The organism is Kitasatospora cineracea, from assembly GCF_003751605.1.
GTDB classification, from domain to species: Bacteria; Actinomycetota; Actinomycetes; order Streptomycetales; family Streptomycetaceae; genus Kitasatospora; species Kitasatospora cineracea.
Genome location: NZ_RJVJ01000001.1, coordinates 5,454,107 through 5,568,048, shown reverse-complemented (window position 1 = coordinate 5,568,048; position 113,942 = coordinate 5,454,107). Strand labels below are relative to the sequence as shown.

Here is a 113,942-nt window from a genome sequence, read left to right as displayed (position 1 = left end):
GGCGGCCCCGATCGAACACCTCCGCGAACGTCCCCGGCCAACGCCGCCCCCGCGACCGCCGCGCTCCGGCCATTCCCCGCCCCGCCCGCACCGTGGCGGAACTTCCGCTTGCCGAACGGAATCCGCCCCCGCGACCCTGGTGCACGCTGCCCCGCCGCCCCGTCCCGCCCCGCTGTCCGGCCGGGACGGGGCCGCCCGGGCCCGCGCACCCCGTCCCGCCACCGCCGTCACCCCCTGGAGGGCTGCCGTGCCCCGTACCGGACGTGCCACCACTCTCGCCGCCCTGGCCGCACTGTCGGCCCTCCTGCTCGGCAGCGCCTCACCGGCCGCGCAGGCCGCCCCGGCCTCGCTCGCCACCATCAACTGCACCGGCTGGACGTACACCACGTACAGCCCCGGGCTGACCCACACCGTGCGGCCGACCACCGTGACGGTCGACGGCAACCTGAACGTGACCGGCCCGCACAGCCCCACCGGCAGCTGCCTGGCCGTCGGCTCGACCGCGAGCGCCGGGGAACGGAACGTCACCGCGCTGCTGGAGCTGAGCTGCGACCAACTGCTCACCGAGGCCGGCGTGGAGACCGTCCACTGGAACAACGGCACCAGCAGCAGCTTCCCGTTCACCGCGACGGTGGCCCGCGGCCTGGCCACCACCGTGATCACCGAGACCGGCACCGTCACCTCGGGCGAGTTCCTCGGCGGCGCGGTGGTCGAGACCTTCACCGCCCCCAACCTGGACCTGCTCGCCTGCGACAGCCCCGCCGGCGCGACCACCCTGAACTTCGCCACCGTCCTGACCGTCCTCTGACCCCGCCCGCACTCGAACCCCGCTCACGCGCCGCCGTCAGAGCGCCTTGACGAACAGCGGCTCCGCCGCGAGCAGATCGGGTCGGCCGGGGCGTGACAGCACGACCGCCACCTTGTCCTCGAAGTCCCGGTGGTCGAGGACCTGTTGCCAGGTCACGCCGGTGCACAGCGTGGTGATCGTCGCCCTCCCCTCCCGCAGCGCCCCGCCGGAGGTCCCGATGACCGTGCTGTGCCCGTCGATCAGGTAGGCGTGGAAGGAACCCTCCGCGCCGTACCCCCGGAAGGTCACCCCGACCGACTCCTCCCCCAGCGGCACCGCGGACACGGCCAGCCGGTTCGGATCCTCCTGACCGCTCACCTGCTGACCGCAAGCCTTAACGGCCTCGGCCACCTCGACCGATGCACCGGGACCCGCGTCCGCGGCCTGCTGCCCGCAGGCGGCCAGGAGCAGCAGGGGCAGGACGAGTACGGCGGCGGCAGGTCGCTTCAACGTGTCTCCTCGGAACGGGCGAACGGGCCCGGGTGAGCGGGGTCTGGCCGGCCCGGTTCGGGGCCGCGGCAGTCAGATGCGCGGATCCGGCCGCCGGTTCCACGGGTTCGGGATCCTGTGCCCCGGCCCGTCGGCCCGTCGGCCCGCTGTCCACCCGGCCCGTGGCAGGATGATCCCTTCCCGGTGGCGGACCAGGAGGTGGCGGGGCGTGGACGGAGGGCGGCGGGATCGGCTGCGGGCGGCGGCGATCCGGTGGGCGGTGCTGGTGATCGGGCTGGTGGTGCTGCTGGCGGGGGTCGGTTACGCGATGCCGGGGTGGGCGGTGGCGCACGGGGCCGGGGACCGGGGGGTGTTCACGGTGACCCGGGAGGCGGTGGACTGCGGCCGGTGCGTGGTGGAGGGGACGTTCACCCCGGACGACCCGGCCCGGCCCGCGCTGGCCCGGGCGAACGTGATGGGCCACCTGCCGGCCGCCCGGCTCGGCGAGCAGTCGCCCGCGGTGGGCTACCAGGGCGCGGTCTACCCGCCGGGCGGCGACGGCGCCTGGCAGCGCGGCGCGGCCCTCGCCGGCGCCGGGCTGGCCGCCCTGCTGCTGTGGACGTGGCTGGTGCTCCGCCGCCGGTCCTCGTCGGCCACCGTCCGACCGGACGCCTGAGCGTCTGAACGCCCGAGCGCCTGGCCGGAAGCCCGACCTGACACCTGACCGGACGCCGCCGCCCGGGGCTCGCGGTGGAGTCCCGGGCGGCGGTGCCCGACGAACCGGCGTGCGGCCGGCGGCCGTTCGGACGCTCAGAGGTCGAAGGAGACCAGCCGTTCCAGTACCGGCAGGGCCGCCATCAGGGTCCGGCGTTCCGGCTCGGTGAGTGCGGCGGTGCGGCGGGCCAGCAGCTCGGAGCGGCGGCGGCGGATGTGGGCGAGCAACTCGACGCCCTCCGGGGCGAGTTCGACCAGGGCGGAGCGGCCGTCGCTGGGGTCGGGTACGCGGTTGACCAGCCGGGCTTCGACCAGCGAGGCGACGGTGCGGGTCAGCGACGGGGCCGCGACCCGTTCCATCGCGGCGAGTTCGCCGAGCCGGACCGGGCCGTGCTCTTCGATCCGGGCCAGCGCGGACTGCTGGGCGAAGGTGAACTCCTGCCGGTCGGAGGCCTGCATGAGGTGCCGGTTGAGGCGGGCGATCACCAGCCGCAGCCGCGCCACCTCCGCCGGATCGAGCCCGCTCTCGCCGGCATCGCCCTGACCGACGCCGCCTCGGCCCTCGTCGTCCCGGCCCACCGCCGAACTCCCCTGCCGCGCCGTCTCGTTCATCTCACGCCGCTCCCCGGGACACCGCGGAGTCCCCGTCCGGCGCGGCGGCCGCGCCGCCCTCGCCGCCAGGGTCGGCCGGGGCGGCCTTGGGGCCGCGCAGCAGCGAGGCCAGGGCGGCGACCAGGGACATGGCGATGGCGAGCGAGAAGACCACCATCAGGCCGTCGTGGAACGGGCCGGAGATCAGGTGCGGGAAGAACTCCCGTCCGGTGAGGGTCTGCGCGTTGGCGGCGGGCAGGCCGGAGAGCACCTGCGGGCCGAGCAGTTCGTGGATCGGGTTGTAGCCGAGGAAGGCCGCGAACAGCGTGCCGACGGGCGGCAGTTGGGCCACCGCGTGGGCGTCGGCCGGGGAGACGCCCTGGCCGGTGAGGCCGTCGGTGAGGGTCTGCGGGAGCGAGCCGGCCAGGCCGGCCACCATCAGCGAGAAGAACACGCCGATGGAGAGCACCATGCCGGCGTTCTGGAAGGTCGCCCGCATGCCGGACGCGGCGCCGCGGTCGGCGGCCGGCACGCTGGACATCACCAGCGCGGTGTTGGGTGCGGCGAACAGTCCGCCGCCGAGGCCGTTGAGGAACACCAGCAGAGCAAACCACACGTAGCCGAAGTCGGTGGGCAGCACCAGCAGCCCGGCGAACGAGGCGGCCATCACGACCAGGCCGCCGGCCGCGAACAGGCGGGCGCCGAAGCGGTCCGAGAGGTGGCCGGCGATCGGTCCGGCGGCGAGGAAGCCGACGGTGAGCGGCACCAGGTAGATGCCCGCCCAGAGCGGGGTCTGCTCGTACTCGTAGCCGTGCAGCGGCAGCCAGATGCCCTGCAGCCAGACGATCAGCATGAACTGCAGGCCGCCGCGGGCGATCGAGCCGAGCAGCGTCGCCAGGTTTCCGCCCGCGAACACCGGGTCGCGGAACAGGCGCAGCGGGAACATCGGTTCGGCGACCTTCGTCTCGATCACGCAGAACGCGACCAGCACGGCCGCGCCGCCGATCAGGCCGGTGAGCACCCAGGGGTTGGTCCAGCCCATGGTGTGGCCGCCGTACGGCTGGATGCCGTAGGTGATCGCGGCGAGCAGCGCGGTGAGGCCGACGGCGAAGCTGATGTTGCCCCACCAGTCGATCCGCCCGGGGCGGCGGATGCCGGTCTCGTGCAGCGAGCGGTAGGCCCAGAGGGTGCCGATGATGCCGATCGGGACGTTCACCCAGAAGATCGAGCGCCAGTTCCACTCGGCGAGGACGCCGCCGAGGACCAGGCCGATGAACGAGCCGGCGATCGCGGCGACCATGTTGACGCCGAGCGCCATGCCGCGCTGCCGGGCCGGGAAGGCGTCGGTGATGATGGCCGCGGAGTTCGCCATCAGCATCGCGCCGCCGACGGCCTGCACCACCCGCCAGCCGATCAGCCAGAGCGCGCCCCCGCCGCCGCCCATCGGGTCGAGCGAGAGGATCACCGAGGTGATCGTGAAGATCAGGAAGCCCGCGTTGTAGATCCGGACCCGGCCCCAGATGTCGCCGAGCCGTCCGAGCGTCACCACCAGCACCGCCGTGACCAGCATGTAGCCCATCAGCATCCACAGCAGGTAGCTGACGTTGCCGGGCTCCAGCGGGTTGAGGTGGATGCCGTTGAAGATCGCGGGCAGCGAGATCAGCACGATCGAGGAGTTGATCGTGGCGATCAGCATGCCGAGGGTGGTGTTGGACAGCGCCACCCACTTGTAGCGCGGGTGTTCCGCGCCGATCCACCGTTTCTTCGTGTCCACGTCCGCCATCTCCTGCCCGCCCCTTGGGAAGCCGTGATGATAGTTAGCTGATGTGAACTAAATTACTGCGCGGACCCCCGCCCCGGCCAGTCGTCCCGGATGCCGGACGGGAGCGAAGGCGTTGCGAGGAGCGGGAGTTGACGGGCCGTCAGTAAAGCTTTGGCAAAGCCTCGGCCGGGGGTGCGGGGGATCCGGGGAATAAGGGTTGGAAGGGCGCGGCTCCCCCGTGCTTGCATGAGCCCATGGTGTCCGCCGACCGTCTGCTCGCCTTCGCTGCCATGTCGTCCCTGCTGATCGTGATCCCCGGCCCGAGCGTGCTGTTCGTGATCGGGCGGGCGCTGGCCCAGGGACGGCGCGCCGCGCTGACCACGGTCGCGGGCAACACGACGGGCGCGTACGCCCTGGTCGTGGCCGTGGCGTTCGGGGTGGGCGCGGTGGTGGAGCGCTCGGTCCTGCTCTTCACGCTGCTCAAGCTGGCGGGGGCCGCCTACCTGGTGTTCCTCGGCGTCCGGGCGTGGCGCGAGCGCGGGTCGCTGCGGGCGGCGTTCAGCGCGGCGGGGGCTGCCCGGAGCGGCCTGCGGACGTTCTGGGAGGGGTTCACCGTCGGCGTGACCAACCCCAAGACCATCGTGTTCTTCGCCGCGGTGCTGCCGCAGTTCGTCGACCGCGGCCAGGGCCGCGTCCCGGCGCAGATGCTGCTGCTGGGCCTGGTCTTCAACCTCATCGCCGTGGTGTCCGACATGGCCTGGGGCCTGGTCGCGGCCACCGCCCGGGACTGGTTCGCGCGCTCGCCCCAGCGGCTCTCCCTGGTCGGCGGGGCCGGCGGGATCGCCATGATCGGACTGGGCGTCACCGTCGCCGCGACGGGCCGCAAGGACTGACCCGGCCCCGGCGGACACCTCGCACCAGAGGTCCACCGGAGGCAGGGCGGCGGCGCCCAGGTCCGGGCGGTACCGGCCGAAGCGGGCGCCGTCCTCGCCGTGCCCGGGCCCGCTGCGGGCGAACCCCGCGGGTGAACCCCGTCGGACGGGCTCGCTTCACGCATCCCGCGATTTTCCACGCCGGAACCGCGCAGCACCATCGGATTCCGCGCGGCACCACGCGGGTGCGGACGCGGTCCGCCGGGGGTCGGTCGGCCGCCACCGGCCGCCACCGGCCGCCCCTCAGCCGAGGACGAGTTCGCGCTCGACGGAGGAACCGTCGCCCGGGACGGGGACGGTGCGGCCGCTGCGGGTGAAGCCGATCTTCCGGTAGAAGGCCTCGGCCCGGTGGTTGTCCTGGTGCACGTAGAGGCGGACGCGGGAGACCTTCGGCTCGTCGAGCTCGTGGGCGAACGCGATCGCCGCGTCGAACAGGGCCCGGGCCAGGCCGGTGCCGCGCTGCTCGGGGCGGACGAACACGCCCACCAGGTGGGCCTGGTCGACGTCGGTCGGGGCGCCGAGGGCGTCCGCGTGGCCGGCCCGCTCGATCAGCACCGTCACCGATCCGTCCCAGCCGCCGTCCGCCCGCTCGGCGACGAACTGCTGCGCGACCGTCTCGCCCCGGGAACCGGCCGCCCGCTCCTGCCAGTGCTCGTCCGGTCTGGCGGCGGCGTTGTCGTACGTGTCCAGGAAGGCGATCCTCGCGACCGGGTCCCGCAGGGCCGCCAGCCGCAGTTCCTTGGCCTGTCGCCAGTCCTCGCCGGTCACGGCTCGTATCACGTGGTCCATGGACGGATCATGGGCGGGCCCGGGGGTCGGGGCAAGCGGTTTTCGGGCGGCCGCGCAATCCGCTCGCCCCGGCCCGGGCCGTCCGGGAGGATGGCGGCTCCGGGCTCCGGGCTCCGGGCACCGGGCTTCGGGCACCGGACACCGGGACGGGAGGCTCCGTGCGCACCCCCTACTACTACTTCGACCTGGCCGGGACCTCGCGGGACCCCGCGGTCCTGCGCGAACTGGCCGGATCGGAGTACCCGTTCGTCCGGCAGGCGGTGGCGGCCAATCCGTGCACGCGGGCCGACGCGCTGTTCGCCCTCGCCACCCGCTGCCGCGACGTCCCGGCCGAGCACGGCCCGTGGAACGACAACGCCCTGCTGCTCCTGCTGGCCGGGCATCCGGCGGCGGACCGTCCCGCCCTGCTGGTCGTCCTGGACGCCGCCGCCGCCCGCCTCACCGCCGCCGCCCGCCCGTACGCCGCCGTACTGGCCCTGGCGGGGCGCCCGGAGCTGCGGCCGGCGGAACTGCTGCCCCTCGGCCGCCTCCCCGGCGCCTCCGCCCGCCTGCGCGGCGGCCTGCGCCGGGCGCTGGCCGACCGGCTGGACGGAGGCTGACCGGGGGCCGGTCCGGGGCTCGGGGCCGGTCCGGGGCTCGGGGCCGGTCCGGGGCTCGGGGTCGGTCCGGGGAGGGCCGGTCAGGGGCGGCCGTGGAGCAGGACCGGGAGTTCGCGCGGGCCGTTGGAGATGAAGGACTCGACCGGGCGCAGTTCGTCGGCGGGGACGGCGAGGGCGAGGTCGGGGAAGCGGTCGAAGAGGGCGGCGAGGGCGATCCGGGATTCCAGGCGGGCGAGTTCGGCGCCCAGGCAGTAGTGGATGCCGTGGCCGAAGGAGAGGTGGTCGCGGCGGGTGGCCCGGGTGTGGTCGTACTCGGCGGCGTCGGCGCCGTGCAGGTCGGTGTCGCGGCCGGTGGCGAGGAAGTTGACGACCAGCAGGTCGCCGCGGGCGAAGGTGAGGCCGGTGGCCTCGTCGTGGATGTCCTCGACGGCGAAGCGCGGGAGGATGTTGGCGACCGGCGGCTGGTGGCGCAGGGTCTCCTCGACGGCGTCGGTCCAGCGCTCCGGGTCGGCCCGGACCCGGTCGAGCTGGTCGGGGTGGGTGAGGAGCTGGACGACGGCGCTGCCGAGCAGGTTGACGGTGGTCTCGTGGCCGGCGCCGATGAGCAGCAGCAGGCTGTCGAGGAGTTCGCGTTCCCCGAGGGTGGTGCCGGTCTCCTCGTCGCGGGCCTGGATCAGGGCGCTGGTGACGTCCTCGCCGGGGTTCTTGCGCTTGGCCTCGACCAGCAGGGCGAGTTGGACGTAGACGGCCTCGCCGTTGCGGACGGACTCCTCGGGGCCGGTGCCGGTCTCGAAGAGCCGGCCGACCGTGGAGCGGAACGCGTCGTGCATCTCGTCGGGCACGCCGAGCAGGGTGTTGACCACCATCAGCGGGAGCACCCAGGTGAATTCGGCGCGCAGGTCGACGGTGCGGCCGGGCGGGTGGGCGGCGAGGCGGTCGAGCAGGTCGGCGGCGATCCGTTCGATCCGGGGGGCGAGGGCGCGGATCCGGCGGGCGGTGAAGGCGGGGCCGATCAGGCGGCGCAGCCGGCCGTGCTCGTCGCCGTAGGCGGTGAGGGCGTTGCGGACGTCGGTCCACATCCGCAGCTGCCAGTCGGCGGGTATCTCGCCGGCCAGGTCGGCGGTCCAGTGCTGGTGGGCGTCCTTGGAGACCCGGGGGTCGGTGAGCAGGCGCTTGATCAGGGCGGGGTCGGTGACGGACCAGGCGGGGACGCCGCCGGGGAGTTCGATGGGCGCGGCCGGGCCGGTGGCGCGCAGGGCGGCGGTCTCGCCGTGCAGGTCGGTGCCGACCGGGTCGAGTCGGTACGGGCAGCGCTGAGTGTCCATCAGGTGGCCTCTCCGGTGCAGGGGGTGGTCCTCGGTGCACCGGCCGGACCGCCCTGTTCGGACGGCCCGGCCGGATGATCGTTTCGGACTGTACCTGTCACCTTGCGCCGCCGTACCCGGTTTCCCGACGCATCCGGCCCGCACCCGGCCCGCCCCGCCGGCCTTGAGCCGACCTCGGCCCGGACTCGGCCCGACCTGGTGCCCGTCTCGGGCCCGCCTGAAGGCCCGTCCGAAGACCCGTCCGAAGACCCGTCCGAAGACCCGTCCGAAGACCCACCTGAAGGCCCGTCCGAAGACCTGCCCGAAGGCCCGCCCGTTACAGATCCGGGCCCCGCGCGTCAGTACCGGACGACCCGGGTCTCCCCCGCGGGCACCGCGAGCACGTCCCGGACGTCCGCCCCGGTGAGGAGTTCGGTGCCGGGCCCGGCCAGTGGGAGGTCCGCGGCGGCGGCGCCGTGGTTGACGGCGAAGAGGTACCGGCCGTGCTCGCCGACCCGTTCGACCACCTCGAGGTCGTGCGGGAGCCGGCGTTCGGGCAGGCCGGCCTCGGCGGCGGCGGCGCGCAGCACCCGGGCCAGTCCGTCGCCGTCGAGGCGGGCGGAGACGTACCAGGCCCGGCCCGAGCCGAGGGCGTGCCGGGTGACGGCGGGTCCTCCGGTGGTGGGGCCGTCGGCGTAGTGCCAGAGCGTCTCGGCGCCTTCGGGCCGCACGAACTCGGTCCACGCCTCGGCCCGCAGCGGCGGCTGCCCGTCGCCCTCCAGCCGGACGGCGGCGCCGGCCCGCAGCGGGGCGAACTCCTCGACGGTGAGGCCGAGGACCTCGCGCAGCGCGCCGGGGTGCGGGCCGGGGTGGACGGTGTCGTGCTCGTCGACGATGCCGGAGAAGCAGGAGACGACCAGGGTGCCGCCGTTCTCGACGTACTGGCGCAGGTTGCGGGCGGCGGCCTCGGTGGTGAGGTAGAGGGCGGGGGCGACGACCAGCGGGTAGCGGCTCAACTCGGCTTCGGGGTGGGCGAAGTCGACGGTGAGGTGGGCGTCCCAGCTCGCGGTGTACCAGGCTTCGGCGCGTTCGCGGGCGTCGAGGTCGACGCTGGGGCGCCACTCGAGGCGCTGCGCCCACCAGGACTCCCAGTCCCAGAGCATCGCGGCGTCGGCCTGCACCAGGCTGTCGCGGATCTCCGCGAGCTTGCCCAACTCCTGTCCGAGCGCGACGACTTCGCGCCAGATCCGGCTGCTGGTGCCGGCGTGCGGGAGCATCGCGGAGTGGAACTTCTCGGCGCCGGAGCGGGAGGCCCGCCACTGGAAGAACATCGCGCCCTCGGAGCCGCGGGCGACGTGCGCGAGGCTGTTGCGGGCGAGTTCGCCGGGGCGCTTGACGAGGTTGCGGGGCTGCCAGTTGACGGCGCCGGTGGAGTGTTCGAGCAGCAGCCAGGGGCGGCCGCCGGCGACCGAGCGGGTGAGGTCGGCGGCCATGGCGAGGTTGATCTGGCTGCGCGGGTCCTCGGCGACCAGGTAGTGGTCGTTGGCGACCAGGTCGACCTCGCGGCCCCAGGCCCAGTAGTCCATGGACTGGCACTGGCTGAGCGCGGTCATGAAGTTGGTGGTGACCGGGATGCCGGGGGCGAGGCGGTGCAGCAGGTCGCGCTCGCGCTTGAAGTTGGCGAGGACCGCGTCGTTGGTGAACCGGGCGTAGTCGAGCTGCTGGGCGGGGTTGCCCGCGGTGGGGGTGAGCCGGGGCGGCTGGATGTCGTCCCAGCGGGTGTAGCGCTGGCCCCAGAACGCGGTGCCCCAGGCGGAGTTGAGCTCCTTGAGGGTGCCGTAGCGCTCGCCCAGCCAGCGCCGGAAGTGGGCGGCCGACTCGTCGCAGTAGCAGTCGCTGACCGGGACGCCGTACTCGTTGTGGACGTGCCACAGGGCGACGGCGGGGTGGGTGCCGTAGCGGCGGGCGAGCTGTTCGGTGATGGTGGCGGCGGCGTGCTGGTAGGCGGGCGAGCTGTGGCAGATCGCACCGCGGGAGCCGAACGCGTAGCGGGTGCCCTCGCGGGTGACGGGGAGCGCGTCGGGGTGGTCGCGGTAGAACCAGGCGGGCGGGACGACGGTGGGGGTGGCCAGGTCGGCCCGGATGCCGTGGGCGTGCAGCAGGTCGAGCAGGCGGTCGAGCCAGCCGAACTCGTACTGGCCGCGCTCGGGTTCGAGCAGGGCCCAGGAGAAGATCCCGACGCTCACCATGGTGACCCCGGCTTCGCGCATCAGCCGGACGTCCTCGGCCCAGACCTCCTCGGGCCACTGCTCGGGGTTGTAGTCGCCGCCGTAGGCGAGCGGGTCGAGTCCGAGCGGGCGGGGGTACCGCGGGTGATCCATGGGGGGCTCCATCGCGAAGAACTGTGAACGTGCACACCCTAATCGGTCCCGGGTGTCGCTTTGTCTCGCCCAGATAACCGTACGACCTCAGGGATTGACAAGTGTCTCCCGGGTTTCCGTACTGTGAACGTGCACAGCAGCGGACCGGGCCTCTCACCGGCCGCTTCGTCGCAGGCACCGCTCCCCCGGGCGGGCCGCCGCGCACCCCCTCGCCCGGCGGCCGACGCCCGGCCCCTCACTCGACATTCCGTGATCCCCGGGAGGATCCATGCACCGTCGCCTCGCCCTCGCCGCGGCCGCCGCCCTGTGCGGCACGCTCGTGCTGTCCGCGTGCTCGTCCGACGGCGGTTCCGGTGGTGCCGACGGCTCCGCCGGGGCGGCCTCCGGTCCGGTGAAGCTGACCTTCTGGTCCTGGGCGCCGAACATGGACAAGGTCGCCGAGGTCTGGAACCAGGCGCACCCGGACATCCAGGTCAGCGTGCTCAAGCAGGCCGGCGGCGACGACCTGGTCACCAAGACCATCACCGCCGCGAAGGCCGGCAACGCCCCGGACCTGATCCAGGCCGAGTACCAGGCGCTGCCGACGCTGGTCTCCAACGACGTGCTGGCCGACATCGCCAAGCAGGCGGGCGGCGCGAAGCCGCAGTTCGCGGACGGCGTGTGGAAGCAGGTCACGCTCGGCTCGGACGCGGTGTACGCGATCCCCGAGGACACCGCGCCGCTGGCCTTCTACTACCGGCAGGACCTGTTCGAGCAGTACGGCCTGAAGGTCCCCACCACCTGGGACGAGTTCGCCGCCACCGCCCGCGCGCTGAAGCAGAAGGCCCCGGACAAGGCGCTGACCACTTTCTCCGCCAACGACCCGGGCCTGTTCGCGGGCCTGGCCCAGCAGGCCGGCGCGAAGTGGTGGACCGCCGCGGGCGAGAGCTGGAAGGTGGCGATCGACGACGCCGCCACCAAGAAGGTCGCCGACTTCTGGTCCGGCCTGGTCAAGGACGGCTCGGTCGACAACCAGCCGATGTACACCCCGGCCTGGAGCAAGGCGCTCAACGATGGCACCCAGATCGGCTGGGTCTCGGCGGTCTGGGCGCCGGGCGTGCTGACCAGCTCGGCGCCGGACACCAAGGGCAAGTGGGCGGTGGCCCCGCTGCCGCAGTGGGAGTCGGGCGCCTCGGTGACGGGCAGCTGGGGCGGCTCGGCCACCGGCGTGACCACCGGCGCCGTGAAGTCCGGGCATGCCGACGCGGCCGCGAAGTTCGCCACCTGGCTGAACACCGACCCGCAGGCGCTGGCCGCGCTGGTGCAGCAGGTCAACATCTACCCGGCGGCGACCTCGGCCCAGACCGGCAGCCTGCTGTCGGCCGCTCCGGAGTTCTTCCCGAACCAGCCGGACTTCTACGCCAAGGCCGCGGAGATCGCCAAGGGCACCGCCCCGGCCGCCTGGGGCCCGAACGTGAACGTGGCGTACTCGGCGTTCAAGGACGCCTTCGGCAAGGCGGCGCAGGACAAGGGCGACTTCGGCGCGGCGCTGTCGACGATGCAGCAGTCCACCGTCGAGGACCTGAAGAAGAACGGCTTCAAGGTCGGCTGACCTCTCAGCACCGGGCCCCTCCGCCCGCCCCCGCTCGAACCCCCGGTCCGCCGCCCCGCCCGGCGGCGGACCGGGACACCCTCCCCCGCCCCTCCGGTCCCTTAGGAGCCGCCATGGCCTCCCCTCCCCCGCCCCGCCGCGCCCTCCGGCGCCGCGGTTCGCTCGCGCCGTACGGGTTCCTCGGCCCGGCGACCCTGCTGTTCACGCTGTTCTTCGCGCTGCCGATCGGCTTCGCGGTGTACCTGAGCCTGCGCGCCACCCGGGTGAAGGGCCTCGGCCTGGGGTCGCACGCCCGCACCGAGGTGTGGGCGGGGCTGTCCAACTACACCTCCGCGCTGGCCGACTCGGAGCTGCTGGCGGGCTCCGGCCGGGTGCTGCTGTACGGGGCGCTGCTGGTGCCGACGATGCTGGGCGCGGCGCTGTTCTTCGCGCTGCTGCTGGACGTGCCGCGGGTGCGGTTCGGGGCGTTCTCCCGGCTGGTGATCTTCCTGCCGTACGCGGTGCCGGGCATCGTGGCGTCGACCCTGTGGGGGTTCCTGTACCTGCCGCAGGTCAGTCCGGGCTACTACCTGCTGACCCGGGCCGGGATGAGCGGCCCGGACCTGCTGCACGGCGGCGGGCTGTACCTGGCGATGGCGAACATCGCGGTGTGGGGCGGCACCGGCTTCAACATGATCGTGATCTACACCTCGCTGCGGGCGCTGCCGGCCGAGCTGTACGAGGCGGCCCGGCTGGACGGCTGCTCGGAGCTGCAGGTCGCACTGCGGATCAAGATCCCGATGGTGGCGCCGTCGCTGGTGCTGACCTTCTTCTTCTCGATGATCGCCACGCTCCAGGTGTTCGCCGAGCCGATGACGCTCAAGCCGCTGACGAACTCGATGAGTTCGACCTGGTCGCCGCTGATGAAGGTGTACCGGGACGCGTTCGTGCAGGGCAACATCTACTCGGCGGCGGCCACCTCCGTGGTGATCGCGGCGGCCACCCTGCTGCTCTCCTTCGGGTTCCTGAAGCTGGTCAACAAGCGTGCCAACGGAGGCAGTTGAGATGAGTACCACCACCGCTGCGGCCCCCCGCCGGACCGCCCCCGCGCTGCCCCCGAAGGCGTCCGCACCGCGCCGCACCGCCTGGACGCCGACCCTGCTCCTGCTGCTGGGCGCGGTGTACTGCCTGGTGCCGGTGGTGTGGGTGGTGACGGCGGCGACCAAGAGCCGCCAGGAGCTGTTCACCACCTTCACCTACGCGCCGGGCACCGGCTTCTGGGACAACCTGACCGAGCTGTCCTCGTACCGGGGCGGCGTGTACTGGCAGTGGATGGCCAACTCGGCGCTGTACGCGGGCGCGGGCGCGCTGCTGTCGGCGGCGGTGTCCGGCCTGACGGGCTACGCGCTGGCCAAGTACCGCTTCCGGGGCCGCTCGACGGTCTTCAACGTGCTGCTGGCGGGCGTGCTGATGCCGCCGATCACGCTGGCGGTGCCGCAGTACCTGCTGATGTCGAAGGCGGGCCTGGCGGACAGCTACTGGTCGGTGCTGCTGCCCAGCATCCTGTCCCCGTACGGCATCTACCTGTCCCGGATCTACGCGGAGGCGGCGATCCCGGACGAGGTGGTGGAGGCGGCCCGGGTGGACGGGGCGCGGGAGTGGCGGCTGTTCCGGAGCGTGGCGCTGCCGATGATGGTGCCGGGGCTGGTGACGGTGTTCCTGTTCCAGTTCGTGGCGATCTGGAACAACTTCCTGCTGCCGTACATCATGCTCGGCGACGACCACAAGTTCCCGGTCACGGTGGGCCTGTACTCGCTGCTCCAGCAGGGCGCGAACGAGCCGGCCCTGTACACCCTGGTGATCACCGGCGCGCTGCTGTCGATCCTGCCGCTGATCGCCCTGTTCCTGGGCATGCAGCGGTACTGGCGGGTCGACCTGCTGTCCGGCGCCGTGAAGTCCTGACGGGCCGCCACTACAGTGACCCCGACACCTCGATCTGCAAGGACCTGCATCCCGATGACGGAACCAGCGCCCCGCGGCCGGGCGGCCGGACGGCCGAAGCGCCCGCCGACCATCCACGACGTCGCCGCGGTGGCGGGCGTCTCGCGGGGCACGGTGTCCCGGGTTCTCCAGGGCGGGCACAACGTCAGCCCGGCCTCGCAGCAGGCGGTGGAGGCGGCGATCGCCGAGCTCGGGTACGTGGTGAACCGGGCGGCCCGCAGCCTGGTGACCCAGCGCTCCGGCTCGGTGGCGTTCCTGCTGACCGAGCCGCAGGAGCGGTTCTTCGAGGACCCCAACTTCACCACCCTGCTGCGCGGTTGCACGGCGGCGCTGGCCGAGCACGACATCCCGCTGCTGCTGATGACGGCGGGCGACGACGCGGAGCGCCGCCGGGTCACCCGCTACCTGGCGGCGGGCCACGTGGACGGGGTGCTGCTGGTCTCCTCGCACCGGGGCAACCCGATGATCGAGCACCTGCGCGAGGCGGACATCCCGATGGTGTGCTGCGGCCGCCCGCTGGGCCAGCGCGGCCGGGTCCCGTACGTGGCGGCGGACGACCGGGAGGGCGCCAAGGACCTGGTGCGCCACCTGCTGGAGTCCGGCCGCACCAAGGTCGCCACCATCGCGGGTCCGCAGGACACCCCGGGCGGCGTGGAGCGGCTGTCCGGCTACCGCGAGGTGCTCGCCGAGTACGGCCTGCCGGTCGACGAGCGGCTGATCGCGGCCGGCGACTACAGCCGGGCCGGCGGGGAGGCCGCGATGCGCGAACTCCTGCTGCGTGAGCCGGAGTTGGACGCAGTGTTCGTGGCCTCCGACCTGATGGCGGACGGCGCGCTGTCCGCTCTCGGGCACGCCGGCCGCCGGGTGCCCGAGGACGTCGCGGTGGGCGGTTTCGACGACTCCCCGGTCGCCCTGGGCACCCGTCCCCCGCTGACCACCATCCGCCAGCCCTGGGACCGGATCTCCGCCGAGATGGTCCGCCTGCTGCTCGCCCGGATCGCCGGCGAGGAGGCCCCGACGGTGATCCTGCCGACCGAACTGGTGGTCCGCGGCTCGGCCTGAGCCCGCCCGCACCCTCCCGGGCCCGCCTGCACCCGCCCGGGCCCGCCCGCACCCTCCCGATCCCGCCCGGTCCCGCCCGGAACGCTCCTGACGGTGCGTGCACCGCAGATGTTTCGTACCGGACACTTCCGATTTCCGTTCGACTCTGACAAAGTCGTCCGCTATCCGGTGCACCGGGCCGGAACGGGGGGACGGGAAGATGCTGGGCTTTGTGCTGCGCCGGCTGCGCGGGCGGCTGTCGCTGGCAGCCGCCGTGCTGTTCACGGTGCTGACCGCCACCACGGTGCTGACCACGCTGGTGGCCTTCGACCGCACCGTCGCCGAGGCGGGCCTGCGCCGCGACCTGCACGGCGGCGGCCGGGTGACGGTGCTGCTGAACGCGGACCACGCGCTGGACACCCGGTCCGCCGACGACACCGGCACGGCCGCGCTGGGCGCCCGGCTGTTCGACGGACTGCCGGTCGCCACCCGGACGCTGGCCCGCAGCCGGGCCTACGGGCTGCCCGGCCCGGCCGCCGCGAAGGCCCGTGAGGCCGACCTGACCGTGCTGGCCGCGCTGGACCACGGCGAGGTCCGCCTGACGGCCGGTCAGTGGCCGACCGCCGAGGCCGCCCCCGCCGGCCCGGGCACCGCCGGCACCGTGCAGGTCGCGGTGCCGGGCAGCGCCCTGCCCCGGCTCGGCCTGAGCGCGGACGCGCTGCCCGCCCAGGTGGTGCTCGCCGACCGGTACGGCGGCCTGCCGCTCACCGTCCGGGTCACCGGCGTCTACCAGGCCACCGACCGGGACGCCCCGTACTGGCGGCTGGACCCGCTGGGCGGCCGGGAGATCCAGGTCCGGGGCTTCACCACGTACGGGCCGATGCTGGTGGACGACGGCGTCTTCACCTCCGGCCTGCTGCCGCAGGGCAGCCGGGGCGCGCTGCTGACCGCCGACTTCACCACCGCCGACCGGGCCCGGGTCGAACGCGTCGGGGAACTCGCCACCCACCTGCCCGAACTGCTCAAGCAGGCCGGTCCGGGCTTCCAGTCGCAGACCGAACTCCCCGCGCTGCTGGCCGAGTTGCGCTCGGCGACGCTGGTCACCGAGTCCAGCCTGCTGATCGGCGCGCTGCAGCTGTCGGTGCTGGCCGGAGCCGCCCTGCTGCTGGTGGTGCACCTGGTCGCGGAACGGCAGCTGCGCGAGGACGCGCTGCTCACCGCCCGGGGCGCGACCCGGCGCCGACTGGCCGCCTGGACGGCGCTGGAGGCGCTGCTGCTGGCGCTGCCCGCCGCCCTGCTGGCACCGCTGCTGGCCGGCCCGCTGCTGCGACTGCTGACCGGCTACGGCCCGCTGGCCGGACTGCCGCTGGCACACACCGACACCGCGGTGCGCTGGCCCGCGGCGGCGCTGTGCGCGCTGGCCTGCGTGCTGGTCTCGGCGCTGCCCGCGGTGCTGCGGCGCGACGGCGAGCGGCTGGTGACCCGCCGTCAGGCGGTGGTCGGCACGGTGGTGCGCTCCGGCGCGGACCTGACCCTGCTGGCCCTGGCCGTGATCGCCTACCAGCAGCTGTCGGCCCGCACCGGCGGCCTCTCGGTGGACTCCGGCGGCAGACTGGGCATCGACCCGGTGCTGGTCGCGGCGCCGACCCTGGCGCTGTGCGCGGGGACGCTGCTGGTGCTGCGGGTGCTGCCGTTCGCGGCCCGGCTCGGCGCCCGGGTGGCGGCCCGGGGGCGCGGGCTGGGCGCGGCGCTGGGCGGCTGGCAGCTGGCCCGGCGGCCGGGCCGGGCGAACGGCCCGGTGCTGCTGCTGGCGCTGGCGGTGGCCACCGGCGTGCTGGCGATCGGCCAGCACACCGCGTGGCGCGACTCGCAGCGCGACCAGGCCGACTTCGCCGCCGCGGGCGGCCTGCGGATCCAGGCTTCGGCGCTGCCCCCGATCGGCCAGGGCGGCCGGTACGCGGCGCTGCCCGGCGGCGACCGGCTGCTGCCGGTGGCCCGGGTCGACCAGTCGCTGCCGGGCGACCGGCAGGGCCGGATACTGCTGACCGACACCGCCCGGGCCGGCGCCGAACTGCACGTGCGGGCCGACCTGTTCGACCACCGTCCGGCCGGGGAGCTGTTCGCCCCGCTGGCCGAACCGCTGCCCGTCGGGGTCCCGCTGCCGGGCCGCCCGGCCCGGATCGACCTGTCCCTGCGCATCCAGGTCGCCGGCGGCGTCGACGAAAGCCGCTACACGCCCCAACCGCCCGACCTGTGGCTGCAGTTGCGCGACGGCTTCGGGGCGCTGCACCGGGTCCTGGTGCCGCAGCTGCCCCTGCGGGGCGAGCTGACCGCCTCGGTGGACCTGGGCGCGCTGACCGCCGCCCCGCTCGGCTCGATCGCCCAGCCGCTGACCCTGGCCGGCCTGGGGCTGACGTACCCCTCGGGGTGGAACGAGGACCACAGCGAGCTGACGGTGCGCCGGATCGCGGTCGCCGACAGCGCGGCCGGAGCGGCCGTGCCGGTCCAGGTGCCCGCGGGTGCCTGGAGCGTGCAGGCTTCCGCCGGCGCCCCGGTGCAGGTGGCCGACGGGTCCGGACCGGACCGGCTGCTGACCGTCGTCTACAGCCCCGGCGAGGGGGACACCAGCAGCGCCCGGGCGCTGCTGCTGCCGCCCGGCACCGCCCCGTCGGGCCTGGAGGTCAAGGGCCTGGCCACCCGCGACTACCTGACCGCGGTCGGCGCCCGGGTCGGCGACCTGATCAAGGTGCAGCTGAGCAACACCTCGGTGCCGGTCCGGATCACCGGGGCGGTCGGGGTGCTGCCGGTGTACGGCTCCACCGCGTTGCTGCTCGACCTGGCCGGCACCGGCCGCTGGCTGGGCGACCGGGGCTTCGACGCCCCGACGGTCACCGAGTGGTGGCTGCCCGCCGCCGGCCCCGGCGACCGCACCCCGGCCGAGGCCGCGGCGGCGCTGCGCGCGGGGCCGACGGCCCAGCAGGTGACGCTCCGCGAGGAGGACGCCGCGGCCCGGCTCGGCGACCCGCTGAGCGCCGCCCCGCAGAGCGCGCTGGCCGCGCTGGCCCTGGCCGCCGCGGTGCTGGCCGCGATCGGCTTCACCGCCGCCTCGGCCGCCTCGGCGAGCGAACGGGCCGGCGAGAGCGCGGTGCTGCTGGCGCTCGGCACGCCCCGGCGGCTGCTGAACCGCAGTGCCGCCGTGGAGCGGCTGGTGCTGGTCGGGATCGGCACCGGGGTGGGGCTGCTGCTCGGCACGCTCCTGGTCCACCTGGTGGTGCCGCTGGTGGTGCTCACCCCGGCCGCCCGCCCCCCGGTGCCCGACGTCCTGGTCGGCCTGCCGCCCGGCCAGGTGCTGGCCCTGGCCCTGGGCGCCGCCGCCCTGCCGCTGCTGTCCGCCTTCCTGTTCGGCGGCCGCCGCCGCAACCTGGCCGCCCGGCTCCGCTTCGTGGAGGAGAAGTGAGCACCCCGGCCCGCCGACCGCACCGGGCCCACCGGCCCGCGCCGCCCGCCGCCCCGGCCCGCCGACCCGGCACCGCACCGCTGCCCGGCACCGCACCGCTGCCCGGCACCGGCCGTCGAGCCGCGCCGCAGGCCACCGTGCACCCGGCCGCCGCAGGCCCGGCCGCCCCGGTCGGCGGCCCCGCCCCCGTCCCCGGGCTCCCTCCCCGTCCCCGTCCCCTCCCCCTCTCCTGTTTCCGCCCCCGCCCCCGTCCCTGTCCCCGTCGTCGCGGTCCGGCCGCCCGGCTCCGCTTCGTGGAGGAGAAATGAGCGCCCCGGCCCCCTGGGTCCGCACCCGGCTGCGCACCGCGCCGCTGGCGGCCCTGCTGACCGCAGCCCTGACGCTGGCCCTGGTCTTCCTGGCGGCCGGACTGCCCCGGGCCCTGGACCGGGGCGCGGACGACGCGCTGCACGCGTTCCTGCGCTCCTACGGCCCGGTGGCCGACAGCGTGGTGGTGACCTCCGGCATTCCGGTCGGCGGCGATCCCTCGCAGCGCTTGGACGACACCACGGACCGGCTGACCGGTCTGATCGGCCCGGTGCTGCCGCTCGACCCGGGCGGCCCGGTGTCCGGGCGCCTGGCCACGGGCGCGCGCTCGCTGCCCGATCCGCGGCTGGACCGTCCGGAGGCCGTCGCCCCCGAGTTCGCCCTGGCGTACCAGCGCGGGGCGCGCGAGCGCGTCCACCTGACGGCCGGTCAGTGGCCGGACGGCGCGGCCGCGACCGCCGGGGGCCCGGTGCAGGTCGTGCTGTCGGCGGCCGCGGCGGAGACGGTCAAGGTGCCGCTGGGCGCGGTGCTGGACAGCGGCCCCTCGGTGGTGTCGCCCAAGGCGCGACTGGTCCGGCAGCAGGTGCAGGTGGTGGGTTTCTACGCCGTCGACGACCCGTCCGACCCGTTCTGGGCGGACCTGGGCTGTGCGACCAAGACCTGCCAGAACATGACGCCCTCGCGCAGTCCGGCGGACCCGCCGATGGCGTACTGGTACGCGGTGGCGCTGACCGGCTCCGAGTGGATGGCGCAGCTGCCCGTCTGGGGCGACGGGGCGGAGGACTACTGGCGGCTGCCGGTGCGGGTGGACACCCTGCGGGCGGACCGGCTTCGGCAGACCTCCTTCGACCTGGCCAGGGTCACCTCGGGGCCGGTCTCGGTGCAGGTGGTGACCGGCAGCAAGCGGCCGGACGTGCGGATCTCCTCCGGTCTGCGGTCGGCGATCGACACCGCCCGGCAGCGGCAGAGCGCGATCGAGTCGCTGACCGCGGTCGGCCCGGCCGGGGCGGCGGGGGTGTCGGCCGTGGTGCTGTGCCTGGCGGCGGCGCTGGCCGCCGAGCGGCGGACGTCGGAGTTGCTGCTGCTGCGGGCCCGCGGGGCCGGGACGGGCGGGGTGTTCCGGCGGCTGCTGGGCGAGGGCGCGGCGACCGTGCTGCCCGCGGCCGGGCTGGGCGTGCTGCTGGCGTTCGTGCTGCTGCCGACCGCGCGCTGGCTGCCGGCGGCGGTGGCGGCCGGGGCGGTGACGCTGCTGGCGCTGCTGGCGTTCCCGGTGCGGGCCGTGCTGCTGCTGCGCGGCCCGCGGGCCGGTGCCCGGCCGGGGCGGCGGCGGGTGGTGGGCGAGCTGGCGGTGCTGGCGGCGACCGCGGCGGCCGTGATGCAGGTGGTGCGGCGCGGGGTGGCCCCGCTGGGCGAGGGGGTGGATCCGCTGCTGGTGGCGGCGCCGCTGCTGCTGTCGCTGACGGGTGCGCTGCTGCTGGCCCGGTTGCAGCCCGCGCTGATCGGGCTGCTGGCCCGGCGGGCGGGGCGGCGGCCGGGTGCGGTCGGGTTCCTCGGTCTGGCCCGGGCGGCCCGGGGCGGCGGGGGCCCGCGGTCGCGGCCCTCGGTGCTGCCGCTGCTGGCGCTGGTGCTGGCGGTGGCGTGCGGCGCGGTCGGGGCGACGGTGCTGGAGTCGGTGGCCGCCGACCGGGCCGAGGTGGCCAGGTACACCATCGGTGGTGACGCCTCGGTCAGTGCCGGGCTGAACACCGCGCTGCCGGCGGCGTTCGTCACGGAGGCGGGGCGGCTGCCGGGGGTGACGGACTCGCTGCCGGTGTGGATCGCGGACGACGTGGTGCTGTCGCTGGGCGGCGGCGCCTCGGTGCGGGTGAACGTGGTGGTGGCCGACCCGGTGCCGTACGCGCGGCTGGCCGGGGCCGCCGGGCGGGGCCGGTTCGATCCGGCGCTGCTGGCCGCGTCCCCGGGCGGCGGGCGGCTGCCGGCCCTGGTGAGCAGCGACATCCCGGCGGGCGAGTTCAACCTGCGGCTGCAGGGCGGTGACGCGGCCGACATCCGGGTGGTGGGCTTCGCCGACAACACGCCGGCGCTGATCGGGTCGGTCGGCCCGACGGTGCTGCTGCCGTCCGGTCCGGCGGCCGACTTCGTGTCCCGGTTCGCCGGCCCGGCCAAGTGGATGGCGCTCGGACACCCGGACGACGCGCAACTGCGGGCGCTGGCCGAGCGGTTGCTCGGTCCGCCGGCCGCCGGGCTGCGGCCGGGCCACGTGGTGCGGACCGCGACCTCGGAGGTCGCGGCGCTCGGCAACGACCCGTTGCAGGCTTCGGCGGTCCGGATGTTCTGGGTGTCGGTCGGGGCGACGGCGCTGTTCGCGCTGCTGTCGGTGCTGCTGACGCTGCTGCGGGCCGGTCCGGAGCGGGCGGCGGTGCTGGCCCGGCTGCGCACGATGGGGCTGCGGCCCCGGCAGGGGCTGGCGCTGATCCTGGCGGAGGTGCTGCCGCAGTCGCTGGTGGCGGCCCTGGGCGGGGCGCTGACGGCGGTGTGCTGCCTGCTGCTGCTGGGCCCGGCCGTGGACCTCTCGCCGCTGGTCGGTTCGGGCGTGTCGGCCGGGTTGCGGCTGATCGCCGGGCCGATCGTCCAACAGGCCGTCGGGCTGGCCGTGCTGGCGGCCCTGGCGGTGCTGGCGGAGGCCGCCGTGACGGCCCGCCGGCAGATCACCACCGAGCTGCGCGCGGGGGACGCCCGATGAACCGCGCATCCACCACCGAGCCCCCCGCAGGAGGGACGTCCCGATGAGCACTCCGACCCCGAGCCTGGAGGAGCTGCGGCGCAAGGCGCTGGCGGCCGCCGCGCCCCGTACCGTCGGCGCCGAACTGGCGATCAGCTGCGAGCGGTTGGTGCGGATCTTCAGCACCGACGGGATCGAGGTGCAGGCGTTGCAGGGCCTGGACCTGACGGTGGACCGGGGCGACCTGGTGGCGCTGGTCGGCGCGTCCGGCAGCGGCAAGTCGACGCTGCTGAACGTGCTGGCGGGCCTGGACGCGCCGACCGCGGGCACCGCGACGGTGGACGGCCAGGACCTGCTGGCGATGACCGCCAAGGACCGGCTGCGCTACCGCCGCGAGGTGGTGGGCTTCATCTGGCAGCAGACCGCCCGCAACCTGCTCCCGTTCCTGACGGCGGAGCAGAACGTGGCGCTGCCCATGCAGTTGCGCTCCGGCCACCGGGCGGCCAAGCGCCGGCGCGGACGCGTCACCGAACTCCTCGAAGCCCTGGACATCGGCGAGCTGGCGCACCGCCGCCCCGCCCAGCTCTCCGGCGGCCAGCAGCAACGCGTCGCCATCGCCGTCGCCCTCGCCAACGAACCCGCCGTCCTGCTCGCCGACGAACCCACCGGCGAACTCGACACCGACACCGCCGCCGGCATCTTCGACGCCTTCCGCACCGTCAACCGCGAACTCGCCACCACCGTCGTCATCGTCACCCACGACCCCATGGTCGCCGGCGAAGTCCGCCGCACCGTCGCCATCCGCGACGGCCGCACCAGCAGCGAAGTCCTCCGCCGCACCCGGATCGACGAACACGGCACCGAAACCGTCTCCGAACGCGAATACGTCATGCTCGACCGCACCGGCCGCGTCCAACTCCCCGCCGCCTTCCTCACCGCCCTCGGCATGCAGCACCGCGTCGCCGCCGACCTCGCCACCGACCACATCCAACTCCGCCCCGACGACACCGCCTGAGCGCCGGCTGTCACTGCCCCGCACTAGGCTGGACGACGTGGCAATGATCATGGATCGTGACGGGGTGGCGGAGCGGCTGGAGCCGTTCCGGCGGGAGCTGACGGCGTACTGCTACCGGATGCTGGGCTCGGCCTTCGAGGCGGAGGACGCGGTGCAGGAGACGCTGGTCCGCGCCTGGTCGAAGTTCGACGGGTTCGAGGGCCGCTCCGCGCTGCGGACGTGGCTGTACCGGATCGCCACCAACGTCTGCCTGGACATGGCGCCGGCCCCGCAGCGCCGGGCCCGCCCGATGGACCTGACCTCGCCGTGCCCGGCCGCCGCCCCGGACCTGGCGCAGTTGGAGGAGAACGTCTGGGTGGGCCCGGTGCCGGACGCCCGGGTGCTGGCGGGGGATCCGGCGGAGGTCGCGGTGGGCCGGGAGTCGGTGCGGCTGGCGTTCGTGGCGGCGCTGCAGAAGCTGCCGGCCCGGCAGCGGGCGGTGCTGATCCTGCGCGAGGTGCTGGCCTGGTCGGCGGCGGAGACGGCGGAGCTGCTGGAGACGTCGGTGGCCTCGGTGAACAGCGCGCTGCAGCGGGCCCGGGCGACAATGGCCGCCCAGGGCCCGGCGGGTGACGCCTTCGATCCGCTGGACGAGACACAGCGTTCCCTGCTGTCCCGCTACGTCCAGGCGTTCGAGGCCTTCGACATCGAGGCGCTGAAGCGGCTGCTGCACGAGGACGCGGTGCTGAACATGCCGCCGTTCCAGATGTGGGTGCGGGGCGTGGTGGAGCTCGGCGAGTGGTGGCAGGGCGCGGGCTGCGGCTGCGCGGGCTCGCGGCTGCTGCCGGTGGCGGCGAACGGCATGCCGGCCTTCGCCCAGTACCGCCCGGCGGAGGACGGCAACGGGTGGACGCCCTGGGGCCTGACCCAGCTGGAGATCGTCGACGGCCGGATCGCCACCATGACCAACCACATGGACGTGGAACGGCTCTTCCCGCTGTGGGGCCTGCCGATGCGCCTGACCACCGACCCGCACACCGCCGGCGCGCCCACCGCCGGCTGACGGCCCGTCACTCCACCGGCAGGGCCTCGGCCAGGCCGGTGAGTTCGAGCAGCAGCCGCAGCCGGGGCCCGGCCCCGCGCAGCACCACCTGGTGCCCCGCCCGCCGGGCCCCGGCCGCCAGCCGCCCGAGCCGGTCCAGCTCCCCCGGCCCGGGGCTGCCCACCCCCGCGACCAGCAGGACGACGCGGACGGGCCGCGGCTGTCGGGCGAGCAGCGCGGCGAGGTGCTCCTCGACACCGGGCCGCGGTTCGATCTCCAGGGTCTCCATGCCCGTACTGACCGTCCGGCGGCCCCGAACTCATCGGCCCGGCCGCTCCCGCCGCGCCGCGCCGCGTCCGGCTCCCCGCTCCCGGTCCCGCCCCGCCGCGTCCGCCCCCTGCCGCGTCCGGCTCCCGAGGGGTGCACTGCCGGTACACCTCTCCGCCGTGCCTCGCGCCGGTCCGCGCGACGCGCTTGGCTGGAGAGCGGACATCCCCCGATCCCGAAGGACTTCCCATGCGCGGCACCGTGATCCACGCCCCCGGCGACATCCGGTCGGAGACCCTGGACGACCCGAAGGTCATCGAGCCCACCGACGCGGTCATCCGCACCGCCGTGACCTGCGTCTGCGGCTCCGACCTGTGGCCCTACCGGGGTGCGGAGCCGGTCGAGGCCCCGCACCCGATGGGCCACGAGTACGTGGGCTTCGTCGAGGAGGTCGGCTCCGAGGTGACCGGGCTGCGGCCCGGCCAGTTCGTGGTCGGCTCGTTCGCCACCTCCGACAACACCTGCCCGAACTGCCGCAACGGCTTCCAGTCGAACTGCCTGCACCGCGAGTTCATGTCCACCTGCCAGGCCGAGTACATCCGCATCCCGAACGCCGCCGGCACCCTGGTGGCCCTGGACGAGACCCCCGACGAGCACCTGTGGCCGGGTCTGCTGGCCAACTCGGACGTGATGGGCACCGGCTGGTGGGCCGCCGACGCCGCGCAGGTCCGGCCCGGCTCGGCCGCCGTGGTGGTCGGCGACGGCGCGGTCGGCCTGTGCGCGGTGATCGCCGCCCGGGAGCTGGGCGCCGAGCGCGTCATCGCCATGTCCCGCCACGAGTCCCGGCAGCGGCTCGCCCTGGCCTTCGGTGCCACCGACATCGTCACCGAGCGCGGCGAGCAGGGCATCGAGCGGGTCAGGGAGCTGACCGGCGGCATCGGCGCCGACAGCGTCCTGGAGTGCGTCGGCACCGCCGAGGCCATGCGGCAGGCCCTGCACTCCGCCCGCCCCGGCGGCAGCGTCGGTTTCGTCGGCGTCCCGCACGGCGTCGCCCTGGACGGCCAGGAGCTGTTCTTCTCGCACGTCGGCCTGCGCGGCGGCCCGGCCCCCGTCCGCCGCTACCTGCCGGACCTGAACGAGCGGGTGCTGTCCGGCCGGATCGACCCCGGGAAGGTCTTCGACCTCGCCCTGCCGCTCGCCGACGTCGCCGAGGGCTACCGGGCGATGGACGAGCGCCGCGCGATCAAGACCCTGCTCAAGCCCTGACCGCCCCCTCCCCCAGGAGCACCCGATGGAATTCCTCCCGCAGCAGCCCACCGGCCGGGGCCCGGCCGAGTGGTTCACCGGCGACGTCTGGTGGGATGTCCTGGCGGCCGGTGCCGCCCCGTCCCGGCTGCGCGCCAACCTGGTGCGCTTCGCGCCGGGCGCCCGCACCCACTGGCACACCCACGCGCTCGGCCAGACCCTGCACGTGGTCTCCGGGATCGCCCTGGTCGGCACCCGGGACGGTGTCGTCCTGGAGGCGCACCCCGGCGAGAGCGTGGTGTGCCCGCCGGGCGAGGCGCACTGGCACGGCGCCGTCCCGGACCGCTTCATGGCGCACCTGGCGCTCTGGGAGGCCACCGGTGACGGTTCGCCCGAGACGGTGTGGGCCGAGGCCGTCACCGACGACCAGTACGGCGCCGCCCGGCGCCGCGCTCCGGAGCCGGATCAGCCGAAGTAGCCGCCGTCGACGGCCAGCACGCTGCCGGTGACGAAGGCGGCGGCCGGTGTGGCCAGGAAGACCACGGCGGCGGCGATCTCCTCGGGGCGGCCGTAGCGGCCGAGCGCGTTGGCGGCGCGCTGGGCTTCGGAGTGCGGGCCGTCCTCGGGGTTCATCTCGGTGGCGGTCGAGCCGGGCTGCACCACGTTGACGGTGATGCCGCGGCCGGCCAGTTCGCTGGCGGCGCTGCGGCTGTAGGAGGTGACGGCGGCCTTGGTCGCCGCGTAGTCGGCGAGGCCGGGCAGGCCGGGGCGGGTGGCCAGGTTGGAGCCGACGGTGATGATCCGCCCGCCGTCGGGCAGCCGGGGCGCGGCGGCCCGGATCGCGGCGGTCACCCCGGTCACGTTGACGGCGTACTGGCGCTCCAGGGCCGCCGGGTCGGCGTCCCCGTCGACCGGGGCGCCGGCCAGCACGCCGGCGTTGTTGACCAGGATGTCGAGCCGTCCGAAGTCCGCCGCGACGGTGGCGACCAGGTCCTCGACCTGGGCGGTGTCCCCTTGGTCGGCCCGGTAGGCGGCGGCTCGCCGGCCGAGCGCCTCGATCCGCCGCACCACGTCCGCGGCCCGGTCGGCCGAGCCGCCGTGGCTGAGTGCGACGTCGGCCCCGGCGGCGGCCAGGGCCAGGGCGATCGCGGCGCCGATGCCGCGCGAGCCGCCGGTGACCAGGGCGGTGCGGCCGGCCAGTGCGTCGGGCGCGAAGGTGGCGGTGGCGGTGGGCTGCTGCGTCATGTCGGGTTCCCCTCCCAGATCTGTACCGTTCGGTACACGGCGGAGACGCTACCATATCGATCGGTACAGAATGACCGGGGCAGAACCGAACCCACCGGAGGGCAGGACGACATGACGGGCCGTCCGCGCACGTTCGACCTCGACGAGCGGCTGGAGCGCGCGATGCGCGTCTTCTGGCGGCACGGCTACGAGGGCACCGCGCTCTCCGACCTCACCGCCGCGATGGGCATCAACCGGCCCAGCCTGTACGCGGCGTACGGCAACAAGGAGGCACTGTTCCGCCAGTGCCTGGACCGCTACCACCACGGCCCGGCCCGGCACGTCCGGGAGGCCCTGGCCGCGCCCACCGCCCGCGCGGTCGCCGAGCAACTGCTGCGCGGCACCGTCGAGGTGGTCACCCGCCCGGAGGGCCCCGGCTGCCTGCTGGTGCACGGCGCGCTCGCCACCGGCCCCGGCTCGGAGGCGGTGCGCGCCGAGAGCGCCGCCCGCCGCGCCACCCAGCGCGCCGCCCTGCGCGCCCGCCTCGAACAGGCCGCCGCCGACGGCGAGTTCCCACCCGGCACCGACCCGGCCGCCCTGGCCGGCTACCTGAGCGCCCTCACCCACGGCCTCGCCGTCCAGGCCGCCGACGGCACCCCGCCCGACCAACTGCACCGGATCGCCGCCCAAGCCCTCCACCACTGGCCCACCTGAGCCCCACCCCCACCCCCACCAACGCCGATCCGCCCGGCCACCGCACAATCACGGCACCGAGCGGCTCCCGGGCACCCGCCCCGCCTTCAGACGGCCTTCGGTTCGGCCGGCGCCTGGACCGGCTTGCCCCGCACCCCGCCGAACACCCCCACCCACCCCCACCAACGCCGAACCGCCCGGCCACCGCACAATCACGGCACCGAGCGGCTCCCGGGCACCCGCCCCGACCCCCGCCGTCAGGCGGCCTTCGGTTCGGCCGGCGCCTGGACCGGCTTGCCCTGCACCCCGCCGGAGGCGGGCTTGCGGAAGAAGAAGTACAGCGTCGGCACCAGGTACAGCAGCCAGACCACCACCTGGACCACCGTCGGGTTGGGCTGGAAGTTGAACACGCCCTTGAGCAGCGTGCCGTACCAGCTGTCCGCCGGGATGGTGGAGGAGATGTCGAAGGCCAGCGTGCCGAGGCCGGGGATCCAGCCGGCCTCCTGGAGGTCGTGCACGCCGTAGGCGAGGACGCCCGCGGCGACGACGACCAGCATGCCGCCGGTCCAGGTGAAGAACTTGGCCAGGTTGATCTTGACCGCGCCGCGGTAGAACAGCCAGCCCAGCACGACCGAGGTGAGCAGGCCCAGCGTCGCGCCGGCCAGCGGGCTCCAGCCGTCGCCGGTGGACTGGACGGCGGTCCAGATGAACAGCGCGGTCTCCAGGCCCTCGCGGCCGACGGCCAGGAAGGAGGTGACGATCAGCGCGACGGTGCCCATGGCGAGCGCGGCGTCCAGCTTGCCCTGGAGTTCGCTCTTCAGGTGCCGCGCGGTGCGGCGCATCCAGAAGACCATCCAGGTGACCAGGCCGACCGCGATGATCGACAGGCTGCCGCCGAGCGCCTCCTGGGCCTCGAAGGACAGCTGGTCGGAGCCGAACTGCAGCACCGCGCCGAACGCCATGGCCAGCGCGACGGCGCTGCCGACGCCGATCCACACCGGGCCGAGCCGGTCCTTGCGGCCGGTCTTGACCAGGTAGGCGATCAGGATGCAGACCACGAGGCTGGCCTCGAGGCCTTCGCGCAGGCCGATCAGGTAGTTGGCGAACACGGCGGTTCTCCTTCCTCGGAAGAGTGGGTGGCGGGGGTCAGCCGAAGAGGCTCTGGCCCCACCACTCGCCGGGCTTGCGGACACCGGGCGGGCAGGCGAAGTGGGCGGATCCGACGTGGGTGATGTACTCGTTCAGCTTGTCGTTGGCCGCGAGCTTGGTCTGCAGCGGGACGAACGCCTTGCGGGTGTCGCGCTGGTACGCCAGGAAGAACAGGCCGGCGTCCAGGCGGCCGAGGCCGTCGGTGCCGTCGGTGAAGGAGTAGCCGCGGCGCAGGATCATCAGCCCGTCGTTGCTGTCGGGGTGCGCCAGGCGGACGTGCGAGTCGGCGGGCAGAGCGGACAGGTCGGGGGTGTCGCGCTCCTTCTGCTTGCCGTAGGGGGCGCCCTCGATCTTGGTGCGGCCGAAGGTGTCCTCCTGGTCCTTGAGCGAGGCGCGGTCCCAGGTCTCGATGGTCATCCGGATCCGGCGGGCCACCAGGTAGGAGCCGCCGGTCATCCAGTCGGCGCCGTCGCCGGGGGCGACCCAGACGTGCTTGCCGAGCGCGTCGGCGTCGGTTCCGGCGATGTTGTGGGTGCCGTCCTTGAAGCCCATCAGGTTGCGCGGGGTCTGGCTGTCCGGCGTGGTGGAGGAGGTCTTGCCGAAGCCGAGCTGCGACCAGCGGACGTTGACCACGCCCATGCCGATCCGGGCCAGGTTGCGGATCGCGTGCACCGCGACCTGCGGGTCGTCGGCGCAGGCCTGGATGCACAGGTCGCCGCCGCTGCGGGCGGCCTCCAGCCGGTCGCCCTTGAACTTGGGCAGCTCGACCAGCGCCTCGGGCAGCTTGGCCCTGAGCCCGAACCGGTCGGTGCCGTCCTTGTCGAACAGGGTGCGCCCGAAGCCGATGGTCAGGGTGAGCCGGGAGGCGGGCAGGCCGAGCGCCTCGCCGGTGTCGTCCGGCGGCGACTCGGGGACGACGCCGACCGCGCCGCCGCCGACCTCGCGGCCGCCGGTGATCGAGGCGGCCGCCTTGGTCCACTCCTTGAGCATCTTGACCAGGGCGTCCCGGTCGTCGGTGATCACGTCGAAGGCGGCGAAGTGCAGCCGGTCCTGGACGGGGGTGGAGATGCCCGACTGGTGCTCGCCGTAGAACGGGACGTCCGGCGTCTGCGGCGCGGCGGCGCCGTCCTCGCTGGACATGGTGGCGGCGGCCACCGTGCCCACCGCGGCCGCGCCGAGCGCGACCCCGGCCCCCGCCCAGCCTATGACGGCCCGTCGGCTGAGCCCGGCCCGCGGCGCGGCCCCACCGCTCTCGGCGGGGGCCGCCTGCTGCTCGTTCTCGGCGTCCATCTCTGGCGTTCCCTCTCGGACGTGGTACCGGGTGGGGGTGCTGCCGCCGCTGCGGCAGCACCCTGACGGGGACTTAGCTTACGCTGGCCTTACCTGGAGTCCAGACCCGCCCGCCCCGTTTGACCTGCGCTTGACCGTCACCGGCCCCGCTGCCGGCCTGGTGTCACTTGACCACCACGGCGGCGGCCAGCTTGGACAGCGGCTCGCCGAGCGAGTTCACCGCGTCCGAGAAGGTCTTGCGCTCGTCCTCGGTGACCTTGTCGTAGGAGGTGTAGGTGCCGTCGGCGGCCCGGTACTTGCCGAGCAGGCCGGTGATCTTCTCGAACTCGCCGTCCAGGGTCTTGGACAGCTCCGGCTCGTTCTCCGAGGCGACCGGCTTCAGCAGCTCGTAGGCCTGGCGGGCGCCCTCGACGTTGGCGGCGAAGTCCGACAGGTCGGTGTGGCTGTAGCGGTCCTCCTCGCCGGTGATCTTGTTCTTGGAGACCTCGTCCAGCAGCTCCTTGGCGCCGTTGGCCATGCCGGTGGGGGTGATCTCGGCGCCGGGGACGCGCTTCTGCCAGTCCTTCAGGTCGGTGACCAGCTGGGCGGCGAGGGTCTTCTCCTCGTCGCCGATCTTGCCGTCCACCCACAGCGACTTCTCCAGGCGGTGCCAGCCGGTCCACTGCTGGCCGTCCTCGAGGGCGTCCTCGCGGGTGTCGGTCTTCGGGTCGATGTCGCCGAAGCTCTCGGCCACCGGCTCGGTGCGCTCCCAGCCGACCCGGGAGGCGGCGAACAGCGACTTGGCCTTCTCCACGTCGCCCGCGGTGATCGCGGCGGCGAACTGCTCCACCACCGGGATGGTCGCGTCGGCCTGCTCCTGGGCGTACGTGCGGTAGTCGGTGACCGCCCGGGTCAGCCGGTCGTCCGCCTTGGCCGAGGCGGAGGCGCCGGCCGTGACGGTGATCTTCTGCCGGATGCCGTCGCCGGTCATGCCCGGCTTGCAGGCCACCTCGTAGGTGCCGGCCTTGATCTCGGCGTTGATGGTGACCTTGGTGCCGGGGCCGATGTTCTCCCGCTCGGTGACGATCTTGTCGCCGTCGGCGTAGACGTACACCTCGGTGACCTTGCCGCCCTTGTTCGCCACCGCCAGCTCGACGTGCCCGGCCGGGAAGGTGGTCTTCGACAGCTCGCACGAGCTGTCGGTCGCGGTCACCTGCACCGGGCCGGAGCCGTCCGCCGAGGTCGAGGCACCGCTGTCCTTCTTCGAGCACCCCACCAGCGCGGCACCCGCCACGGCGAGGACGAGGAAGGCGGCGGCAGACGTGCGGCGGGCGGGCATGCTCACTCCAGGGACGAGGGGTCGGGCCGATGCGGGGGCCGTCCGGGAAGATCCCCCGGAGGCCGCCCAGTAAGCTAAGGCATACCTTAGATCCCCCGCCACACCGGGTCGACACCCAGTGCCGGACAGAGCCTCCCGCCACCCCGCACGGCACCATCCGTTTCCGGCCAACTCCCGCACCATCCACGGGATTTCACTCCCGCCACAGGCGCCCCACCCGCCCCACCTGTGACCGGAACCACTCGCTCCGGCGGAGCGGCACGACAGCAGGGGCGCGGGGCGGCGGCGCGTACGCCCTGCCTCCCCGCGCCCCTGTCAGGACCGGTTCCCGGCCGCTCGTCAGGGCAGGTTGCGGGCCATGACGATGCGCTGGACCTGGTTGGTGCCCTCGTAGATCTGGGTGATCTTCGCGTCCCGCATCATCCGCTCCACCGGATAGTCCCGGGTGTACCCGTACCCGCCCAGCAACTGCACCGCGTCCACCGTGATCTCCATCGCCGCGTCCGACGCGAAGCACTTCGCCGCCGCCCCGAAGAACGTCAGGTCGCCGTCGCCGCGCTGCGACTTCGCCGCCGCCGCATAGGTCAGCTGCCGCGCCGCCTCCAGCTTCATCGCCATGTCCGCCAGCATGAACTGCACGCCCTGGAAGTCCGCGATCGCCTTCCCGAACTGCCGGCGCTCCTTCACGTACCCCTTCGCGTAGTCCAGCGCACCCTGCGCGATGCCCAGCGCCTGCGCCGCGATCGTCACCCGGGTGTGGTCGAGCGTGCGCATCGCGGTGGCGAAACCGGTGCCCTCCGCCCCGATCATCCGCTCCGCCGGGATCCGCACGCTGTCGAAGTACACCTCACGCGTCGGGGAGCCCTTGATGCCCAGCTTCTTCTCCGGCGCACCGAAGGAGACCCCCTCGTCGCCCTTCTCCACCACGAACGCCGAGATCCCCTTCGAGCGCTTCTCCGGATCGGTCACCGCCATCACCGTGTAGTACTCCGAGACGCCCGCGTTGGTGATCCACCGCTTCACACCGTTGAGCACCCAGAAGTCCCCGTCGCGCACCGCCCGCGTCCGCATCCCCGCCGCGTCCGAGCCCGCCTCCGGCTCCGAGAGGCAGTACGAGAACATGCCCTCGCCCCGCGCCAGCGCCCCCAGGTACTTCGCCTTCAACTCCTCCGAACCCGACAACTGCACCGGCAGCGAACCCAGCTTGTTCACCGCCGGGATCAACGACGACGACGCGCACACCCGCGCCACCTCCTCGATCACCAGCACCGTCGCCAACGCGTCCGCCCCCGCACCACCGAACTCCTCCGGCACGTGCACCGCATGCAGATCCGCCGCCCGCAACGCATCCAGCGCCTCCTGCGGGAAACGCCCCTCCTCGTCCACCGCCGCCGCGAACGGAGCGATCTTCGCCTCCGCCAGCGAACGCACCGACTCCCGGAGCATCTCGTGCTCCTCGCCGAGCCGGTAGAGGTCGAAGTCCTGGGTCATGGCAGTCTCCTCGGTGTGGCACTCAGTACCCCCGATTATGCACACTCAGTGCCGCCGGGCCCAGCCCGAACCGCCTGGTCGGTGCTACCGTCCGGGTATGAGCGAGGTGCATGAGCAGGACCGGACGTCCGGCGGCGCGGCGCGGCCGACGATGCGGGACGCGCTGGTCGAGGCGGCGTTCGAGCTGTTCTCCGAGCGGGGTTTCGAGCAGACCACGATCGACGACATCGTCTCGCTCGCGGGCGTCGGCCGCCGGTCGTTCTTCCGCTACTTCCCCTCCAAGGAAGCGGTGGTGTTCCCCGACCACGACGGCTGCCTGGCCGAGATGACGGCCTTCCTGGGCGCGGCCGACCCGGCCGGCGACCCGGTGGAGCAGGTCTGCGACGCGGCCCGGCTGGTGCTGCGGATGTACGCGGGGAACCCGGCGTTCTCGGTGGGCCGCTACCGGCTGACCAAGCAGGTGCCCACCCTGCGCATCCACGAGCTGTCGGTGGTCTGGCGCTACGAGCGCACCCTGGCGGGCCACCTGCGCACCAGGTACGCGGCCCGCTCGGACGGCGCGCTGCGGGCGGACGTGATCGCGGCGGCGGTGGTGGCGGCGCACAACTACGCGCTGCGGGCCTGGCTGCGCTCGGGCGGCGAGGGCGACGTGGGCGCGGCGGTGGACGAGGCGCTGCAACTGGTGGTCGACACCTGGGGGAACGGCGCGGAGGGCGGCGGGGGCGGCGGTTCGCAGGACGACGAGGTGGTGGTGATGGTGGCCCGGCGCGGGACGCCGATGTGGCGGGTGGTGCAGGGCGTCGAGGCGGCCCTGGAGGGCTGACCGGCCCGGGCCGCCCCCGGGCCTGACGGGCCGTCGAAGATCCGCCGATATGACTTGGCACTCCGTACCTTTACAGAAGGCACTGAGTGCCATACCTTCCTTCTGGCAGACGCCCCGACCGCACGCCCGCTCCCGGGCGGCGGTACGGCGGCGCACCCAGGCCCAGGGAGGAGACGGCCATGACCCTCACGCTCGCCCCGTCCGCACCGCACGCCCCGCTCGCCCCGTTCGCGCCCTTCGTCGAACACCCCTTCCCCCAGCAGGCCGCCGGCGCCCCCGGCGAGGCCGAACTCGACTACCGGCGCTGCCAGTGGTGCCACTCGGCCAGCGCGGCGACCTGCCTGCTGTGCCCGGTGTGCGGCTCGGCCGACCTGTCGCCCGCCCGCGCCTGCGGACAGGGCACGGTGCAGCGGCTGCTGCGCCCGACCCGCCGCGGCCCGCACCTGGGGCGGCCGTACCTGATCGTGCTGGACGAGGGCTTCACCGTGCAGGCGTCGGTGCTCGGCGGCCTGCCGGGGGCGGTGCCGATCGGCGCCCGGGTCCACCTGGTGACCAGCGAGGAGGACGGCCGGGTGCTGACCTTCCGCCTGGCGCCCCGCCCCTGACCCCGCGCCTCTCCCCCGCAGTTCTCCGGGCCGCCGCCCCACCGGCGCCCCGGTCCGCGCCCCCGGCCGCTGGCACCGAGTGCCATCCGCCGGGGGCGTTCTCCTTCGGACGCGCGTGCCGTGCGCACACTTCCGACATCGCTCCTCCCGGCTGTGCCGGGCTGGCGGGAACCGGTGCACGCGGCGGCGCCGCGCGGGTAGGGTCGATGGCGTTTGCCGTTCCGGGGGAGGTACTCGCAGGTGCTCGATCTGAGCGCAGATCAGTCGGCCGCCGGCTGGCGCCCGTTGTCCGGCCCGCCGCCCGTGCGGGCCTGGTGCGACGGGCTGGCGGCCAATCCGGGGGCTCCGGTCGAGGTGCTGGTGCGGCTGCTGGCGCAGGGCCCCGACCCGCTCTGGCCGGCCCGCCGCCCGGAGCTGCCGGCGCCCGTGCTGGCCGCCGCGCTGCGGCACCCCCGGTGGCAGGTGCGGGCGGCGCTGGCGGAGCGTCCGGGGCTGGCCGCGCCGGTGCTGGCGGAGCTGGCCGGCGACCGGGAGCGCCGGGTGCGCCGGGCCGCCGCGTCGGCCGCCCACCGGGTGGTGCTGCCCCCGGCGGCGCTGGCCGCGCTGGCCGCCGACCGCGACCCGGACACCCGCCGCCGGGTCCCGGGCTGCCCGGGCCTGCCGCTGGAGCTGCTGGTGGCGCTGGTCCAGGACACCTCGCCGCTGGTGCGCGCGGCGGCCGTCCGCCGGGAGTCCTGGCCGCAGCTGCCGCCTCGGGTGCGCACGGGTCTGCGGGCCGACCGCGACCCGGCGGTGCGGGCCGCGGTGCAGCGGGCGCTGCGGGTGGAGCGCGAGCTGCCGGTGACGCTGGCCGGGTACATCGCCGAGAGCGACCCGGCCCGCCGGGAGCGCACGGCGGCCTCGGCCCGGCTGGAGCGGGCGCTGGGCGAGTGGCTGGTGCTGGACGACGAACCGCGGATCCGGGCCGCCGCCGCGGGCAACCCGCAGCTGCCCACCGACCTGGCGCTGGTGCTGGCCGCCGACCCGCACGAGGCGGTGCGGCTGGCGGTCTCGCTGCGCCCGGACCTGACGGAGGAGCAGCGCGCCGCGGTGGCGTACCGGCTGCCGGACGCCGCGCCGCCGCTGCCCTGGGTGGCCGAGCGGGCGGCCGATCCGGCGGAGCTGCTGCGGCTGGCCCGATCGGCGCACCCGCTGGTGCGCTGCGCGGTGGCCTCGCTGGAGCGGCTGCCCGCGCCGGTGGTGGCCGTGCTGGCGGCGGACGCCGAGCTGATCGTGCGGCTGGCCCTGGCGGAGCACTGCGCGGACGCCCCGGGCGCGCTGCTCCGCTCGGTGTACGGGCAGCTGCTGGGCCCGGCCGCGCTGGTCGCGGACCCGCGTTTCGCCGCCCCGGGCCTGTCCCGCTGGGCCGACCGTCCGGAGCCGGCCCTGCGGTTGGCCGCGCTGCGCGACCCGGACCTGCCGCCGGACCTGCTGCCGGCCCTGGCCGCGGACGAGGACCCGGTGGTGGCCCGGGCCGCGGTGGCCGATCCGCGCCTGCCGCTGCCGCGGCTGCTGGAGTGCCTGGAGCCGCACGCCCACCCGGAGGCGGCGGCGTCGAACCCGGCCCTGCCGGTCCCGTTCATGCACCGTCTGCTGGACCTGTCACCCCCGTCCTGACCTGCGGCGGCGCCCCGGGAGGGGGCGTGGAATACCGCCCGGTGGGTGAATGTTCAACCACCTGTCGGGCCGGTGCGGCCCGGCGGGAGACCCGGCAACGGGAAGGAGCAGGCAATGACCACCGACCTCCGCCACAGCGGTGCGGCCGTCGTGTCCCCGGGCGAGAGCGCGGGCGAGCGCTGGGCGCGGGCCCAGCTGTTCTTCGACTCCAAGGCGTACGCGGACGCCGCGCTGATCCTCACCGGCCTGGTCGACGAGGTGCCCGAGCAGGTCGGCCCGCGGCTGCTGCTGGCCCGGTCCTACTACCACTCGGCCCAGCTGCGCCGGGCCGAGGAGCAGCTGCGCGAGGTGATCGCGCGCGACCCGGTGGAGCACTACGCGCACCTGGTGCTCGGCCGCGTCCTGGAGCGCCAGGGCCGGCACGCCGAGGCCGTTCCGTACCTGCGGCTGGCGGCCGCGTTCGACGGGGACTTCCCCGAGGACTGAGCCCCCGCCGCTTCCCCCGCACCGCCCCCGGCCCTCCCCCCGGCCGGGGGCGGTGCGCCGTTCCGGGCCCGGCCCCTGTCGTCGCGGGGCCCGGCCCCTGGCAGGCTGGAGGGAGTGCACCCCCGGGGCGGACGGAGCCCTCGGGGTGGACGGAGCGGAGGTGCCGCCGATGCGGACGCTGGAGGAGCAGATCGAGGTGACCGCCCCGGTGGGGACGGCCTGGTCGCAGCTGCACCGGGTGGCCGAGTACCCGCTGTTCGTCGCCGGGGTGGTGCACGCCAGTGCGCACGGCCGGCACCACGCGCTGCTGGACGTGGAGTTCGGCGGCGAGCGGCACGCGGTGGACGCGGAGCTGACCGACCACGGGCGCGGCCGGGTGATGAGCTGGGAGACGGTGGACGGCCCGCCGCTGCGCGGCACCTTCGCGCTGCGGGCGCTGGACGCCGCGCACACCCGGGTCCAACTGCGCCTGGAGTACGACCCGCAGGAGCTGACCGACGCGATGGGCGGCCCGCGCGGCTTCGCGCAGAGCCACGCGGTGGAGGAGGCGGTCCGCGCCGATCTGGAGCTGTTCAAGCAGTTGTGCGAGGAGTGAGCGGCCGGGCCGTTAGCCCCTCCCGGCCGCTCACTCCTCGGTGGGCAGCTCGGCCCAGATGACCTTCCCGCTGGCGGGGTAGCGGGTGCCCCAGCGTTCGGCGAGCTGGGCGACCAGGAACAGGCCGCGCCCGCCCTCGTCGGTGTCGGTGGCGTAGCGCAGGTGCGGGGAGGTGGCCGAGCCGTCCCGGACCTCGCAGATCAGCGACCGGTCGCGCAGCAGCCGGACCCGGATCGGCGGGGCGGCGTGCCGGATGGCGTTGGTGATCAGTTCGCTGAGCACGAGTTCGGCGGCGAACGCCTGCTCGGCCAGGCCCCAGTCGGCGAGGCGGCGGGTGACGGCGGCCCGGATCCGGGCGACGGCGGCGGGGTCGGCGGGGACGTCCCAGTCGGCGACGTGGTCGGCGGGCAGCGCGCGGGTGCGGGCCACCAGCAGGGCGGTGTCGTCGGCGGGGTTGGCGGGCAGCAGCGCGGCGAGCAGGTCCTCGCAGGTCTGCCGGGGGTCGCGGCCGGGGCGGGCGAGGGCGGCGCGCAGCAGTTTCAGGCCGTGGTCGAGGTCGTGGCTGCGGGACTCCACCAGCCCGTCGGTGTACAGCACCACCCGGCTGCCCTCGGGGAGTTCGAGTTCGGCGCTCTCGTAGGGCAGCCCGGTGACGCCGAGCGGCGGCCCGGCGGGCAGGTCGACGATCTCGACCCGGCCGTCGGGGTAGGCCACGGCGGGCGGCAGGTGGCCGGCCCGGGCCATGGTGCAGCGGCGGGTGACCGGGTCGTAGACGGCGTACAGGCAGGTCGCACCGGTGATCGGGCGCTCGCTGCCGTCGGGGGCGGGGTGTTCCTGGTCGAGCCGGTTGACCAGGGCGTCGAGGTGGCCGAGCAGTTCGTCGGGGGCGAGGTCGAGCGAGGAGAAGGTGTGCACGGCGGTGCGCAGCCGGCCCATGGTGGCGACCGCGTGCACGCCGTGGCCGACCACGTCGCCGACCACCAGGGCGACCCGGGCGCCGGAGAGCGGGATGACGTCGAACCAGTCGCCGCCGACCCCGGCCTGCGCGGGCAGGTAGCGGGAGGCGACCTCGAGGGCGTCCTGTTCGGGGAGTCCGGCGGGCAGCAGGCTGTGCTGGAGGGCGACGGCCATGGTGTGTTCGCGGGTGTAGCGGCGGGCGTTCTCGACCAGGACGGCGGCCCGGGCGGTGAGTTCCTCGGCGAGGGTGCGGTCCTCCTCGTCGAAGACCGGGCGCGGGCGGGCCCGCCAGAAGGTGGCCACGCCCAGCAGTGTCCCGCCGACCGCCAGCGGCACCGTGACCAGGGTGTGCACGCCCTGCGCGCGCATGGCGTCGACGGTGCCGGGGTGGAGCTCGTCCCAGGCGGCCAGCGCGGCCGTCAGGTCGGGTTCGACCACCGAGCGCAGTTCGGTGACGGCCCGGGACCGGGGGGTGCCGGGGACCATCGGGACGGACGAGCCGGGGGCCAGCAGCGGCGACAGTTCGGTGACGCCGGCCAGTGCGGCGCGGCGCAGCGGGCGGCGCCGCCCGGGGCGGGGTTCGCCGCCGGCCAGCACGCCCTCGTAGAGGTCGACGCAGGCGAAGTCGGCGAACGCCGGGACGAGGGCGGAGGCGAGTTCCTCGCAGGTGCGGGTGATGTCGAGGGTGGTGCCGATCGAGGCGCCGGCCCGGTAGAGCAGTTCCAGCCGGAGCCGGGCGGTGTCGGGGCCGGTGAGCGGGGCGCTGTCGCGCAGGGTGGCGATCCGGCCGGGCAGGCCGCCGGAGCGGTCGGTGGGGTGGAGGTCGAGGTGGAGCAGGCGGCCGTGGACGGCGGCGCGGGCGTCGGTGAGTTCCCCGGGGCCGTGCAGCAGGGCGGTCAGGTCGGGCGGCAGGCCGAGCGCGCCGAGCGGGCGGCCCTCGCAGTCGGCGGGCAGGCCGAGCAGGCGGCGGGCCTCGTCGTTGGCGTAGCGCAGCAGCAGGTCGGCGTCGAGCAGCAGGACGCCCTCGCGGACGACGGCCGGTGCGGGGGCGCGGTGCCGGCCCGTCCCTTCCGAGGCGGCCGTCATCCGGGCCGTCCGGCGGGGGCGGGGGTCGTGCGGGCTGTCGGGGCGGGCGTCGCGCGGGCCGCGGGGGCGGGGCGCGCGGCGGCGGACAGCCGTCGTACGGGGGCGGGGCCCGCCGTGCTGTGTCCACCGGGTGCTGCCCGAAACCGGGTCATACGCCCATTCCTACACTCCCCGCTCGGAGCGGGCCAATGGCCGCGCCCGGATTTCCGTGCCCGGGGCGGTGGTTTCGCCCGGTCCGGCGGGCGGGGCGGGCCGACGGTGACCGCTGTCCGGCCTGCGGCGTCCGCACTCCGGGCGGATCGGGGACCCCGGGCGCGGGGGCGGGGAGGGGCGGGAGGAGGATGGGCGGATGTAGAAGCCAAGCATCTGCGCGAAGAGGTCGGGAGAGGTCGTCCGTCATGCCCCACATCACCGTCGACTACTCGCCGCAGCTCGCCGACGCCTTCGACCGCCCCGGTTTCGTCCGCGAGCTCCACCCGCTGGTGCGCGAGTGGGTGGCGTCCCGGGGCGTGTGCAAGACCTTCTTCCGCCCGGCGGCGGAGACCTGGGTCGACGGCTCGGACGGGCAGGTGACGGCCTTCGTGCACATCGCCATCGGGCTGCTGCCGGGGCGGCCCGAGGGGCTCAAGGCCAGGCTCTCGGAGGAGGTGCTGCGGCTGCTCGACAAGCACCTGCGCCCGGTCCTGGGCCGCGAGGTGGTCCGCTCGGCGGAGGTCCGCGACCTGGCCGCCTCCTACCAGCTGCGCACCGGCTGGTAGGCGCCCGCGGGGCGGCTCCTCGGCGGTCGGCCCTGGGCGGCGGGCCCGTCAGTGGCTGCCCCTCGGCGGCGGCCGGTCGGCGGCGGGTCCTCAGCGGTGGCCGAGGACGTTCACCACCAGGCCGTTCGGGTCCCGGACGAAGAAGCGCCGCACGCCCCACTCCTCGTCGCTCAGCGGGTGGACCACCTCGGCGCCGGCCGCCAGCATCGCGGCGTGCGCGGCGTCCACGTCGGCGACCTCGACGCTCAGGTCCGGCAGCACGGGCGCGGTGGCGTCCCGGACCGCGAAGCTGACCTGCGCGGCCGGGACGGCGGGCGCCGCCAGGGTCATGATCCAGCCGTGGTTCATGACCTCCGCGAGGCCGAGCCGCCCGTAGAACTCCCGGTTCGCCCGCTGCGCCCCCTCCCCCGCCACCTTGACGTTCGGCACCACCCGCCGCACCGGCCCGGCGGACTGCTGCCCGGCGGGCTGCTGCCCGGCGGGCTGCTGCCCGGCGGACTGCTGCTCGGCGGCGTCGAAGGCGGGGGCGAGCGGGGCCAGGGCGGCCCGGAGCCGCTCGGGCAGCGGGCCGGCGGGGACGACCAGGCCCGCGGCGGCGGCCGGGCCCGCCTCCCCGGCGGGGCCCGCGGGCGGGCGGAGCCAGTCGGCCAGCGCGATCCGGACGGCCGAGGCGGTGGCCGCGGCGAGCACCCGGGCGGACTCCGGCCCGGCGGCGCGGTGCTGCTGCGCCGCCGCCAGGCGGGCGGTGATCTCCGCCGCGAGCGGGGCCTCGATCCCGGCGGTGGTGTCCAGGAACGCCTCGCGCAGGGCGGGGCGGGTGAGGATCAGCAGCAGGGCCTCTGGGGCCTGCTCGCCGGTGCCGGTGTACTGCTCGACCACCGCGTCGGTGACGGCCTCGGCCAGCCGCACCCCGGCGGGCCGGGCCGCGAGCGCCGCGGCGACCCGCTCCTCCCGGTCGGCGGTGACGGCGGAGACGATCGCCTGCTCGCGGCCGGCGAAGTAGTTGTGGTAGGTGCGCGGCGAGACCCCGGCCGCCTCGGCGATGTCCTCGACCCGGACCCCGTCCGGCCCGTGCTCCACGGCCAGCCGCAGGGCGGCCGCGCGCAGCGCCTCCCGGGTGGCCCGCTTCTTCCGCTCCCGCAGCCCAGGTGTCGTCACGGCGGCCAGCGTTCCACACCGCACTGCGCCCCGGCAAACTTGCCGGACAGCAAACTTGCACTCCCGCAAATTTCCTGCCAGCCTCGTCCCCGCCAGTACCGACCACCGGAGGGGAAGCGCACCGTGCGAGCAAGGGGAATGACCTACGACACCGGGTTCGTCCGGCACGGCCGGGCCTCCCGCCCGGACTTCGACCCGGCGGTGGTGCGGCGCGAGCTGGCCGTCATCCGCGACGACCTGCACTGCGACGCCGTCCAGCTGATCGGCGGCGACCCGGAGCGGCTGGAACTGGCGGCCCGGGCGGCGGCCGGGCTCGGCCTGGAGGTGTGGTTCTCGCCCTACCCGCTGGAGCTGGAGCCGGAGCAGGTCCGCGCCCTGCTGCGGGACTGCGCGGAGCGGGCCGAGCGGGTCCGGCGGCTGGGGGCCGCGGTGGTGTTCGTGGCCGGCGTCGAGCTGAGCGTGATGGTCCGCGGCTTCCTGCCCGGCGGGAGCCCCGAGGAGCGGGTCGCCCGCCTGATGGCGGAGCCGGAGCTGCGGGCGGGGCGGATCCGGGAGCTCGGGGAGCGGATGAACGCCTTCCTGGGCGCGGCGGTGGCGGACGTCCGGGCCCGCTTCGGGGGCCCGGTCACCTACGCGGCGATCCAGTTCGAACAGGTCGACTGGACGCCCTTCGACTTCACCACCTTCGAGCTGCTGCGCTCCGCCGAGGTCGCCGACCGGTTCCGGGAGGCGGTGCGCACCCTGGCCCGCGGCCCGAAGCCGCTCGCCGTCACGGGCTTCGGCACCGCCGCCTACCGGGGCGCCGGGGACCGCGGCGGCCGGGTCCTGGAGGTGGTCGAGCACGACCCGGGGACCGGGGCGCCGCTGCGGCTGGCCGCCGCGCACGAACGCGACGAGGCCGGGCAGGCCCGGTACCTGGACGAGCTGCTGGAGGTGTTCGAGAGCGAGGGCGTGGACAGCGCGTTCGTCTTCCTGTTCGCCCTGTCCGGCTACCCGCACCGCCCGGACGGCGACCCGCGCGACGACCTGGACCGGGCCTCGCTGGGCATCGTCAAGCTCCTCGACGGGGCCCGCGGCGCCCGCTACCCGGACCTGCCGTGGGAGCCGAAGGCCGCCTTCGACGCGGTCGCCCGCCGCTACCGGCGGTGAGCAGGCACTAGTGCCGCGTCAGGCAGCCTTTGCCGTGAAGGAGCGGCGGCCGGTGCGTGCTCTCGGCGTGCCGGCCGGAAGCCCTCGTACTGGATGTACTCGGGTTTTCGGCCGGTGCGGCGAGAGGGCGTGCCAAGGGGGCACCTCCCAGCCCCCCTCGGGGCTGGGGGAGTCGCGACGGGCGAAGGTTGCCTGACGCGGCACTAGCTCGGCCCGGCCAGGCGCGGGAGGGCGGCGGCCCGGGAGCGGGCCCAGTGCAGCAGGACGGCGGCCAGGACCAGGGCGATCAGCAGGGCCTGCAGCAGGTGGGCGGGGGTGCCGGCGCGCAGGGCGGTCGACAGGGGCGGGGCCAGGACGGGCAGGGCCACGGCCGGGCCGGCCGCGTACCAGGCGGTGAAGAACAGCAGGCCGGTGCTGCCGCCGGCGGGCTGGGGCGAGCGGTAGAGCAGGTCGCGGCGGGCCGGGCCGCGGCAGGCGTTGACCAGCCCGGCGGCGACCAGCGGCGGGACGGCCAGCGGCGCCGCCCAGGCCGCCGTCCCGCCGCCGCAGGCCAGCACGGTGCCCGTGCCGAGCACGGCCAGCAGCAGGCCGAGCGCGGTGGGCACCACCGCGTGGCGCAGCATCAGGTCGGCGAACGGGTACGGGGACCAGGACGCCCGGCGGACGTCGTCGGTCTCGATCCGGGCGGGCTCCAGCAGTTGGGCCAGCGCCAGGTAGCCGAACAGCAGGGCGAGGGCGGTGACCCCCCAGGACAGGGCGCCCCGGGTGCCGTCCGCCAGCACCCCGCAGAGCAGGGCGGGCACGGTCAGCAGCACCGCGCGGCCCAGCCGGGCGGGGGACCGCAGCAGGGAGAGGGTGTCGCGCCAGTACAGCACCAGCCGGGGCCGCCGGGGCGCGGGCAGCCGGACCCGCAGCTGCCGTCCGCCGCCGGAGGCGCCGGTGACGGCCAGCCGGGCGGCCCGGAGTTCGACGGTGCGCAGCGCGGCCAGCACGCCGGCGGCGGTCCGGGCGCGTTCGCGCAGCAGGGGCAGCGGGACGGTGGCGGCGGCCCGGTCGGCGAGCACCAGGCAGAGCGCGGTCGGGGCCAGCAGCAGGGCGGCGGCCAGCGGGGCGCCCGGGACGGCGGCGGGGGTCGGGGCCAGGGCGGCGATCCCGGCCCAGCCCCACGGGCCCGACCACAGTTCGATCCGCTCCAGCCAGGGCACGGGGTGGCCCGCGACGGCCAGCGCGCTCTGCGCGGCCAGCGCCAGGACCAGCACCGTCGCCGGCGGGGTCAGGGCGCGGGCCCAGCGGGCGGCCCGGGTGCTGCGCTGGACCAGCAGGCCCGCGCAGACGCCCAGCAGCGGCAGGCAGGCGCCGCCGGCCAGGCACCAGCCGAGGGCGGCGGGCAGGCCGACCCGGACGGTGAGGCCGAGCGCGACCATGCCGCCGACGGCGCCCAGCAGTCCGGGCAGGGCGGCCAGTCCGCAGGAGAGCCAGAACCACGGGCGCAGCACCGGCCGGGGCCGGACGGGGTGGGCGAGCAGCCAGTCGGTGGTGGCCCGGGGCGGGACGACCGGGCCGCGCCACAGTCCGTCGCGGACGGCCAGCAACAGCACCGCGAGCCCGGCGGCGGCGATGCCGCTGGGCATGGCGGCCAGCAGGTCGGGGCCGTGGGCGGTGTAGTCGGCGCCCATCGAGGCCTGCAGGAAGAGGCCGAGGCTGGGGATGCCGCCCCAGATCACCAGGATCAGCAGGGTGCAGTAGAGCGCGAAGGCGGCCTGCTTGGCCCGGTTGCGGCGGTGCGGGGCGCGCAGGGCGCGCAGCAGGGCGAGGGCCTCGTCGGTCCAGTCGTCGTCGGCGGTCCAGGCGGTGGGGGTGTCGGCGGGGCCGTCGGCGTCGGGTGCCGGGGCGAGCGGTTCGGCCGCGGCCGCGGGGCGGGTCACCGGGGTCCGGCCGGGGTGGTGCGGGGGCGGGTGTCGGCGGCGAGGACTTCGGCGGGCGGGCCCTGGCGGACGATCCGGCCGTCCTCGAGGACCAGGACCCGGTCGGCGACCTCGCGGGCCAGGTCGTCGTGGTGGGTGACCAGCAGGACCGCGACGCCGTCGGCGAGTTCCGCGGTCAGGAGTTCGGCGAGGCGGCGGCGGGCCTCCGGGTCGAGGCGCTGCTCGGGTTCGTCGAGCAGCAGCAGGTCGCGGGGGCGGACCAGGGCGCAGGCCAGCAGCAGGGCCTGGAGCTGTCCGGAGGAGAGGGCGGAGGGCAGGGCGTCGGCGCGTTCGGTGAGCGAGCGGTTCTCCAGCACCTGGTCGACCCAGTCGGCGGCGTCGGCGACGCCGTGCGCGACGGCGACCAGCAGCAGGTGCTCGCGGACCGTCAGGTCGGGGTAGTGGGCGACGGTGTCGCCGACGACCGCGACCCGGGCCCGGATCCGCGGGTCGTTCTCGTTCATCGGCAGGCCGTCGAAGCGCACCGTCCCCTTGGTGGGCAGGTCGCGTCCGGCGGCGATCCGCAGCAGGGTCGACTTGCCGGAGCCGTTGTGGCCGAGCAGGGCCACGCACTCCCCGGCGGCGAGGTCCAGGTCGACGGGGTGCAGCACCTCCCGGCCTCCGTAGGCGCGGCTGACCCCGGACAGGTGCAGCAGGGCCGGGCGCGCGGCGGCGCGCGGGGCGGTGGGCTTCTTGGCCATGCGGACGGCGCCTCCTCGACGGACGGACCGCCCAAGTATGGCCCCGCCGTGCCGCTGCGCCGCGCACCGCCCCTGCCGGGGGTGCGGTCAGCGGGCCAGGAAGGTGGTGAGTTCGGCGTTCGGCTCGGCGGGGCGCAGGTACGGGAGGGCGTGGTGGGAGACGCCTTCCAGGGGGTGGACGCGGGCCCGGGGCAGGAGGGCGGCGGCGCGGGTGGCGAGGGTGCGCGGGTCGTGGGCGCGGCTGGCGGCGGCGGGCAGGACCAGGCAGGGGCGGTCGAGGGCGGCGAGGGCCGCGGGGGTGGGGCGGGGGCCGGTGACGGGGCGGGCGGCGGGGAAGGTCGCGGCGAGGCCGTACAGCCGGGTCCAGTCCGGGTCGAGCGGGGTGCCGCCGGTCTCCCAGGCGAGGAAGGCGCGGGCCCGGCGCTCGCTGGGGCGGGCCAGCATCGGGGCTGCGTGCAGCAGGTAGGAGGGGCGGTAGCCGGTGAAGCAGCCGGTGGGGTCGAGCAGGGCCAGCCGGTCGGTCCGGTCGGGGCGGCTCAGCGCGTAGGTGAGGGCGATCCAGCCGCCGTAGGAGTGCCCGCACAGGTCGGCGCGTTCGGCGCCGAGCGCGTCGAGGACGGTGTCGAGCCAGCCGTGCAGCTCGGCGACGGTGCGCGGCCGGGGGCGGCCGTCCGCCGTGGAGCGCCCGGCCTCGCCGATCCGGTCGACGGCGAACACCCGTGCGGTGCGGGCGAGTTCGCCGACGTTGGCCCACCAGCTCGCGGCGGTGGCGCCGCCGCCGTGGAGCAGCAGCAGGGGCGGGGCGTCGGGCGGTCCGGCGGCGTTGACCCGGGTGGTGCCGTAGGGGGTGTCGAGGTCGAGGGTGTCGACCGGGACGGGCCAGCGGTCGAGCAGGGTGTCGTAGGCGGACAGGAAGGCGGACCGGTCGAATCCCATGGCGGGTCTCCTGCTGGGGAATATTGTCTCGCTCGGCAATCTTCTCGCTGAACGAGATAATATGCGGGTCGGATCCCTCGCGGGCAACCCCCGCCCGCAATCCCGCCCACGAGAGGACGAACGGATGGACGATCCAGGGCCCGGTCTGCGCACCGTGCACCAGTTGCGCGCGCTGACCGTCGAACTCGACCTGCTGGCCGCCTCGTTCGCGCAGCGCCACGGCCTGCACCCGACCGACCTGCGGGCGCTGATCGCACTGCTGGACGCCGCCCGGGCCGAGGTGCCCGCCACGCCCGGGCTGCTCGGCCGCGAGCTGGGGATCAACTCGGCGGGGACCACCGCCGTGCTGGACCGGCTGGAGCGGCTGGGGCACGTCCGGCGCGCCCGCGACCCGCACGACCGGCGGCGGGTGCTGCTGGAGGTGACCGAGCGGGCCGTCGCGCTCGGCCAGGGGTTCTTCGGCCCGCTGATCGGCGAGGCCGTCGCCCTGGTCGACGGGCTGTCGGCGGTCGAACGGGCCGCCGTCGAGGGCTTCCTGTCCACCATGCGGGAGATCGTCGCCCGGCACGCGGACGGCCCGGACCGCCCCGCCGGGTGAGGCACGGCGGACGCCCGGGCGAGCGCGCTGCTCGCCCGGGCGTCCGGGGGTGGTGCGGGGTACGGGGTGGTGCGGGGTTGCGGAGGTGGCGGCGCGGTGGGTCAGTGCTGCGGGAGCAGCCCGGTGTTGAAGGTCAGCTTCGGGGCGGCGTTGTCCGCCAGCGAGCGGGCCTGGGCGGGCCACCAGCCGCCGGCGATCGGGTCGACCGAGCCGTACTCGGGGTCGGCGGGGCCGGCGGTGCCGCGGGTGCAGCTGCCGTCGGACTCGCCCGGGACCTTGATCCACAGGAAGGCGTCCAGCAGGGCCCGGCCGGTGTTCGCGGTGGGGCGGGTGCCCAGGCCGCGGGCGGGCGGGTTGCACCAGGTCTGCGGGTCGCCGGTGTACTTGCCGGGCTCCGGCGTCCACGGGCCCTGGCCGTTGCGGCTGCTGTCGATCACGAAGTGGGGGAGCTTCGCGCCGGCCGGGACGCGCTCGGCGTACCAGGCGTCGGCGTCCGCGGCGGGCCAGTACTGGTTGGCGCAGGAGTCGGCGGTGGCGCCCGGGGTGTTCTGCAGGTACCAGACGCACTGGGAGACCAGCGTGCCGTAGCGGGTCAGCGCGGCGTCGGTCTGGTAGTTCGACACGTTCAGGAAGAAGCCCTGCGCCTTGGCCACGCCGCCGTCGATCAGCAGCTGGGCCTGGGTGCCGACGTTCTGCCAGCTGCTGTGCCCGGCGTCCAGGTAGACGATCGCGCCGCGCTGCTGCTCCAGCCGGTCCACGGCGCCGGAGATCTCGGCGAGGCGGTCCTGCTGCTGGGTGGCGGTGCCGCCGCAGAACGCGGGCGACAGGGCCAGGCCGTCCGGCTCCAGGACGACCACGGTCTTGCGGTCGCCGATGCCGCGGGCCAGCGCGTCGATCCAGGCCGCGTACTCGGTGCTGTTGGAGGCGCCGCCCGCCGAGTACTGCGAGCAGTCCCGGCCCGGCACGTTGTACGCCACGGTGACCGGCACCTGCCGGGCCCGGGCGGCCTTCGCCTGCAGCGCGGCCATCGCGTCGGTGGTCTCCTGCGGGGTCGCCGTCCCGTTGAACCACTGCGCGACCGGCCAGGACGCCAGCTGCGCCATCTCCAGGGCGCCCTGCAGGTCGTGGGCCTTCAGGTCGGTCAGCGCCTGCTGCGCGGCCTTGCTCCCCGGGTCGACGTAGAACCGGGTGTCCGGCGCGAGGCTCCGCGCCCCGGACGCGGGGGCGGCGGGGGCGGCGGCCTGGGCGGGCGCGGTGGCGAGTCCGAGGCCGGACGCGAGCAGCACGGCCAGCGAGAGCGCGGCTCGGACGGGGTGGGGTGGGCGCATGGCAGGTCTCTCCCGGCAGGGATGGGCGATCGGCGGAGCCGCCATGCAGCCACCCCCGGTGACACCCCGTCAAGGCCGCTCCGCCCCGGCGCGCCGAACCCGCAGCAGGACCCGCCGCCGCGCCGCTCCCCCGCTGAAACTTTCACCCGTCCCGGCGGCGGGCCGGCGGGTTCCGGGCGGCCGGGCGGCAGGGCGGACGGCGGCGGTCCGGCCGGGTTCAGCCGTGGGCGCGTCCCCCGCGTTCCCGGAAGCGGCCCGGGGTGGTGCCGACGATGCGGCGGAAGTGGCGGGTGAGGTGGGACTGGTCGTGGAAGCCGAGCGCGGTGGCGACGGCGGTCGGGGGGTGGCCGTCGAGCAGGAGGTGGCGGGCCCGGTCGATCCGGCGGGTGGTGAGGTACTGGTGCGGGGGCAGGCCGAACGCGGTGCTGAAGGTGCGGACGAGGTGCGCGGGGTGGGCGTGCAGGAGGCGGGCGGCGTCGGCGAGGGTGGTGCGTTCGGTGAGCCGGGCGTCGAGCAGTTCGCGCAGGTCGTGGGCGAGCCGGGGCGCGGGGTCGGCGGCGGCCGGGCGCGGGCGCAGGTGGTGGCGGAGCCGTTCGGCGATCAGGGCCAGCCGGCTCTCGGCCTGGAGCTCCTCGCCGGGGGTGCCGAGGACGGTGTGCAGCTGGCCGACCCGGCGCCGCAGCAGCGGGTCGGCGAGGTCCGGCCCGTCCACCGCGGGGCCGATCAACTCCCGTCCCAGCTGGTCGGGTTCGAGGTAGAGCACGCGTTTGCGGAAGCCGTCCTCGGTGGCCGGTGAGCCGTTGTGCGGGACGTCCGGGGGCAGCAGGCTGACGGTGTCGTGCGGGGTGCCGCGGCGGTGCCGGTCGAGGTCGTAGCGGACGGCGCCGTCGTCGACGATCAGCAGCGTCCAGGAGTCGTGGACGTGCATGGGGTAGCGGTGCGCGGTGAAGTGCGCGTGGAACACCTCGACCACGCCCGGCACGCGCGGCCGCCAGGCGCTGGTCTCCTCCGGCGGCGCTGCGGGCATGCGAAGAACGTACAAGACCGGGCGGCGGGGCGGGCGGCACGCTCGCTCCATGGACAACACCGCACTGACCACGCCCGTCTCCCCCTCTTCCGCACCCCTCTCTCCCTCTTCCGCACCCCTCTCCCCTTCGTCCGGGCCTGTCCGCTTCGACGGCAAGATCGCCGTACTGCTGCGCGCGGACCTCGCGCCGTGGCAGCGGCTGAACGTGACGGCCTTCCTGGTGAGTGGGCTGGGCACCGCCGTGCCGGAGCTGATCGGCGAGCCGTACGCGGACGCGGACGGGGTCGGCTACCTGCCGATGTTCCGCCAGCCGGTGCTGGTCTTCGAGGGTGGGCCGGAGCTGCTGACCGCCGCGCACGGGCGGGCGCTGTCGCGCGGGCTGCCGACGGCGGTGTTCACCGCGGACCTGTTCGCCACCGGCAACGACCGGGACAACCGGGCGGCGGTCCGGGCCGTGCCGACGGCGGCGCTGGACCTGGTCGGCCTGGCGCTGCACGGGCCGCGCAACGCGGTGGACAAGGTGCTCAAGGGCGCCAGGATGCACCCCTGAGCCGGGCGGGGGGCGGGTCAGGCCTGGAGCGAGGCGAGCGTGACGACCGTGATGTCGGACGGCGCGCCGACCCGGACCGGCGGCCCCCAGGCGCCCGCGCCGCGGGTGACGTAGAGCTGGGTGTCGCCGTAGCGCTCCAGGCCCGCGACGGTCGGGTTGGCCAGTTCGGCGAGGTAGTTGCCGGGCCAGAGCTGGCCGCCGTGGGTGTGGCCGGAGAGCTGGAGGTCGACGCCGTGGCGCACGCTGTCGTGGATGGTGACCGGCTGGTGCGCCATCAGCACGGAGGCCCGGCTGCGGTCGCGGTCGTCCAGCGCCTTCGCGTAGTCGGGGCCCTGGCCCTGCGCGGTGCCCGCGATGTCGTTGACGCCCGCCAGGTCGAACCAGGCCAGCTCGACCCGGTCGTTCTCCAGCGGGTGCACGCCCAGCTCGCGGACGAACTCCACCCAGGGCGCGGCACCGGAGAAGTACTCGTGGTTGCCGGTGACGAAGTACGCCCCGTCCTTGGCCCGCAGGTCGGCCAGCGGGCGGGCGGCCGGGCCGAGTTCGGGGACGGTGCCGTCGACCAGGTCGCCGACCACGGTGATCAGGTCGGGCTGGACGGCGTTGATGGTGTCGACGATCCGCCGGGTGTGCGCCTTGCCGAGGATCGGCCCGAGGTGGATGTCGCTGACCACCGCGATCCGGTAGCCGTGCGCAGCGCGCGGCAGTTTCGCCAGCGGCACCGTGACGTGCTTGAGCCGCGGCCCGCGCAGCACCCCGTACGCGCCGTTGCCGACCACCCCGACGGCCACCGCCGCCGCGCCGCCGGCCACCACCCGGGACACGAACAGCCGCCGCGAACTCTCGCCGCCGCTCCCGGTGTCCTTTTCGACGGCGGCGGGGGCGGCGGCGGGGGCGGGGACGGCGGCAGGCTCGGGCTCGGTCGCGAGTGGGCTGCTGCTGCGGCGGCGGAAGGGGAGGCGGAGCAGCAGGGGGCGCAGGGCCTCGCCGGCCAGCAGGGCGAGCAGCAGGTAGATGCTGACGGCCATCCAGAGGTAGCCGGGCCAGGCGAACCAGCGTTCCACGGCGAGCGGGAAGGCCCGGCCGCCGATCGCCGCGAGCAGCATCAGGACGGGCAGCAGGACCAGCAGGGCGGTGCCGGTGCGCCGGTACCGGCTGCCGGGGCCGGAGACGTCGCGGACCAGCCGCCGCCACAGGTACCAGTGCGCCACCCCGAGCAGGCCTAGGACGCCCAGGGCCCCCGCCGCCACCACCACGATCGTCATGCGGTCAGTATCGGCGCCGGGTCCGGCCCGCCGGACGGCGGGTGGTGGGCGCGGTGGATGGCGGATGGTGGGCGCGGTCGGCGGCAGACGGCCGGGCTCGGTGGACGGCGGCTGGTCGGGCGGGCGCGGTCGACGACGGGCGGCCTGGCGGGCGTGGTCGACGGTGGACAGCGGATGGACAGGGGCGGTGGACGGCGGCCAGTCAGGCGCGGTCGGCGGCAGACGGCCCGGCGTGGTGGACGGCGGGTGGTCGGGCGGGTACGGAGGGTGCCGGTCCGGGTTCGGTTCCCGGTCACCCCCTGTGAGCCCGAGCACATCGGGGCGGCCGTCCACGACTCCGGGTAGTTGGTGTGCGGCGGATCACGGGTGCGAGTGTCCCGGGCCACCGCCGGAGGTGCGCGCGGAGGACGAATCCGCAGGTCGGGGAGGGTTTTGTGGGTGCCGTGGGGCGGTCGCCGCCGCCGGTCGCCCGGGTCCGGCGGCCGGCCCGGGCCCGGTGGTCGCCACCACGGCCGCTACTACGGCGGGTAGTTACGGAGGCCGTTGTTCGGTTCTGCGACGTCTGCCAAGAATGTCCCGTCCGCCAGGCAGTCCGGCCGGTTCGACCGCCGGACTCCCTGCCACCGCGTGCGCCGGGTGTGCCCCGGCCGGGTCCTCCGGCCGGCAGGCCCGTGGCGCGTTCCGCGTCCCGGTCGGCGGCCGCTGTGTCCGTCCCGGCCGTCCGGCCCGTGCGAGGAGAGGTCGCCGTGCACCATCGCAGGACCCTGACTTTTTCGGAGAAGCTCCGACGCCACCGGAACGCCCTGGTCACGGGCGTCGCCACGCTCGCGGTCGCGGGCACGGCGACCCTCGCGCTGGCCATGCCGCAGAACGCGGGCTCGGCCGACGCCGCCGCCGCCGGGAACCCGGTGCTGGCGGGCAGCCCGCAGCTCTCCTCGGACGTCTTCGGGCCGTCGCCCTCCGCTTCCGCCTCCACCTCCGCCTCCGATTCCGCGTCCGCACAGGCCGCGGCGGAGGCGAGCGCTTCGGCCGAGGCGGCGGCCGCCGCGTCCGCCTCTGCTTCCGCGCAGGCCGCGGCGGAGGCGTCGGCGTCGGCGTCCGCCCAGGCGGAGGCCGAGGCCAGTGCGAGCGCGGCGGCGTCCGCGTCGGCCGAGGTCGCCGCGAAGGCGAAGGCGTCGGCGGAGGCGAAGGCCCGGGCGTCCGCCTCGGCGTCGGCGGCCTCCCGGGCGCAGCAGCGCCCGTCGCTGTCCGCGAGCCCGTCGCCGTCGGCCGGCGGGTCCGGCTCCGGTTCCGGCTCCTCGTCGGCGTACAGCGGGACGCCGCAGCAGATCGCGGCGCAGATCGTGCCGGCGGGCCAGTTGCAGTGCTTCTCGAACATCGTGGAGCGGGAGAGCAGTTGGAGCGTGCACGCGACCAACTCCTCCTCGGGCGCGTACGGGCTGATGCAGGCGCTGCCGGGTTCGAAGATGGCGTCGGCGGGCGCGGACTGGCGGGACAACCCGGTGACCCAGATCAAGTGGGGCCTGGCGTACATGAACGAGACGTACGGCAGCCCGTGCGCGGCGTGGTCGTTCTGGCAGGCGCACAACTGGTACTGACCGTGGCGGGTCGGCACTGACGGTGTTCGGCCGGGCTGCTGCGGGGGCGTTCCCGCACCGCCTCTCCGCAGCTCGGCCACGGAGCGTACATCTGACGATACGTCAGCAAGTCGCGGCGTTCCGTCCTCTATCCGGACATTTCAGCGCACAGTCATGTCCGTTCGGTGAAGATTCCGCGAACGTCCCGCGACCGCTGTCCGGTATCACCGCTTTGGGGCGGCTTCCGACCTTTGCCTGAGGCTGTCCCCGCCCCTAGCCTCCCGGCCATGGCCCCACCACTGATCACCGTCGTGCTGCCCGCTTACGACGAGCAAGGACAACTGAAGGAATGCCTCGACTCGCTGCTCGGACAGTCCTTTCCCGAGTTCGAGGTCATCGTGGTGCAGACCCCGTCCGAGCACTGCCCGGAACGGCTGGTCGAGGCGTACGAACTGCGTGACGCCCGGGTGCGGGTGCTGCGGCTGGACGCCGAGACCGGGATCGGGCGGGCCCGGATGGCCGGGGCGGCGCACGCCCGCGGCGAGTACCTGCTGTTCCTGGACGCCGACCACCTGCTGCCGGAGGACGCGTTCGAGGCGATGGAGGCCCGGCTGGCCGAGACCGGCGAGGTCGACGTGCTGCTGTTCGGCCACAACCGGGAGTACCGGGGCAAGCTCTGGCCGGGCAACGCGGCCGAGCTGCTGGCCGCCGCCGGGCCGGCGGTGTTCTCCCCCGCCGAGCGCCCGGAGCTGTTCGGCGCCCCGCCGCTGGCCTGGGACCGGCTGATGCGCAGCGGGACCATCCCGGCCTTCCCGGACGGCTTCTACGAGGAGGTCTCGGCGGTGCACCGCTCACTGCTGGGCGCCACCCGGGTCGCGGTGCTGGACCGCGAGTGCGTGACCATCCGCCGCCGCCACACCCTGCACCCGGCGGGCAGCGAGGGCGCCACCCACTTCGACGTCTTCGACCGCTACGAGAGCACCTTCGAACTGCTGGACGCCCAGCCCGCCGAGGCCGAGCCGGTCACCGCCGCCGTGCGCCCGCACCTGTTCACCAGGATGATCCGGCACTACCTGTTCGTCTTCGACCTGCCGGGGTGCCTGACCCGGGCCGAGCGCCCGCAGTTCTTCCAGCGCGCCGCCGAGCACTACAAGCGCTTCCTCCCCAGCGGGTACCGGCGCCCGGAGGGCCGCGAGGGCATCAAGTTCTCGCTGCTGGCCTCGAATTCGTACGCCACCTTCGAGGTCGCCAAGTTCTCCCGGCTGGCGGGCGGCCGCCGTTGAGCCCGGGCTGAGCCAGGGCTGAGTCCGGACCGAGCCGCCGCCGCGCCGCCGCCGGGCGCGGCGCCGTTGCCGCGCGGGGAGGGTCGGTGAACGACACGGCAGGTGCGGGCTGCTGACGCCCCGTCGGCCCGGTCCGGAGGGTAGAGTCCGTCCCCGCGGACGGTTGGCGTCCGCCCCTGCGCCCAGCTCACCGCGCCCAGTTCCGTGCAGGCACCACCGGACCGGAAGGCGAACTCCCCGATGTCCTCCCCCGCTTCCCCGTCAGCGGCCCCGATGCCGGACCCGGCCTCGGACCCGTCGGTCACCGGCCCGTCCGAGACGGCCGGCGAGCCCACCCCGGGACCGTCCGGCCCCCTGCTGCCCCAGCAGCAGCTGTCCGGCTGGACGCTCCTGCTGCTGGGGGCGCTGCTGCTGGCCGAGGCGTTCGTCTGCATGGCCGTGCTGATCAGCGTCTGGACGCCGCTGACCACGCTGACCGCCGAGCACGCCCCGACCGGCGACCCGATGCCGTGGACGGTGCTCGGCCTCGGCCCCTGGCACCTGACCTCCAACACCGCGATGCTGCTGGCCGTGCTCGCCGCCAGCGGCCTCGGCAGCTTCGTGCACGCCGCCACCTCCTTCGCCACCTACGCGGGCAACCGGCAATTGCTGCCCAGCTGGCTGCCCTGGTACCTGCTGCGCACCGCGATCGGCGGCGCGCTCGCGCTGCTGGTCTACTTCCTGCTGCGCGGCGGCCTGTTCGCCAACGGCACCGACGGCACCGCCACCAACCCGTACGGCTTCGCCGGGATCGCCGGGCTGTGCGGGCTGTTCTCCAAGCAGGCCACCGACAAGCTCCGCGAGGTCTTCGACACCGTCCTGACCACCAAGGACGGCGCGGGCGACGACGAACGCGACGACAAGATCCAGGCAGCCGCCCCCACCGCCCCCGCCCCGGGCGGCCCGGCCGCCGCCCCCGCGCCGGCGGCGCTCCCCCAACCGGCCGACCCCGCCCTGCCGGTGATCCCGCAGCAGCACACCACCTCCCCCGAGCATCCCTGACGCACCGTCAACTTCTTTGTTGCCGATGGCTTGTGGCGCTGTTTCCCCAACAGCGGCCGTCGGCGACGGAGTTGGCGGGCAGCGGCTACTCGGTGTCGAGGACGCGCTCCCACAGCAGGCTGTCCTGCCAGACCCCGTCCAGCAGGATCGCGGAGTGCGCGACGCCGTACGGGGTGAAGCCGTTGCGGCGCAGGACGTGCTGCGAGGGGAGGTTGTCCAGGTTGGTGGACGCCTCGGCGCGGTGCAGGGCCAGTTCGTCCGCCATCAGCCGGAGGGCGAGGGCGACGGCGCGGCCGGCGTGGCCCCGGCGCTGGGCGGTGGTGGCGATCCAGTAGCCGAGCGCGGCGCGGCGCAGGTGCGGCTGCGGGAGGATGCCGCTGACGGTGACCTGGCCGACCACCTCCCCGTCCGCGAGCACCGCGCCCGGCCAGCAGGTGCCGGCCCGGTGTCCGGCCAGCAGGCGGTCGATCCGTTCGGCCTGGCCCGCCCCGGTGCGGAGGCCGGCCGGCTGCTCGGGCTCCCAGCGCCGGAACGCCTCGGCGTCCCGGGCCCGGTGCGCGGCGATCGGTGCGGCGTCGGCGGGTTCGATCAGGCGGATGCGGGTGCGGGCGGGCACGGCTGCTCCTCGTCGTGACGCGGGCTCGGGACGGAAGCGCAGCCTACGCGGGCGGGCCGGGCCGGGCCGGAGCGGGGGTGGCGGGGTCAGGCCGGGTCGGGTGCCGGTGCGTAGGCGCGGGTGCGGACCAGGTCGTGGGTGAGGTCGGCGAAGGCGCGGGCGGCGGCACTGCGGTAGGCGTCGGCGCGGCGCAGCAGGGCGACGGTGCGGGTGGGGAGGGCGGGGTCGAGCGGGACGGGGAAGAGCCGGGGGTGGTCGTGCGTGACGGCGTCGGGCAGGACGGTGGCGAGCGGGGTGCGCTGGACCACCTCGGTGAGGGCCTGGACGGAGTTGGCCTCGACGGCGATGCGCGGGCTGACGCCGTGCCGCCCGAAGTAGTCGTCGATGTGGCTGCGGGTGGCGAAGTCGCCACTGAGCAGGGCGAGTTGACGGCTCGCGAGCTGCTGCACCGGTAGCGGTCCCGGGGGTTCGGCCGGGGGGTGGTCCGCGCCGGTGACCAGGGTGAGCGTCTCGGTGAACAGGGCGGTGGCGGCGATGCCGGGCAGGTGCGGGCCCCGGAAGGCGATGCCGAGGTCGAACTCGTCGGCCAGCAGGCCGGTTTCGATCCGGTCCTGGCTGGTCTCCCGCACGGTGAGGCTGATGCCGGGGTGGCGGGCGTGGAGTTCGGCGGTGAGCGGGCCGACCAGGTAGGCGGTGAAGGTGGGGGTGACCGCCAGCCGCAGGTGGCCGCGGGAGAGGTCCTGCACGTCGTGGACGGCGCGTTCGGCGGCGGCCAGGTCGCGCAGCGCGCTGCGGGCGTGCCGGGCGTACGCCCGGCCGGCGTCGGTGAGCCGCACGGTGCGGCCGGTGCGGTCCAGCAGTTGCGCGCCCAGTGCCCGTTCGAGCTGCTTGACCTGCTGGGACAGCGTGGGCTGGGAGATCCGCAGCTCTTCGGCGGCGCGGGTGAAGCTGCCGTGCTCGGCCACGGCGAGCAGGTAGCGCAGGTGGCGCAGTTCCAGGGCCATGCGGACGACTATAGCTGTCATCTATGGGATTGATGGCCAGTGCGTCTTGGACGCTATAGCCGCAGGTCCTGCACAGTGGAATCCGTCGGGCCGCACCGGCCGGGCCCCAGGAAAGGGAGTGACCATGCACAGCCTCGCCACCGGCGTCGCACGATTCCAACGGGACGTCTTCCCGGCCAAGCAGGAGCTCTTCGCCCGGCTGGCCGCCCAGCACAGCCCGCACACCCTGTTCATCGGCTGCTCGGACGCCCGGGTCGTCCCCGAGCTGATCACCGGCTGCGAGCCGGGCGAGCTGTTCGTCGTCCGCACCGCCGGGAACCTGGTGCCCGCCTACACCCCCGGCGCCGACGGCGTCACGGCGAGCATCGAGTACGCCGTCGCCCAGCTCGGCGTGACGGACGTCGTCGTCTGCGGGCACTCCGCGTGCGGCGCGATGACCGCCCTCGCCCACGGCCACGACCTGAGCGGGGCCCCGGCGGTCGCCGACTGGCTGCGCCTGGCGGACGCCTCGGTGGCCCGGGCCGCCGCGCCCGGGGACGTGCCGGCGCTGGTGCGGCACAACGTGCTGGCCCAGCTGGCGAACCTGGCGACCCACCCGTCGGTGGCCCGCGCCCTGGCCGGGCGGAAGGTCGCCCTGCGCGGCTGGGTCTTCGACATCGGCACCGGCCGGGTCGAGGAGCTCGCCGCGACCGGCCCCGCCGCCCCGCTCGCCGCCTGACCCCTCCCGGCGCAGAACCGCCTCCCCGATCCGTCCCGACCCGGGACACCCCGTCCGTCCCGACCCGGGACGCCCCCCGATCCCGCCGCCGCGCGCACCGATCCGCCCGGCGGCACCCCACGGAAGGAACACCCACCATGGTGCACGCCCACTTCGACACCGCCGCCCGCCAGGCGCTCGCCGCCGCCGCGGTCGAGGCCAAGGTCCGCAAGGACCTCACCTGGCAGCAGATCGCCGACGTCTCCGGCCTGTCGGTCGCCTTCACCACCGCCGCCGTCCTCGGCCAGCACCCGCTGCCCGAGGAGGCCGCCGAGGCGGTCGCCGAGCTGCTGGGCCTGGACGCGGACGCGGCGCTGCTGCTGCAGACCGTCCCGGTGCGCGGCTCCATCCCCGGCGGCATCCCCACCGACCCGACCATCTACCGCTTCTACGAGATGCTCCAGGTCTACGGCACCACCCTGAAGGCCCTGGTGCACGAGCAGTTCGGCGACGGCATCATCTCCGCGATCAACTTCAAGCTCGACGTGCAGAAGGTCGCCGACCCCGAGGGCGGCGAGCGCGCCGTCATCACCCTGGACGGCAAGTACCTGCCGACCAAGCCGTTCTGACCGGACCTGTCCGACCGGACCTGTCTGACCGGCCCCGTCCGACCGGCCCTGCGGCGGGGCGGGCCACCTCCCGGCCCGCCCCGCCGCCGCCTTCCCCGTCCTCCCCCCTTCTGTCCCACCCCGCACCCTGTCCGACCCCTCACCGAGGAGGAAGCCGTGGACTTCGTCCAGCGCACCATCGATCTCGCCCGCCGGAACGTCGCCGAGGGCGGCCGCCCGTTCGCCACCGTCATCGTCAAGGACGGCCGGGTCCTCGCCGAGAGCCCGAACCTGGTCGCCCAGACCGACGACCCCACCGCGCACGCGGAGATCCTCGCCATCCGCGCGGCCTGCACCGCGCTCGGCACCGAGCACCTGACCGGCGCCACCGTCTACGTGCTGGCCCACCCCTGCCCGATGTGCCTGGGGTCGCTGTACTACTGCTCGCCCGACGAGGTGGTCTTCCTCACCACCCGCGACGCCTACGAGCCGCACTACGTGGACGACCGCAAGTACTTCGAACTCGGCACCTTCTACCAGGAGTTCGCCAAGGACTGGACCGAACGCCGGCTGCCGATGCGCCACGAGCCGAGCGAGGAAGCCGTCGGGGTCTACCGCCTCTGGCAGCAGCGCAACGGCGGCGAACGCCGGGTCGCCGGCGCCCCGACCGGCGGCTGAGGACCCGCTGGAGCCGGTCGCGCCGGGCCGGAGCCGGCCCCGCCTGGGATGATCGGGGCATGGCTTCCGATCTCGCCCGCGCCCTCGCCGCCGCCGTCCGCGGGGAGGTCCGTTTCGACACCGCCGAGCGCGCCGTGTACGGGCAGGACGCGTCGAACTACCGGCAGGTGCCGCGCGGGGTGGTGAAGCCCGTGGACGGGGCGGACGTGCGGGCGGCGCTGCGGGTGTGCCGGGAGCGCGGGGTGCCGGTGGTGGCGCGCGGGTCGGGGACGAGCATCGGTGGGCAGGCGATCGGCCCGGGCGCGGTGGTGCTGGACTTCCGGCGGCACTTCGGACGGGTGCTGGAGGTCGATCCGGAGCGGCGCACCGCCCGGGTCGAGCCGGGCGCCGTGCTGGACGAACTCCAGCGCGCGGCGCGGCCGTTCGGGCTGCGGTTCGGTCCGGACCCGTCCACCCACAGCCGGTGCACGATCGGCGGGATGATCGGCAACGACGCCTGCGGTTCGCACTCACTGGCCTGGGGCCGGACCTCCGACAACCTGCACGGCCTGGACCTGCTGCTGGCCGACGGCACCGAACTGTCCGTCACCGGCCCGCTGTCGCCCGCCGAGCGGGCCGCGCTGACCGCCGTCCCGGGCCGGGCCGGCCGGCTGCACCGGGAGTTGCAGGCGCTGGCCGCCGACAACCTGGCGCTGCTGCGCCGGGCGATGCCGGTGCTGCCCCGGCGCGGCTCGGGCTACCCGCTGGACGCGCTGCTGCCCGAGCGCGGCTACGACCTGGTGCGGGCGGTGACCGGCACCGAGGGGACGTGCGCGCTGCTGCTGGAGGCGACGGTGCGGCTGGTGCCGGAGCCGGCCGCCCGGGCGCTGGTGGTGGCCGGGTACCCGGACGAGACGGCGGCGGCCGACGCGGTGCCCGCGCTGCTCCCGCTGGAGCCGCTGACCTGCGAGGGGATGGCGGCGGACCTGGTGGCGGCGCTGCTGGCGTCCGGGCCGCGCCCGCCGGTGCTGGACCGGCTGCCGGACGGCGCGTGCTGGCTGTTCCTGGAGACCGGCGGCGCGACGGCGGCCGAAGCGGCCGCCCGGGCCCGGGAGTTGGCGGACGCGGTGCGGCGGGAGCGGGCCGCGGCGGTCGCGCTGGTGACCGACCCGGGCGAGCAGCGGGCGCTGTGGGCGATCCGGGAGGCGGGCGCGGGGATCGTCACCCGGCTGCCGCCGGGCCCGGACGGGCGGCCGGGCGGCGCGGCCTGGCCCGGCTGGGAGGACTCCGCCGTCCCGGTCGAGCAACTCGGCTCCTACCTGCGGCAGTTGCGGACGCTGCTGAAGCGGCACGGGCTGCGCGGCGTGCCGTACGGGCACTTCGGCGAGGGCTGCGTGCACCTGCGGCTGGACTTCCCGCTGCGCGAACGGCCGGAGGTGTTCCGGGAGTTCATGACGGAGGCGGCGGACCTGGTGGTGGCGCACGGCGGTTCGCTGTCGGGCGAGCACGGTGACGGGCAGGCCCGGGCCGAGCTGCTGCCCCGGATGTTCCCGCCGCAGGTGATCGACCTGTTCGCCCGGTTCAAGCGGATCTGGGACCCGGAGGGCCTGCTGAACCCGGGCCTGCTGGTCGACCCGCGCCCGCTGGACGCCGATCTGCGCTTCCCCGGGCGGGAGTTGCCGCTCGCGCTGGCCTACCCGGAGGACGGCGACAGCCTGCTGTCGGCGGTGCACCGCTGCGTGGGCGTCGGCAAGTGCGTGGACACCTCGACCGGGGTGATGTGCCCGAGCTACATGGTGACCGGCGAGGAGCGGCACTCGACCCGGGGGCGGGCCCGGCTGCTGGGCGAGATGCTGCGCGGCGAGCTGGTCACTGACGGCTGGCGCTCGCCCGAGGTGCGCGAGGCGCTGGACCTGTGCCTGGGCTGCAAGGGCTGCGCGAGCGACTGCCCGGTGCACGTGGACATGGCCGGCTACCGGTCCGAGTTCCTGTACCACCACTACCGGTTCCGGCCGCGCCCGGCCGCGCACCTGTCGTTCGGCTGGCTGCCGCTGTGGCTCCGACTGGCCCACCTGGCGCCGCGCGCCGCGAACGCCGTGCTGCGGGGCCGGTTCAGCGCGCCGGTGCTGAAGCGGCTCGGCGGAATCGACCCGCGGCGCGAGCTGCCCGCGCTGCCGGAGCGCCGGTTCAGCGCCTGGTTCCGGGCCCACCGGGCCGCGCACCCGGCGGACCCGGGCGCCCCGGCGGTGCTGCTGTGGCCCGACTCGATGTCCGAGCTGCTCGACCCGGCCCCGGCCCGGGCCGCCGTCCTGGTGCTGGAGCGGCTCGGCTTCCGGGTGGTGCTGCCGCCCGGCCCGGTGTGCTGCGGGCTGACCCTGATCGCCAGCGGCCAACTCGGCCTGGCCCGCCGGGTGGTGGCCCGCTCGGTCCGCAACCTGGGCGAACTGCCGCCCGGCCTCCCGGTGGTGGGCCTGGAGCCGTCCTGCACGGCCACCGTCCGGGCGGACTGGGCACGGCTGCTGCCCGGCGAGAGGCCCGGACTGCCGTCCCGGATCCGCACCCTGGCCGAGTTCCTGGACGAGCGGGAGGTCGAGCTGCCGGAGCTGACCGGTCCGGCGATGACCCAGGTGCACTGCCACCAGCACGCCGTCCTGGGCACCGGCGCGGACCGGCGGATCACCGACCGACTGGGCCTGACGAACCGTCAACTGGACGCCGGGTGCTGCGGGTTGGCTGGCGCGTTCGGTTTCGAGCGCGGCCACTGGGAGGTGTCGGTGGCCGCCGCCGAACGCGCCCTGCTGCCCGCCGTGCGGGCCGCCGGGCCGCAGACGCTGCTGCTCGCCGACGGCCTCAGCTGCCGCACCCAGCTCACCCAACTGGAGCCCGCCGCCCGGCCGTTGCACCTGGCCGAGGTACTGCTGCGGGCCTTCGAGCAGGCCGGGCCGGGCGGGGGTCACTCGCCCGGGTAGCGGACCCCGATCCGTTCCCGGACGGCGTCCAGGGTGCGCATCACGGACAGCGTGGAGTCCAGCGGGACCAGCGGCGACTCGGTCTCGCCCGCCCGCAGGCAGCGCATCACCTCGGCGGCCTCCAGCCCGTAGCCGTGGCCGGTCTTCGCCGGGCCGGTGAAGACCTCGGGGTCGGCGCCGTCCCGGTACAGGGTGAACCCGGCCGGGTGGAAGAAGTCCCGGTCGACCTCGATCCGGCCCGTACTGCCCTGCACGGCGGCGCGCTGGCCGCACTGCACGTCGAGCGAGCAGGACAGCAGCGCGGTGGCGCCGCCGGCGTGGCCGAGCAGGATGCCGGTGTTGGCGTCCACCCCGCCCGCGGTCAGCCGGGCCCACGCCTGCACCGACTCCGGTGCGCCGAGCAGCAGCTGGGCGAACGCGACGGGGTACACCCCGAGGTCGAGCAGCGCGCCGCCGCCGGCCGCCGGGTCCCACAGCCGGTGGGCCGGGTCCTCCGCCGCGACGAACCCGAACTCGGCCTGCACGGAGCGCACTTCACCGATCGCACCGTCCGCGACCAGCTCGGCGATCCGCCGCACCGTCGGGTCCAGGTAGGTCCACATGGCCTCCATCAGGAAGACCTCGCGCTTGCGGGCCAGCGCGATCAGCTCGGCGGACTGCCCGGCGTTGAGCGTGAACGGCTTCTCGCACAGCACCGCCTTCCCCGCCTCCAGCAGCAGCGCGGTGGCGCTGTGGTGCGCGGCGTGCGGGGTGGCCACGTAGACCACGTCGACCTCGGGGTCGGCGGCCAGCTCCTGCCAACTGCCGTACGCGTGCGCGATGCCGTGCCGGTCGGCGAAGGCCCGGGCGGACTCCTCCCGCCGCGAGGCGACCGCGAACACCTCCGCCCCGGGGACGGCGGCCAGGTCCTCCACGAAGGAGGTGGCGATCCCGCCGGTGGCGAGCACACCCCAGCGGATCGGACGGTCGGTGATCGGCTGCACGGCGTGCTCCTCGGGTTCCGGCGGCGGCAAGGATCCGGCTCACCCTATCCGCCCTCCGGTGACGCTCCCGGCCGGGGCCGGGGCTCGGACCGGGGCCGGGGGCGAGACCGGGGCCGGGGGCGAGACCGGGGCCGGCGGGTCAGTCCGTGCGGGAGACCGCGATCAGCGCGGCGTCGTCCCGCAGCCGGCCGCCGACGTGGGCGAGCAGGTCGCGGCGGAGGGCGTCGAGCAGCGCGTGCGGGGTGTCGGTGGGGAAGCCGGCGGCGCGCGCGGGCAGCGGGTAGAAGGTTCCGGCGGTGTCGCGGGCCTCGGTGGCGCCGTCGGTGTAGAGCAGCAGGGTGCTGCCGGGCGGGAACGGGAACTCCTCGGTGCGGCGCTCGACCGGGCCCAGGGCGCTGGTGCCCAGCGGCGGCGCGGTGCGGCGCAGCGGCAGCGGGCGGGCGCCGCCGGGGGTGAGCAGCAGCGGCGGGGGGTGTCCGCAGTCGGCGATCCGGGCGGTGGGGCTCCGGTCGGGGAGGTCGAGGACCAGGGCGGTGGTGAAGTTCTCCTGGACGTCCTGGCCGTTCTCGGCGAGTTCGGCGAGGTGGCGGACGTAGCTGGCCTCCAGGGCGTCGGCGAGCGCGGCGGGGTCCTCGTACCGGTGGGCGAGGACCCGGAACGCGCCGATCAGGGCGGCGGCGTCGCCCACCGCGTCGAGGCCCTTGCCGCGGACGTCGCCGATCAGCAGGCGGGTGGCGTGCGGGGTGCGGACGGCGGCGTACAGGTCGCCGCCGACGGCGGCCTCGTCGTCGGCGGCGAGGTAGCGGGTGGCGATCCGCAGCGGGCCGGCCCGGTCGGGCAGCGGGCGCATCAGGACGCGCTGGACGGCGGCGGAGACGGTGCGGACCCGGTCGAGTTCGTGGCCGTGGCGTTCGCGGATCCGGGTGTAGGCGACCACGACGGCGCTGACCACGGCGAGCGCGGCCAGCTGGGCCTGGTGGTTGGGGGTGAGCAGGCCGCCGTGCAGGGCGGCGATGACGGCCTGGGCGACCAGGGCGAGCAGACCGATCAGGGTGGTCAGCCGGGTGCCCGCGAAGGAGGGGGTGATGGCGGGGGCGACCACCAGCAGCGGGCCGAGGTGGATGTTCGGGGAGATCGAGCTGTCGATGGCGGAGATCAGCACGATCAGGCCGAGCGGCAGCAGCACCATCAGGTGTCCGGCGCGCCACTCGCCCCGCAGTCCGGTCAGTCTCCGCCGCACTCCCACGCCACCACCATGCACCGCGCGCCCGCCCGCCACGACCGGTGCACCCTGCGCGCACGGGCTACGGCGCTGCGTGACCGGGTCGCCTTCGCCGACGTCGCGCTGACCGTCCCGGGCGCCCCGGCCGAGCCGGTGGCCCACGCCACGGCCGGGTACGCCTTCCCCGGCTGAACCTGCCGAACCGGTTGGACCTGCCCCCGGACGGGGCCGGGCGGTCGTCGGAGCGGAACCCCTATCCAGCGGCGGTACCGGGCAGTAGCCTCCCCTGGTCGATCCGATCGTGATCCCTCGCCGCCTGGAGGTTCCGTGCGCCCGATCGCGCGCCGCCGCACGCTCGTTGCCGCTGCTCTCACCGCTCTGACGCTCGCCGCGGCGGGCACCGTCCCCGCCGCGGCGGCGCAGGGCGACCACGGCGGTCGGGGCGGTCCGCACCGCACCGCGTACTACCTGGCGCTGGGCGACTCGCTGGCGGCGGGCTACCAGTCGACGCCGGACGGCGGGCACGTGGTGGGCCGGGGTTACGCGCAGGACCTGGCGCGGACGCTGGGGGCGCGGGCCGGGCGGGACCGCCGGCCGTTCGAGTTCACCGACCTGGGCTGCCCGGGCGAGACCACCGGCACCATGGCGGGCGGCGGCTGCCCGTACCCGCACTCCTTCACCGGCTCCCAACTGGAGGCGGCCGTCGCCTACTTGAAGGCGCACCGGAAGGACGAGGTGCTGGTGACGGTCGACATCGGCGCCAACGACGTGCAGCGCTGCGCCGCGGGCGGCTCGCTGGACCTGCCGTGCGCGCTGAACGGCATCGAGCAGGTCCGCACCGGGCTGGACCGGATCCTGGGCGAGCTGCGGGCGGCGGCGGGCCCGCGCACCCGGATCGTCGGGATGGACCTGTACGACCCGTTCCTGGCCGCCTGGGTCACCGGCGACCAGGGCAAGGCCCTGGCCACCGCGTCGGTGCAGTTGAGCGAGTCGCTGAACGGCGTGATCGCCTCCGTGGACGCCCGCCACCGCGTCCCGACGGCCCGGGTGGCGGCCGCGTTCGACACCGGGGCCTTCGAGCCGACGGTGCCGCTGAACGGCCAACGGGTGCCGCTGAACGTGGCCCGGATCCTGCAGTGGACCAACATGGCGCGCGGCGACATCCACGCCAACGACACCGGCTACCGGGTGATCGCGGACGCCTTCCTCGCCGAACTGCCGAAGCAGTACCTGAACTGACGGTCCATCAGGTCGAGGCGATCAGGAAGTCCTCGCCGCTGGAGGGGCGCAGGCCGTCCGGGCGGCCGGTGAACCAGCGGTCGGCGAGGGCGCGGCCGGAGAGGTGCCGGACCTCCCGGAAGCCGCTCTCCCGGGCCAGGGCCAGCATCCGCTCGGGGGTGTAGAAGCTGCGGAACGGGGTGCCGGCCCGTTCCGCGCCCCGGCCGCTGGTGCGCAGGCCCGCCCGGTCGTCGGGGTCGAGCAGTTCGGCGGGCAGCAGGAAGGTCATCGCCAGGGTCGTCCCGGGAGCCAGGCCGGCGACCTTGCGCAGCACGTCGCGGGTGGCGTCCTCAGTGAGGTACATGCTGACGCCGGCCGAGGCGACCACCGAGCGGCGGCCGGGGTCGAACCCGGCCGCACCCAGGTGCTCCAGCCAGTCCTCGCCGCGCTCGAAGTCGACCGGCACCAGCCGGAGCCAGTCCGGCACGCCGTGGCCGAGGGCGGCCAGCCGGTGGCGCTTCCACTGCTGCGGGCCGGGCTGGTCGACCTCGAAGACCCGCAGCCCGCCCGGGGGTTGGGGGCGGCGCTGGGCGAAGCTGTCCAGTCCGGCGCCGAGCAGGACGTACTGGTCGACGCCCTGCGCGGCCCGCTCGTCGACGAGTTCCTCGATCCAGCGGGCCCGGGCCACGACGGAGGCCCGGAAGCCGGCGGTGCCCCGCGGGTCCATGTCGGGCCGCTGCCGCCACTGCTCGCCCGGGTCGGCCAGCCGGAGCCCGATCCGGTCCTCGAACACGTGCGGCGGCCGGTCGGCCTCCAGGTGCAGGGCGCGCCAGAGGGCCGTCCGCACCGCGGTGTTGTCGGGCGTCGCCGCCCCGGCGGTGCTCATCGTGGCGCCGCTCCTCTCCTCCGGTTCCGGGTCACCGCGCGGCGGGGGCCTGCAGGGTCCACTCGCGGCCGTCGGGGTCGCGGACGGTCGTCTCGCGCGTCCCGTAGTGGGTGTCCTCGAACGGGGCGAGCACCTCGACGCCGGACCCGGCCGGGAACGCGTCGGCGTCCGGGACCTTGAGCACGATCCGGGTCTGCGGCTGCTCGCTCTCCGGGACCTCCGCGATGAACAGGTACGGCCCGTCGCCGTTGCGGAGCTGCCCCGAGGCGTGGTCGGTCTCGAAGTCGAGCCGGTAGCCCAGGGACTGGAAGAACTTGGCGGCCCGACCCCAGTTGTGGGTGGTCAGGTACACGGCCTCGATGCCTTCGGTCGCCACTTCAGCTCTCCTCGCTGTGATCGTCACTGTCCGCGCCGCCTGCGTCGTTCGCGTCGTCGAGGTAGCCGCGCAGGGCTTCGGCCACCAGGGCCGACAGCGACATGCCCGTCTCGACGGCGCGGAACTTGACCTGCTTGATCAGTTCGACCGGCAGGTAGACGTTGAACTGTTTGACATCTCCGGTGCCCACGTCCAGAGGCTAGCATGCTAGCAAGCTAGGGAGAAGGCGGCCGGAGCCCCGGGGGAAGGGGCTCCGGCCGGCGGCCGCGGGCTCAGCGCGCGGTGATGGTGGTGACGAACTCGGCGAGCCGGTCCTGGGAGAGGTGGCGGGCGATGTCGGCCTCGCTGATCATGCCGACCAGCTGGTGGTCGGGGTGGTTGATCACCGGCAGGCGGCGCACCAGGTGCTCCTCCATGACCTCCAGCACGAGGTCCGCCTCCTCGTCCTCCTCGATCACCGTCGGGCGCCCGACGGCGAGTTCGACGCAGCGGACGGCGGCGGGGTCGCGGCCCTCGGCGACGCACTTGAGGACGATGTCGCGGTCGGTGAGGATGCCCAGCAGCTTCTGCTTCTCGCCGCAGATCGGCAGCGCGCCGACGCCGCGGTCGCGCATGATCCGGGCGGCTTCGGCGAGGGTCTGCTCGCCGGTGACGCACTCCGCGCCGGGGTGCATGATCTCTTTCGCGGTGGTCATGGCCGGACCTCCCGGGGTGGCTGGCGCGCGGCGTCCCCGCGCGCGCTCCGTCCGTCCTTCCATGCTCGCCCCGGGCTCGGGCGGACCGCCACCGCTGGGGGCGGGCCGGTCAGGCCGCGTGCGGCGGCGCCACCCGCAACGGCGCTGCCGGGTCGGGGTGTTCGACGGTGGGCGCGACCTGCGGGAGTTCCAGCTGCTCGACGCCCCGGTCCTCGTCCCGGCCCTCCGCGGCGCCGTCCGGGCGGATCGCCTCGGCGACCTCGGCGGCCTCGACGGCCTGCGCGGTGGCGCGCTGGGTGGAGCTCTCCAGGAAGCGCAGCAGCTCCACCGGGAACGGCAGCACCAGGGTGGAGTTCTTCTCCGCGGCGACCTCCACCACCGTCTGCAGCAGCCGCAGTTGGAGCGCGGCGGGCGTAGCGGACATCACCTTCGCGGCCTCCGAGAGCCGCGCGGACGCCTGGAACTCGCCGTCGGCGGTGATGATCCGGGCCCGCCGCTCCCGGTCGGCCTCGGCCTGCCGGGCCATCGAGCGCTTCATCGACTCGGGCAGCGCCACGTCCTTGATCTCGACCCGGTCGATCTGGATGCCCCAGCCCAACGCCGGGCTGTCCAGCATCAGTTCGAGCCCCTGGTTGATCGGCTCGCGGTTGGCCAGCAGGTCGTCCAGCTCGCTCTTGCCGATGATCGACCGCAGCGAGGTCTGCGCGACCTGTGACATGGCGAAGCCGTAGTCCTGGACGTTGATGATCGCCTTCACCGGGTCGACCACCTGGAAGTACACCACCGCGTCCACCCGGACGGTCACGTTGTCCCGGGTGATGCCCTCCTGGGCGGGGATCGGCATGGTGACGATCTGCACGTTCACCCGCCGCATCCGGTCCGCCACCGGGACGATCCGGGCCAGCCCGGGGCCGCGCACCCGGTCCAGCACCCGGCCGAACCGGAACACCACTCCGAGCTGGGTCTGCTGGACCATCCGCACGCTCAGCCCGGCGTACACCGCCAGCACCACCAGCAGCGCGATCAACGCGTCGATCACGATCATCGCCGTCACCTCGACCCGGAACCCGGCCCGCCGCCTCGGCCCGACCGGCGCCCGGACCGCGCCCGGACCGGCGCCCGGGCCCGTACCTCCACGCTACTCCGCCGCCTCCCGGCCCGGACCGGTCGCCGACCGTAGGATTCCGCCCATGGAACCGCCCTCCGACTTCTCCCCGGCCGTCCTCGCCCCGCAGACCCGGAGCATCGCCGAGCTGGACGAGCTGGTGGTGCACTGCCGGGCCTGCCCGCGGCTGGTGGCCTGGCGCGAGGAGACCGCGCTGGTCAAGCGCCGGGCGTTCCAGGACCAGGAGTACTGGGCGCGCCCCATCCCCGGCTTCGGGCCGTACGACGCCCGGCTGGTCCTGGTCGGCCTGGCCCCCGCCGCGCACGGCGGCAACCGCACCGGTCGGATCTTCACCGGCGACCCGTCCGGCGACCTGCTGTACGCCTCGCTGCACCGGCTCGGCCTGGCCAACCGCCCCGAGTCGACCTGGCGGGAGGACGGCCTGCGGCTGCACGGCGTGCGGATCACCGACCCGGTGCGCTGCGCCCCGCCGGAGAACAAGCCGACCAACGCCGAACGCGACACCTGCCGGCCGTGGATCGTCCGCGAGTTCGAGGAGCTCCGCCCGACCGTCCGCGCCGTGGTCGCCCTCGGCGGCTTCGCCTGGCAGGCCGTGCTGCCCGTGCTGGCCGCCGCCGGCTGGCAGGTCCCCCGCCCCAAGCCGGTCTTCGGCCACGGCGCGCACGCCGTCCTCCCGGCCACCGACGGCGGCCCCGAGCTGCACCTGTTCGGCTGCTTCCACGTCAGCCCCCGCAACACCTACACCGGCCGCCTCACCCCCGCCATGGTCGACGACCTGCTGCGCACCGCGGCCACCGCGGCGGGGCTCGACCCGGCCTGACCCAGCCTGACCCGGCCGGGCCCGTCCGGGCCCGGCCGCCACCGGCCGCACGGGCGCGGAATCCCCCGAAGACCCCCGCCCCCGGGCCGGGCCGGGCGATGATGGCCCCCGGCGCACGAGCGGGCGGGGGTGGCGATGAACGGCGGCGCGGCGCACGGGAGTCCGGCCGGGCAGGAGCCGCCCGCGCCGGGCGGGCAGAGCCACAACCGGATCAGCGGCGGCACCTTCCACGCGCCGGTCCTGCAGGCCGGGACGGTGTACGTGACGCCGCCGCCGGAGGTGGACTGGCCGGTGGTGGTCGGCGACGTCCCGGCGGCGGCCGGCGCGTTCCAACCGCGCGCCGCGGTGCGCGAGCGGGTCGAGGCGGCCCGCACCGGGCGGGGGACGGCGGTGCCGACGCAGGTCCTGACCGGCGGGGGCGGCGTCGGGAAGACCCAGCTGGCGGCCGACATCGCGCGCGACGCGCTGGCCGCCGGCGTCGAGGTGCTGGTCTGGGCCCCGGCCCGCGACCCGCTGACCGTCCTGCGGCTGTACGCGGAGGCCGCCGCGCTCGTCCGGGCCCCCGGCGTGTCGGGCGCCGCCGGGCGCACCGAGCCGGACGCCAGGCGCTTCCTCGCCTGGCTGAGCGGCACCGGGCGGCGCTGGCTGGTGGTGCTCGACGACGTCGCCGACTTCGGCCCCGACGGGCCGCTGTGGCCGGGTAGTTCGCGCCACGGCAACGGCCGGGTGCTGGTCACCACCCGGCAGCGCGGCGCCCACGCCTCGGGCGGCGGCCGGGTCCTGGTCCCGGTCGACGCGTACGGTCCGGCCGAGGCCCGCGCGTACCTGGCGGAGCGGCTCGCCGGGGCCGGCCTGCCGCACCTGCTGGACGGTGGCGCGGACGCGCTGGCCGCCGAACTGGGCCGGCTCCCGCTGGCCCTCGGCCACGCCGCCGCGTACCTGGTCAACCGGCAGCTGGGCTGCTCGGCGTACCTGGAGCTGTTCCGGGAGCGGACCCGCCCGCTGGAGGGCGTGCTGCCGCCCGACGCCGACACCGAGCGCTACGGGCGGCCGGTCACCGGCGCGCTGCTGCTCGCGCTGGACGCGGCGCAGCGGACCGAGCCGCGCGGCCTGGCCGCGCCCGCCGTCCGGCTGGCGGCCCTGCTCGACCCGGACGGGCACCCGCGGGCGCTGTGGACCACCTCCGCCGTCCGCGAGCACCTGGCCCGGCAGCGCGCCGCCGCCGCACCGGACGGAGCGGCCCCGGCTCCGGCCCCGGCCCCGGTCGGCGGGGGTGGCGGTCCGGACCGGGCGGCAGGTCGCCGCAGGTGGTGGCCCGGGCGCCGGGCGCGGGCCGCCCTGCCGCCGGTGCCGCCGCCCGCCGGACCGCCGCCCGTCAGCGCGGACGAGGCGTTGGCCGTGCTCTCCGTGCTGCACGCCTACCACCTGGTGTCGGTACCGGCGGCGGCCGCGCCGCACCGGGAGGTGACCGTGCACGCGCTGACCGCGCGGGCCGCCCGGGACACCGATCCGGACGGCTGGGAGAGCCGGCTGGCGGTGGCGTTCGCGCTGTACGAGCTGTGGCCCGCGGAGGAGCACGCCGACCACCGGCTGTCCGCGAGCCTGCGGAGCAGCACCTCCGTGCTGGAGGAGCACCTCGGCCCGGACCGGCAGTACTACCCGGTGTTCGTCCTGCACGGCAGGGTCGGGATCAGCCTGCTGCACGCCGGACTGCACACCGCCGCCGTCGCACACTGGACCGGGGTGGTCGCCGGGCTGTCGGCCGGGGCGGTCCCCGAGGGCGACCCGGAGTGGATCGCCGCCCGGCACCACCTGGCCGCCGCCCTGGAGCTGGCGGGTGACCCGGGGCGGGCCGTCGACGTCGCGATGGAGACCGCCCGGGTCGCGGCGGAGCGGTACGGGCCGGACGACGGGCCGACGCTGTCCGTGCTGGACGTCCTCGGCACCTCGCTGCTCGCGGCCGGGCGGTCCGCCGAGGCCGTCGCGCTGCGGGAGCACCTGCTGTCCCGGCACGAGGCGCTGTTCGGTCCGGACGACCCCCGCACCCTGGGCGCCTGCAACAACCTGGCGGTCGCCCACGACCGGAGCGGCCGCCACGACCGGGCGCTCGAACTGTGGGAACGGGTGGCGACCGGCCTCGCGGTGGAGGAGGCGGCGGACGCGGCGGCGGACACCCCGCGCTCCCTCACCCTCCGGCTCAACCTGGCGGTCACCCACTCCCGGCGGGGCCGGCCCGAGCAGGCCCTCGTGCTCGGGGAGCGGGTGCTCGCGGCCTCCGCGCGCCTGCTCGGCGAGGACCACCCGGACACCCTCACCGCCCGGGCGGCCCTCGCGGACTTCCACGCGGCGGCCGGCCGGGAGGCGGAGGCCGCCGCGGCCCGGGCCGGGCTGCTCGCCGACGCGGAACGCGTCCTGGGCCCGGACCACCCCGACACGCTGACCGTGCGCGGCGACCTCGCCGTCTCCTACCGCCGCACCGGGCGGACCGCGGAGGCGGTGGCGCTGGCCGAGCGCGTCCTGCGCGTGCGGCTGCGCACCCTCGGCCCGGCCCACCCGGACACCCTGCTGACCGCGGGCAACCTGGTCAACTGCTACGCGCAGCAGGGCCGGACGGGGCGGGCGCTGCGGCTGGCCGAGTGGGTGCTGCCGGTGAAGCGCCGGGTGCTGGGCGAGGGGCACGTGGGCACCGTCACCGGCCGGCACGCGGTGGCCGTGCTCCGGATCCGCCGGGGCCGGACCCTGCTCGTGGCGGATCCGGCGCGGGCCGCGGCGGACGCGGCGGCCGCACTCGCGGTGCTCGGCCCGGCCGCCGGGCCCGCGGTGGACGACCACGACCTGCTGCGGGGCGCCGCCGCCGAACTCCTCGACCGGGCCCGGGAGGCGGCGGAGCCTCCGGGGGCGCCCTGACCCGGGGTCAGCGCAGTTTCCCCGGCCGCCGGGCGGCCTGCTCCCAGACCTGCGGCAGCAGTTCGCGGGCGAAGCCGAGTTCGGCGCTCTGGCGGCCGTAGAGGACGCCGTAGCCGAAGCCGCCGTCGGAGAGGGTGCGGAGGGTGTCGCGGGCGACCGCGGCGTCCTGGTGGCGGCCGAGGACGTCCTGGAGTGCTTTCATCCGGCGGGTGAAGGCGCGGGCGGGGCGGCCGGCGCTCTCGCCGGCGTAGCGGGCGCGTTTGGCGGCCTTGCGGGCGTCGTGCAGGGCGTGTTCGAGTTCGGGGCCGTCGGGGGCCCGGCGGGCGGCGGCGAGGCGTTCGGCGGTGCGGCGGTGTTCGCGGCGCAGGGTGCGGGTGAGTTCGGTCCGGGCGGGTTTCGCGGCGCGGGGGCGCAGCGGCGGGTCGGCGGCGAGCGCGGTGAGGGCGGCGAGCAGGCGGCGGAAGCGTTCGCTGTCGAGGGCGGCCAGGGTCCGGGCGCGGGCTTCGCGGGTCTCGCGGGCGTTCCAGGCGGTGAGTTCGGCGAGGACGCGGTCGCGGTCGCCGCCGGGGGGCAGTTCGCGGGCCTGGGTGAGCAGGCGGGTGCCGAGCACTTCGGCGTCGCGGGCCCGGCCGAGGGCCCGGCCGAGCCAGCGCAGTTCGTCCTCGGTGGCGGTGTGGTCGCCGCGCAGGTGGCGGCGGTGGGTGCGCAGGGCGCTGCGCAGGCGGCGGGCGGCGACCCGCATCCGGTGGACGGCGTCGGGGCGGTCGGCCCGGACGTCGGGTTCGAGGGCGGCGAGGGCGGCGGTCTGGGTGCGCAGGCGGGCGGCGAGGATGTCGCCTGCGCTGCCGTCGATCCGGTGGGCCACGTCGTCACGTCCTTCCGTGCTGTCCAGGGTAGGCCGCCCGCGAACGTCCCGGGCGGCCCGGCGCGCCGGGCGTCGGCGGACGCGCGGGGCGCCGGGTGTCTGCTGTGGGCTAATTCGGGGGTCGGCGGCGGGGCGGGTGCGCAGACTGGTCGGCATGGATGTCATCGAGGTGCTGCCGGGTCTGCGGATGCTGGTGCTTCCGGTCGGGGCGGCCTACCTGTGGTCGGACGGGCGGGAGCTGACGCTGGTGGACAGTGGGGCGGTGGGGACGGAGGAGCGGGTCGCGGCGCTGGTGGAGTCGGTGCCGGGCGGGGAGCTGGCGCGGATCGTGCTGACCCACTGGCACGAGGACCACACCGGTGGCGCGGCCGCGCTGGCGGCGCGCTACGGGGGTGTGCCGGTGGTGGCGCACCGGGTGGAGGCGCCGGTGATCCGGGGCGAGGTGGCGGGGGCGCCGCCGGTGCTGGAGGAGTTCGAGCGTCCGATCCGGGCGTCGGTGCCGGCGCTGCCGCCCGCGCCGCCGTGTCCGGTGGACGTGGAGGTGGTGGACGGGGACGTGCTGCCGTTCGGGGGCGGGGCCCGGGTGGTGGGGGTGCCGGGGCACACGGACGGTTCGCTGGCGCTGCACCTGCCGGGTCCGGACGTGCTGTTCACGGGTGACGCGGTGGCGAACGTGGGCCGGGCGATGCTGGGCGTGTTCAACACCGACCGGGTGCGGGCCGTGGCCTCGCTGCACCGGCTGGCCGGGCTGGGTGCCGCCAACGCGGTGTTCGGGCACGGGGCGCCGCTGGTGGGGGACGCGGCGGCGGCCCTGCGCGCGGCGGCGGCCGACTGCTGACTTTCCGTCAATTTCCTTCTTTCGCTCGACGCTTCGAATGTCCTTTCCGTCGCCGGGCCGGGCACCGGGTGGCGGAGCCGCCGTTCCCGCGCGGCGGTTCGGGCCCGATCGGCCGCGCGTACGGTGGGAGGATGCCGTCGACCGCCGCCCCCGTCCTCACCGCCGCGGCCGCGCCCGGCGCCCTGCCGGTGCTGGGGCACGGGCACCGGCTGCTGCGCGGGCCGGTCGGCTTCCTGTCCTCGCTGCACGAGCACGGCGACCTGGTGGCGGTCCGGCCGGGGCCGACGACGGCTCACGTGCCGTGCCATCCGGGCCTGTTGGCGCAGGTGCTGGGCGACGACCGGCTGTTCGACAAGGGCGGGGTGTTCTACGACCGGGCCCGCGGCGTGGCCGGCAACGGCCTGGCGACCTGCCCGCACCGGGACCACCGGCGGCAGCGGCGGCTGGTCCAACCGGCCTTCCGTCGGCCGCAGTTGGCGCACCACGCGGACGCGATGCGGGCCGAGGCGGACGCGGCGGCCGCGGCGGCCGCCGGTTGGCGGCCCGGGCTGGTGGTCGACGCCTTCCCGGTGTTCTACGGCATCGCGCTGCGCACGCCGGCCCGGACGCTGTACTCGACCGCGATCGGCGCCGAGTTGGCGTCCGAGGTGGAGCGGTCCTTCGACACGGTGCTGAACGGGCTGTTCCGGCAGATGTTCCTGCCCGCCCCGGTGCGCCGCCTGCCGCTGCCCGGCAACCTGCGCTACCGCCGGGCGCTGGCCCGTCCGCACGCCGCCACCCGACAGTTGGTCGCCGCCCACCGGGACGGGGGCGCCGGGGACGGCACCGACCTGCTGTCCGCGCTGCTCGCCGCCGAGCGCCGGGCACCGAGCGGGCCCGCGGCGCCGTCGCGCCCGGATCTGAGTGCGCGTACTCAGGTACGCTCCGGCCCCGTGCGACAGACTCGGTCGTCGGACCGCGCGCACGGGGGCATGGAGAGGACGTGGGTCGGTGGGCTCGATCGGGGGGACGGAAGCCGCTGTTCGGGGGGCGGGCCGGTGGCGGGCGCTCGGCGGCTCCCGGGTGGCGCGGGCGGCGGCGGTGGGGGCCGGTCTCGGGCTCTCCTGGCTCGCGCTGGCCCAGGTGTCCTGGGACGGCCTCCTTCCGTGCGACCACGAGGCGGAGTTCGGCTGCCTGGGGGCGTTCCTGCTGGTCCTCGGGGCGCTCCTCCTGGCCAGTCTGCTGGTGAGCTGGCTGGTGCTGCGGCTGGTGGGCGTCCGCCCGGCCTGGCGGGTCGCCGCGGTGGTCGCCCTGCTCTTCTCGCTGCTCTTCGACCTGGGCGTCGGCCTGAGCCCCTGGGGCCCGCCGGAGGTGGCGCTGCCGGTCACCTCGACCGCGCTGTTCGCGTCCGCGGCCGCCCTGACCGCGCCGGGGGCGCGGCTCCGGCGGACGCGCGCCGTCCTGGTGGCCGTCGTCGTCCTGTACTGGCCGCTGGTCTGGTTCTTCGGCCGGCCCTTCCGCTGACCCGCCCGCCCGCCCGTCCGGGCCGGAGCGGACGGAGTGGACGGAGCGGACGGCCCGGGGCTCAGCCGGTGTGCTTCGGGGCGAGGCCGTGTGCGGCGAGCCAGTCGAACTGCTTGAGCGGGGTGGAGCCGTAGCCGCCGCCGTGGTCGGCGAAGCGCCAGACCTCGATGTCGGCGGGGCCGCCGTAGCGGTGGTAGGCGGCGAAGACGGTGGAGGGCGGGCAGACCGGGTCCATCAGGCCGACGCTGAACAGGGCGGGGGCACTGGCCCGGGGCGCGAAGTGGACGCCGTCGAAGTGGTCGAGGGTGGCGAGGGTCCGCTCCTCCTTCTCCCGGCTGTGCCAGCGCAGGTACTTGGCGATCTCGGGGTAGGGGCCGTCGCCGGAGATCTGCACGGCGCGCCGGAAGTGGCACAGGAACGGGACGTCGCTGAGCAGCGCGGCGACCTGGTCGGGGGCGAGCGCGGCGACGGCGAGGGCGAGGCCGCCGCCCTGGCTGGCGCCGGAGACGACCGCCCGGGCCGGGTCGGTGCCGGGCAGGTGCGGGAGGGCGTCGAGGGCGCGGACGCAGTCGGTGATCAGTCGGCGGTAGTAGTAGTTCTCCGGGGAGTCGATGCCGCGGGTCATGAAGCCCTCGGCCCACTGGGTGCCGTCGCCCTCGCCGCGGTCGGGGGTGTCGTGGCCCTGGCCGCGGCTGTCGACGACCAGGTGGGCGTAGCCGGCGGCGGGCGGCAGCAGGTGTTCGCCGGGCAGGGCGCGGCCGCCGCTGTAGCCGATGTACTTGACGATGACGGGCAGCGGTCCGGTGGTGCGGCGGGGCAGGATCAGCCAGGCGGCGACGGGTTCGCCGCCCCAGCCGGGGAAGCGGACGTCGTACACGTCGAAGGCGGTGAGGTGGGTGTCGGTGCGCAGTTCGGCGGTGACCGGGCCGCCGGTGGCGCGGGCGGTGGCGAGGGTGTCGGCCCAGAAGGCGTCGAAGCCGGCGGGGGCGGTGAGGTCGGGGCGGTAGGTGCGGAGTTCGTCGAGGTCGAGGTCGGTGAGCGGCACGGGGGTTCAGCTCCAGGCGGGGTCGAGGTGCAGGGGGGTGGGGTGTCCGGCGCGCAGGTCGAGGCGGAGCGGGGGGCGGCCGGGGTCGGTGCCGTGGTGGACGGTGACGGTGCGGTCGGTGTCGGCGGTCAGGACGGCGTCGATCCGGCCTTCGGCGGTGTCCCAGCTGAGCGTGGTGAGGGTGGTGCGGCAGCGGGTGCGCAGGCCGCGGACGGTGCCGCGGGGCAGGTGGGCGGGCGGGGCGGGGAGCAGGACGATGCGGTCGGGGGTGGAGTGCAGGAGTGCTTCGATCAGCACGCCGGGGAGGGTGTGGGCGGCGTCGGCGTTGTAGACGTCCAGGGCCGGGTAGTGCGAGCTCATCAGCGAGGGGTGGAAGAAGCGGCCGTGCAGGACAGCGTCGAGGGCCTCGCCGAGCAGGTCGGGGTCGCCGAGGCGGGCGGCGATCAGGGCGCGGTGCAGGTGGCCGTGGGCGGAGTGGTTCTCGCTGCCGCGCAGGTGGAGGGCGCGGTGGGCGGCGGCGGCCAGGTCGGGGGTGTCGAGCGGGTTGATCTCGCCGAGCGGCCAGACCGGGTGCAGGTGGCTGAGGTGCCGGTGCTGCTGGTCGTCGACGGCGGCGGGCCAGGCCCATTCGGCCAGGGCCCCTTGGGAGTTGAGCCGGTAGGGGGGCAGGCGGTCGGCGAGCCGGTGGTGGCCGGTGGCGGTGAGGGTGTGGCGGGCGGCGGCGAGGTCCATGGCGGCGTTGACGCTGATCGGGCTGTCGGCGCCGAGCGGGGTGTTCTCGGGCGAGTAGGAGGGGACGAGCAGCAGGCGGCCGTCGGGGCCGGTGCGGGTGAGGAAGGCGCGGTAGAAGTCGGCGGTCTCGGCGAGCGCGGGGCGGACGAGTTCCCGGTCCGTGGCGGTGTCGCCGGTGGTGTCGACGTGGTCGAGCAGGGGTTGCAGCAGCCAGTGGGCGCCGGCGGTCCACAGGTGCAGCGGGTAGTCCTCGCTGTAGTGGTAGGCGTGGCCGGAGCGGCCGTCGGTGTGGGCGGGGGCGACGAGGCCGGGCAGGCCGAACAGGCGGCGGGCGTTGCTCCGCCAGTCGTCCAACTGGCGTGCGACGAAGGCGGCGTGGGCGTGGCTGACTTCGGGGAGGGCGGCCGCGGCGGCGGAGGAGACCTGGAGGTTGAGGTTGGCGTCGCAGGTGAGGGCGCCGCTCCAGGCGGTGTCCCAGGAGCCGGTCCACAGGCCGGTGAGCCGGGGCGGCAGGACGCCGGCGGAGCTGAGCAGGTGGTAGCGCCCGGCGTCGAACAGCCGCTCCAGCAGGGCGGGTCGGTGCTTCGCCGGGTCGGCGAGCAGGGCGGAGCCGGGCAGGGCGCGGTGTTCCTCGGGGGCGCCGAGGTCGAGGTCGACCCGGTCGTAGGCGGGGGTGTGCCGGGCCAGGTGGCGTTGCAGCAGCTCGGGGTAGTCGTGCCCGGGCGGGGCGGGCGGCTGCGGGTCCTCCCAGGGGTGGACGCGGGTGAGCAGCAGGACCTCGGCGCAGCCCTCGGCGCGGATGGCCTCCCCCTCGGCGCGCAGGGTGCCGCCGGTGGCGCGGACGTGCGTCCAGCAGGTGTAGCCGAAGCCGGAGCCGCCGGGGTGGCGGACGTCGGTGCGCAGCACGGCGCCGTCGGGTCCGGTCTGGGCGCGGGTGCGGACGCCGAGGTCGGCGGGGGCGCCGTCGAGCTGCCAGTGGTGGGTCAACTCGACGTCGCCGGTGCGGACTTCGCGGTGGACGAGCAGGTCGTCGGCGCGCGAGGCGAAGGTTTCGGCGCGGCGGCCGTCCCAGTGGGTGGCGACCACGCCGGTGCGGTGGTCGACCTCGCGCCGGTAGCTGTCGACCGGGGCGGCGGGGCGGCGCAGCCGGAGGGCGAGGGCGGGGTGGAAGGGGCGGACCCACTGGAGCGGGGCGGTGACGTGGCGGGCGACGGCCTCGCGGGCGCGGCCGGTCAGGACGGCGTCCCGCAGGTGCTCCAACTCGGCGGCCAGGTCGGGGGCGAGGGCGTTCTCTCCGCCGTTGGGGCGCAGCAGCAGGTGGTGGTTGACGACGATCAGTTCGTCGTGGGTGCGGCCGTGCACCATGGCGCCGTGGGTGCCGTTGCCGGTGAGGAAGGCGTCCTCCCAGCGGGCGGCCGGGGCGGGTTCCCAACTGCCGCGTCGGCGCTGCCCGTTCACGGGGCGGCCGGGCGCACGACGGCGGCGCCGTGCCGTTCCAGGGTGAGGCTGCCGGTGCCGGGTTTGCCGGTCAGCAGGTCCTCCCAGTGGCCTGGCAGTTCGCAGCTGGCCTGCTGGGGCCCGTGGTTGAGCAGGAAGAGAAGTTCGCCGCGGCGGACGGCCTCGACGCCGGCGGGCAGGTGTTCGGCGGCGGGGCGCAGGCCGGCTTCGCGGGCGGCGCGGGTGAGCAGGGCGCGCAGGGCGTCGGGTTCGGGGCGGGTGGAGAGGTACCAGGCGGTGCCCTCGCCGTGGGTGTGGCGGGTGACGGCGGGGTGTCCGGCGAGTTCGCCGTCCGCGTAGCGGGCCACCACCTCGGCTCCGGCGGTCTCCAGTTCCTCGGCCCACAGGGTGCCCCGGAAGTCCTCGGTGCCGGTGCAGCGCAGGGTCTCGCCCTCGTTGAGCGGCCACCACTGGTGGACGGCGGCGAGGCCGAGCACCTCGCGCAGCCGGGCGTCGACGCCGCCGGGGCGGATCCGGTCCTGGTGGTCGGCGACGCCGGTGAAGTAGCCGGTCACCAGGGTGCCGCCGGTGCGGACGTAGGCGGCGAGGTTGTCGAGGGCGGCGTCGGTGAGCAGGTAGAGCGAGGGGATGACGACCAGGCGGTAGCGGGTGAGGTCGGCGGCGGGGTGGGCCAGGTCGGTGGTGTGGTTGGCCTCCCACAGGGCGCGGTGCCAGGCGGTGACGTTCTCCTGGTAGTCGAGCAACTCGGAGGGGCGGCCGGGCTGTTCGCTCGCCCACCAGGCGTCCCAGTCGTGCAGCAGGGCGGTGCCGGCGGTGACGGGGGTGCCGGAGACGTGCGGGCCGAGCCGGTCGAGGTCGGCGCCGAGGGCGGTGACCTCGCGGAAGGCGCGGTTGCCGGTGCCGGAGTGCGGGAGCATCGCGGAGTGGAACTTCTCGGCGCCCTGCCGGGACTGGCGCCACTGGAAGAAGCAGATCGCGTCGGCGCCGCGGGCGACGGCCTGCAGCGACCAGAGCCGGTTGAGGCCGGCCGGCTTGGGGCGGTTGACGGGGCGCCAGTTGACGGCGCCGGTGGCCTGTTCCATCAGCATCCAGGGGCCGCCGGCCATCGAGCGGGCGAGGTCCTGGACGAGGGCGCCGTGCTGGGCGCCGAGGGCGGCGTCGGGGTCGGGGTAGATGTCGAGCGCGACGACGTCCTGTTCCTTCGCCCAGGCCCAGCCGTCCTGGCCGCGCCAGAACGGCATGTGGTTGGTGGTGACGGGGACGGCGGGACTGTGCCGGGCGACGATGGCGTGCTCGGCGGTGTAGCACTCGAGCAGGGCGTCGGAGGTGAAGCGGGCGAAGTCGAGCAGTTGGGCGGGGTTGCGGATGTACTGGGCCTGGCGGGGCGGCAGGATCTCGTCCCACTCGGCGTAGTGCTGGCTCCAGAAGGCGGTGCCCCAGGCCGAGTTGAGCTCTTCGAGGGTGCCGTGCCGGTCCTGCAGCCAGCGCCGGAAGTGCGCGGCGGTGGCGTCGCACCAGCAGTGCGTGCCGTACTCGTTGTTGACGTGCCACATGGTGAGCGCGGGGTGCGCGCCGTAGCGGGCGGCGAGCTGTTCGGTGATCGCGGCGGCGTGGCGGCGGTAGGTCGGGGAGGAGGCGCAGAACTGGTTGCGGGAGCCGTACCAGACGGTGGTGCCGTTCTCGGCCTGCGGCAGGGTCTCGGGGTGGCGGTGGCCGAGCCACGGGGGCGGGGAGGCGGTGGGGGTGGCCAGCACGACGCCGATGCCGTGGGCGTGCAGCAGGTCGAGCAGGCGGTCGAGCCAGCCGAAGTCGTAGGCGCCGGGGGCGGGTTCGAGCCGGGCCCAGGAGAAGACGCCGACGGTGACGCTGGTGACGCCGGCCTGCCGCATCAGGCGGACGTCCTCCTGCCAGGTCTCCTCGGGCCACTGCTCGGGGTTGTAGTCGCCGCCGTAGAGGATGCGGCCGCGGGTGGCGTCGTTCAGGTCGGGCATGGGGGTGTTCCTGTTCGTTCAGTCGCCCTGGCTGAGGGGCTGGAGTTCGAACCAGTCGAAGTGCGCGGTGCCTTCGGCGGCGTAGAGGCCGATGACGCGGCCGGTGAAGCCGCCGGCGACCTCGGTGGTGAGGTAGCGGCCGTCGAGGGTGGCGAGCACCTCGAAGGCGCCGTCGGGCCGTTCGTGGCCGAGGGCGAGGGCGTCGGGTCCGGTGCGCGGGCCGCGCTCGGCGGCGGGGGCGGTCTCGACGCGCAGCACCACGTCGTGGTGCGGGAGTTCGCGTTCGGCGGCGACGGTGACCTGTCCGCCGAGGTGGGTGGTGACCCGGACGCTGCGGCCGTCGGCCTCGACGGTGTAGGCGTGCTCGTCGTCGAGGCGGACGGCGAGGCCGCCGGTGCCGGTGGTGGCGTCGAGCCGGGTGCGGGCGCGGACGGCGTGGTGCTGCTGGCGGCGGCCGGTGAAGGTGTCGTCGAAGTGGCCGTCGCGGGCGTGCAGGGTGAGCGAGCCGGGGCGCTGTCCGGTGGTGATGCGGTCGGCGGGGCGGTCGCGGACCGAGAGCCACTGCGGGGGCAGCGGGCCGTCGAAGTCCTCCCGGGTCGGCTCGGCCGGCCAGGGGTGCAACTCCCAGGGAAGGTCCGGGAGTTCGACGGGCACCTGGCTGATGACGGGCCACTCGTCGACCCAGCTGACGGGCGTCAGGTAGGTCTCGCGGCCGAGCGGGTGCCAGCCGGGGGTGCCGCCCTGCGGGCGGACGCCGAGCAGCACGGCCCACCAGCTGCCGTCGGGGCCCCGGACCAGGTCGGCGTGGCCGGTGTTCTGGATCGGGCTGTGGCTGCCGGCGTGGGTGAGCAGCGGGTTGTCCGGGCAGGGCTCGAACGGGCCGTCGGGGCGGCGGGAGCGGGCGACGGAGACGCTGTGGGCGCGTTCGGTGCCGCCCTCGGCGATCAGCAGGTACCACCAGTCGCCGATCCGGTACAGGTGCGGGGCCTCGGGGGCCTGCCGGGTGCCGGACCACAGCGGGCGGGGCTCCTCCAGGGCCTTTCCGCTCGCCGGGTCGATGCGCAGCTGGGCGACGCCGGCGACGGTGCACCAGCAGGTGCCGTCCTCGTCCCAGGCCAGGTCGGGGTCGATGCCGGGGACGTCGGGCAGCCGGACCGGCGCGGACCACGGCCCGGCCGGGTCCTCGGCGGTGACCAGCAGGTTGCCGGTGCCGACCTCGGTGGTGATCAGGTGGAACCGGCCGTCGTGGTGGCGCAGGGTCGGGGCGTAGACGCCGCCGGAGGACGGGGTGCCGGGCGGGAGCGGCAGGTCGGCGAGGGCGTTGCCGATCTGCCGCCAGTGGACCAGGTCGCGGCTGTGCAGGATCGGCACGCCGGGGTGGTACTCGAAGCTGGAGCAGGCCAGGTAGTAGTCCTCGCCGACCCGGCAGACGCTCGGGTCGGGGTGGAAGCCGGGGATCACCGGGTTGGTGGCCGGGCCGGTGGTCGCCGGGTGGTGCGGGCCGGTGTCCGTCACGGGCGGTGCTACCTCCTTCGGGCGGGCGGGACGGGGGTGAGCAGCGGGCCGCTGCTCTGCCGGGGCGTCAGGACGGGGGCCAGCAGGACGAGTTCGTCCTCGGGGTCGGTGCCGCGTTCGGCGGCGGCGATCCGGCGCATCACCTGGTCGACGGCGACCCGGCCGAGTTCCTGGGCGGGTCCGGTGACGGCGGTGAGGCCGGGGGCGTACTGCTCGGCGAGCTGTTCGGGGCAGAGCGCGACCACCGAGGCGTCCTCGGGGACGGTGCGTCCGCTGGTGGGCAGCAGTTGCAGCAGCGGGCCGATGGCGTTCTCGTTCTGGACGACGAAGCCGGTGGTGTCGGGGCGGTCGGCGAGGATCCGGGCCAGGGTGCCGGCCGTGGATTCGTAGGTGCCTTCGCAGGGCCGGTGCAGGAATCTCAGGCCGCGTTCGAGGGCGCGCTCCCGAAAGCCCGTCAGGGTGCGTTCGGCGTAGCCGGCGTGGCGGTGGTAGACGGCGGGCGCGTAGCCGATGAAGGCGACGTCCCGGTGGCCGAGGTCGGCGAGGTGGTCGGCGCACTGGGCGCCGGCCGCGGCGAAGTCGTGGTCGACGCAGGACAGGCCGGTGCTGTCGGCGGGCAGGCCGATCATCGAGGCCTGGATGCCCTGTTCGCGCAGCACGGGGATGCGCTCGTCGTCGAGTTCGACGTCCATCAGGATGACCCCGTCCGCCAGGCCGCTGGCGGCGACCCGGCGGACCCCGTCGGGGCCTTCGTCGTTGGTGATCAGCAGCACGTCGTAGCCGTGCTGACGGGCCGCCATGGTGACCGAGACGGCGATCTCCATCATGATCGGCACGTACACGTCGGTGCGCAGCGGCACGACGAGGGCGATGATGTGGGAGCGCCGTCCGGCGAGCGCGCGGGCGCCGGCGTTGGGGTGGTAGCCGAGCTCCTCGACGGCGTGCTGGACGCGGCGGCGGGTGGCCTCCGAGATCGATCGCTTGCCGCTGAGCACGTAGCTGACGGTGCTGGGCGAGACGCCCGCGTGCCGGGCCACGTCGGCGAGAGTCACCATGGGTTCGGTTCCTGCTTTCCTGGTCGGTGGGGTGTGCGGCCCCTGTGGCGTCAGGTTACTGACGCCGGGTCGTGCGTTGTTCCCGCCCCGGCTCAGCCCTTGATGGCGCCGGTCAGCACGCCGGTGCGGAAGTGCTTCTGCATGAACGGGTAGACCATGAGCAGCGGCACCAGGGTGAGGACCACCACGGCCATCTGCAGGGTGAGCGGCGCGGTCTGCGCGTTGGCGGCCCCGAAACCGGAGTTGACGGAACCGGGCAGCCCGTTGCCGCGGTTGACGTAGGTCAGCAGCACGTACTGCAGCGGCCACTTCTCGGCCGAGGTCGGCATGTAGAGCATCACGTTGAAGAACGAGTTCCAGTAGCCGACCGCGTAGAACAGCGCGATGACGGCGGTGACGGCCCGGGAGGTGGGCAGCACCACGGACCACAGGATCCGCCAGTCGCCGGCGCCGTCGAGCCGGGCGGCGTCGATCAGGTCGGCGGAGGTGGTGGAGTAGAACGAGCGCAGCACCAGGATGTTGAACACCGAGACGGCGCTGGGCAGGATCAGCGACCACCACTGGTCGTAGCCGCCGAGGCCGGTGACCACCAGGAAGGTCGGGATCAGGCCGCCGCTGACGAACATGGTGACGATCAGCAGGGTCAGGATCGGCCGGTGCGCGAAGGACTCGGAGCGGGAGAGGCCGTAGGCCGCCATCACCGAGACGATCATGGACACCAGGGTGCCGACGACGGTGATGGCGAAGCTGACCATCAGGGCGGTGCGGACGGTGCCGTCGCCGAGCATCTGCCGGTAGGCGTCGAAGGTGATGCCGTCGGGCCAGATCACCAGCCCGCCGGCCCGGTTGACGGCGCCGGGGGTGGAGATGCTGGTCAGTGCGATGATCCAGAGCGGGACGGCGACGGCGGCGATCACGCCGGCCAGGGTGACGCCCTTGGCGCCCTGGCCGATCAGGGTGGGCGGCTCTTCCCAGGGGGCCCGTCCGGCCCGGGCGCGGGGGCGGCCGGTCCGGGCCGGGCGGGGCTCGGCCGCGGTGGGCGCCGCGGTCGGGGCGTCCGCGCGGACGGTGGTGGGTGTCTGGCTCATTTGCGGTACAACCCGTCCTCGCCGAAGGCGTGTGCCAGCTTGTTGGCCCCCCAGATCAGCAGCAGCGAGATGACGCTCTTGAAGAGGCCGGCCGCGGCGCCGAAGCTGTAGTTGCCGGTGGCGATGCCGTAGTAGAAGGAGAAGGTGTCGAGCACGTCGGCGGATTCGTGGCCGACCGCCTCGCGCTGGATCAGGAACTGCTCGAAGCCCACGGTCAGCGCGTTGCCCAGGCGCAGCACCAGCATCAGCACGATCACGCCGCGCAGGCCGGGCAGGGTGATGTGCCACATCCGGCGCCAGCGTCCGGCGCCGTCGACGGCGGCGGCCTCGTACAGGTCGGTGTTGATGGCGGCCAGCGCGGCGAGGAAGACGATGATGCCCCAGCCGGCCTCCTTCCAGATCGCCTGCGAGGTGACCAGGAGGGCGAAGGTGTGCGGGTTGGTGGTGATGTCCCAGGGGGCGATGTCGTTCTGCCGCAGGAAGTGGTTGAGGATTCCGGCGCCGCCGAGCATCTGCTGGAAGATCGTGATGGCCAGCACCCAGGAGAAGAAGTGCGGCAGGTAGACCACGGACTGGATGAAGTTCCGCAGCCGTTCGCTGAGCACCGTGTTGAGCAGCAGGGCCAGCGCGATCGGAACGGGGAAGAACAGCACCAGCTGGACCAGGCTGAGCCAGAGGGTGTTCTTCAGCGCCCCCCAGAACAGCGGGTCGTGGAAGAGCTGCTGGAACTGCGCGAGGCCGGCCCACTCGCTGTCGCGCACGCCGACCAACGGGTCGTAGTACTGGAACGCGGTGACCAGGCCGAACAACGGCGCGTAGTTGAAGATCAGCAGCAGGACCACGGCCGGGACGGTCATCAGCAGCAGCGTCCTGTCCCGCCGCAGCCTGACCCGCCAGTTCAGCCGGACGGCACCGTTCTTCCCGGTGCGGCCCTTCCGGCCGGCGGCTCCCCCGGCGGTGTCGGGCGTGCCCCGCTCCGATCGCGCTGTGCTCACTGACCCGTTCCGTACTTGCTCAGGACGTTGTCGGTCATCCACTGCTTGAGGCGGTCGCCGCCGTTCGTCTTCCAGGTCGAGATGGCGGCCTGGACGTCGGAGACCTTCTTCTTGCCGTGGTAGCAGTCCTTGATCGCGTCCTCGACGGCCTGCGCGGTGTCGATGGTGGCGATGTTCTGCGGCATCGAGATGTTCATGTTCCAGAACAGCGGCTTGTACAGGTACTTGACGTTGGCGGCCTGGAAGGCGGCGATGTCCTTGGTGACCTGGTCGGCGCCGGGGTTGGAGATGACCGAGGAGGCGGTGGCCAGGAACGGGTAGGTCTGCGCCTGGACGTCCTTCTTGCCCTCGTCGTTGAAGGTCGGCACGCCGTTGACCCGGGTGTGGTGGGTGCCCTCGACGCCGAAGTTGACCATCGTGTACTCGGCGGAGCCGTACGGCGCGGCCAGGTAGTTGGCGACGGCGAGCAGTTCCTCGATCTGCTCGGGCTTGAGCTTGGCGTTGAGGTAGCTGATCAGGCTGGTGGAGGAGCCCATGAACAGCTTGGGCGTGCCGCCGGCCTTCGAGGTGAGGAAGTCGAACGAGCCGCGCCGGAAGCCGGGGGTCGCGGCGGTGCCGGACAGGCTGTCGGCGAGGTTCCAGGCGCCGGTGCCGCCGCCCTGGATCAGGGTCTTGCCCGCGTAGAAGCGGGTGTTGGCGTCGGCGTTGTTGCCGGCGATCGCGTCGGGGTGCAGGTAGCCGGCGCTGGCGAGCCTGTAGTGCCAGTCGAGGGCCTCCAGCAGCTCGGGGGTCTCGTACTTGTGGACGAGCTTGCCGTCGGCGAGCTTCCACCTGTTGGGGACGTCGAAGAACGGGAAGAGGTAGGTCCACACGTCGTCGAAGGCCCAGGTGCCGGCCTTCTCGTCGGTGAGCTCCTTGCCCAGGTTCATCAGGTCGTCGAGGGTCTTGACCTGGTCCGCGGTGATGCCCTTGGCCTCGAAGAGGTCACGGCGGTAGAAGGTGGTGCCCGCGATGGAGAAGCCGGTGGAGAAGGAGGGGATGCCGTAGAGCTTGTCGCCCCAGATGCCCGCCTGCCAGGCGCCGGTGGGGATGGCGGCCAGGTTCGGGTACTTGCTGACCTTGTCGCCGGCCAGGAAGGGGGTGAGGTCGGCGAACTGGGAGGCGGCGAGCTCGCCGACGTTGAAGTTCGGGTTCCACCAGGTCGGGAGCTGGATCCAGTCCGGCAGCTTCTTGGCCGCGGTCATGGTCGGGATGATGGTGGCGTAGTTGTTGCCGTCGGCCGGCTTCATCTCGAGGGTGACGCCGAGGGCCTTGTTCATCGCGGTGTAGAACGAGTTGCCCGCGGGCGGGACGGTGCCCCACAGCGGGGTGACGGCCGAGTAGCTGCCGCCCTTGCCGGGCACGCCGTTGACCGTGGCCACCGGGCTGGCCGGGTAGGTGAGGAAGGCCGGGTCGGTCACCGCGCCGTCCGCGCCGGCGACCGAGGGGATGTCGGCGGTCACGGAAGTGCTGGCGGCGAAGGCCGGCAGGGCCGACTTGACGCCGTCGGCGGAGTTGGCGCCGGTCTTGTGCTTCGAGCCGCCGCCCCCGCAGGCGGCCAGCAGGGGGGTCATCGCCGCTGCTCCGGCGACGGAGACGGCGGCGGTGACGAAGGATCTGCGGTTCAGCTCGGTTCTCATGGTGGGGAGGCCCTTCCGCGGCGCCCTGCACTGGGCGCTGTCGAAGCGCTTGACTGTCGAAGCGCTTGATGTTGCGGCGACACTAACGACAGGTTTCCGGTTAGACAAGTGCCTGGACAAATTCATTTTCCCCGTAGCCAGGGGGAGTTGACAGGGTCCATGCTTCGTGTCAGCGTCGATTCGCTTCGACGCCCGACCGCACCGCACCATCATCTGGGGTGAGCCCGTTGAGTTCCCCGTCCCCGTCCGCCGCCGAGACCTCGGCCGAGCGGTACCCGTTCCACGATTCCGCGCTTCCGTTGGACAAGCGCGTCGACGACCTGTTGTCCAGGCTCTCCCCCGCCGAGCGCCTCTCGATGCTCCACCAGTACGCCCCCGCCGTGCCCCGCCTGGGCATCGGCGCCTTCCGCACCGGCGCGGAGGCCCTGCACGGCGTCTCCTGGCTCGGCGTGGCCACCGCGTTCCCGCAGGCCGTCGGCCTCGGCGCGAGCTGGGACGAGGAACTGGTCCGCGAGGTCGCCGAGGCGACCTCGACCGAGCTGCGCGCCTTCCACCACCACCGCCCCGCCGCCATCGCCCCCGACCGCGGCCCGAACAGCCTGCAGGCCTGGGCCCCGGTGCTGAACCTGCTGCGCGACCCGCGCTGGGGCCGCAACGAGGAGGGCTACTCCGAGGACCCGGTGCACACCGCCCGCCTCGGCGAGGCGTTCTGCCGCGGCCTGGCCGGCGACGACCCGACCTACCTGCGGGCCGCCCCGGTGCTCAAGCACTTCCTCGCGTACAACAACGAGGACGACCGCTGCACCACCTCCTCCGGCCTGCGCCCGCGCGTCCTGCACGAGTACGACCTGGCCGCGTTCAAGCCCGCGGTCGCCTCCGGCGCGGCCACCGGGGTGATGGCCGCGTACAACCTGGTCAACGGCCGCCCCTGCCACGTCTCCCCGCTGCTGGAGACCGAGCTGCGCCGCTGGGCCGAGCCGACCGGCCGACAGCTCTTCGTGGTCTCCGACGCCGAGGCCCCCTCCAACCTGGTCGACCCGGAGCACTACTTCGACGACCACGCCGAGAGCCACGCCGCCGCGCTGAAGGCCGGCATCGACTCCTTCACCGACCACGGCGAGGACAGCGAGACCGTCATCGGCCGGCTGCGCGAGGCCCTGGAGCGCGGCCTGGTCGACCAGGCCGACATCGACCTCGCGGTCCGCCGCCAGTTCGAACTCCGGTTCCGGATGGGCGAGTTCGACCCCGAGCTGGACCCGTACGCGCACATCGGCCCCGAGGTGGTCGACAGCGCCCCGCACCGCGCACTGGCCCGCCGGGCCGCCGCCGCCTCCACCGTCCTGCTGAAGAACACCGGCCTGCTGCCGCTCACCGACCCGGCGCGGAAGATCGCCGTGATCGGCCCGCACGGCGACGCGCTGTTCGAGGACTGGTACTCCGGCACGCTGCCCTACGCGGTCACCGTCGCCGACGGCCTGCGCGCCCGACTCGCCCCCGCCGGAGGCGAGTTGACGGTGCACGAGGGCATCGACCGGATCCTGCTGCGGGCCGCCTCCACCGGCGAACCGCTGAACGGCACCGCCTTCGACCTCGGCGACTGGGGCCTCGGCGTGCTCACCCTGCGCGCCGCCGACAACGGGCGGTTCCTCTCGGTCAAGGAGGACGGCTCGCTGGTCGCCGACCAGGCCGTCGTCAAGAGCTGGGACGTGCACGAGACCTTCCGGCTGGTCGACGCGACCGACGCGCCCGAGGGCGAGACGGACGGCGCGGCCGAGGACGGTCCCGACCGCGGCGCCGTGCTGCTGCAGTCCGTGCTGACCGGCAGGTACGCGGCCGCCGACGCCGACGGCACCCTGCGGGTCACCGCCGAGGACGCCGCCGGCGCCGAGCGCTTCACCCGTGAACTGCTGCGCGACGGACGGGCGGAGGCCGTCGCCGCGGCCACCGCCGCCGACCTCGCCGTGGTCGTGCTCGGCAACCACCCGCTGATCCACGGCCGCGAGACCGAGGACCGCCGGGGCCTGGCCCTGCCGCCCGCCCAGGAGGAACTGCTCAAGGAGGTCGCCGCCGTCCGCCCGGACACCGCGCTGATCGTGATGAGCAGCTACCCGTACGCCGTCGACTGGGCCGACGAGCACCTGCCCGCCGTCCTGTGGACCTCGCACGGCGGCCAGGAGACCGGCCACGCCCTCGCCGACGTGCTGTTCGGCGACGCAGACCCGGCCGGCCGGCTCCCGCAGACCTGGTACCGCGGCGACGACGAGCTGCCGCACCCGCTGGACTACGACATCATCCAGGCCGGCTGGACGTACCAGTACCACCAGGCCGCGCCGCGCTACCCGTTCGGCCACGGCCTGTCCTACGGCGCCTTCCAGTACGGCGAGTTGGAGGTCGACGCGGCCACCGTCGGCCAGGACGGCAGCATCCGGGCCGCCCTGACCGTCAGCAACACCGGCAGCCGCCCCGGCACCGAGGTGGTGCAGCTGTACGTGCGCCCGCTGGAGGCCCGCTACCAGGCGCCGCGCCGCAGACTGGCCGACTTCCGGAAGATCACCCTGGCGCCCGGCCAGAGCCGCCGCCTGGTCTTCGACCTCCCGGCCGCCGCCCACCTGGCGCACTGGGACGTCGCCACCGGCGCGTTCACCGTCGACCCGGGCCGCTACCAGCTGCTCGCCGCGGCCTCCGCCGAGGACGTCCGCGCCACCGTCCAGGTCACCGTCGAGGGCCCGGCCCCCGCACCGCGCACCGTCCTGGGCCGCCGCACCGCGGCCGCGGACTTCGACGCGCACTGGGGCATCGCCCTGGTCGACGCCACCCGGGAGGCCGGCGACGCGGTCACCCCCGCCGGGTCCGAGGCCGAACTCCTCTTCTCCACCGTCGAGTTGACCGGTGCCCGGGAAGTCTCGGCGGAGGTCGCCCTGGAGGGCGCACCGGAGGGCGCAGCAGCCGGCGCCGAGCTGGAGTTCACGGCGGACGGGCAGGTGCTCGCCACCCTCACCGTCCCGCCGACCGGCGGCCGGTACGCCTGGACGACCGTCACGGCCGCGCTGTCCGACGCCCCCCAGGGCGTGCACGACCTGCGGGTCACCCTGCGCGGGCCGCTCCGGCTCGCCGCCTTCACCGTCGCCTGAGCGACGGCCGTCCGACCGCCCCGGGGAGCGCGACCCGCTTCCGCCCCCGGGGCCGGGCGGGGCCGCGCCCACGCGCACCTGACCGCCGTGGCCGCGGCCCCGCCGCACCGCGCACCGCGCTCCCCGCTCCCCGCTCCCCGCCGCATCCTGCCTTCCTGCCCTTCCGCTTGGAGATCCCCCCGATGAAGTTCACCGACGGCTACTGGCTGATGCGCCCGGGCGTGACCAACCGCTACGCCGCCGAGGTGGCCGACCTCCGCGCCGAGTCGGACCGGTTCACCCTCTGGGCGCCGCTGCGCCGGGTCACCAACCGGGCCGACACGCTCAACTCCCCCCTGCTGACCGTGGATTGCCACTCCCCCGCGGAAGGGGTGATCGCCGTCCGGTTCACCCACCACGCCGGGTCGGTCCGTCCCGGCGGCGGCTTCGAACTGGTCGGCCGCACCGAGGGCGCGGGCACGGTGGTCCGGGACGGCTCGGCGGTCGAACTCCGGTCCGGCTCGCTGGTGTTGCGGGTGGACACCGAGGGCCCGTGGCGGGCCGAGTTCCGCTCCGACGGCGAGCTGGTCACCTCGCTCGGCGAGCGCGGCCTCGGCTTCGCCGTCGATGCCGAGGGCAAGCACCACATGGTGGCCCAACTGGCGCTCGGCGTCGGCGAGTCGGTGTACGGGCTGGGCGAGCGGTTCACCCCGTTCGTCAAGAACGGCCAGACCGTGGACATCTGGCAGGCCGACGGCGGCACCAGCAGCGAACAGGCGTACAAGAACGTCCCGTTCCACCTGAGCAGCCGCGGCTACGGCGTGCTGGTCAACCACCCCGGGCGGGTCTCGTACGAGGTGGCCTCGGAGGCCGTCGGGCAGGTGCAGTTCAGCGTCGAGGACCAGTCGATGGAGTTCCTGGTCTTCCAGGGGCCCACCCCCAAGGAGGTGCTGACCCGCTACACCGGTCTGCTCGGCCGCCCGGCCCTGCCGCCGGCCTGGGCGCTGGGCCTGTGGCTGTCGACCTCCTTCACCACCGACTACGACGAGGCGACCGTCACCCGGTTCACCCGGGGCATGGCCGAGCGCGGCATCCCGCTGAGCGTCTTCCACTTCGACTGCTTCTGGATGCGCGGCTACCACTGGAGCGACTTCGTCTGGGACCCGGACACCTTCCCGGACCCGGCGGGCATGCTGGCCCGGCTCAAGGAGCAGGGTCTGAAGCTGTGCGTGTGGATCAACCCGTACCTGGCGCAGCGCTCCGAGCTGTTCGAGGAGGGCCTGCGCGAGGGCTACCTGGTGCGGCGCACCGACGGCACGGTCTGGCAGTGGGACCTGTGGCAGCCCGGCATGGCGCTGGTGGACTTCACCAACCCGGCGGCGACGGCCTGGTTCACCGAGCGGCTGCGCCGGCTGCTCGACCAGGGCGTGGACTGCTTCAAGACCGACTTCGGCGAGCGGATCCCCACCGACGTGGTGTGGCACGACGGCAGCGACCCGGAGCAGATGCACAACCTGTACACCCAGCGGTACAACGAGGCCGTCTTCGAGCTGCTGCGCGAGGAGCGCGGCGAGGGCGAGGCGGTGCTGTTCGCCCGGTCGGCGACGGCGGGCGGGCAGCAGTTCCCGGTGCACTGGGGCGGCGACTGCGAGTCGACGTTCACCGCGATGGCGGAGTCGCTGCGCGGCGGCCTGTCGCTGGGCCTGTCCGGCTTCGGGTTCTGGAGCCACGACATCGGCGGCTTCGAGGGCACCCCGACCGAGGCGCTGTTCAAGCGCTGGGTGCAGTTCGGCCTGCTCTCCTCGCACAGCCGCCTGCACGGCTCCAAGTCGTACCGGGTGCCGTGGGACTACGGCGAGGAGGCGGTGGACGTCACCCGCGCCTTCACCCGGCTCAAGCACCGCCTCGCCCCCTACCTCCAGCGCGCCGCCCAGCAGGCCCACCTGCACGGCACGCCGGTGATGCGGGCGATGCTGCTGGAGTTCCCGTCCGACCCGGCGGTCGCCCCGCTGGACCGGCAGTACCTGCTCGGCGGCGACCTGCTGGTGGCGCCGGTGTTCACCGAGGACGGCACGGTCGAGTACTACGTCCCCGAGGGTGTCTGGACCAACGTGCTGACGGGCGACGAGATCACCGGCCCGCGCTGGGTCCGCGAACGCCACGGCTTCGCCACCCTCCCGCTGCTGGCCCGCCCCGACTCCGTCCTCCCGCTCGCCGCCGACGACTCCCGCCCGGTCTCCGACTGGGCCGACGACCTCACCCTGTTGGTCCACGCCTTCGCCGACGGCGCCACCCGCGAGGTCGTCGTCCCGGAGACCTCCGGCACCGGCGCGGCAGCCGTCTTCACCGTCCGCCGCGAGGGCGAGCGCCTCCTCGTCAGCACCGACAGCCCCAAGCCCTGGAACCTCCAGCACGCGGGCCGCCGCCACACCTTCCCGGCGAACACCTTCGAGGCCGAACTCCCATTCTCCTGAGCACCGTTCACACTTCCCCGGGGGCGGGGCCGCGCCCCCGGGGGACTCTCCCCGTCCACACCCGCCCCGCCGGACTAGGCTGGCACCATGGCCGGTCCGGTGCCGTCGATCGAGTTGGCGGAGCCCGTCCCCCCGTCCGCCCTGCGGGAGTTGCGCGCACTGCTGACGGGACTCTCCTCCCGCTGCACGGAGCCGCGGCCCGGCTGCTACGACCTTCACCTGTCCGCCGACCGGCTCGGCACCACGGCTCCCGCACCCCCGTCCGGCCCGACCACCCTCCCGCTCCCCCTGCTCACCGACGCCCCGGCAGGGCTGATCGGGTTCGACCCGCAACGGCCCTGCGACGACCGGCCGTTCGACGTCCACCTGATGGGCCCCGGCGTCGGTGACGAGGACGTCTTCACCGCGGAGCACGCGGACCAGCCCGAACTGCCGGCCGCCCTCGGCTTCCGCCCCAGCCACGCCGTCAACGTCAGCGCCGCCTGCAACGACCGGGTCGACCACCTCGCCGTCGCCCTGCTGACCGCCGCCGTCATGGACGTGCTCGGCGGCGTCGCCCACGCCGAACTGCGCCCTGACCAACTCCCCCTCGTCACCGGCCTGCCCGGCCTGCTCGCCCTCTTCGACGGCGACGGAGCCGCCCTCGGCACCGCGGACTTCCTCCGCGCCTGGGCCGCCCGCCCGGGCTTCCGCCTGCTCAAGTGACGCGGGCTGCGAACCCGGTCCGAACGGGCAGCTCCGCCATCGCGGCGAACGGTGTCCCGCCACGGCCAACGGATGCCCCGAGCCAGCAGGTTCGGGCAATCCCGGGCACGCGGTCAGGTCACCGCCACTCGGGTGGAGGTGCCCGCCGACCCTGCGGGCAGAGGGCCGACGACCCGTCAGCTATCGTGCCCAGCCATGGGAGAGCTGATCGTGGTCCGGCACGGCCAGACCGAGTGGAGCCTGTCGGGCCGGCACGCGGGCCGCACCGACGTACCGCTGACCGCCGCGGGCGAGGCCGCCGCTAGGGCGCTGGCGCCGAGACTCGCCCGGCGTCGGCTGGTCTCGGTGTTCAGCAGCCCGCTGAGCCGTGCCCTGCGGACCGCCGAACTCGCGGGCCTCACCGGCGTCCGCCCCGATCCCGACCTGGTGGAGTGGGACTACGGCGGCTACGAGGGCCTGACCGCCGAACAGATCCAGGCGTCCGAACCGGGCTGGGACCTCTGGCAGGACGGTGTCGCGCCCGGCGGCACCGACCACCCCGGCGAACAGCTCCACCAGGTCGCCGCGCGCACGGACGCGGCACTGGACCGGATCCGCCCCCTGCTCACCGGCGGCGACGTCGCCGTGGTCGCCCACGGCCACCTGGCCCGCGTCCTCACCGCCCGCTGGCTCGGACTCCCCCCGTCCGCCGCCCGCCTCCTGGGCCACCCGCACCCCGGCACCCTCAGCACCCTCGCCGTCGAACACGGGCAACCGGTCGTCTCCGCCTGGAACGTCCCGTAGCGCCCCCCGCCGGGGTCACGGAGCCAATGCGGCCGCCACCCGGACGAGGCGGTCCGCCGACAGCGCGAAGGGGTTGGCCGGGTTGCGGAACGAGTACCGGCCGTCGCTGATCCGCGGACCGTCCCCGACCACGCTCCAACTCACCGGCCCGCAGGGGCCCTGGCCCTCCAGCAGGGCAGCCGCGAGCCGCTCGGGCTCCTCGACCGCGGTCCGGGCCCGCAGCGCCGCCGCCAGCCGCCCGGCGGCCTCCGCGGGGACGGCGGTGTCGCCGCACGCGGGCAGCAGGAGCAGCAGCCGGCTGTCGGCATCGACGGTGGAACCACCCGGCAGCCCGTTGTCGGCGGCTGCCGTCAACTCCGGCCAGGACAGCCCGGGTCCCATGAAGTGGCCGTCGTCCCTGGCGAGCAACTCGGCGCGGTCCCAGTCGGGATGGTGCAGGAGGTAATCGGTACCGACGTCCCCCTCCGCGTTGCGGTGGACGACGTGCAGCCGGCCCGCGGCAACCGGCACGGTGAAGACCGGCCACTCCGCCCGGCCCGACAACCCGCGGTGGAACTCCTCCGCAGCCTCGTAGTCCGCACCGAACAGCATTTCCTCGACCCCCTCCCCCCGCGCCCACGAGCAGAGGTGCCCCAACCAGAACAGCGGCTCGTCGAGCAACTCGGGAAACCGGCCGAACGCCCCCCGCCCGCCGTAGCCCGGTGTCCGGTCAGCCTGCACGCCAACGCCGTTCGTCACGGCACCCATCGTGCCGCCGCACTCGGACAGCCCCGGTTCACCTCCCCTCCCCCGGGAACTCCGACAGCGTCGCCGTGAACGCGCCGAGACGCGACCGGCAGACCGGCCACCTGCCTCGGTACCGGCACCCGAAGCAGGTCAGGCGGGTGTGACCGGCTCCACCCGGGTGAGTTCCACCCACCGGTTCACCTCGTCGGCGTGACTGCCCGTGCTCGTTGCCTCCGCGACGGCCGCGACGGCCTCGGGCATCGGCTCGCCGTTGCGGAAGAGCAGGGCGAGCGGCCAGGACGGAGCGCTCGGCTGCCCGCCGTCGAACGCGTTCCAGCCCCAGGGGGCGTCGAACCTCCACGCGCGCCCGTCGCGGTCGACGACCTCGTCACCGCTCTCCAGGAACGCGAAGGGGCGGAAGAGCAGTTCGAGCCGGAACGGCACCCCGCCGGCCGGGTCGATCTCGTAACCCTGCTCCTCGAGCCTGGCGTCATGGGACTCACCCTGCCGCAGGACGTCGAGGTAGGTCGCGGGCCGTGGCAGCCAGCCGGTCTCCAGGGGCGGATCGAAACGGCGGACCGCCAGGACGTGCACCACGGTCGGGGGGATCCCCACCAGGCACCTGTCACCGGCCTTCAGCGTGTCCTCCGCCGGCCTCGTCCGGAAGTATTCGCTTTCCCGGTCGTGGTCCGCCGACGTCGGAAGAGCCACGTCCCCGTTCCACTCGATCCCGTCCGCCGCCGCGTCGGTCTCCCACCACGGCCAGCGCACCGCGACGTGGAACCGGGAAACCCCGGTGACGGTGACCTCGGTGAACGGGCAGCTCATCCGCAACACGTCGCCCGCCCGGTACCGGATGCCGCCAATCCGGTGAGCGCCTGATTCGGCCTGGCTGTCCACGGTGCCTCCCTGGGTTCGGGAAGCGGTCTTCAAAGGGCTGGAAACGCCGTCGGCAGCGATCACCGTCCCAGCGGCCGGCTCGGGACTACGGCTTCCCCGAGCGCCTCCCCGCACAGTCGTCCGGGCCCAGCAGCTCGGCGCGGCACGAGCACTCCGCGTCCTGCGGGTACCGGGGACGACGTCCCGCGGCGCGAGGGTGCTCGACGTTCCTCCTGCCGGTTCCCGGCGCCCGCGCCGTACTGGATACTTCTCGGGTGCTGTTGACCTGGATCGCCGAAGTGGCGGACGAACCTCTGGCGCTGGAGCCGACTGACCGGCGGGTGGAGTGGGAGACCAACACCTGGTGGCTGGGGGCGGAGGACGCGGAGCGGCGGGCCCTGTCCGTGCCGGAGGTGGTCTCGGCCTTCGAACGGACCGCCGAAGGCATCCGGCTGCGCATCCGTGCGACGGGTTTCGCGGGGGTGGCGACGTTCTACGTGTGGCACGACGAACAGGCCAGTCAACTCCGTTGCTCGACCGGCTCGGTGGCCGCGGACGAGTTGCCCTTTGGCGGCGCGTACGTTCCTTCCGGTGAGCTCGGTGCCGTGATCGCCGGCTTCCTGGCCGATCGGGGGCCCGGCGCGGCGGCCCGGTCCGATCGCGAAGAGGCGCACGCCCGGTCCGGGCCGGAGGTCGCGCCTTTCCCCGTGTGGGTTTGCGGTGTCGGACCGGCCTCGCCTCGCAACAGCAGTCGCTGACCGGACGGACACCTCCGGTCGACTGCCCGACCGGTCATGCGGAGAGCCGCTCCAGGCTCTGCTCGGTGATCCGGTCGCGAATCTCGTGCCCGGCCGCCCACAGGTCGCTGCCGTCGGAGGCCTGCCGGCGGAGCAGCGTCTCCCGGTCCCGCCGCAGTCTCCCGGGCAGATGGCCTTTCGCAGATCCGTCGATCATGTGGCACGAGCCTGCCACGGGCTGCAGGTGCTCTCAAGGTCCCTCGTCGGCCGCCGCGCTGACGGCCCGTCCGCGCGCCGAGCGCGGCGCGGGCGCCCGGTGCAGGGGGTGGACGTTCTAGTATGGGGCGCTGCCGTGGGGAGCGGCGATGTGGCGAGGGGCGGGGAGATGCAGCAGCTGATCGAGCTGGCGATGCCGGACGGGCAGGCGGTCTGGGCGCTGGTGGACGGTCCTTCGGGTCCGCGGGACACCGGGCTGGGTGAGCAACTCGCCACCCGGCTGGAGGGGTTGCAGGAGTCGCTGCACGCCGTCGCCACCAACGTGCGCAGCGCGGTCGCGGCGGCCCGGCCCGACGAGGTGGCGGTCGAGTTCGGGCTGGAGCTGGCCGCCGGGCGCGGCGGCGTGGTGGCCGCGCTGACCGGTGTCGGTGGGAAGGCCACGTTCAAGGTCACCCTCAAGTGGACCTCTGGCGGCCCGTCCGACGACCGGCCCCGGGCCGAAGAGCCTGCGGAGCCCGAGGAGTCTGCCGAACCCGAGGCGTCCGGAGAGCCCGAAGAGCCTGCGGGGCCCGGGGCGTCCGGGGAGCCCGGCGGCGGTGCCGAGCCCGGTGCCACGCCCGACGCCCCCGCTGCCGGGTCCTGAGCGCGGCGGGGCCCCGCGCTCGATGCGGAACTTCGATCCGCTGACCGCCCTGCAGGCGCTGCTGGAACGCTGCCGGGTCCGGGTGGACGGCCGGACGGACGGCAGCGGGTTCTTCGTCGCGCCCGGCTTCGTGCTGTCCTGCGCGCACGTGGCCGGCGGTACGGCGGGCGCACCGGCCCGGGTCGGGTACGAGGGCGGGGTGTACTCGGCGACGGTGCTGGCCGCCGCGCCGGACGCGGCCTCCGCCGCAGGCCAACCCCTGTACCCGTTCCCGGACTTGGCGCTGCTGGAGCTGGACGCCCCGCCGCCCGGCCACCCGTGCGTCTGGCTCGATCCGGAGGCGCCGCCGTCCGGGACGAGGGTGACCGCGACCGGTTTCACCCGCGATCTCGGGCCCCGGACGGCCGTGTTGGAGGCGGGCGGCCGGACCGGTCCGCCGGGGCGGGCGATGCTGGAGCTGGTGGTGGGCGAGGTCAACCCGGGGTTGTCGGGCGGGCCGGTGCTCAGCCACCGTTCGGGCGGGGTGGCCGCGGTGGTGAAGGCGACCCGGCAGGAGGACAGTGCGATGGGCGGCTACGGGGTGCCGGTGTCGGCGCTGCGGCTGCTCGACCCGGCGGCGTACCGGCGGGTGCTGGCCGCGCACGACCGGTTCCACGCCGCGGACGACCGCTGGCGCACGCTCGCCGACGCCCTGCCGTCCGCCGACGCGCCGTGGGCGGAGCCGCACCCGGCCGCGGGCGGGGAACGGTTGACCGCGGCCGGGGAACGGCTGGCCGCCCGGGTCGCGGAGCGCGTCGCGGACCGGGCGTTCCTGGCGCTGCTGGCCGAGCTGCCCCCGGACTCCGCCGCGGACCTGCGCGCCGCGTTCCTGCGTGCCGCCCCGCCGGGCACCTTCGAACCGGACCTCCCGCTGCTCGACCGCCGCGACGTCTACCTGGAGCTGGCCGCCCGGATCACCCTCGACGGCGACCACCTGACGCCCGAACTCGCCTACTGCGCCGACCTGGTGCGCACCCTGCCCGCCCACGGACCGCTCACCCGCGCGCTGCGCGACCGGGTGCTGATCCGGGCCGGGGAGACCGGCCGCGGCGAGGCCGCCCGCCGACGGATCGACAGCACCCCCCTCACCCCCCTCGCCCCCACCACGACAGCCACGACGACCGCCCCGCCGCGCCCGTCCGTGATCGGCCGGGTCCGGCACTCCCTGCGCGACCGCACCCGCTACCACGTGATGGTGTGGCAGTTCCGCAGCCCGGAGGAGATCGTCCCGGCCGGCGCCGAGTCCGCCGAACTGACGCTCCCGCAGGCACTGCGCCTGCTGGGCGAGTTGCTGCCCCCGCAGATCGAGACGGTGGAGGCGCTGGAGGCCCTGGACGGGACGCCCGGCCGGACGGCGCTGGTGGAGCTGATCCTGCCGCACGAGGCCCTGGACGAGGACTACGCGGACTGGCGGCTCTGGCCGGAGCTGGAGTGGTGGACGCTGGGTCGGAAGCACCGGCTGGTGGTCCGGCCGCTCGAACGCCACCAGGAGCCGAGGCTGCACCACCCCTGGCTGAAGCGCTGGACGCAGCTGGCCGACCGTCCGCTCGACCGGGCGCTGGTCTGCGTGTGCGGGCGCGGCCGCCAGCAGCGCCCGCAGGCGCTGGACGCCGCGTTCAACACCGCCCCCGAACTGGCCGCGCTGGCCCTGGCCGGCGCCCCGCGCGGCGGCACGCTGGCGCAGGCGTTCCGGGTCGCGGTGGCCTCCGGCATCCCGGTGATGCTGTGGGAGCGCGGCACCGACCCGCGCCCGCTCGCCCCGGACGTCTGCGCCACCGGCTGCACCGCCCCGGGCCGGGGCGACTGCCCGGACGGCCGCTTCCTGCGCGCGGCCCGCAAGGCGCTCACCGGCACCCACCGGGACGCCGTCCCCGACCGGATCTGCGACCTGCGCAACGAGGCCGAACTGTACGAAGATTCTCCCGACACCAACAGCGGTACCACCCTCGACACCGACACCGACACCGACACCGACAGCGACAGCGACAGCCCGGACGCCCCGCTCGGCGGCCGGGTGGTGCTGCTCTGGGACGACCCGGCCCGCCAACTGCCCCGCACCCGCCTCGCCCCGGCCACCGTCGTACCCGCCGCAGCAACCGTCCCCGCCCCGACGGCCGCCCCCGCCCCGACGCCCGTCCCCACCCCGACAGCCGCCCCCACCCCCGCCCCGGCCCCCGCCACGGAAGGACTCCCGCGATGACCCTCTGGCGCATCTACCAGGGCGTGGACGAACCCCACGACCGGATCGCCGACCTGCCGCCCCCGCCGCCCTGGCGGGAGTTCGACGGCGGCCCGGACGGCACCCTGGCCACCGTGGACCGCGACGCGGTCGGCGGCGGCCGCCGCCGCCTGCCCCACCGGGCCGCGTACCGGGCCGACGAGCGCACCATCGACGCCGTCAACACCGCGCTGTACCTGCGCCGTCCGCTGCTGGTCAGCGGCGACCCGGGGGTCGGCAAGTCGACCCTGGCCGACGCGGTGGCCCGCGAACTGCGGCTGGGCCCGGTGCTGCGCTGGTCCGTCAACAGCCGCACCACGCTCCGCGACGGCCTGTACCGGTACGACTCGCTGGGCCGCCTGGAGGACGCCGGCCTGACCCGCCACCAGTCCGACGCCCCGGCCGGGGCGGCCGCCGCCGCCACCGACCTCGGGCGGTACGTCAGCCTCGGCCCGCTCGGCACCGCGCTCGCCCCGTACGCGCTGCCCCGGGTGCTGCTGGTCGACGAGATCGACAAGGGCGACCTGGACCTTCCCAATGACCTGCTCGACGTGTTCGAGGAGGGCGGTTTCGAGATCCCCGAGCTGACCCGGGCCGCCGACCAGCAGCCGACCGTCGCGGTGCGCCCGCACGACGGCGGGGCGCCCGTGCGGGTGACCCGCGGGGCGGTGCAGTGCCGGGCGTTCCCGTTCGTGATCCTGACCAGCAACGGCGAACGGGAGTTCCCGCCCGCGTTCCTGCGCCGCTGCATCCGGCTGCACCTGCCGTCGGTGCACCAGGACGGCGAGCGGCTGCGGGCGATCGTCGAGGCCCACCTGCCGGGCGCGGGCGCGGCCGCCGAGGCCGCCGTCGGGGCGTTCCTCGCCCGGGCCGCGACCGGGGAACTCGCCACCGACCAACTCCTCAACGCCGTCTACCTGTTGGCCCCCTCCACCGGCTCCACCGCCCCGGACCGGGAACGCCTGCTCGACCTGGTCATGCAGCACCTCAACGACACCGCGCCCGGCCGGCCGTGAACAGCGCCCCCGACCCGGGACGGGACGCCCCACCCGACCGGGGCGCCACCCCCCACCAGGACACCGGCCCTCACCAGGAAACCGGCACCCACCAGGACACCGACCCGCAGCGAAGCACCGACCCGCGACGGAACCCCGAACCGCAGCGGGACGCCGAACCGCACCGGAACCCCGAACCGCAGCGGGACGCCGTCCGCCGGCTGGCCGCGCTGCTCGCCGACCTCAGCGGCGCGGACGGCCCCGCCCCGACCGGACGCGAACTCGCCGACCTGCTCTGGCTGCGCGAGCGGATGGGCGGCGGCACGCCCCGCCGCCTCGCCGAGACCGACCTGCCGTCGGTCAAACTCCACCGCCCGACCGGAGTCCACCACCCCTCCCCCACCCGCGATCCCAACGCCCTTCCCCCACAGCGGAGTTCCGACCCCACCCGCCGCCGCCCGCTGCACCTGCCCGGCCCGGCCCCCGCCGCGGACGTCCCGCCGCTGCCCGCCTCTCCGGTCCGGGTCGGCACCGACCGCGTCCTCCCCCGCCGCCGCGAACTCGCCCGCGCGCTGCGCCCGTTGAAGCGCGGCGTGCCGTCCACCGACCGCACCGCGCTGGACGAGGAGGCCACCGCCGAACGCTTGGCCCGCGACCCGCGCTGGTGGCCGGTCCTGGTGCCCGCCGTCGACCGCTGGCTCGGCGCCCGGCTGATCGTCGACGCGCACGGCGACAGCGCGGTGCTGTGGGAGCCGCTGGCCCGCGAACTGTCCACCCTGCTGGCCGACTCCGGCATCTTCCGGGACGTCCGGCTGCACCGCCTCACCGGCCCCGACGCCCCGGACGACGGCACCGCCGCACCTCCGACCGGACGCACCGCCACCTTCGTCCTGACCGACGGCGTCCACCCCGACTGGGCCGGGCCCCGCCTGCGCGCCGCCCTGCGCCGCTGGGCCCAGGCCGGACCGACCGCCGTCCTGCAGACCCTCCCCGAACACCTCTGGTCGCAGACCGCACTGGCCCCCGAGCCCGGCCGCTTCCGCACCGCCGCCCCCGCCGACCCGAGCCCCCGCTTCGCCCCGTACGCGCTCCTCCCGCCGCCGCAGCCGCCCGGCACCCTGGCCGTCCCCGTCCTCGGCCTCACCCCCGAGTGGCTCGCCCCGTGGGCCCGCGCCACCGCCGGACCGTCCGCCTACGACGCGCCCGCCGTCCTGCTCACCCCCGACCGCCTCCCCAAGCCGCCGGACCAGTCCGACCGGTCCGGCCCGTCCGGCCAGCCCGGTCCACCCGGGTGGACCGAATCCCTCGGTTCGGGTCAACTCACGCTCCCCACCGGCGACTTCGACTCCTTCCTCGCCCAGTCCCAGCCCCGGGTGTTCCGGCTCGCCGCCCTGCTGTCCGCCGTGCCGCTGAACTTCGGCGTGATGCGGCTGGTGCAGTCCGCGCTACTGCCGGACAGCCCGCCCGCCGACCTCGCCGAGATCGTCTTCAGCGGCCTGCTGCACGCCGTCCCGGACGACCCGTCCACCGAACCCCTGGGCCGCGCCTACGAATTCGCCCCCGGCGTCCGGGAGCGCCTGCTCGCCACCCTGCGCCGCGACGAGGCCCAGCAGGTCGTGGACACCGTCTCCGAGCACCTCGCCACCCACGCCGCCGCCCTGCACTCCCGTTTCACCGCGGTCTTTCCGGACCCGGACGGCCCGCTCACCCTCCCCGCCACCGCCCGCCCCTGGGCCCACACCGCAACGCCCGCCGCCCCCGCCGCACCCGCCACGGCGCCGGGCCGCCGCTTCTTCCTCCCCGTCGTCGGCGTCGCCGTCCCCGGCGAGGGCGAGCCGGACGCCACCGGCCTGTTCGCGGGCGCCGCCCAGCTCGCCACCGCGTTCGGCCGACTCGGTTACCGGCAGGCCGAGTTGACCGGTGACCGACAGAGCGGACCGACCGGCGACCGACAGACCGGACCGACCGGTGACCGGAGCGCCGGTGACCGGGGCACCCGCGACCGGAGCACCGGTGACCGGAGCACCGGCGACCGGAGCGCCATGGACCTGCTGCGCGCCTGGGCGGAGCAGGTCGACCTCGGCCCCGACGACCTGGTGACGGTCTACCTGGCCGGCCACTCCATGGCGGCCTTCGGCCAGCAGGCCGAACTCCTGCTCCCCGACGGCCTCTCCGCCACCCGCCGCCGCCAGGTCCGCCGCGTCGCGCTGGAGGAGTTCCGCCGCGCCTTCGGGCGCCTCGGCCGCCTGCTCCTGATCGTCGACCAGCACCCGCTGCGCACCGGCCCCTCCGCCCCGCCCCCGGGGAGCCCGGCTCTCACCCTGCTGGTCCGCGGTTCCCTCCCCGGCCCGCACTTCCCGCAACGCCTGGCCGACTGGCTCACCGCCCTCGCCACCGGCGCCGCCGTCCCGCCCGCCACCGGGCTCGACCTGCTGGAGCACCTGCACGTCGGCGACCTCGTTCCGGCCGACGCCACCCAGGACCTGCTGCCGTTCTTCACCCCCGAGGTCCGCCCCGCCGAGGCCCCGACGCCCGAACCCGCCCACCTGCTCGACGCGTTGGTGTCCTGGCTCACCGGCGACCCGCACGACACCGCCCCGCGCGAGTTCTACAACACCACCCGGCTGCCGCTGCCCACGGTCCTGCGCTGCCTCGGCCCGCTGATCGACGACATCTGGCCGGTCATCGTCCCCACCCAGGACCTGGACCCCGCGCAGCTGTGGTCGGAACTCGGCGAACGGCTGGGGCTCCGGCCGCCCCGCCGGGAGACCGTCCTGGCGCACCTGGCCGAGCACCACGCACACGTGCTGCTGGTCCTCACCTCCCGTCGCCCACCGAGCGAACCCCCCCTTCACCAGGACGAGTTCCTGCCCACCCTGATCGACACCGGGGTCCGCGTCCTGCTGGTCGACCCCTTCGCCACCCCGACCCCGGGCGCGGTCCAACTCCGGCCCGGCCGGGACGAGTCACTGATCTGCGACGCCGTCGACGGGGGCCAACGCCTCGAACCCACCGACCGGGCCCGGGCCGCCGACGCCTACCGCCTCGCCCTGGACCTCGCCCTGACCTCCGGGAGCCGCTGGTGGCCGGCCGTGGCCACCGCCGCACTGGACCGGCTCGGCGCCCCGCACTCCACCCCGCACCCGACCCAACTCGACCGCGTCCAGGCCGCGTTCACCACCGCCCCGGGCGCCGCCGACGCGCTGCTCGACCTCTTCGGACTGATCCGCACCGGCCCGGCCGACCTGGTGGAACAGGTCTACGCGATCCTCCAGGCCCTGATCACCCACCGCGGGGACCCGGCCACCGGCCTGCACGCGGTCGTCGACCCGGCCGTCCTCGACGCGCTGCGCGGGCCGGACCTGGCCGCCGTCCGCGACTGGATCGACAACGACCTGATCGAGACCGCCGAACCGCACGGTGACCGCCTGCTCGAACTCGCCACGATCCTCGACGTCCCGGTGATCTCTCCGCTCCCCTTCCCCTCCGGGCACCCGCTGAGCCTGTGGGTGACCCGGCTCGTCCCGCACCCCGAAGCCGACGGGACCGTCCGCCTGCAGCCGCAGCCCCCCGCCACCCGGCGCCCCGCCTTCGCCGACTTCGGCTACCTCCTGCAACGCAACTGGCGCTGCCCGACCGAGGGTTGCACCCGCTACGCACCCGCCTTCGAGCCACCGCCGCTGCCCAGCATCGAGGGCTTGGACATCGTCTGCACCGAGCACCGCACCCGGCTGACCCCCACCGGCCCCCGGCCGGCCGTCGCCCACTTCAAGGCCGTCACCGAACGGTTCTGCTCGGCCCAGTTCTCCGTCGAGGAGGGCAGTTCCTTCCCGCTCTCCCTCTCGGTCGACAGCACCCCGCTGGTCCTCTCCTTCCGCGACGGCACCGTCACCGTCCTGGCCACCGACATCGGCGCCCGCTACCGCCTCCCCGGCCCCGACTCCGCCCCCTGGCAGGACCTGACCCCGGACCGGCCCCTCCCCGCCCCTCCCGGCACCCGCGTCGCCCCGTCCCTGCGCACCACCCTGGTCCGCACCGGCGCCCCGCTCCCCGGCGAACCGGCCCCGCCCACCGCCTCCTGACCCCTGCCCCCCGCCCCCTCGAACCGCCGCCCGCACCCACCGGCCGAGAATACACAACAGCACTTATACAAGCACTGTTACAATTCCCCCATGCCCGAACCGACCGAGCACCCAGCCGATCCCGCGGCCGACTCCGCGACCGATCCCGCGACCGAAGTCCCGCCCCGCGCCCGTCCCGCCGACCCCTCCGAGCTGAGCCGCTGGCGTCCGCTCCGCCTGCTCCAGGCGTCGATGGACGAGGAGATCGGCCGGGTCTACGCCGAAGCGCCGGTCGAGGGGCTGCGACCGAGTTTCGTGCTGGAGCTGCTCCGGCTGCACGCGCGCGGGCCGATGACCATCACCGAACTGGCCGCGTCCGTGCAGCACACCCACTCGGCGCTCAGCCAGAAGGTGGCCGCGATGCGGCGGGCCGGGTGGGTGGAGACCGCGCCGGGGGAGGACGCCCGGAGCAAGAAGGTGGCGCTGACCGCGAAGGCGCGGGCGGTGGTCGGCCGGCTGGCCGCCGAGTGGGAGGCCACCGAGGCCGCGCTCGCCGAGCTGGAGGCCGAACTCCCGTACCCGCTCAGCCAGGTGGTCGAGGACATCGAACGGGCGCTGAGCCGCCGGAGCTTCCACGACCGGATCGTCGGGAAACTGGCCGAGGACCCACGGTGGCGATGACCGGCGGCCGACTGCTGCTCGACGTCGCCCCGCTGCGCGAGTCGTCCGCGTTCCGGCGGCTGTGGATCGGCGGGACGGTCTCCGGCCTCGGCAGCCAACTGGCGCTGGTGGCCGTCATGTTCCAGGTCTGGGAGCAGACCCGCAGCACGGTGTGGACCGGCGCCGCGGGCCTGGCGCAGGCCGTTCCGCTGCTGGTGCTGGGGCTGTTCGCGGGTGCGCTGGTCGACCGTTCGGACCGGCGGGCCCTCTACCTGCTGGCCACCGCCGGGCAGGCCGGGTGCGCGCTGCTGCTCGCGGCCCAGGCACTGCTGGGCCACCTCCCGGCCGCCGGAGTGATCGCCCTGGTGGCGGGGCAGTCCGTCTTCGTCGCGGTGGGCGGCCCGGCCGCCCGGACGTTCCTCCCGCGCCTGCTGCCCGCCGGGCAGTTGGCGGCCGGCCTGGCCCTCAACCGCGTCGCCTTCCAGGGCGCGATGCTGCTCGGCCCCGCCCTGGGCGGCCTGCTGATCGCCGGAGCGGGCCTCGGCGGCTGCTACCTGGCCGACGCACTGAGCTTCGCGGCCGCCCTGTACGCCGCCTCCCGCCTCCCCCGGATGCGCCCGGACGCCGGACCCGCCGCCTCCGCCGGACCCGCCCCCTCCGCCGGGCCCACCCTGACCGCTCCCGCCCGCCCGGGGTTGCGCGACGTACGGGACGGCCTGGCCTTCCTGGCCCGGACACCGGTGGTCCGCGCCGCCCTGCTCGCGGACCTGGCCACCACCGTGCTGTCCATGCCGATCAGCCTCTTCCCGCTCGTCAACGCGGAACGGTTCGACGGCGGGCCGCGCACCCTCGGGCTGTTCCTGACCGCGATCGCGGCGGGCGGCGTCGCCGCGTCCGTCCTGTCGGGTGTGTTCACCCGCCGGCCGAACCAGGCCCTGGTGATGCTGGGCGCCGCGGCGACCTGGGGCGTCGCACTGGCCCTGTTCGGCCTGGTCTCCGGCCCCTGGCCGGGGCTCGGACTGCTCGCGCTGGCCGGCGCGGCGGACACCGTCTCCGTGGTCGCCCGCGGCACCATCGTCCAACTCCACACCCCGGACGCCCTGTTGGGGCGGGTCGGCGCAGCCGAACAGATCGTCGGCCGGGCCGGACCCGACCTCGGCAACCTCCGCGGCGGCCTGGTCGCCTCCGCCACCTCCGGCACCACCGCCCTGATCAGCGGCGGCCTGCTCTGCGTCGCCGCCGTCGCCCTGATCGGAGCCGCCACCCCCGGGCTACGCCGCCCACCCGCACCCACACCCACCCCCTCGCTCACCTGACCGACACTCGAACCAGGCATCCCCACCCATGCACCCATGTGGGTGATGACCACCCCCACCCACCCCAGTACGTTGGAGATGCGCGCGCGCCCAAAACCGCCCCCGACCCACCCCGGCCCGGCCCCTCCCCCCTCCCCGGGCCCACCCGAACTCATCGAGCCCCCCGCCGGGCCTCCGCAGACCGCCGCACGGCACACCCCCGCTCCCGGCTGCCTCCCTACTCCCCTCCCGCTCCCGGCCCCCTCCCCATCTCCCTCCCACTCCCCGCCGCCTCCCCACCTCCCTCCCACTCCCCGCCGCCTCCCCACTCCCCTCCCACTCCCCATCTCCCTCCCACTCCCCGCCGCCTCCCCACTCCCCTCCCGCTCCCCGCCGCCTCCCCACTCCCATCCCGCTCCCCACCTCCCTCCCACTCCCGATTCTTCCAAGTGTCGCTCTGCACTGAGGAGTTGCTGTGGTCGAGCGCTGCGCTTTCCTGTTCCCCGGCCAGGGTGCCTACCTTCCCGGCGCGCTGGGCCGACTCGCCGCGGACGAGCCGCTGGTCGCGGAGACCCTGCGGGAGCTGGACGCGGTGGCCGTCCGACTCGGCCGGGCCGCCCCGTCCCGGTTGCTGCTCGACGAACGGGCCCCGGCGCTGGAGGAGTTGGTGCGGAAGGCCCCGGCCGATCTGCACGTCGCCCTGTTCGCCGCCGAGATGGCGCTGTTCCGGCTCCTGACCGAGCGCCACCACCTCACCCCCGACGTCCTGCTGGGGCACAGCTTCGGCGAGTTGGTCGCCCTCACTGCCGCCGGTGCCCTCGACCTGGCGGACGGCCTCGCCCTGGTCGCCGCCCGGGACGACGCGTTCGCCGCCCAACCCCCGCCTCCCGGCGGCATGGTGGCGCTGGAGCTGTCCGCCGCCCGGACGGCGGCCCTGCTGGCCGGGCTCGGCGAGTGGGGCGTGAGCGTGGCCGCCGACAACAGCCCGCGCCAGTGCGTGGTGTCGGGCCCGGCGGAGGGCCTGGAGCGAGTGCGGTGGAAGGCGGAGGCGGTGGGCGTCCGGGCGACCGCCCTGCCCGTCCCGTACGCCTTCCACCATCGCCTCCTGGCTGCCGTCGCAGGCGAGTTCACCCGACGGGCCGCCGCCCTGCACGCCAGTCCGACCCGGCACCTGCTGCATTCGGCGATCCTCGGCCGCCGGGTGGACGACGGCGACGCGGTCGCCGAACTGGTCGCCGCCCACCTCGTCCGCCCGACCCGGTTCACGGACGCGGTCCGGCTGCTGCACGCGGAGGGCGTCGAAGTGTTCGTCGAGTGCGGCCCGCGCGGGGTGCTCAGCGGCTTGGTGGCGGCGACCGTACCGGGCGTGCGGGCCCTCGCGCCCCTGCGCCGCCGCACGAGTGGCCCCGAACTCACCGACGGGCTGCATTCCCTGACGATCCACCAGTTCGTTCCACCCCCTCAGCCACTCCCACCCCCACACCCGCCCCGAACCACGCCCACCCCATCCCTCGACACCGCCCCCTCCCCCGATACCGCCCCCGACGATTCCCCCACCCACGACGAAGTGGTGTCCGCCCTAAGGGCGTTGTACGCGGCAGCGCTCGGTTACCCGCCCGAGGTGCTGACGGCCGACGCCGACCTGGAGGCCGACCTGGGCGTCGACTCGATCAAGCAGACCGAACTGTTCGCCCAGGCTGTCACCCGTTTCGGGCGCGCCCTGCCCACCGAGGGCACCCGGCTGACCAGCCACACCACCCTGGACGCACTCGCCGAACTGCTCCCCACCCTGCCGCCCCGTCCCTCCTCCGCACCCGGAACGGGGGCCCGGCCGTGAACGACCGCACAGCACCACGCCCCCAGGACCAATTCTCCTCCTCCGCACCGGACTTGGCAGGAAAGGTCGCGCTGGTCACCGGGGGCGGCAAGGGCGTGGGTGCGGCGATCAGCCGCGAACTGGCAGCGCGCGGCGCGCTGGTGGTGGTCAACCACTTCCACTCGCCGCAGGCCGCCGAGGAGACCGTCGCGGCGATCCGGGCGGCCGGCGGGCGGGCCGAGGCGCTGCGCGGCAGCGTGGCCAAGCACGAGCAGGTGTCGGCGATGTTCGCGGTGCTGGCCGAACGGCACGGCGGCGTGGACGTCCTGGTGAACAACGCGGCGCGGGGCGTGTTCGCCCGGTACGACGACCTTACCGACACCGAGTGGCAGCGGGCGCTGGACACCAACCTGCACGGCGCCCGCTGGTGCGCGCTGGCGGCGGCGCCGCTGATGGCCGCCCGGGGCGGCGGGGCGATCGTGAACGTGTCGTCCATCGGGGCGGGGCTGGCCATGGACAACTACCTGCTGGTGGGCGTCTGCAAGGCCGCGTTGGAGGCGCTGACCCGGTACCTGGCCGCCGATCTGGGGCCGTCCGGGATCCGGGTGAACACCGCTTCGGCCGGCCTGCTGGACAACCCGACGGCTTCGCTCTTCCCTGCTGCGGACGCCCTGCGGGCGACCTGCGCGGCGGCGGCCCCGCTCGGCGGGGTGGGCCAGGAGGTCGACCTCGCCCGGCTGGTGGCCTTCCTCGCCTCCCCGCAGTCCCGCTGGATCTCGGGACAGTGCCTGCTCGCCGACGGCGGCCTGTCGGTGGGCCGCGCCATGCTCACTCCGCGGCAGGCCCCGGCTCCCGCCCCGGCTCGGCAGATCCCCCACCAGGCCGGGCCCACCAACTCCCCGGTCCGGCACGCCTCCCGGGCGGTCGCCGTGGTCGGCACCGGCCTGGTCGCCCCGGGCGCGGGCGACCCGGAGGAGTTCTGGCAGCGGCTGGTGGAGGGCGTCCCGCAGTTCGGCGAGCCGGGGGAGCGCTTCCCGCTGGAGCACTTCTGGTCCGCCGAGGATGCCGCGGACCGCACCTACAGCCGGGTGGCGGGCTACCTCCGGCCGACGCCCGACCCCGCCGAGGACTTCCTCACCGCCTGGACCCGCGCCGCCCTGCTCCAGTGCGACGCGCCGGGGCTCGCCGCCCGCCCGGGGGTCCGCACCGCCTGCTTCGCCGGTGCCTGGGCCGAGGGCTCCCAGCACGTGGAGGAGAGCGTGCTGGTCGAGGCCGCCGCCACCGGCATCGCCGCACACTGGCCCGAGCCCGCCACCTCCCCCGAACGCGCCACCCTCCGTGCCCAGTTGGCGCACCGCCTGCACGCCGCCTACCGGCACGCGGGCCTGCCGGAGGAGCACCTGCCGCTCGCTGCCGTCCGCGCCGCGCTGGCGGAGCTGCTGCCGGAGGCGGAGGCGGGTCCGGTGCCCGTCCGGGTGGTCGACACGGCGTGCTCGTCCGCGCTGTACGCGATCGACCTGGGGGCGCGGGCCGTGCTGGACGGTGAGTGCGAACTCGCCCTGTGCGGCGGGGTGTTCTCGCTCGGCCCGCGCTACAGCGTGCTGTTCTCCCGGCTGCGCGGCCTGAGCCGCTCGGGCGCGGTGCGGGCGTTCGACGCGGACGCGGACGGGGTGCTGTTCGCCGACGGGGCGGCGTTCGTCGCACTCAAGCGGCTGGACGCGGCACTGGCGGACGGCGACCGGGTGCTGGGCGTGCTGGCCGGGTTCGGCGCGGCCTCGGACGGGCGGGGACGGGCGGTGCACGCGCCCAACCCGTCCGGCCAGCAACGGGCGTTGATCCGGGCCCGGGCGGTGTCGGGGCTGCCGGCCGAGCGGGTCGACTGGGTGGTCGCCCACGCCACGGGGACGCCGGTCGGCGACGGGGTCGAGCGCGGGGTGCTGGCCGAGCAGCTGCCGCAGGCGTGGTGCACGTCGAACAAGTCCGTGGTCGGGCACACCGGTTGGGCGGCCGGCGCGGTCTCGGTGGTGCACGCACTACAGGGGCTCGCGCACTCCACCATCCCGCCGCAACTCCCGTACCGGGCCCCGGACGGCGCGCCGCCGCTGCGGGTGCCGACCGCCCCGACGCCCTGGCCGCGACCGGCGGACCGGCCGCGCACGGTGGGGGTGTCGGCGTTCGGATTCGGCGGCACCAACGGGCACTTGCTGCTCCAGGACGCCCCGCGCCCCGGCGAATCCGCACCGCCCTCGCTGCCCGCCCCGCTGCCGGACGACCCGGTGGTGGTGGTCGCCCGTTCGTCCCACCTCCCGGGCACTCCATCCCCTTACCTGACTGATCATCAGAATCTTTCCTCTCAGCGCTCGTTCGGCCCCTCCTACCCGATCCCTCCGTTCGCCGAGGTGCGCCTCCCCGGCCCGACGGCCGCGGGCATCGACCGGGCCCAGCTGATGGCGCTCCAGGCCACCGCAGCGCTCGTCCGGCCGGACACCCCGCCCTGGTGGGACGAACTGCGGGACAGCTGCGGGGTGTTCGCCGCGCACACCGGCATCCCCGCCGCCTCCCCGGACCTGACGGTCCGCTGCCACGCCGCCGCCCTGACCGCAGCGCTCGCCGCGCCACCCGCCCCCGACGGGCTCGACCCGGCGGCGCTCCGCAAGGCCACCGAGGCGTTTCTCGACGCGGTGCGCGGACGCACCCACCCGGGGGAGGACACCCTCGCCGGGCTGATGCCGAACGTGATCCCGGCCCGGGTCGCCGCCCTGCACGACCTGCACGGCCCGACCATGACACTGGACACCGGGCCCACCTCGGGCCGGACCGCACTGCGGGCGGCGGCCTCGTATCTGCGGCGCGGGGAGCTGGAGTTGGCCCTGGTCCTGGGCGTCAACGGCGTCTCCGACCGACCGCGAGCCGCCGAGGGCGCGTTCGCCCTGCTGCTCACCCGGGCCTCCGCGGCCCGCGCCCGGGAGTGGCCGGTGCTCGCCCCGCTCGACACCGTCCTCGACGCCTTGGAACGCACCGAACCGGCCGCCCCGGCGGACCGCTGGGACTACCTCGGCGCGAACGACCTGGCAACGGCCGTCCGCCACCTGGCCGCCACCGCCACCGCCACCGCCACGACCACGATCGCCACCTCCACCGCCGCCGCACCCGCACCCGCACCCGCACCCGCACCCGCACCCGCACCCGCCGCAGCCTCACCCCTCACCTGGCGCCACACCCTCTCCTGGTCGCCCTCCGGCGCCCCGCGCTCCCGCCGACTCCCGCTCCCCGCCGACACGTTGGTGATCACCGGCGCCACCCGACAGGCCGCCCTCCGCGCCGCCACGCCCACCCTGCCTCCCGGCACCCACCTGCTCGCCGTCGGCGCAAAACCCACCATGGACACCGATCCGGGACAGGCCGTCGACCGCGTCCTGTCCGAACACCCGTCCGGGTTCCGGCACCTGCGGGTGGTCGCCGATCTGCACGACGCCCCGCCGTGGCCCGCGCCGCCGACGGCCGAACTGCTGGCCGTCCAGGAGGCGGCGTTCTGGGCGGTGCGCCAACTCCGGGACGGGCTCAGCACCTTGGCGGTCGGTGTCGCCGCGCCGTTCCACGCGGACCAGGCCGCCCCGCACGCCCACCTGTTCACCGGGTTCGTCAAGTCGCTGGCCTGGGAGCTGCCGGACTGCACCGTCCGCGCCCTGGTCTCCGACCGCACCGATCCGGCTGCCGTGCTGTCCGCGCTGGAGGACGAACTCGCCGCCCCCGCCGACGGGTTGCCGGTGACCCGGCACCACCACGGCACCCGCCTGGCCCAACGCCTCACCCCCTCCGACCCGTACCTCCCCCTCCCCGATTCCGGTACGGACGCCCTCCTGCCGCCGCACCCGGTGGTGGTGGCCACCGGCGGCGCGCGCGGCATCACGGCCGCCTGCCTGCTCGGCCTGGCCGACCAACTCCCTTTGCGCCTGCACCTGGTGGGGTCCAGCCGCCCCGCCGAGGTGCCCGGCGAACTGCTCGACGCCCCGGACGCGGAGCTGCCGGCCGCCCGGGCCCGGTACATCGCCGCCGAGCGTGCCCGCGACCCGCGGCATCCGGTGGGCGGCATCAGCGCCGCCTTCGACCGGCTGCTGCACGCCCGCGAGTCCGCACTGACCCTGCGCGCGCTGCGGACGGCCTGCGGCGCCGAGCACGTGCACTTCCACACCTGCGACGTGACCGATCCGGCCGCCGTCCGGGCCGTGGCCGAGGCGGTCCGGGTCCGGGAGGGCCGGGTCGACCTGCTGGTGAACGGTGCGGGACTGCACCACCCGGGTGACATCACCCGCAAGACGCTGCCGGGCATGCGCCGGATCCGCGACGTCAAGCTCGCCGGCTACCACCACCTGCGCGCCGCGTTCGACGGCCCGCTCGCGCCGGGGCTGTGGTGCAACTTCGGCTCGGTCACCGGCCTGGTCGGCCTGCCCGGCGAGAGCGACTACTCCCCCGCCAACGACTTCCTCTCCGCCGCCGCCCAATCCGCCGCCGACGACCGGGAGTTCACCATCGCCTGGACGATCTGGGACGAGACCGGCCTCGGCTCCGGGCCCGTCGTCCAGTCCTACACGGCCCGCACGGCCCGGCTGTCCCGGATGAGCACCGCCGAGGGCGTCGCCCACTTCCTGTCCGAACTCCGCCGCCGCACCCGCCCGGAGGGCCGGACGGACCGGCTGGTCACCTTCGTCGGCACGGCCGAACACCACTCCTTCGACACCCGCTTCCCCGGCCTGCGCACCCCCGCCCCAGCTCTCCCCTCCCCCGCCCCGCCCCTCACCTTCGCCGCCCCAGCTCTCCCCTCCCCCGCCCCGGGGCTGCTCGGCGCCCCGTTCTACCGGCAACCCGACCACGCCGTCTGGGAGTTGCTGCTCGACCTGGACGCCCACGCCTTCCTCCGTCACCACCTGGTGGACGGCCGCCCCACCGTCCCGGGCGTCGTCCTGGCCGACCTGGCCGTCCAGGCGGCCCGCACCCTCGCCCGGGACTCCGCCGACACCCCCCTCCCACCCCCGCTGCCCCTGCTCGGCATCGACCGCCTGATCTTCCGCTCCTGGGTCCGCGCCCGCACCGACGGCCGCCCCGCCCGCTTCCGGATCGAGGCGCACCACCGCCCGACCCGCTGGGGGTGCGCCGTCCGGGTGAGCGTCCGCTCGGACGTGGTGGCGCCGGACGGCCGGGTGCTGGCCGCCGACCGCGAACACTTCCGGGCCACCGTCCGCCTCGGCGGCCCACCCCCACTACCCGTCCCGCACGCCCCGCCGCCCGACCTGCCGCACGCCCGGACCGCCACCGCCACCGACCCGTACTACGACCCGGCCTCGCCCGTCCTGCTCACCGGCCCCTTCCGCGCCACCCGCGACTGGCGCGCCACCCCCACCGGCACCGCCGCCCACTGGCAACCCGACCCGGCCGCCCTGGCCGCCCTGCCCCGGCTGAGCACCCCGGCCGTCCTGCTGGACAGCCTCGCCCGCACCCCGTCCCTCGCCCCCGGACCGGACGGCAGACACCCCGTCGCCGTCCCCCGCCACATCGAACGGATCACCCTCCACCTCCCCGGCGACGACCACGACCTCCTGCAGCACCACCCCGGCGGCCTGCACCTGCACCACTCCCCCGCCACCGGCACCAGCACCGCCACCACCCCGGACGGCCACCGGGTCGTCGCCCAGATCACCGGCCTGCACACCACCGTCCTGACCCACCTACCCCCCGCCGCCGCCCCCTCTCCTCCCTCCACCCCCTCTCCTCCCCCCGTCCCCTCTCCTCCCTCCACCGCCTCATGACCCCCGACCTGGCCGGCGCCCGGTACCGCCGGCTGCCCACCTCCGCGGGGCCGGTCGACCTCTGGTGGCACGTCAGCCCGCGGCGGCCGCCGCTCCGCGGGCGGGCGCTACTGGAGCACGCCGTCGCCGCCCACTGCGCCCGTCCGACGGCCGAGGTGACCGTGGTGGCCGACCCGCTCGGCCGTCCGGCGCTGCCGCTGAGCGGTTTCCCGCCGCTGCGCCTGTCCGCCGCGCACAGCGGGCCGGTCACCGTGGCGGCGGTGCTCCCCGTCCGGCACCCCGGGACGCTGCTGGGCGTCGACGTCGAGCACCTGGCCGCGCCGCCGTCCGCGCAGTTGCTGGACCTGGCCCTGACCGCCGCCGAGCGGGCCGCGCTGGCCGAACTGCCGCCCGCGCTGCGGCTGTCGGGCTTCCTCTCGCTCTGGACGGCGAAGGAGGCGGTGGCCAAGGCCGTCGGCTGGCCGCTGCTGCTGGCCCTGGTGGACGTGGAGATCGGCCTGCGCCCCCGGCCGGTGCTGGCCCGGCTGGGCCGGGACCGGGCCCCGCGCGGCTGGCTGCTGGTGCCGTTGCAGCTGCCCGGCCGCCCGCACACCGCCACCCTCGCCCTGCACGACCCGCCCCAGCGGCTCCGACCGTCCCGGCCGCACCGCCCGCCCCTCCGTCCCTGCCGCTCGCCCAACCCCCGACGGGAGCACCCCCCATGGACCTCACCGGGAACGTCGCCCTGATCACCGGCGGCACCCGCGGCATCGGTCTCGCCATCGCCCACACCCTGCACGCCCACGGCGCCCGGCTGCTGCTCACCGGCCGTTCCGAGCGCAGCGGCCGGGCCGCTCTCGACCGGCTGGGCGGTGGGCCGGACCTCGCCTTCCACCCGGCCGACGCCACCGTCCGGGCCGAGGCCGAGGGCGCGGTGGACGAGGCGGTGCGGCGGTACGGGCACCTGGACGTGGTGGTCAACAACGTCGGCGGCGCCACCGACTTCGCCACCGTCGCCGACATCACCGACGAGGTGTGGCACGGGACGTTCGCCCTCAACCTCGACTCCGCGCTGCACACCACCCGCCGGGCGCTGGCCCACCTGCTGCCGCAGCGCTCCGGACGGATCGTCAACATCGCCTCCGTCGAGGGCCGCGACCCGGACCCGGGGCTGTGCGCGTACGCCGCCGCCAAGCACGCGCTGATCGGGCTGACCAGGGTGCTGGCCAAGGAGGTCGGGGGGTACGGGGTCACCGCCAACTGCGTCTGCCCGGGCGCGGTGGAGACCGACTGGTTCACCGAGCAGGGGCCGCGGGCGGCGGAGGTGCTCGGCACCGACTACCCGGGGCTGGTGCGGCACTTCACCGGCCGCACCGTCACCGGCCGGCTGACCCGCCCGGACGAGGTGGCCGCGGCGGTGCTGCTGCTGGCCTCCCCGGCGGGCGCGGGCATCACCGGCGCCTGCATCCCGGTCGACGGCGGTGCCACCGGCTGACCTCCTCTTCCCCCTGTTTCCCCTGTCCCCGTTCGCTCCCGGAAAAGTCGTTGTACAC

92 protein-coding genes and 3 pseudogenes are annotated in these 113,942 nt (G+C 75.3%); 53 read left to right on the top strand and 42 right to left on the bottom strand.

The window, feature by feature from the left end:
* The first annotated feature begins 247 nt into the window (after positions 1-247).
* Positions 248-808: a hypothetical protein gene (locus tag EDD39_RS24985; RefSeq protein WP_123559516.1), complete on the top strand. Its 561-nt coding sequence runs from the start codon at positions 248-250 to the stop codon at positions 806-808.
* Positions 809-844: 36 nt separating this feature from the next.
* Here the strand turns inward: EDD39_RS24985 and EDD39_RS24980 are convergent, their stop codons facing one another.
* The gene (locus tag EDD39_RS24980) at positions 845-1,297 is read right to left on the bottom strand and encodes a hypothetical protein (protein WP_123559514.1); all 453 of its coding nucleotides are present in this window, start codon (positions 1,295-1,297) and stop codon (positions 845-847) included.
* 208 nt (positions 1,298-1,505) lie between these two features.
* Here EDD39_RS24980 and EDD39_RS24975 point away from each other — a divergent pair, with 208 nt between their 5' ends.
* Complete coding sequence (locus tag EDD39_RS24975) at positions 1,506-1,952, top strand: hypothetical protein (protein ID WP_123559512.1); 447 nt, start codon at positions 1,506-1,508, stop codon at positions 1,950-1,952.
* Positions 1,953-2,086: 134 nt separating this feature from the next.
* Here EDD39_RS24975 and EDD39_RS24970 read toward each other — a convergent pair whose 3' ends face one another.
* Together EDD39_RS24970 and EDD39_RS24965 are read right to left on the bottom strand one after the other, a co-directional pair.
* Entirely contained in the window at positions 2,087-2,602 is a 516-nt protein-coding gene (locus EDD39_RS24970; protein WP_123559510.1) for a MarR family winged helix-turn-helix transcriptional regulator, read from the bottom strand.
* A 1-nt stretch (position 2,603) separates the two neighbouring features.
* A complete protein-coding gene (locus EDD39_RS24965) occupies positions 2,604-4,364 on the bottom strand; it encodes an MFS transporter (RefSeq protein WP_123559508.1) in 1,761 nt (586 codons plus the stop codon).
* A gap of 233 nt (positions 4,365-4,597) precedes the next feature.
* On the opposite strand from EDD39_RS24965, the gene EDD39_RS24960 reads away from it, so the two are divergent.
* Complete coding sequence (locus EDD39_RS24960) at positions 4,598-5,236, top strand: LysE family translocator (protein WP_123559506.1); 639 nt, start codon at positions 4,598-4,600, stop codon at positions 5,234-5,236.
* 282 nt (positions 5,237-5,518) lie between these two features.
* On the opposite strand, the gene EDD39_RS24955 is transcribed toward EDD39_RS24960, so the two are convergent.
* Positions 5,519-6,064, bottom strand: coding sequence for a GNAT family N-acetyltransferase (locus EDD39_RS24955; RefSeq protein WP_123559504.1), 546 nt, complete (start codon positions 6,062-6,064; stop codon positions 5,519-5,521).
* 158 nt (positions 6,065-6,222) lie between these two features.
* Here EDD39_RS24955 and EDD39_RS40370 point away from each other — a divergent pair, with 158 nt between their 5' ends.
* The gene (locus EDD39_RS40370) at positions 6,223-6,663 is read left to right on the top strand and encodes a hypothetical protein (protein WP_123559502.1); all 441 of its coding nucleotides are present in this window, start codon (positions 6,223-6,225) and stop codon (positions 6,661-6,663) included.
* A gap of 80 nt (positions 6,664-6,743) precedes the next feature.
* Here the strand turns inward: EDD39_RS40370 and EDD39_RS24945 are convergent, their stop codons facing one another.
* The gene (locus EDD39_RS24945) at positions 6,744-7,988 is read right to left on the bottom strand and encodes a cytochrome P450 family protein (protein WP_162870123.1); all 1,245 of its coding nucleotides are present in this window, start codon (positions 7,986-7,988) and stop codon (positions 6,744-6,746) included.
* 338 nt (positions 7,989-8,326) lie between these two features.
* Entirely contained in the window at positions 8,327-10,348 is a 2,022-nt protein-coding gene (locus EDD39_RS24940) for a beta-galactosidase (RefSeq protein ID WP_123559500.1), read from the bottom strand.
* Positions 10,349-10,616: 268 nt separating this feature from the next.
* On the opposite strand from EDD39_RS24940, the gene EDD39_RS24935 reads away from it, so the two are divergent.
* The 8 genes from EDD39_RS24935 to EDD39_RS24900 all read left to right on the top strand — a co-directional run bounded on the left by EDD39_RS24935 (position 10,617) and on the right by EDD39_RS24900 (position 23,502).
* The gene (locus EDD39_RS24935) at positions 10,617-11,939 is read left to right on the top strand and encodes an extracellular solute-binding protein (RefSeq protein WP_123559498.1); all 1,323 of its coding nucleotides are present in this window, start codon (positions 10,617-10,619) and stop codon (positions 11,937-11,939) included.
* A gap of 113 nt (positions 11,940-12,052) precedes the next feature.
* The gene (locus EDD39_RS24930; RefSeq protein ID WP_123559496.1) at positions 12,053-12,982 is read left to right on the top strand and encodes a carbohydrate ABC transporter permease; all 930 of its coding nucleotides are present in this window, start codon (positions 12,053-12,055) and stop codon (positions 12,980-12,982) included.
* A gap of 1 nt (position 12,983) precedes the next feature.
* Positions 12,984-13,880: a carbohydrate ABC transporter permease gene (locus tag EDD39_RS24925; protein WP_123559494.1), complete on the top strand. Its 897-nt coding sequence runs from the start codon at positions 12,984-12,986 to the stop codon at positions 13,878-13,880.
* 54 nt (positions 13,881-13,934) lie between these two features.
* Complete coding sequence (locus EDD39_RS24920; RefSeq protein ID WP_123559492.1) at positions 13,935-14,981, top strand: LacI family DNA-binding transcriptional regulator; 1,047 nt, start codon at positions 13,935-13,937, stop codon at positions 14,979-14,981.
* A gap of 199 nt (positions 14,982-15,180) precedes the next feature.
* A complete protein-coding gene (locus EDD39_RS24915) occupies positions 15,181-18,417 on the top strand; it encodes an FtsX-like permease family protein (RefSeq protein ID WP_148089515.1) in 3,237 nt (1,078 codons plus the stop codon).
* Positions 18,418-18,721: 304 nt separating this feature from the next.
* Positions 18,722-21,466 carry a hypothetical protein gene (locus EDD39_RS24910; RefSeq protein WP_123559488.1) on the top strand — a complete coding sequence of 915 codons (2,745 nt, stop codon included), beginning with the start codon at positions 18,722-18,724 and terminating at the stop codon, positions 21,464-21,466.
* A 43-nt stretch (positions 21,467-21,509) separates the two neighbouring features.
* Positions 21,510-22,460, top strand: coding sequence for an ABC transporter ATP-binding protein (locus tag EDD39_RS24905; RefSeq protein ID WP_123559486.1), 951 nt, complete (start codon positions 21,510-21,512; stop codon positions 22,458-22,460).
* 43 nt (positions 22,461-22,503) lie between these two features.
* Positions 22,504-23,502 carry a sigma-70 family RNA polymerase sigma factor gene (locus EDD39_RS24900; protein ID WP_208765655.1) on the top strand — a complete coding sequence of 333 codons (999 nt, stop codon included), beginning with the start codon at positions 22,504-22,506 and terminating at the stop codon, positions 23,500-23,502.
* Positions 23,503-23,509: 7 nt separating this feature from the next.
* Here the strand turns inward: EDD39_RS24900 and EDD39_RS24895 are convergent, their stop codons facing one another.
* Entirely contained in the window at positions 23,510-23,770 is a 261-nt protein-coding gene (locus EDD39_RS24895; protein WP_123559482.1) for an STAS domain-containing protein, read from the bottom strand.
* A 227-nt stretch (positions 23,771-23,997) separates the two neighbouring features.
* On the opposite strand from EDD39_RS24895, the gene EDD39_RS24890 reads away from it, so the two are divergent.
* Both EDD39_RS24890 and EDD39_RS24885 read left to right on the top strand, forming a co-directional pair.
* The gene (locus EDD39_RS24890) at positions 23,998-25,014 is read left to right on the top strand and encodes a zinc-dependent alcohol dehydrogenase family protein (protein WP_123559480.1); all 1,017 of its coding nucleotides are present in this window, start codon (positions 23,998-24,000) and stop codon (positions 25,012-25,014) included.
* A 25-nt stretch (positions 25,015-25,039) separates the two neighbouring features.
* Positions 25,040-25,471: a (R)-mandelonitrile lyase gene (locus tag EDD39_RS24885; RefSeq protein WP_123559478.1), complete on the top strand. Its 432-nt coding sequence runs from the start codon at positions 25,040-25,042 to the stop codon at positions 25,469-25,471.
* Here the strand turns inward: EDD39_RS24885 and EDD39_RS24880 are convergent.
* Positions 25,459-26,238, bottom strand: coding sequence for an SDR family NAD(P)-dependent oxidoreductase (locus tag EDD39_RS24880; protein ID WP_123559476.1), 780 nt, complete (start codon positions 26,236-26,238; stop codon positions 25,459-25,461). The two genes, EDD39_RS24885 and EDD39_RS24880, sit on opposite strands and share 13 nt — an antisense overlap.
* A 111-nt stretch (positions 26,239-26,349) precedes the next feature.
* On the opposite strand from EDD39_RS24880, the gene EDD39_RS24875 reads away from it, so the two are divergent.
* A complete protein-coding gene (locus tag EDD39_RS24875) occupies positions 26,350-26,931 on the top strand; it encodes a TetR/AcrR family transcriptional regulator (protein WP_123559474.1) in 582 nt (193 codons plus the stop codon).
* Between the two features lie 236 nt (positions 26,932-27,167).
* Here the strand turns inward: EDD39_RS24875 and efeU are convergent, their stop codons facing one another.
* The 4 genes from efeU to EDD39_RS24855 all read right to left on the bottom strand — a co-directional run bounded on the left by efeU (position 27,168) and on the right by EDD39_RS24855 (position 32,158).
* Positions 27,168-28,019, bottom strand: coding sequence for an iron uptake transporter permease EfeU (efeU, locus tag EDD39_RS24870; RefSeq protein WP_244257013.1), 852 nt, complete (start codon positions 28,017-28,019; stop codon positions 27,168-27,170).
* Positions 28,020-28,056: 37 nt separating this feature from the next.
* A complete protein-coding gene (gene efeB, locus EDD39_RS24865; RefSeq protein ID WP_123559472.1) occupies positions 28,057-29,349 on the bottom strand; it encodes an iron uptake transporter deferrochelatase/peroxidase subunit in 1,293 nt (430 codons plus the stop codon).
* 163 nt (positions 29,350-29,512) lie between these two features.
* Positions 29,513-30,667 carry an iron uptake system protein EfeO gene (gene efeO, locus EDD39_RS24860; RefSeq protein ID WP_123559470.1) on the bottom strand — a complete coding sequence of 385 codons (1,155 nt, stop codon included), beginning with the start codon at positions 30,665-30,667 and terminating at the stop codon, positions 29,513-29,515.
* Between the two features lie 339 nt (positions 30,668-31,006).
* On the bottom strand, positions 31,007-32,158 hold the full coding sequence (locus EDD39_RS24855) for an acyl-CoA dehydrogenase family protein (RefSeq protein WP_123559468.1): 1,152 nt from the start codon (positions 32,156-32,158) through the stop codon (positions 31,007-31,009).
* Between the two features lie 97 nt (positions 32,159-32,255).
* Here EDD39_RS24855 and EDD39_RS24850 point away from each other — a divergent pair, with 97 nt between their 5' ends.
* The 5 genes from EDD39_RS24850 (at position 32,256) to EDD39_RS24830 (ending at position 36,323) form a co-directional block, all read left to right on the top strand.
* Positions 32,256-32,981 carry a TetR family transcriptional regulator gene (locus EDD39_RS24850; protein ID WP_208765574.1) on the top strand — a complete coding sequence of 242 codons (726 nt, stop codon included), beginning with the start codon at positions 32,256-32,258 and terminating at the stop codon, positions 32,979-32,981.
* 179 nt (positions 32,982-33,160) lie between these two features.
* Positions 33,161-33,586: a Zn-ribbon domain-containing OB-fold protein gene (locus tag EDD39_RS24845; RefSeq protein WP_051818044.1), complete on the top strand. Its 426-nt coding sequence runs from the start codon at positions 33,161-33,163 to the stop codon at positions 33,584-33,586.
* A gap of 240 nt (positions 33,587-33,826) precedes the next feature.
* A complete protein-coding gene (locus tag EDD39_RS24840; RefSeq protein ID WP_123559464.1) occupies positions 33,827-35,242 on the top strand; it encodes a hypothetical protein in 1,416 nt (471 codons plus the stop codon).
* A 114-nt stretch (positions 35,243-35,356) separates the two neighbouring features.
* Complete coding sequence (locus EDD39_RS24835) at positions 35,357-35,728, top strand: tetratricopeptide repeat protein (RefSeq protein ID WP_051828979.1); 372 nt, start codon at positions 35,357-35,359, stop codon at positions 35,726-35,728.
* Between the two features lie 145 nt (positions 35,729-35,873).
* Complete coding sequence (locus EDD39_RS24830) at positions 35,874-36,323, top strand: SRPBCC family protein (RefSeq protein WP_123819733.1); 450 nt, start codon at positions 35,874-35,876, stop codon at positions 36,321-36,323.
* 30 nt (positions 36,324-36,353) lie between these two features.
* Here the strand turns inward: EDD39_RS24830 and EDD39_RS24825 are convergent.
* Positions 36,354-38,312, bottom strand: a pseudogene (locus tag EDD39_RS24825) (SpoIIE family protein phosphatase); the annotation flags it as partial.
* Between the two features lie 452 nt (positions 38,313-38,764).
* On the opposite strand from EDD39_RS24825, the gene EDD39_RS24820 reads away from it, so the two are divergent.
* On the top strand, positions 38,765-39,124 hold the full coding sequence (locus tag EDD39_RS24820) for a 5-carboxymethyl-2-hydroxymuconate Delta-isomerase (RefSeq protein ID WP_123559460.1): 360 nt from the start codon (positions 38,765-38,767) through the stop codon (positions 39,122-39,124).
* Positions 39,125-39,214: 90 nt separating this feature from the next.
* Here the strand turns inward: EDD39_RS24820 and EDD39_RS41290 are convergent, their stop codons facing one another.
* Together EDD39_RS41290 and EDD39_RS41285 are read right to left on the bottom strand one after the other, a co-directional pair.
* Positions 39,215-39,565, bottom strand: a complete 351-nt coding sequence (locus EDD39_RS41290; protein WP_123560847.1) for a VOC family protein — start codon at positions 39,563-39,565, stop codon at positions 39,215-39,217.
* A 54-nt stretch (positions 39,566-39,619) separates the two neighbouring features.
* Positions 39,620-40,282 (bottom strand): annotated as a pseudogene (locus EDD39_RS41285) (TetR/AcrR family transcriptional regulator); the annotation flags it as partial.
* 138 nt (positions 40,283-40,420) lie between these two features.
* On the opposite strand from EDD39_RS41285, the gene EDD39_RS24805 reads away from it, so the two are divergent.
* Complete coding sequence (locus EDD39_RS24805; RefSeq protein WP_123559458.1) at positions 40,421-41,431, top strand: hypothetical protein; 1,011 nt, start codon at positions 40,421-40,423, stop codon at positions 41,429-41,431.
* A gap of 203 nt (positions 41,432-41,634) precedes the next feature.
* On the opposite strand, the gene EDD39_RS24800 is transcribed toward EDD39_RS24805, so the two are convergent.
* The 3 genes from EDD39_RS24800 to EDD39_RS24790 all read right to left on the bottom strand — a co-directional run bounded on the left by EDD39_RS24800 (position 41,635) and on the right by EDD39_RS24790 (position 45,032).
* On the bottom strand, positions 41,635-43,356 hold the full coding sequence (locus tag EDD39_RS24800; protein ID WP_244257011.1) for a hypothetical protein: 1,722 nt from the start codon (positions 43,354-43,356) through the stop codon (positions 41,635-41,637).
* Positions 43,353-44,096, bottom strand: coding sequence for an ABC transporter ATP-binding protein (locus tag EDD39_RS24795; RefSeq protein ID WP_030464102.1), 744 nt, complete (start codon positions 44,094-44,096; stop codon positions 43,353-43,355). Before EDD39_RS24795 ends, EDD39_RS24800 begins: the two co-directional genes overlap by 4 nt.
* Before the next feature lie 87 nt (positions 44,097-44,183).
* Positions 44,184-45,032 (bottom strand): alpha/beta fold hydrolase, encoded by an 849-nt coding sequence (locus EDD39_RS24790; RefSeq protein ID WP_123559456.1) that lies wholly within the window; start codon positions 45,030-45,032, stop codon positions 44,184-44,186.
* Between the two features lie 124 nt (positions 45,033-45,156).
* Here EDD39_RS24790 and EDD39_RS24785 point away from each other — a divergent pair, with 124 nt between their 5' ends.
* Positions 45,157-45,630: a MarR family winged helix-turn-helix transcriptional regulator gene (locus tag EDD39_RS24785; RefSeq protein ID WP_123559454.1), complete on the top strand. Its 474-nt coding sequence runs from the start codon at positions 45,157-45,159 to the stop codon at positions 45,628-45,630.
* 101 nt (positions 45,631-45,731) lie between these two features.
* Here the strand turns inward: EDD39_RS24785 and EDD39_RS24780 are convergent, their stop codons facing one another.
* Positions 45,732-46,958 carry a glycoside hydrolase family 6 protein gene (locus EDD39_RS24780; protein ID WP_123559452.1) on the bottom strand — a complete coding sequence of 409 codons (1,227 nt, stop codon included), beginning with the start codon at positions 46,956-46,958 and terminating at the stop codon, positions 45,732-45,734.
* A gap of 217 nt (positions 46,959-47,175) precedes the next feature.
* Entirely contained in the window at positions 47,176-47,985 is an 810-nt protein-coding gene (locus tag EDD39_RS24775; RefSeq protein WP_244257009.1) for a helix-turn-helix transcriptional regulator, read from the bottom strand.
* Positions 47,986-48,034: 49 nt separating this feature from the next.
* Here EDD39_RS24775 and EDD39_RS24770 point away from each other — a divergent pair, with 49 nt between their 5' ends.
* The gene (locus EDD39_RS24770) at positions 48,035-48,535 is read left to right on the top strand and encodes a DUF2000 domain-containing protein (protein ID WP_244257006.1); all 501 of its coding nucleotides are present in this window, start codon (positions 48,035-48,037) and stop codon (positions 48,533-48,535) included.
* Between the two features lie 17 nt (positions 48,536-48,552).
* Here EDD39_RS24770 and EDD39_RS24765 read toward each other — a convergent pair whose 3' ends face one another.
* Complete coding sequence (locus EDD39_RS24765; protein ID WP_123559448.1) at positions 48,553-49,800, bottom strand: metallophosphoesterase; 1,248 nt, start codon at positions 49,798-49,800, stop codon at positions 48,553-48,555.
* 746 nt (positions 49,801-50,546) lie between these two features.
* Here EDD39_RS24765 and EDD39_RS24760 point away from each other — a divergent pair.
* From EDD39_RS24760 to EDD39_RS24750, 3 genes are all read left to right on the top strand, one after another.
* Positions 50,547-51,398, top strand: a complete 852-nt coding sequence (locus EDD39_RS24760) for an aggregation-promoting factor C-terminal-like domain-containing protein (protein WP_123559446.1) — start codon at positions 50,547-50,549, stop codon at positions 51,396-51,398.
* Between the two features lie 266 nt (positions 51,399-51,664).
* Entirely contained in the window at positions 51,665-52,660 is a 996-nt protein-coding gene (locus EDD39_RS24755) for a glycosyltransferase family 2 protein (RefSeq protein WP_051818125.1), read from the top strand.
* A 240-nt stretch (positions 52,661-52,900) separates the two neighbouring features.
* A complete protein-coding gene (locus tag EDD39_RS24750; RefSeq protein ID WP_148089514.1) occupies positions 52,901-53,701 on the top strand; it encodes a hypothetical protein in 801 nt (266 codons plus the stop codon).
* Positions 53,702-53,786: 85 nt separating this feature from the next.
* Here EDD39_RS24750 and EDD39_RS24745 read toward each other — a convergent pair whose 3' ends face one another.
* Both EDD39_RS24745 and cynR read right to left on the bottom strand, forming a co-directional pair.
* Positions 53,787-54,317 (bottom strand): GNAT family N-acetyltransferase, encoded by a 531-nt coding sequence (locus tag EDD39_RS24745; protein ID WP_123559442.1) that lies wholly within the window; start codon positions 54,315-54,317, stop codon positions 53,787-53,789.
* A gap of 86 nt (positions 54,318-54,403) precedes the next feature.
* Positions 54,404-55,321, bottom strand: a complete 918-nt coding sequence (gene cynR, locus EDD39_RS24740) for a transcriptional regulator CynR (protein WP_123559440.1) — start codon at positions 55,319-55,321, stop codon at positions 54,404-54,406.
* A gap of 124 nt (positions 55,322-55,445) precedes the next feature.
* Here cynR and EDD39_RS24735 point away from each other — a divergent pair, with 124 nt between their 5' ends.
* The 4 genes from EDD39_RS24735 (at position 55,446) to EDD39_RS24720 (ending at position 60,252) form a co-directional block, all read left to right on the top strand.
* The gene (locus tag EDD39_RS24735; protein WP_123560842.1) at positions 55,446-56,039 is read left to right on the top strand and encodes a carbonic anhydrase; all 594 of its coding nucleotides are present in this window, start codon (positions 55,446-55,448) and stop codon (positions 56,037-56,039) included.
* A gap of 137 nt (positions 56,040-56,176) precedes the next feature.
* Complete coding sequence (gene cynS / locus EDD39_RS24730; protein ID WP_123559438.1) at positions 56,177-56,647, top strand: cyanase; 471 nt, start codon at positions 56,177-56,179, stop codon at positions 56,645-56,647.
* A 156-nt stretch (positions 56,648-56,803) separates the two neighbouring features.
* On the top strand, positions 56,804-57,304 hold the full coding sequence (locus EDD39_RS24725) for a nucleoside deaminase (protein ID WP_123559436.1): 501 nt from the start codon (positions 56,804-56,806) through the stop codon (positions 57,302-57,304).
* A gap of 59 nt (positions 57,305-57,363) precedes the next feature.
* The gene (locus EDD39_RS24720; RefSeq protein WP_123559434.1) at positions 57,364-60,252 is read left to right on the top strand and encodes an FAD-binding and (Fe-S)-binding domain-containing protein; all 2,889 of its coding nucleotides are present in this window, start codon (positions 57,364-57,366) and stop codon (positions 60,250-60,252) included.
* On the opposite strand, the gene EDD39_RS24715 is transcribed toward EDD39_RS24720, so the two are convergent.
* Together EDD39_RS24715 and EDD39_RS24710 are read right to left on the bottom strand one after the other, a co-directional pair.
* Complete coding sequence (locus tag EDD39_RS24715; RefSeq protein ID WP_123559432.1) at positions 60,237-61,235, bottom strand: Gfo/Idh/MocA family protein; 999 nt, start codon at positions 61,233-61,235, stop codon at positions 60,237-60,239. The genes EDD39_RS24720 and EDD39_RS24715 overlap by 16 nt on opposite strands.
* 139 nt (positions 61,236-61,374) lie before the next feature.
* Positions 61,375-62,481 (bottom strand): PP2C family protein-serine/threonine phosphatase, encoded by a 1,107-nt coding sequence (locus EDD39_RS24710; RefSeq protein ID WP_341869318.1) that lies wholly within the window; start codon positions 62,479-62,481, stop codon positions 61,375-61,377.
* Between the two features lie 9 nt (positions 62,482-62,490).
* Between EDD39_RS24710 and EDD39_RS39770 the strand changes: the two genes are divergently transcribed.
* Positions 62,491-62,649, top strand: coding sequence for a hypothetical protein (locus EDD39_RS39770; RefSeq protein ID WP_162870122.1), 159 nt, complete (start codon positions 62,491-62,493; stop codon positions 62,647-62,649).
* Positions 62,650-62,784: 135 nt separating this feature from the next.
* Positions 62,785-63,696 (top strand): SGNH/GDSL hydrolase family protein, encoded by a 912-nt coding sequence (locus EDD39_RS24700; protein WP_162870121.1) that lies wholly within the window; start codon positions 62,785-62,787, stop codon positions 63,694-63,696.
* A 7-nt stretch (positions 63,697-63,703) separates the two neighbouring features.
* Here the strand turns inward: EDD39_RS24700 and EDD39_RS24695 are convergent, their stop codons facing one another.
* The 5 genes from EDD39_RS24695 to EDD39_RS24675 all read right to left on the bottom strand — a co-directional run bounded on the left by EDD39_RS24695 (position 63,704) and on the right by EDD39_RS24675 (position 66,677).
* The gene (locus tag EDD39_RS24695; RefSeq protein ID WP_123559424.1) at positions 63,704-64,561 is read right to left on the bottom strand and encodes a class I SAM-dependent methyltransferase; all 858 of its coding nucleotides are present in this window, start codon (positions 64,559-64,561) and stop codon (positions 63,704-63,706) included.
* A gap of 31 nt (positions 64,562-64,592) precedes the next feature.
* Complete coding sequence (locus EDD39_RS24690; RefSeq protein WP_123559422.1) at positions 64,593-64,937, bottom strand: VOC family protein; 345 nt, start codon at positions 64,935-64,937, stop codon at positions 64,593-64,595.
* A gap of 1 nt (position 64,938) precedes the next feature.
* Complete coding sequence (locus EDD39_RS24685) at positions 64,939-65,127, bottom strand: ribbon-helix-helix protein, CopG family (protein WP_123559420.1); 189 nt, start codon at positions 65,125-65,127, stop codon at positions 64,939-64,941.
* Between the two features lie 82 nt (positions 65,128-65,209).
* The gene (locus EDD39_RS24680; RefSeq protein ID WP_123559418.1) at positions 65,210-65,632 is read right to left on the bottom strand and encodes a CBS domain-containing protein; all 423 of its coding nucleotides are present in this window, start codon (positions 65,630-65,632) and stop codon (positions 65,210-65,212) included.
* Positions 65,633-65,741: 109 nt separating this feature from the next.
* Positions 65,742-66,677: a slipin family protein gene (locus EDD39_RS24675; RefSeq protein WP_123559416.1), complete on the bottom strand. Its 936-nt coding sequence runs from the start codon at positions 66,675-66,677 to the stop codon at positions 65,742-65,744.
* 145 nt (positions 66,678-66,822) lie between these two features.
* Between EDD39_RS24675 and EDD39_RS24670 the strand changes: the two genes are divergently transcribed.
* Together EDD39_RS24670 and EDD39_RS42210 are read left to right on the top strand one after the other, a co-directional pair.
* Positions 66,823-67,578 carry a uracil-DNA glycosylase gene (locus EDD39_RS24670; protein ID WP_123559414.1) on the top strand — a complete coding sequence of 252 codons (756 nt, stop codon included), beginning with the start codon at positions 66,823-66,825 and terminating at the stop codon, positions 67,576-67,578.
* A gap of 135 nt (positions 67,579-67,713) precedes the next feature.
* Positions 67,714-70,485: a tetratricopeptide repeat protein gene (locus tag EDD39_RS42210; RefSeq protein WP_279638442.1), complete on the top strand. Its 2,772-nt coding sequence runs from the start codon at positions 67,714-67,716 to the stop codon at positions 70,483-70,485.
* Positions 70,486-70,492: 7 nt separating this feature from the next.
* Here the strand turns inward: EDD39_RS42210 and EDD39_RS24660 are convergent, their stop codons facing one another.
* On the bottom strand, positions 70,493-71,350 hold the full coding sequence (locus tag EDD39_RS24660) for a CHAD domain-containing protein (RefSeq protein ID WP_162870120.1): 858 nt from the start codon (positions 71,348-71,350) through the stop codon (positions 70,493-70,495).
* Between the two features lie 154 nt (positions 71,351-71,504).
* Here EDD39_RS24660 and EDD39_RS24655 point away from each other — a divergent pair, with 154 nt between their 5' ends.
* The 3 genes and pseudogenes from EDD39_RS24655 (at position 71,505) to EDD39_RS42205 (ending at position 73,691) form a co-directional block, all read left to right on the top strand.
* A complete protein-coding gene (locus EDD39_RS24655; RefSeq protein WP_123560840.1) occupies positions 71,505-72,188 on the top strand; it encodes an MBL fold metallo-hydrolase in 684 nt (227 codons plus the stop codon).
* Between the two features lie 131 nt (positions 72,189-72,319).
* A pseudogene (locus EDD39_RS24650) lies at positions 72,320-72,985 on the top strand (cytochrome P450); the annotation flags it as partial.
* Positions 72,986-73,178: 193 nt separating this feature from the next.
* On the top strand, positions 73,179-73,691 hold the full coding sequence (locus EDD39_RS42205; RefSeq protein ID WP_279638443.1) for a hypothetical protein: 513 nt from the start codon (positions 73,179-73,181) through the stop codon (positions 73,689-73,691).
* A gap of 61 nt (positions 73,692-73,752) precedes the next feature.
* Here the strand turns inward: EDD39_RS42205 and EDD39_RS24645 are convergent, their stop codons facing one another.
* The 8 genes from EDD39_RS24645 to EDD39_RS24610 all read right to left on the bottom strand — a co-directional run bounded on the left by EDD39_RS24645 (position 73,753) and on the right by EDD39_RS24610 (position 85,249).
* Entirely contained in the window at positions 73,753-74,736 is a 984-nt protein-coding gene (locus EDD39_RS24645; RefSeq protein WP_123559408.1) for an acetylxylan esterase, read from the bottom strand.
* Between the two features lie 6 nt (positions 74,737-74,742).
* The gene (locus tag EDD39_RS42200) at positions 74,743-76,926 is read right to left on the bottom strand and encodes a glycosyl hydrolase family 95 catalytic domain-containing protein (RefSeq protein ID WP_123559406.1); all 2,184 of its coding nucleotides are present in this window, start codon (positions 76,924-76,926) and stop codon (positions 74,743-74,745) included.
* On the bottom strand, positions 76,923-78,917 hold the full coding sequence (locus EDD39_RS24635; RefSeq protein WP_123559404.1) for a beta-galactosidase: 1,995 nt from the start codon (positions 78,915-78,917) through the stop codon (positions 76,923-76,925). The genes EDD39_RS42200 and EDD39_RS24635 overlap by 4 nt, the downstream gene beginning before the upstream one ends.
* Positions 78,918-78,935: 18 nt before the next feature.
* Positions 78,936-80,432 carry a glycoside hydrolase family 43 protein gene (locus tag EDD39_RS24630; RefSeq protein WP_123559402.1) on the bottom strand — a complete coding sequence of 499 codons (1,497 nt, stop codon included), beginning with the start codon at positions 80,430-80,432 and terminating at the stop codon, positions 78,936-78,938.
* Between the two features lie 8 nt (positions 80,433-80,440).
* Positions 80,441-81,487, bottom strand: coding sequence for a LacI family DNA-binding transcriptional regulator (locus tag EDD39_RS24625; protein ID WP_030462406.1), 1,047 nt, complete (start codon positions 81,485-81,487; stop codon positions 80,441-80,443).
* 92 nt (positions 81,488-81,579) lie between these two features.
* Positions 81,580-82,575, bottom strand: a complete 996-nt coding sequence (locus EDD39_RS24620; RefSeq protein WP_123559400.1) for a carbohydrate ABC transporter permease — start codon at positions 82,573-82,575, stop codon at positions 81,580-81,582.
* Entirely contained in the window at positions 82,572-83,570 is a 999-nt protein-coding gene (locus EDD39_RS24615) for an ABC transporter permease (RefSeq protein WP_425269728.1), read from the bottom strand. The genes EDD39_RS24620 and EDD39_RS24615 overlap by 4 nt, the downstream gene beginning before the upstream one ends.
* The gene (locus EDD39_RS24610) at positions 83,567-85,249 is read right to left on the bottom strand and encodes an ABC transporter substrate-binding protein (protein ID WP_148089513.1); all 1,683 of its coding nucleotides are present in this window, start codon (positions 85,247-85,249) and stop codon (positions 83,567-83,569) included. Before EDD39_RS24610 ends, EDD39_RS24615 begins: the two co-directional genes overlap by 4 nt.
* A gap of 227 nt (positions 85,250-85,476) precedes the next feature.
* On the opposite strand from EDD39_RS24610, the gene EDD39_RS24600 reads away from it, so the two are divergent.
* The 4 genes from EDD39_RS24600 (at position 85,477) to EDD39_RS24585 (ending at position 92,321) form a co-directional block, all read left to right on the top strand.
* On the top strand, positions 85,477-88,380 hold the full coding sequence (locus EDD39_RS24600; protein WP_123559394.1) for a glycoside hydrolase family 3 protein: 2,904 nt from the start codon (positions 85,477-85,479) through the stop codon (positions 88,378-88,380).
* Positions 88,381-88,562: 182 nt separating this feature from the next.
* Positions 88,563-90,833 carry an alpha-xylosidase gene (yicI, locus tag EDD39_RS24595; RefSeq protein ID WP_123559392.1) on the top strand — a complete coding sequence of 757 codons (2,271 nt, stop codon included), beginning with the start codon at positions 88,563-88,565 and terminating at the stop codon, positions 90,831-90,833.
* Positions 90,834-90,920: 87 nt separating this feature from the next.
* Positions 90,921-91,538, top strand: coding sequence for a DUF6368 family protein (locus EDD39_RS24590; RefSeq protein ID WP_123559390.1), 618 nt, complete (start codon positions 90,921-90,923; stop codon positions 91,536-91,538).
* Positions 91,539-91,733: 195 nt separating this feature from the next.
* On the top strand, positions 91,734-92,321 hold the full coding sequence (locus EDD39_RS24585; protein ID WP_123559388.1) for a histidine phosphatase family protein: 588 nt from the start codon (positions 91,734-91,736) through the stop codon (positions 92,319-92,321).
* 15 nt (positions 92,322-92,336) lie between these two features.
* On the opposite strand, the gene EDD39_RS24580 is transcribed toward EDD39_RS24585, so the two are convergent.
* Complete coding sequence (locus EDD39_RS24580; protein ID WP_244257004.1) at positions 92,337-93,059, bottom strand: hypothetical protein; 723 nt, start codon at positions 93,057-93,059, stop codon at positions 92,337-92,339.
* 138 nt (positions 93,060-93,197) lie between these two features.
* Positions 93,198-94,010 (bottom strand): hypothetical protein, encoded by an 813-nt coding sequence (locus EDD39_RS24575; protein ID WP_244257003.1) that lies wholly within the window; start codon positions 94,008-94,010, stop codon positions 93,198-93,200.
* Positions 94,011-94,201: 191 nt separating this feature from the next.
* Here EDD39_RS24575 and EDD39_RS24570 point away from each other — a divergent pair, with 191 nt between their 5' ends.
* Positions 94,202-94,684 (top strand): hypothetical protein, encoded by a 483-nt coding sequence (locus EDD39_RS24570; RefSeq protein WP_123559386.1) that lies wholly within the window; start codon positions 94,202-94,204, stop codon positions 94,682-94,684.
* A 34-nt stretch (positions 94,685-94,718) separates the two neighbouring features.
* Here EDD39_RS24570 and EDD39_RS24565 read toward each other — a convergent pair whose 3' ends face one another.
* Complete coding sequence (locus EDD39_RS24565; protein ID WP_162869905.1) at positions 94,719-94,880, bottom strand: hypothetical protein; 162 nt, start codon at positions 94,878-94,880, stop codon at positions 94,719-94,721.
* A 168-nt stretch (positions 94,881-95,048) separates the two neighbouring features.
* Here EDD39_RS24565 and EDD39_RS24560 point away from each other — a divergent pair, with 168 nt between their 5' ends.
* From EDD39_RS24560 to EDD39_RS24515, 10 genes are all read left to right on the top strand, one after another.
* On the top strand, positions 95,049-95,522 hold the full coding sequence (locus EDD39_RS24560) for a CU044_2847 family protein (protein WP_148089512.1): 474 nt from the start codon (positions 95,049-95,051) through the stop codon (positions 95,520-95,522).
* Between the two features lie 22 nt (positions 95,523-95,544).
* Positions 95,545-97,761: a VMAP-C domain-containing protein gene (locus tag EDD39_RS24555; RefSeq protein WP_123559379.1), complete on the top strand. Its 2,217-nt coding sequence runs from the start codon at positions 95,545-95,547 to the stop codon at positions 97,759-97,761.
* Positions 97,758-98,795, top strand: a complete 1,038-nt coding sequence (locus tag EDD39_RS24550) for an AAA family ATPase (protein WP_123559377.1) — start codon at positions 97,758-97,760, stop codon at positions 98,793-98,795. Before EDD39_RS24555 ends, EDD39_RS24550 begins: the two co-directional genes overlap by 4 nt.
* Positions 98,792-102,856 (top strand): SAV_2336 N-terminal domain-related protein, encoded by a 4,065-nt coding sequence (locus EDD39_RS24545; protein ID WP_123559375.1) that lies wholly within the window; start codon positions 98,792-98,794, stop codon positions 102,854-102,856. Before EDD39_RS24550 ends, EDD39_RS24545 begins: the two co-directional genes overlap by 4 nt.
* 90 nt (positions 102,857-102,946) lie before the next feature.
* On the top strand, positions 102,947-103,516 hold the full coding sequence (locus EDD39_RS42195) for a MarR family winged helix-turn-helix transcriptional regulator (RefSeq protein ID WP_279638412.1): 570 nt from the start codon (positions 102,947-102,949) through the stop codon (positions 103,514-103,516).
* On the top strand, positions 103,513-104,811 hold the full coding sequence (locus tag EDD39_RS24535; RefSeq protein WP_123560832.1) for an MFS transporter: 1,299 nt from the start codon (positions 103,513-103,515) through the stop codon (positions 104,809-104,811). The genes EDD39_RS42195 and EDD39_RS24535 overlap by 4 nt, the downstream gene beginning before the upstream one ends.
* Before the next feature lie 454 nt (positions 104,812-105,265).
* Positions 105,266-106,627: an acyltransferase domain-containing protein gene (locus EDD39_RS24530; protein WP_244257001.1), complete on the top strand. Its 1,362-nt coding sequence runs from the start codon at positions 105,266-105,268 to the stop codon at positions 106,625-106,627.
* Positions 106,628-106,680: 53 nt separating this feature from the next.
* Positions 106,681-112,410, top strand: a complete 5,730-nt coding sequence (locus EDD39_RS42190) for an SDR family oxidoreductase (protein ID WP_162870119.1) — start codon at positions 106,681-106,683, stop codon at positions 112,408-112,410.
* On the top strand, positions 112,407-113,138 hold the full coding sequence (locus tag EDD39_RS24520) for a 4'-phosphopantetheinyl transferase family protein (protein ID WP_123559371.1): 732 nt from the start codon (positions 112,407-112,409) through the stop codon (positions 113,136-113,138). Before EDD39_RS42190 ends, EDD39_RS24520 begins: the two co-directional genes overlap by 4 nt.
* On the top strand, positions 113,111-113,884 hold the full coding sequence (locus EDD39_RS24515) for an SDR family NAD(P)-dependent oxidoreductase (protein ID WP_123559369.1): 774 nt from the start codon (positions 113,111-113,113) through the stop codon (positions 113,882-113,884). The genes EDD39_RS24520 and EDD39_RS24515 overlap by 28 nt, the downstream gene beginning before the upstream one ends.
* The last annotated feature ends 58 nt before the right edge of the window (positions 113,885-113,942 follow it).

What these genes read in the sequence shown, in the direction of transcription:
- EDD39_RS24970 (WP_123559510.1), bottom strand. Translation starts at nt 2,602, where the DNA reads ATGAACGAGACGGCGCGGCAGGGGAGTTCGGCGGTGGGCCGGGACGAC.
- EDD39_RS24965 (WP_123559508.1), bottom strand. Translation starts at nt 4,364, where the DNA reads ATGGCGGACGTGGACACGAAGAAACGGTGGATCGGCGCGGAACACCCG.
- EDD39_RS24960 (WP_123559506.1), top strand. Translation starts at nt 4,598, where the DNA reads ATGGTGTCCGCCGACCGTCTGCTCGCCTTCGCTGCCATGTCGTCCCTG.
- EDD39_RS24955 (WP_123559504.1), bottom strand. Translation starts at nt 6,064, where the DNA reads ATGGACCACGTGATACGAGCCGTGACCGGCGAGGACTGGCGACAGGCC.
- EDD39_RS24945 (WP_162870123.1), bottom strand. Translation starts at nt 7,988, where the DNA reads ATGGACACTCAGCGCTGCCCGTACCGACTCGACCCGGTCGGCACCGAC.
- EDD39_RS24940 (WP_123559500.1), bottom strand. Translation starts at nt 10,348, where the DNA reads ATGGATCACCCGCGGTACCCCCGCCCGCTCGGACTCGACCCGCTCGCC.
- EDD39_RS24935 (WP_123559498.1), top strand. Translation starts at nt 10,617, where the DNA reads ATGCACCGTCGCCTCGCCCTCGCCGCGGCCGCCGCCCTGTGCGGCACG.
- EDD39_RS24930 (WP_123559496.1), top strand. Translation starts at nt 12,053, where the DNA reads ATGGCCTCCCCTCCCCCGCCCCGCCGCGCCCTCCGGCGCCGCGGTTCG.
- EDD39_RS24925 (WP_123559494.1), top strand. Translation starts at nt 12,984, where the DNA reads ATGAGTACCACCACCGCTGCGGCCCCCCGCCGGACCGCCCCCGCGCTG.
- EDD39_RS24920 (WP_123559492.1), top strand. Translation starts at nt 13,935, where the DNA reads ATGACGGAACCAGCGCCCCGCGGCCGGGCGGCCGGACGGCCGAAGCGC.
- EDD39_RS24915 (WP_148089515.1), top strand. Translation starts at nt 15,181, where the DNA reads ATGCTGGGCTTTGTGCTGCGCCGGCTGCGCGGGCGGCTGTCGCTGGCA.
- EDD39_RS24910 (WP_123559488.1), top strand. Translation starts at nt 18,722, where the DNA reads ATGAGCGCCCCGGCCCCCTGGGTCCGCACCCGGCTGCGCACCGCGCCG.
- EDD39_RS24905 (WP_123559486.1), top strand. Translation starts at nt 21,510, where the DNA reads ATGAGCACTCCGACCCCGAGCCTGGAGGAGCTGCGGCGCAAGGCGCTG.
- EDD39_RS24900 (WP_208765655.1), top strand. Translation starts at nt 22,504, where the DNA reads ATGATCATGGATCGTGACGGGGTGGCGGAGCGGCTGGAGCCGTTCCGG.
- EDD39_RS24895 (WP_123559482.1), bottom strand. Translation starts at nt 23,770, where the DNA reads ATGGAGACCCTGGAGATCGAACCGCGGCCCGGTGTCGAGGAGCACCTC.
- EDD39_RS24890 (WP_123559480.1), top strand. Translation starts at nt 23,998, where the DNA reads ATGCGCGGCACCGTGATCCACGCCCCCGGCGACATCCGGTCGGAGACC.
- EDD39_RS24885 (WP_123559478.1), top strand. Translation starts at nt 25,040, where the DNA reads ATGGAATTCCTCCCGCAGCAGCCCACCGGCCGGGGCCCGGCCGAGTGG.
- EDD39_RS24880 (WP_123559476.1), bottom strand. Translation starts at nt 26,238, where the DNA reads ATGACGCAGCAGCCCACCGCCACCGCCACCTTCGCGCCCGACGCACTG.
- EDD39_RS24875 (WP_123559474.1), top strand. Translation starts at nt 26,350, where the DNA reads ATGACGGGCCGTCCGCGCACGTTCGACCTCGACGAGCGGCTGGAGCGC.
- efeB (WP_123559472.1), bottom strand. Translation starts at nt 29,349, where the DNA reads ATGGACGCCGAGAACGAGCAGCAGGCGGCCCCCGCCGAGAGCGGTGGG.
- efeO (WP_123559470.1), bottom strand. Translation starts at nt 30,667, where the DNA reads ATGCCCGCCCGCCGCACGTCTGCCGCCGCCTTCCTCGTCCTCGCCGTG.
- EDD39_RS24855 (WP_123559468.1), bottom strand. Translation starts at nt 32,158, where the DNA reads ATGACCCAGGACTTCGACCTCTACCGGCTCGGCGAGGAGCACGAGATG.
- EDD39_RS24850 (WP_208765574.1), top strand. Translation starts at nt 32,256, where the DNA reads ATGAGCGAGGTGCATGAGCAGGACCGGACGTCCGGCGGCGCGGCGCGG.
- EDD39_RS24845 (WP_051818044.1), top strand. Translation starts at nt 33,161, where the DNA reads ATGACCCTCACGCTCGCCCCGTCCGCACCGCACGCCCCGCTCGCCCCG.
- EDD39_RS24835 (WP_051828979.1), top strand. Translation starts at nt 35,357, where the DNA reads ATGACCACCGACCTCCGCCACAGCGGTGCGGCCGTCGTGTCCCCGGGC.
- EDD39_RS24820 (WP_123559460.1), top strand. Translation starts at nt 38,765, where the DNA reads ATGCCCCACATCACCGTCGACTACTCGCCGCAGCTCGCCGACGCCTTC.
- EDD39_RS24805 (WP_123559458.1), top strand. Translation starts at nt 40,421, where the DNA reads ATGACCTACGACACCGGGTTCGTCCGGCACGGCCGGGCCTCCCGCCCG.
- EDD39_RS24795 (WP_030464102.1), bottom strand. Translation starts at nt 44,096, where the DNA reads ATGGCCAAGAAGCCCACCGCCCCGCGCGCCGCCGCGCGCCCGGCCCTG.
- EDD39_RS24790 (WP_123559456.1), bottom strand. Translation starts at nt 45,032, where the DNA reads ATGGGATTCGACCGGTCCGCCTTCCTGTCCGCCTACGACACCCTGCTC.
- EDD39_RS24785 (WP_123559454.1), top strand. Translation starts at nt 45,157, where the DNA reads ATGGACGATCCAGGGCCCGGTCTGCGCACCGTGCACCAGTTGCGCGCG.
- EDD39_RS24780 (WP_123559452.1), bottom strand. Translation starts at nt 46,958, where the DNA reads ATGCGCCCACCCCACCCCGTCCGAGCCGCGCTCTCGCTGGCCGTGCTG.
- EDD39_RS24775 (WP_244257009.1), bottom strand. Translation starts at nt 47,985, where the DNA reads ATGCCCGCAGCGCCGCCGGAGGAGACCAGCGCCTGGCGGCCGCGCGTG.
- EDD39_RS24770 (WP_244257006.1), top strand. Translation starts at nt 48,035, where the DNA reads ATGGACAACACCGCACTGACCACGCCCGTCTCCCCCTCTTCCGCACCC.
- EDD39_RS24765 (WP_123559448.1), bottom strand. Translation starts at nt 49,800, where the DNA reads ATGACGATCGTGGTGGTGGCGGCGGGGGCCCTGGGCGTCCTAGGCCTG.
- EDD39_RS24755 (WP_051818125.1), top strand. Translation starts at nt 51,665, where the DNA reads ATGGCCCCACCACTGATCACCGTCGTGCTGCCCGCTTACGACGAGCAA.
- EDD39_RS24750 (WP_148089514.1), top strand. Translation starts at nt 52,901, where the DNA reads ATGTCCTCCCCCGCTTCCCCGTCAGCGGCCCCGATGCCGGACCCGGCC.
- cynR (WP_123559440.1), bottom strand. Translation starts at nt 55,321, where the DNA reads ATGGCCCTGGAACTGCGCCACCTGCGCTACCTGCTCGCCGTGGCCGAG.
- EDD39_RS24735 (WP_123560842.1), top strand. Translation starts at nt 55,446, where the DNA reads ATGCACAGCCTCGCCACCGGCGTCGCACGATTCCAACGGGACGTCTTC.
- cynS (WP_123559438.1), top strand. Translation starts at nt 56,177, where the DNA reads ATGGTGCACGCCCACTTCGACACCGCCGCCCGCCAGGCGCTCGCCGCC.
- EDD39_RS24720 (WP_123559434.1), top strand. Translation starts at nt 57,364, where the DNA reads ATGGCTTCCGATCTCGCCCGCGCCCTCGCCGCCGCCGTCCGCGGGGAG.
- EDD39_RS39770 (WP_162870122.1), top strand. Translation starts at nt 62,491, where the DNA reads ATGCACCGCGCGCCCGCCCGCCACGACCGGTGCACCCTGCGCGCACGG.
- EDD39_RS24695 (WP_123559424.1), bottom strand. Translation starts at nt 64,561, where the DNA reads ATGAGCACCGCCGGGGCGGCGACGCCCGACAACACCGCGGTGCGGACG.
- EDD39_RS24680 (WP_123559418.1), bottom strand. Translation starts at nt 65,632, where the DNA reads ATGACCACCGCGAAAGAGATCATGCACCCCGGCGCGGAGTGCGTCACC.
- EDD39_RS24675 (WP_123559416.1), bottom strand. Translation starts at nt 66,677, where the DNA reads ATGATCGTGATCGACGCGTTGATCGCGCTGCTGGTGGTGCTGGCGGTG.
- EDD39_RS24670 (WP_123559414.1), top strand. Translation starts at nt 66,823, where the DNA reads ATGGAACCGCCCTCCGACTTCTCCCCGGCCGTCCTCGCCCCGCAGACC.
- EDD39_RS42210 (WP_279638442.1), top strand. Translation starts at nt 67,714, where the DNA reads ATGAACGGCGGCGCGGCGCACGGGAGTCCGGCCGGGCAGGAGCCGCCC.
- EDD39_RS24655 (WP_123560840.1), top strand. Translation starts at nt 71,505, where the DNA reads ATGGATGTCATCGAGGTGCTGCCGGGTCTGCGGATGCTGGTGCTTCCG.
- EDD39_RS24635 (WP_123559404.1), bottom strand. Translation starts at nt 78,917, where the DNA reads ATGCCCGACCTGAACGACGCCACCCGCGGCCGCATCCTCTACGGCGGC.
- EDD39_RS24625 (WP_030462406.1), bottom strand. Translation starts at nt 81,487, where the DNA reads ATGGTGACTCTCGCCGACGTGGCCCGGCACGCGGGCGTCTCGCCCAGC.
- EDD39_RS24620 (WP_123559400.1), bottom strand. Translation starts at nt 82,575, where the DNA reads ATGAGCCAGACACCCACCACCGTCCGCGCGGACGCCCCGACCGCGGCG.
- EDD39_RS24610 (WP_148089513.1), bottom strand. Translation starts at nt 85,249, where the DNA reads ATGAGAACCGAGCTGAACCGCAGATCCTTCGTCACCGCCGCCGTCTCC.
- yicI (WP_123559392.1), top strand. Translation starts at nt 88,563, where the DNA reads ATGAAGTTCACCGACGGCTACTGGCTGATGCGCCCGGGCGTGACCAAC.
- EDD39_RS24590 (WP_123559390.1), top strand. Translation starts at nt 90,921, where the DNA reads ATGGCCGGTCCGGTGCCGTCGATCGAGTTGGCGGAGCCCGTCCCCCCG.
- EDD39_RS24585 (WP_123559388.1), top strand. Translation starts at nt 91,734, where the DNA reads ATGGGAGAGCTGATCGTGGTCCGGCACGGCCAGACCGAGTGGAGCCTG.
- EDD39_RS24565 (WP_162869905.1), bottom strand. Translation starts at nt 94,880, where the DNA reads ATGATCGACGGATCTGCGAAAGGCCATCTGCCCGGGAGACTGCGGCGG.
- EDD39_RS24560 (WP_148089512.1), top strand. Translation starts at nt 95,049, where the DNA reads ATGCAGCAGCTGATCGAGCTGGCGATGCCGGACGGGCAGGCGGTCTGG.
- EDD39_RS24555 (WP_123559379.1), top strand. Translation starts at nt 95,545, where the DNA reads ATGCGGAACTTCGATCCGCTGACCGCCCTGCAGGCGCTGCTGGAACGC.
- EDD39_RS24550 (WP_123559377.1), top strand. Translation starts at nt 97,758, where the DNA reads ATGACCCTCTGGCGCATCTACCAGGGCGTGGACGAACCCCACGACCGG.
- EDD39_RS42195 (WP_279638412.1), top strand. Translation starts at nt 102,947, where the DNA reads ATGCCCGAACCGACCGAGCACCCAGCCGATCCCGCGGCCGACTCCGCG.
- EDD39_RS24535 (WP_123560832.1), top strand. Translation starts at nt 103,513, where the DNA reads ATGACCGGCGGCCGACTGCTGCTCGACGTCGCCCCGCTGCGCGAGTCG.
- EDD39_RS24520 (WP_123559371.1), top strand. Translation starts at nt 112,407, where the DNA reads ATGACCCCCGACCTGGCCGGCGCCCGGTACCGCCGGCTGCCCACCTCC.
- EDD39_RS24515 (WP_123559369.1), top strand. Translation starts at nt 113,111, where the DNA reads ATGGACCTCACCGGGAACGTCGCCCTGATCACCGGCGGCACCCGCGGC.